Raw genomic sequence first — 115,343 nt, forward strand, 5'->3', positions numbered from 1 at the left:
AATATCTTTAGAGAAGATATCATACTGGCTTGATAAGTATGATGGCAAATATGCAGCAAGCCCATGTTCATGCCGTAAGTCAAGAAAGACTTATGATGAAGGCTGTGCAGATGATCCAGAGGATTGGTGTATAGCTGTTGGTGATATGGCTGATTATGTTGTTGAAACAGGCAAGGGCGGTCATTATATCACTAAGGAAGAAGCACTTGAGATATTCAAGAAGGCTGAAGACAATGGTTTTGTTCACCAGATTACTAATATTGACGGACAGGACAAGATATTTGCTATATGTAACTGTAATGTTAATGTCTGTTATGCACTTAGAACATCGCAGTTATTTAACACACCTAATATGTCACGTTCGGCATATGTTGCCAAGGTAACTAAAGAGAACTGTGTAGCCTGTGGCAAGTGTGTTGAATACTGTCCGGCAGGAGCTGTAAAGCTTGGACAGAAGTTATGTACTAAGGACGGAAGCGAGATTAAGTATCCTAAAATGCCACTTCCATCAGAGCAGAAGTGGGGACCACATATGTGGACAGAAGATTACAGGGATAAGAACCGTATCAATTGTTATGATACAGGTACAGCACCTTGTAAGACAGCCTGTCCAGCACATATAGCGGTTCAGGGCTATCTTAAGATGGCAGCTCAGGGAAGATACAAGGATGCACTTGCGCTTATAAAGAAGGATAATCCATTCCCGGCAGTATGTGGACATGTATGTAACAGAAGGTGTGAGGATGCCTGTACAAGAGGAACAATAGATGAAGCTATTGCAATAGATGAAGTTAAGAAGTTTATTGCAATGCAGGATTTAAAAGCAGATACACGTTATATACCAGAACCTGTAGTTCCGGCAACTAAGGGATATTTTGATGAAAAGATTGCTATTATTGGTGGTGGTCCTGCCGGACTTTCGTGTGCATTCTATCTTGCACAGAAGGGTTACAAGCCAACTGTATTTGAGAAGAACAAGAAGGCTGGTGGTATGCTTGTATATGGTATTCCATCATTTAAGCTTGAAAAAGATGTTGTTGAGGCTGAGATAGATGTTATGCGACAGATGGGCGTTGACATTAAGACAGGTGTTGAAGTTGGTAAGGACATCACTATTGATGAATTAAAGAAGCAGGGTTATAAAGCATTTTATATAGCAATAGGCTGTCAGGGTTCAAGAAAAGCAGGAGTTGCAGGCGAAGATGCCAAGGGCGTTATGTCAGCAGTTGACTTCTTAAAAGAGGCTGGAAGCACACACGAATTCCCACTTGAAGGTGATGTTGTTGTAATCGGTGGTGGCAATGTTGCTATTGACGTTGCAAGAACAAGCACAAGAGTTGGTGATTACAATGTATCTATGTTCTGTCTTGAGGACAGAGCTAATATGCCAGCTTCAGAAGAAGAAATAGAAGAGGCTGTAGAAGAAGGCGTTAAGCTTGACTGTGGCTGGGGTCCTAAGGAAATCCTTACAGAAAATGGAAAGGTTACAGGAATTGTCCTTAAGAGATGTACATCAGTTAAGGATGCAGATGGAAGATTTAACCCTCAGTATGATGAGAATGATACTAAGACAGTTAAGTGCAGTCACGTATTCTTAAGTATAGGCCAGACAACAATCTGGGGCGATTTATTAAAAGGCACAAAGGTTGAGATAGATGGCGTAAGAGTTAAAGCTGACAAGCTTACATACCAGACAACAGATCCAGATGTATTTATCGGTGGAGATGTATACACAGGACCAAGATTTGCTATTGATGCAATTGCGGCTGGTAAAGAAGCTGCTATATCAATCCACAGATATGTACAGCCACACAGCTCACTTACAATAGGACGTAACAGAAGGGATTTCATAGAACTTGACAAGAATAACATCAAGGTAGAAAGCTATGATAATTCTTCAAGACAGATACCTGGAACAGATAATTCATTTGACCATAAGAAGTCATTCAGAGATGCTAAGCTTACATTTACAGAAGAACAGGTTAAAGCAGAGACAGCAAGATGTTTAGGCTGTGGTGCTTCTGTAGTAGACCCTAACAAATGTATTGGCTGTGGTATATGCACAACTAAGTGTGAATTCGATGCAATACACCTTAACAGGGATTTACCAGAATGTAGTACAATGAGAAAGAGTGAAGACAAGCTTAAGTATATACTTCCTTATGGAGCTAAGCAGGCTATAAAGATTAAGTTTAAGAAGAAATAAACAACCTTATAGCTGGATAACAGATAATGATAATTAGTAATAATTATATTAAGCTATAGTAATAATGACATAAGGATAATTTCCTATGTAGATAAGAACAACTGCAATATAATCAGGCTGTACAGCCTTTGCGGCTTTTGGCAGCGATTGTATTGTGGTTGTTCTATTTCTATACTATAGTGTATTATGGTATAGATAGAAAAATCACAGAGAAAGGAGCAATCACCTCAATGCACGAATTAGGCGTAGTATTTCACATAATAGATGATTTAAAAGAAGTAGCCGTGAATAATGAAATATCCGAGATAACTAAAGTTGTATTAGAACTTGGCGAAGTATCCACCGTAATAGACTCATACCTTACAGACTGCTGGAAATGGGCGGTAAAGAAGGAAGATTTATTAAAGAATTCTGAGCTTGTTATAGAGAAGATAAATGCAGTTACTTACTGTGAGGACTGCAAGGCTGAATATGAAACGGTAAAATATGGAAAGATATGTCCTGAATGTGGAAGTACACATACATATCTTTTGCAGGGAAGTGAATTTAACATCAAAGAAATAGAGGCGTGTTGACATTTTTAGCTGGTAATATTATGATTAAACAGATTGAGATTATAAGAAAATAATATATTATGCTATAATAAGATATGTTATGCTGATTAATGGCGGGATTTATATCGGTTAAATAGATTATTTTCTTAGGATATAGAAAGGATTACTACTATGAGTAAGGAATTGGAAAAGAACTACAATCCCTCAGAGATAGAGGACAGATTGTACCAGAAGTGGCTCGATAAGAAATATTTTCACGCAGAAGTAAACAGGGATAAGAAACCATTTACTATTGTAATGCCACCACCTAATATTACAGGAAAGCTGCATATGGGTCACGCACTTGATAATACAATGCAGGATATTATTATTCGTTTTAAGAGAATGCAGGGATATGAAGCATTATGGGTGCCAGGAACTGACCACGCAAGTATTTCGACAGAAGTAAAGGTAACCAATGCCTTAAAAGAAGAAGGGATTGACAAGCACGAGCTTGGAAGAGAAGGCTTTCTTAAAAGAACATGGGAATGGAAGAAAGAATATGGCGGAACCATCACAAGCCAGTTAAAGAAGATTGGTTCGTCTTGTGACTGGGACAGAGAAAGATTTACAATGGATGATGGCTGTTCTAAGGCAGTTCTTGAAGTATTCTGCAAGTTATATGAAAAAGGTCTTATATACAAGGGCTCAAGAATTGTAAACTGGTGTCCTGTATGTAACACATCTATATCAGATGCAGAGGTTGAACACGAGGAGCAGGCAGGACATTTCTGGCATATCAATTATCCTGTAGTTGGTGAAGAAGGAAGATATGTAGAGATAGCTACTACTCGTCCAGAGACACTTCTTGGTGATTCGGCACTTGCTGTTAATCCGGATGATGAAAGATATACAGATCTTATTGGAAAGGAAGTATACCTTCCACTTACAGATAGAAAGATACCTGTTATCGCAGACAGCTATGTTGATAAGGAATTCGGAACTGGTGTTGTTAAGATTACTCCGGCTCACGATCCTAACGATTTTGAGGTTGGTAAAAGACATAACCTTCCAGAGATTAACATACTTAATGATGATGCTACAATTAACAATCTTGGCGGAAAGTATGCCGGTATGGACAGATACGAAGCAAGAAAAGCTATGGTAGCTGACCTTGATGCACAGGGACTTTTGGTTAAGGTTGAAGACCACGTTCATAATGTTGGTACACACGATAGATGTAAGACAACAGTTGAGCCTATGATTAAACAGCAGTGGTTCGTTAAGATGGATGAGCTTATCAAGCCAGCAGTTGAAGGCGTTAAGAATGGTGATATTGAACTTGTTCCAGCTTCTATGGATAAGACATATTTTAACTGGACTGATAACATAAGAGACTGGTGTATATCAAGACAGTTATGGTGGGGACACAGAATACCTGCTTACTACTGTAAGGATTGTGGTGAGATGGTAGTATCTAAGGATAAGGTATGTACATGTCCTAAGTGTAAAAGCTCTAATATGGAACAGGATCCAGATACACTTGATACTTGGTTTTCATCAGCACTCTGGCCTTTCTCAACACTTGGCTGGCCGGATAATACACCTGAGCTTGATTACTTCTATCCTACAGATGTACTTGTAACAGGATATGACATTATATTCTTCTGGGTTATCAGAATGATATTCTCAGGATATGAGCAGATGGGTAAGAAGCCATTTGGCAAGGTATTATTCCACGGACTTGTAAGAGATTCACAGGGACGTAAGATGAGTAAGTCACTTGGAAATGGTATAGACCCACTTGAAGTTATTGATAAGTACGGTGCAGATGCTTTAAGATATACACTTATCACGGGTAATGCACCTGGTAATGATATGCGTTTCTACTGGGAAAGAGTTGAGGCAAGCCGTAACTTTGCTAATAAGGTATGGAATGCTTCAAGATTCATAATGATGAATGACCCGGATAACAAGATAAAGGCTACAGATGAGAAGCCGGCTAATCTTACAGCGGCTGATAAGTGGATATTATCAAAGATGAATTCACTTATTAAAGAAGTTACAGATAATATGGAAAAGTACGACCTTGGTATAGCAGTTGCCAAGCTTAACGACTTTATCTGGGAAGAATTCTGTGACTGGTATATAGAGATGGTAAAACCACGTCTTTACAATGACGAGGATACAACTAAGACAGCAGCTATATGGACATTAAAGAAGGTTCTTATAGATGCACTTAAGCTTCTTCATCCATATATGCCATTTATTACTGAAGAAATATTCTGTAATATTCAGGATGAGGAAGAGTCTATTATGATAAGTTCATGGCCTGTATACACAGAAGATAATAACTATTCACAAGATGAAAATGCCATCGAAACAATTAAGACAGCAGTCCGCAATATAAGAAATTTAAGAGCTGAAATGAATGTTGCACCAAGTCGTAAAGCACTTGTATATATTGTTTCAGAGAATGAGAATGTTAGAAATATATTCGCTAATGGTAAAGTATTCTTTGCGACATTAGGTTATGCGAGTGAAGTTGTAATCCAGTCTGATAAGTCTGGTATTCCAGAAGATGCAGTATCAACAGTTATTCCAGATGCAGTTATCTATATTCCATTTGCAGAGCTTGTTGATATTGATAAGGAAATCGAGAGATTAAAGAAAGAAGAAGATAAGCTTCATAAGGAAATCAGCCGTTGCAATGGTATGCTTAATAATGAGAAGTTCACATCTAAAGCACCACAGGCTAAGATAGATGAAGAAAAAGCTAAATTAGAGAAATATTCTAATATGCTTGCACAGGTTGAAGAAAGACTTGCAACACTTTCTAAGTAGCCAATAGTTAAAGTTATATGTGTTTCCTGCTGGGAAAGATTAATGCAGTATCCAGCGGGAAGTGCATAAAAGCAATAGACCAGAATATATAATTATGGAGGACAAAAGTTATGGCAGATAATTTAATGAGAAAACTCCCATTTACACGTTTTGCTATGGAGATGAGAAGTGGCAAGATAATTGAGATTGATGAAGGCTTTGTTAAAATGCTTGGCTACACAGAAGAAGATATGAAAAATGGTCTTGTGTTCAAAGATATTGTGCCGGATATTGATTATGAGGGCATAATAACAGAGCTTCGAGAGACATTTATTGATCAGAGATATGCCTGCTATGAGCATTATTTTAGACTAAGACAGGTAAGAAGATAAGAGTTGTTGTATTCATAAGAATAGAGAATAAGCTTCTTGAAGGACACAGAGTATTACGTGTAAGTGTAGGTAATATTTCAGATCTTAAATAACTGTTGGTATATGTATAAATATTATTTAAGAGTGGAGAACAATAATGAGTAACTTACTAGATGTCATTCGTAAGAATATTGAATTTGTAGGTATATCACTTCTTCTTATGGTTATAGTATTTGTGATTGCAAGGGCAAGTGAAGTGCTTATTGAGAAAAGAAACGGAGTTAAATTCGCTTCAAAGAATACGAAAGTTAATAAAACAGTTATTATGGCTATGCTGTCAGCAATAGCGGTTATTCTTATGTACTTTGATTTTCCTATTCCAATTATAGCTCCGGGCTTTTATAAGATTGATTTCAGCGAAGTGCCTGTGCTTATAGGTTCATTTATGCTTGGACCTTGTGCAGGAGTCGTTATAGAAGCAGTTAAGGTAATACTTCATTTCTGTATGAAAGGAACTACAACAGCATTTGTTGGCGATTTTGCTAACTTCATACTTGGCTGTATGTATGTTGTGCCGGCTTCTATAATTTATCACATTAAAAAGACAAGAAAGATGGCTGTAGTATCACTTGCAATAGGTGGAATAATACTTGTAATAGCTGGTATGGCACTTAATGCGTGGTATCTGCTTCCTAAGTATTCAGAACTTTACGGTCTTCCTATGGATACATTGATTGCTATGGGAACAAAGGTTAATGCTTCAATTAAAGATGTATTCTCATTTGTCGCATTGGCGGTTGCACCATTTAATGTGATTAAAGCTGTTATTGACGGCGTTATAACAGTTGTGTTATACAAGTATTTAAGTCATCAGTTAAAAGCCTGATGATGAATAATAGATTTTAACAGGGACATAATATTATATGAATATAAGCGTATATACCATTATTAATGATACCATTATCAATGGCTGTATACGCTTATATTGGTTTATTTCATAAATATAATATTATGCGGCAGGCATAAGAATGGAGGATTTATGTCTAAGTTAAAATGGTTCATTATCGGAGCTATGATGGTTACAGTTATGGCAGTTCTTGTTGGCTGTGGAGCAAAGAATGACTCTGAAAGCGGGAGTAATTCTGGTTCAGGAAATAATAACAAGAGTACAGTAGAAAATCTTATGACAGAAGCAGCCACAGGAGCAAAAGAGATGATGACAGAAGCGGCAACTGGTGCAAAAGAGATGATGTCAACAGCAGAAAATGGAATGAAGGAAATCGCAACAGAGATTTCATCAGCATTCCACGAATAATAAATACGGTGTCAAAAAGTCCAGCAGACGTGTAATCAGCATTATAAATGTCGGTCTCTGGACTTTTTTGCGTTGTAAATAGTTGTTAGTTTTGATATACTAATTAAAAATTGTATAAGGGAGAATTATACCAGTGAAGGATGGATATATAAGAGCTGCGGCAATGACACCCAAGATAAAGGTTGCAGATTGCCGTTATAATACAGAGCAGATTAAAGAACTTATCACTAAAGCATATGATAATAAAGCTGCAATTGTAGGCTTTCCTGAATTGTGTATTACAGGATATACTTGCAATGATTTGTTCTTACAGGATACATTGATAGATGAAGCATATAATTCATTGATTGATTTAAAGAAATATACCGGACAGTATGAAGGAATGGCTGTTGTTGTCGGACTTCCATATATGTATATGGGAAAGCTTTATAATGTGGCGGCAGTGCTTATGAATGGACATATTATTGGACTTGTGCCTAAGATGAATATACCTAATTATGCGGAATTCTACGAGAGAAGACAATTTAAAGAAGGCTTTAAGGGCAATGTGTCTGTTAATATAGATGGAGAAGATGTTGATTTTGGTGGAAGCCTGATATGTCAGTTTGGAAGCAGTAATAAAGTTAAACTTGCAATTGAGATATGTGAAGATTTGTGGACACCAGCACCACCAAGCATAAGACACGCACTTAACGGAGCGACAATTATTGTCAATCTTTCTGCAAGCAATGAGACTATAGGAAAGTCAGCTTACAGAAGGGAGCTTGTTAAAGGACAGTCGGCAAGACTTGTATGCGGATACATTTATTCAACAGCAGGTGATGGAGAGTCGACACAGGATATAGTATTCGGTGCACATAATCTAATATGCGAGAATGGCACAGTGCTTGCAGAGGCTAAGAAGTTCACCAATGAAGCAGTGTATGCGGATATTGATGTTGACAGAATATGTTCGGAAAGAAGAAGAATGTCTACATTTGATGTGAATGTAGATGAAAATATGAAGGAAGCATATAAATATGTTACCTGCCCTGAATTAAAAAAACGTACTTTGGAATTAAAAAGATATTTTGATAAAGCACCATTTGTTCCAGATGATAAGAAGGAAAGAGATGCAAGATGTGAGGAAATACTTGACATACAGACATATGGACTAAAAAAAAGGTTAGAGCATACTAACTGTAAGAGTGCAGTTATAGGAATATCAGGGGGACTTGATTCAACACTTGCACTTCTTGTAACTGTAAGGGCATTTGATATTCTTAATCTTGACAGAAATGGCATTAACTGTATTACGATGCCTTGCTTTGGAACAACTGACAGAACATATAATAATGCAGTTAAGATGACAGAAAAGCTTGGCTGTACATTAAGAGAGATTAATATAAAGAAGTCTGTAAGACAGCATTTTGAAGATATCGGACATAATGAAGATGTTCATAATGTAACATATGAGAATGGACAGGCAAGAGAGAGAACACAGATTCTTATGGATATTGCCAACCAGACTAACGGAATGGTAATAGGAACAGGTGATATGTCAGAGCTTGCATTAGGCTGGGCAACTTACAACGGCGACCATATGTCAATGTATGGAGTTAATGCTTCTGTTCCAAAGACACTTGTAAGACATCTTGTAAGATATTATGCTGATACCTGTGCTAATAAAGAATTATCAGAGGTGCTTATTGACGTATTAGATACACCTGTAAGTCCAGAGCTTCTTCCACCTAATGAAGATGGAACAATACATCAGAAGACGGAAGACCTTGTAGGTCCATACGAACTTCACGATTTTTTTATGTATCATATGTTAAGGTTTGGAGTCGGACCAGAAAAGTTATTCAGAATAGCTAATATTGCATTTGCAAATGATTATAGCCCTGCTGTAATATACAAATGGTTAAGAACATTTACCTGGAGATTTTTTGCACAGCAGTTCAAGCGTTCCTGCCTGCCAGACGGACCAAAGGTCGGTTCGGTTGCAGTATCTCCAAGAGGAGATTTAAGAATGCCAAGTGATGCAAGTCCTGCTGCATGGATGGAAAAGCTTGACAGAATTAAAGAAGCTAATGGCTTTGAATAATATTTAATAATATATATAAATTTTAATAATCAAATAATCAGGAGGATTAAAAATGGCTGGCAATAACAATACAAAGAATGACAGCACACAGAAGATAGTTACAAAATACGATAAGAAGATGGCTAAAAGAAAGGCTGAACAAAGAAAACAGGAAAGAGAAAGCTTTATATTTAAGGTTGTAGGAATTGGCGTTCTTGCTGGAATAGTATTAGCTTTAGTAATAACATTGGGAACAAGATATTCAAGAATACATAACAAGTTTATAAAAGTTGATTCAGAGAATATAAGCCAGATAGAATTTGATATGTATTATAATATTTCTAAAAATGCACTGTTATCACAGACATTTTACGGAAATACGACAATGGCAGATTATTTCTCATATATGGGATATAAAAGCTCTGAGAATGATAAGTCACAGACTAATTCACAGACAGGTGGAACCTGGTATGCTTATTTTGCGGATAATGCAGTTAATACAATTAAGGAAACTAAGGCATTGTTAAAGGATGCTGCTGACAATAATTACGAATACACAACAGCAGATGAGGATTACAACAAGCTTGTAGAACAGGCTGAAAGTGCCGCTGCCGCCGCATCATTAGATGAAAAGGCATATTATAAGCAGAACTTTGGTAATTATGCTACCAAGAAGAATATAAAGAGCTATTTAATGGAATATCTTAAGGCAGATGCTTATAGAACAGAACTTACAGACAGCTTAAAGGCTACAGATGATGAAGTTAAACAGTATTATGAAGAACATAAGGATACATATGATCAGGTTGATTATCGTGAATTTACAATAAAAGCTGTAGATACAACTGACGGTGAGATGCAGGCAGCCAAGGCAAAGGCAGATGAGTTTGCGGCAGGAGCTGTGAGCGAGCAGGCATTTAATGATTTATGTAAGAGATATGCAGATGATGGTGACACTAAATATGATGACATCAATGGTTCGCTCTTTAGCAAGGTAGTAAGTTCTAATATGGACACAGGAACATCAGACTGGCTTCTTTCAGATGACAGAAAGGCTGGAGATGTAACAGTTATAGAGAATTCATCATCAGGCTGTTATTATGTACTGTATTTTATTAATAAGTCATATGATGGTTCATCAGATGAAACAATTGCGTCAAATGTACTTAACAACAAATATTCAGAATATATTTCTAATATAACTGACAGTATGCAGGTGGATATATATAACAGATTTTAGTTAAGTATATCAGATTTTGATTAAGTATATTAGATTTTAATTAAATTGAATATGCGTAAGACAATATAAAATATAAGACAATGTAAAAGGTGTAATATCATTGCATTTAAGAAATACTGTTGTAATCAGATGATTGGATTGACCTTATATGAGGGGAGGTTCTATGTTTAATACGATATGTATAGCGTGTATTATAATTGGAATTCTTATTCCATTTTGTAGTATAGTGCTTAATTTGTTTGATGGATTTGTTGATTTTATATCAATAGATATATTTCAGTTAGAATTCGGCTCTGATATGGTTCTTGATTTTCTGCCATTTTCAATTAACAGCCTGTGTTTATGGGCGTTAGTATTTGGTTGTACAGGAATGATATTTAATGGAAAGCTTTCTGAACCGGCTCTTATTGTGATTGGCATTGTGGCAGGCTACATATGTGCTGTTATATTACAGTCAATTATTAAAAGACTGAAAAAGGTTGAGAATTTTGCCGCAGAGAAGAGTGAAATATTGTTAAGCAGGGGAACAGTGAGTAATGCAATTCCCAAAGGTGGTGTCGGGGCTGTGAGCATATTATTAAGCACAGGCTCAAATGTCACATATCCTGCCAAGACAGAAGATGGTGAGCCTATTAAGCAGGATAAAGAAGTTAATATCTTAAGATTTGATGGTGATTATATAATAGTAGAGAGCACATCACGTCTTGAAGATAAATATTCTGGCAGATAAGCCAGAAGCCGGAATGGCAGAATGGAGGTTTATATGGGATATGGCACAGAGTCAAGTCTATTTGGCATTGTAGCTGCAGTACTGGGAATTGTATTAATTCTCACAGTTGTACTTAGAATGTGGAAAAAAGTACCACAGGACAAGGCAGGAGTTGTAACTGGTATGAAGAAAAGGGTCATCACCGGTGGTGGTGGACTTGTAATTCCAGTATTTGAAAGAATTGATTATATTTCGCTTGGAAATATACCGCTTAGTGTTGCGACACGAAGCAGTCTTTCAAGCCAGGGTGTACCAATTAGTGTAATTACAACAGCGGTTATCAAAGTAAGAAATGAAAAGAACAGTATTCTTACAGCAATTGAACAGTTTACGGGACGTAACGAGAAAGAGATTATTGATAACATTCAGGGTACAGCAATAGCAGTTCTTGAAGGTAAGCTTCGAGAGATTATTGCAACTATGACAGTTGAGGAGCTTTATCAGAAGAGAGAAGAATTCTCTTCAAGGGTACAGGAAGTTGTAGGTACAGAGCTTGGCAATATGGGTCTTGAGGTTAAGAACTTCACTATCACAGATATATCTGATGAGAACGGATATATCAAGGCACTTGGTGATGGTATGATTGCCCAGAGAAAGAAAGATGCTGAAATCCAGAAGGCAGAAGCTGCAAGAGATATGCAGATTAAGACTTCACAGGCACGTCAGGAAGGTGAGTCAGCCAAGTTAAAGGCAGAGGCAGATATAGCTCAGGCGGCTAAGGATAAGGCAGTCCTTGAAGCCAATTATATGCAGGAACAGCAGACAGCACAGGCTAAAGCAGAATTAGCACACGATATCCAGTCTAATATTACACAGAAAGATGTAATACAGGCACAGATGGATGCAGAGCTTCTTAAACAGCAAAGACAAAAAGAGATTGCAGAAGCACAGATTCAGGTTCAGATTGCATCAGAGCAGAAGAATATAGAACTTGCACAGAAGCAGGCTGAAAGAACTAAAGAGAGTTTAAGGGTTACTATAGTTGAACCAGCTAATGCTGAGAAGGCAAAACAGATGGCAGATGCAGATGCAGAAAAGTACCGTCAGATTGCACAGGCACAGGCGAGAGCTGAGTCCAAGAAAGTTGAAGCACAGGCAGAAGCAGAAGCGATTGCAATTAAGGCACAAGCAGAAGCAGACGCTATTGCTAAGACAGGTATAGCAGAGGCTGAGGCAACTAAAGCCAAAGGTATAGCAGAAGCTGAAGCCATGGAGAAGAAGGCAGAAGCTTATGAGAAGTACGGTCAGGCAGCTATGATGGAAATGCTTGTAAAGGTACTTCCACAGATGGCAGAACAGGTAGCTAAGCCGCTTCAGAGCATAGATAAGGTTACAATTATTGACAGCACAGATAGTTCTAATGGCTCTGGTGTAGGACAGATGGGCGGTTATGTTCCATCGGTGCTTGCAAAGACAATAGAATCTATTAAAGAAACAACAGGCTTTGATATAACAGATGTTATGAAAGCTAATACAATACAGGCAAAGACAGACAGAAATATATCTGTTGATGGTGTAGACGGAGTTTCTAATATTACTATAAACAATGACAAATCAGAGTTGTCAAATTAATTTAAAATAGTATAATTGATTATCAAAAGAGGTGGACGTAAAAGGTGCACCTCTTTTGTATTTGTATAACATATAAAGAATTGAAAGGATAATCTATGAGAAAGAAATATATTTTATTTGATTTGGACGGAACACTTACAGATTCAAGTGAGGGAATAACAAAGAGTGTGCAGTATGCACTTGATAAGCTTGGGATAACAGAGAATGACGAGGCAGTGCTTAAAAGATATATAGGACCTCCGCTTGATGAAAGCTTTGCTAAATTTCACGGCTTAAGCAGAGAAGATGCGTTGAAGGCGGTTAATTATTACAGGGAAAGATATAAAGATACAGGAATATATGAGAACAGATTATTTGATGGAATAAAAGAACTGTTAAGCAATTTAAAGAAAGAAGGTTACATAACAGCACTTGCAACATGTAAGCCTGAAATATATGTTCCTACGATACTTAAGTATTTTGATATAGAGCAATATTTTGATATAGCTGTAGGAAGTGAATTAGAGGGCGGTGCAAGAAGACATAAGGATGATGTGATTAATGAGGTATTTAACCAGATTATAAAGCTAAATAAAGCTGATAATGCGCATATTACTAATGCTTCGGATACAACAAATGTATCAGATACAGCAGATATTTTAAATAATATCAAGGCTGATTCAATTATGATTGGTGACAGAAAAGATGATATTCTTGGAGCTAAGAATTGCGGAATAGAGTCTATAGGTGTCAGATATGGATTTGCTGAAGAAAATGAGCTTGAGAATGCAGGAGCAGATTACATAGTTGAGAATGTGCAGGATATTATTACTACACTTGATGAAATGTAAATGATATATATAAATATATAAGTATATATAAAGGTAAGGCAATGAAGATGGAAGAACTTGTAAAGAACAGATTATCAGATAATAGTGATATAAGGGTAGGAATAGATGTAGGTTCAACAACAGTTAAGCTTGTAATAACAGATATTAATACCAATGATGTTGTGTATTCCAAATATGTAAGACATAACGCAAGGCAGATTGACACAGCAAGAACTCTTCTTAGTGAGGTAAAGGAGCTCCTTAGTGGGAAAAACTTTAAGGCAGCAGTATGCGGTTCAGGTGGAAAGCCGGTGAGCAGGGCATTGGGAATACATTATATTCAGGAAGTTGTTGCTAATGCGGCGGCAGTACAAAGACTGTATCCGGATATACGAACAGCGATTGAACTTGGTGGACAGGATGCTAAGGTAATCTTCTTTTATTTTGATGATAATACAGGCAGGCTTATGACATCTGATATGCGTATGAATGGAAGCTGTGCAGGCGGAACGGGTGCATTTATAGACGAGATAGCAACACTGCTTGGCGTTAAGACAGAAGAATTTGAGAGCCTTGCGGCAAAAGGTACAACTGTATATGACATATCAGGAAGATGTGGTGTATTTGCAAAGACAGATATACAGCCATTATTAATACAGGGAGCTGACAGGGCTGATATTGCTTTGTCAACATTTCACGCCATAGCCAAGCAGACAATAGGTGGATTGTCACAGGGACTTGAGTTAAAAGCACCTATAATATTCGAGGGAGGACCTCTTACATTTAATTCTACACTTATAAGGGTATTTGCAGAAAGGCTTGGACTATCAGATAAGGATTATATAGTTCCACAACATGCAGAAACAATAGTTGCATATGGAACAGCAGTTGCGATAGATAATTTATTTGATGATGATACATATGTCACTATTGACGAGCTTATTAATAGAATTGATACTTTTGACAGGTCTTTAATAAAAGAGCATAAAGCAGTCAGCAAGCCATTCTTTGCAGATGAGGCAGATTATAAAGAGTTTACCCAAAGACACGATAAAGAGCTTTATAAGCTGAGTGAGCCACACATTAAGAATGGTGTACTAAATGTATATCTTGGAATTGACTCAGGCAGTACAACATCTAAATTCGTGCTTATAGATGAAGAAGAAAAAGTTATAGATACATTTTACGCTAATAACCACGGTGACCCTATAAAAGTGGTTAAAGAGGGTATAACAAAGATATATGATAAATATGCTGATAAAGGAATTAAGCTTGTGTGCAGGGGAATGGGAACAACAGGTTATGGAGAACATCTTCTTGCCAAGGCATTCAGGGCTGATTACCATACAGTAGAAACTGTCGCACACACGACAGGTTGTCAGAAGTTCTATCCTGATACAACATTTGTGCTGGATATTGGCGGTCAGGATATGAAAGCAATATGGCTTAATGACGGCGTAATAACTAATATTATGCTCAATGAGGCCTGTTCATCAGGCTGTGGGTCATTCCTTGAGAACTTTGCATCCAATCTAAACATAGATGTTAAGGATATTGCTAAAAGGGCATTCAGCTCAGTTAGTCCAGCACATTTAGGAAGCAGATGCACAGTATTTATGAACAGTACAATAATTAATGAACAGAGAGATGGCAAGAACCCTGATGATATTATGGCAGGTCTGTGCCGTTCGATTATTGAAAATGTGTTCACTAAGGTTGTGCGAGTTGCCAATACAAAAGAGCTTGGTGAAAAAGTAGTAGTTCAGGGGGGAACTTTTAGAAACAGGGCTGTTCTTCGTGCCATAGAAGAATATCTTGATATGAATGTTACTCTCGCACCATTCCCAGGTGAGATGGGAGCACTTGGTGCGGCACTTGCAGCCAAGAAACATATAAAAGAAGGCTATGCGAATGGTGAAAGCTCATCATTTATAGGCTTTGAGGCTGTGAAGAAATTTGAATACACAACACAATCGGGAGTACGTTGTGAGCATTGCGGCAATCACTGCTTAAGAAATGTTCTTACATTCCCTGACGGCGGCAGATGGGTTACAGGCAATAGGTGTGAAAATGGACTTATACTTGATGAAACAGCGACGGTACTTGAGGATACTAAAGAAAACAGCAAAGAGAACGCCGTGCTCGATGTGTTTGCAATGCGTGAGAAAATGCTATTTAAGGCGTATGATTACAAAGAAGTTTCAAAGCACAAGGATATAACAATCGGAATACCAAGAGTGCTTGAATTCTTTGACAGTATGCCGTTCTGGACAACATTTTTTAAGGCATTGGGTTATAATGTCAAGCTTTCTCATAAAAGCAACAGGAAAATGTATGAGAAAGGGCTTAAATATGTAGCTTCAGATACAATATGTTTTCCGGCAAAGCTTGTCCACGGACATATAGAGGATCTTGCCAGCCAGAATGTTGATAGAATATTTATGCCATATGTTATGCATATGCCACCAGAAGGAACTGATAAGCTGAGTCCTTATGTGTGTTCTGTTGTTATGGGATATCCTATGGTTGTAAGAAACTCACAGAACCCGGAGAAACAGTACGGGGTTAAGTTTGATACACCTATATTCCACTGGTTCTCAAAGAAAGACAGAAGACACCAGATAATAGAATATGCTGTCAATGAACTTTCGGTATCAAAGAGTGAGGCAGAGGAAGCTTATAGACAGGCAGCAGATGCAAGAAATGGATTTAAGGGTGAACTTATAAGACTTAGCAATATGGCTATTGATAATGCTAAGAAGAATAATACATTTGCTGTTGTGCTTGCAGGAAGACCATATCATACAGACCCATTTGTAAGCAAGAATATATCGAAAATGCTTGCAAAGAAAGGAATTGCTGTTATTCCTGTTGATGGTCTTGACAAGCTTAATGAGCAGGTGCTTTCTAATACAAGGGCAGAGATAACCAATAATTTCCATACAAGAATGTTGTCAGCGGCGATGATAGCAGCTAAGACACCAGAGCTTGAATATGTGCAGATTGTAAGTTTTGGCTGTGGACATGATGCAATACTTTCAGATGAGATTATAAGAATAATGAATGAGAGCGGACATAAGCCGCCCCTTATTCTAAAAGTTGATGAAAGTGATGCGACAGGAGCACTTGGAATAAGAATACAGTCGTTTATAAAGTCTGTACAGATAAGACGTGGGATTAAAGATGAAGAATTCATAAAGAAGCATATGTATGAGGAGCTTAAAGAGCCAAGTCCTGCCAAGTTCTATAGGAAAGATAAGAAGATAAGAACTATTCTTGTGCCTAATATATCAGTTGAGGTTTCTAAAATTCTTGAGGGTATATTGGAAAAAGAGAATTTCAAAGTTAAGAGAATACCAATAGGTTCAACAGAGCAGATTAAGCTTGGAAAGAAATATGTACATAATGATATATGTTTCCCAGCCCAGATGGTTATAGGAGAGCTTATAGGTGAATTAAAACGCGGCGGTTATAATCAGGACGAGGTTGCCGTTGGAATGGTTAAATTCCAGTGTGACTGTCGTATGTCACATTACGCAGGACTTCTTAGAAAAGGACTTGATTCTGCAGGCTTTAGTAATGTGCCAATTCTTACAACTGATGTTAATGATACTAAAAGAAATCACCCAGGTGTATTCTTACTTGGAGTTAGTGCGGTATTAGAGGCTGTATGGTCATTTATGATGCTTGATATGCTTACTGATGTATGCAGAAAGACACGTCCTTATGAGATTAATAAAGGCGAAACAGACAGGGTATACCAGCAGTGTGTTGATAATCTTGCCAAGGCTATTAAATCTGGAATTGGAAGTGCAAGAAAAGCATTTGAACAGGGAATGAAGGATATGTCGGCGATACCTTATGACAGAAGCCATTTAAAGCCTAAAGTATTCATAACAGGAGAACTGCTTGTTACATATCATTCAGGCTCTAACTTTAATATTGAAAGATATATGGAAGAAAATGGAATGGAAACTATATTCCCAAGAATAACAGACCAGCTAAGAAAAGATTTTCTTGCATCTATGGCTGAGATAAAGGATTATAATGCAAATATATTCCCATATCCATTTGCTGTTGACTGGCTGTTTGACCACGTCCAGAAGTCGTTGGAGAAGACGGCTGTTCTTCATCCTCTGTACAAAAAGGCATTAAGACCAAGGGATATGTATCAGGGAGTTAAAAATATAATTCCTGAAACCCTAAGCTGTGGTGAGGGCTGGCTTATGGCAGCAGAGATTGTACATTATGCTAAGGAAGGCGTAAAGTCATTTATTATATTACAGCCTTTTGGCTGTCTGCCTAATCATATATGCGGAAGAGGGGTAATAAAGAGAATAAAAGAAGACTACCCAAATGTTACAATTCTGCCTCTTGATCTTGACCCTGATACAAGCTATGCTAACGTTGAAAACAGAATGCAGATGATGATTATGAATAGCTGATGTTGAGATACACAAACGATGATTTGTCAATATTATTCAAAAAGAAATATAAAAAATAAATAAAATTTGTTAATAAATACTAAAATGTGCCAGGCTTTTTTGGCACATTTTTTTTATTTTCAAAGTTGAAATTTTTATTAATTATACTATAATAAAGCTAACGGAACAGTACTGTGATAAGTTAAATATTTTATTCTAAAGTAAAGGAGGACAAGGTTATGATTAGTTTTTTCATTTGCTTGTTTCTTTTAATTGGCGGTTACTTTGTGTATGGTAAAGTTGTAGAGAATACATTTGCACCAGACGACAGAGAAACTCCAGCAGTTAAGATTAATGATGGCGTTGACTATGTAGTAATGCCACAATGGAAACTGTTTTTAGTACAGCTTTTGAATATTGCAGGTTTAGGACCAATATTCGGAGCTATGCAGGGTGCTTTATGGGGCCCGGTTGTATTCTTATGGATTACATTTGGTACTATCTTCGCTGGTGGTGTACACGATTATTTCTCAGGTATGTTATCAGAACGTAATGATGGTGCATCAATCTCAGAGGTATGTGGTATATACCTTGGCGGATTTATGAAGAATGTAATGAGAGTATTCAGTGTTGTACTTCTTGTTATGGTTGGTACAGTATTCGCAGTAGGTCCTGCTGGACTTATTGTAACTCTTTTCAAGAATGGTAACGTATCAGGAATTGTTACCAGTACAGAATTCTGGTTATGGATAATTCTTGCATACTATTTCATTGCAACATTTATTTCAATTGATAAGATTATCGGACGTATTTATCCATTATTTGGTATATGTCTTATCATTATGGCACTTGGTGTTGCACTTGGTATATTTACTCACTCACAGTACCAGATACCAGAGATATGGTCACACTTCACTAATATGCATCCTAAGGCAACTCCAATATGGAGTGTAATGTTCATAACAGTTGCCTGTGGTGCTATATCAGGTTTCCACGCAACACAGTCACCTCTTATGGCTCGTTGTATGAAGTCAGAGAAGCAGGGACATTTCGTATTCTATGGTGCAATGGTTGCCGAAGGTATTATCGCTTTAATATGGGCAGCAGCAGGCTGTTCAATCTATGAAGTAACAGATGGTTTAAGCACAGGCTTAAGTGCAATACTTGCCAATGGACAGTCAGCAGCTATATATGATGTATGCTCAAAGACAATGGGTGGTGTTGGTGTTGCACTTGCTATGATAGGTGTTATTGTATGCCCTATCACATCTGGTGATACAGCTTTCAGAAGTGCAAGACTTGTACTTGCAGACTGGTTCAAGATTGATCAGGGTAAGTACGCTAAGAGACTTATGCTTTGTGTTCCATTACTTGCAGTTGGTGCATTTGTTGGACACCTTGATTACACAATTATATGGAGATACTTCAGCTGGACTAACCAGACACTTGCTATGATAGTTCTCTGGACAGCTAGTATGTTCTTATTCAAGGAAAAGAAGAATTACTGGATTACAGCAGTTCCTGCAACATTTATGAGTGCTGTTTCAATGACATATTTCTTCTATGCAAAAGAGTGCCTTAACCTTGGTACAAAAGTAGCTTACCCAGCCGGTATTATAATTGCCGCAGTATTCTTTGGAATATTTATGTATGCAACAAGAAAGCATACAAAGGAAGCTGCTTAATACATAACAGTAGTAATAGAATATAATGATAAGCAGCCATATGAAGAAGGTTAGCTTATTAGAATAAAAGGAGGGAAGTCCTCAGGATATATTCCCTCCTTTTATATATTATGATAAGAGTGCAGAAGATGAAGTGATCATTATAAAATGTGAATTCATTATAATGTGTTTGTATCATAATTATAATGATTTTGTTGAAAAGGAGTTGATTGCTATGCTTTTTAAGCCGCATTGTTTATCCAGAACAACACTTAGCAAGGAAGAGCTTGTAAAAGACAGAAAGAATTGCAGAAAGTTCGGTCCCTGTGGTGTTGGCGAAAAGGCTATATATCTTAATAGCTTTTATTTTGACAGGAGATATTATATTCCACTGTCCAATGTTAAAAGAATATTTAAGAGAGTTGCTATGAGTAAAGGAGGATTTACTGGCAAAGGATTATTTGCAACAATTCCTTATCTTGTTGTTGAGTATGATAATGGGGAAGAGAAGCAATGTAATTTCAAGTTTGAAGAAAATGTAGATTCACTTCTTGCATATATTAAACAGACACATCCTTATATAAGACTTCACAGTGAGGAAGCTGAGAAACGTCTTAAACAAAAAGAAAGACTTAAAGAACAGAAGAAAGCAGTAGCAATCAGTAAAGAAGCTAAGGCAAATGTAGCAGTGCTTAATAACTGTATGGAATATCTTAACCGTAATGAGGAGTTAAGCATACAGTTAAGTGCAGGAGCTAAGAGAAAGAGAGTATATGACAGAAGCAATCCTGCTTACAAATGGGTTGCACTCAGTATAACACTTCTTGGGGCAGCAGCTCTTATATATGGAATATTTGCTCTTATAACACACGCCGGTTTTGCTGTATATTTCTTATTATTTGGACTTGCGGCAATATTCCTTTTTTCAAGTGCCAATGTACTTCCAACAGCGAAGAATAATAAGAAATACATAGAGAGCCACCTTATGAGTGCGGTTGAGGATATGGAAGAATATATACACAATTATCCAGACTTCCCAATTCCAGCGTGGTATGCTCATCCAGTTGTTCTTAAGAGAATGATTGATATTATAGAGGAAGGCAGAGCGGTGAAAGCAGATGAAGCACTTGAAGTATTAAAGAGCGATTTAAAGGCACTTAATTCAAGCGTTGCAGTTGAACAGGAAGAATATGATGAGATAATGGCTATAAAGCCAATGTTCTTAGTAAGGGAGTATCAGTAACTGACCTTATAAATTAATATTAAATTGACACTTTTAATAATGCCTATAAAAGATTATTCTTTCATAATAACAATTAATACATACAAGATATGTATGTTTTAGCTGTTAATTATTACTAATGACTCGTATGCAGATTAATATATATTGCATACCAGATTGGAGGACTTTATGAAAGAAAAATCAAAAAGTATTATTCAGGCTGTTATCGGTGCAGTTATTATGATTATCGGTATTGTGCTTTGTGTTAATACATATGTTGTAAAGGGTAATAAAGCATATGCATTTTCATTACTCGTCACAATAATTGGTGCAGTAGTATTAATCTCGGGCTTATATAATACATTCTGCAAGTCAGAGAAAAAGCCGGTTGATGCCAAAGTTATAGCACAGGCAGCACTTTGTGCAGCATTATGTTATGTTGGTGCAACATTTATTAAGATTGATATTCCGGTAGGAACAGAGAGAACTATGTTTCATTTTGGTAATGTATTCTGCGTTCTTGCAGCATTACTTATAGGCGGTACATGGGGCGGTCTTGCAGGAGCTGTGGGTATGACAATAAGTGATCTTACAACAGCCTATGTTACAAGTGCACCTAAGACATTTATATTAAAATTATGCATTGGTCTTATTGTAGGATTTGTAGCACATAAGTTATTCAAGATATCAAAGGAGCATTCTGCTAAGTATATTACTGTAGCAACAATAGTTTCAAGCATATGCGGTATGGCTTTCAATATTGTGGCAGACCCTGTAGTTGGTTACTTCTACAAGACATATCTTCTTGGGGTACCTCAGGATTTAGCTAAGGCACTTGCAAAGATTGGTGCGATAACAACAACAGTTAATGCTATTATAGCAGTAATTGTAGCTTCAATACTTTATATTGCCTTAAGACCAGTTATGAAGAAGACAGATATGTTAAGAGATTTATAAAATGTTGACAACAGATAATAATTCTGTTATTCTTTCGTATGAATAATAAAAGACAGTTCGTTTGTACCATCCTGTCTTAAAATAAAACCAGGGCTTCAAAACTTAAAATCTGTATAATATGCAATGTATGATAATATGCGTTGTGATCAGATAGAACCATTAAAATGGCGTGTCAGTTGTGAGGTAACTGGCACGCCATTTTATTTAATAGGAAATTTTGATAGAAAATCTAAGGAGCAGATATGTACACATTAAAAACAGAACACAGCTTCGATGCCGCACATTTCTTATACGGCTATGAGGGCAAATGCAGTAACATACACGGACACCGCTGGAGAGTTGTAGCAGAGGTATCAAGTGATGAACTTGAAACAACAGGACAGAACAGAGGAATGTATGTTGACTTTGGAGATTTAAAGAAAGATTTAAAGGAAATCGTAGATTACTTAGACCATTGCCTTATTATAGAAAATGGCAGTTTAAAGGAAACAACACTGAAGGCTTTACAGGATGAGAATTTCAGGATAATACAGTTTGCTTTCAGACCAACAGCAGAGAATATGGCGAAATATTTTTATGATAAAATGAGCGGCAGGGGATACAAGGTGAAACAGATAACTGTTTATGAGACACCGAATAATTCTGCCTCTTATACACAGGATTAGATGTATATACATAAATGCAAGGTATACAGAAATAGGATTAGATGTATATACATAAATATAATATATACAGAAATGAGGAACATATGGGCGAACAGATATTTAATGTCGTAGAACATTTTGCTAGCATTAACGGAGAAGGTGTAAGAGCAGGAGAACTTGCTGTATTTGTAAGGTTCAGAGGTTGTAATCTTGACTGCAGTTACTGTGATACCAGATGGGCAAATGATGTTAATGCTAAGGCAGCTAAGATGAGTGTGTCTGATATTGTTAAGGCAGTGGAAGATGTTAAGATTGACAATGTTACACTTACAGGTGGAGAACCGCTTATTCAGGCAGGGATAGACAAGCTTATAGCACAGCTTCTGATTAGAGGCAGAAACGTTGAGATAGAAACCAATGGAAGCGTTGATATTAATAAGGTAAGAGAAAATGTTAAGGATAACCTTACTACAGCTATGAATGGTCAGGTCATAAACGACATTTATGATAAGGTTAACAATGAAATGGGAAGATTATCAATGACAGCAGATTACAAGCTTGCTGGAAGCAATATGGAACAATATATGAAGCTTGATAATTTTAACAACCTTCAAAGTCAGGACACTGTTAAATTCGTTGTAAGCAGTGAAGAAGATTTAAAGAGAGCATTAGAAATAATAAGACAATATAATCTTGCAGAAAAATGCTATGTATATTTTAGTCCTGTATTTGGAAAGATTGAACCTGTAACAATCGTGGATTTTATGAAGAATAATTTGATTAATGGGGCAAGAGTACAGCTCCAGCTCCACAAATTCATCTGGTCGCCAGATAAGAAAGGAGTATAAATTGAAACAGATAGATACAGAAGCTATAAGATTTCATATAAGAGGAATTCTTGAGGCATTAGGAGATGACCCGGACAGGGAAGGACTGAAAGAAACACCTGACAGAGTAGCAAGAATGTATGAAGAAGTCTTTGAAGGAATGAAGTATTCCAATGATGAGATAGCGGCTATGTTTGATAAGACATTTGCAGAAGATGTGGATGACGAGGGCACATCAAGATACGGTGATATGGTAGTTGTAAAAGATATAGATATATTCAGCTATTGCGAACATCATATTGCACTTATGTACGATATGAAAGTGACAGTAGCATATGTTCCTAAAGGCAGGGTTATAGGTCTTAGCAAGATAGCTAGAATAGCTGATATGGTAGGAAAGAGATTGCAGTTACAGGAACGCATAGGTTCAGACATAGCAGATATAATATGCAAAGTAACAGGTTCAGAAGATGTTGCTGTATTCATAGAGGGCTGTCACAGTTGTATGACAGCAAGAGGAATAAAAAAGACCAACACAAAAACATATACACAGACATTAAGAGGGAGGTTTTCTAATGAAAGCAATGGTTTTATGCAGTGGTGGCGTTGATAGTACAACGTGCCTTGGAATAGCAGTCGATAAGTATGGTGCAGAAAATGTTGTGGCACTGTCAATATATTATGGACAAAGGCACACAAAGGAAATTGAGTCAGCTGATAAGGTAACTGAATATTATGGTGTTGAGCATATATCATTGGATCTTGAAAAGATATTCCAGTACAGTGATTGTTCATTGCTTGCACATTCTGATAAAGAGATACCAGAGGAGTCTTATGCAGAACAGATTAAAAAGACTAACGGAAGTCCTGTGTCAACTTATGTTCCGTTTCGCAATGGCTTGTTCCTTTCAAGTGCGGCAAGCATAGCACTTTCTAAAGGGTGTGAGGTTATATATTATGGGGCACACAGTGATGACGCGGCAGGAAGTGCATATCCTGATTGTAGTGATGAATTTAACAAGGCAATGAATGAAGCGATATATCTTGGAAGTGGTAAGCAGTTAAAGATAGAAGCTCCATTTATTAATAAGACAAAATCACAAGTTGTAAAAATCGGACTTGATTTAAAAGTTCCTTATGAATATACATGGAGCTGTTATGAAGGAGCAGATAAGCCTTGCGGCGTGTGTGGAACGTGTATAGACAGAGCTAAGGCATTTGAGGCTAATGGAGTAAAAGACCCTGCGTTATAAAAAAACGCAGGGTTTATATATTTTTTATAAAATAATTAGCACTCACCTGTTGACAGTGCTAACAACAAGTGATATAACCTGTAATAGGAAATGAGAAAAGAGCATTTTAGAAGAAAAGTAATGAAAAATTGTTCAAAGAATTACAATTGGTCTTTAAAGTGTTATCTGATAATCTTTATTTCCAAGGGAACAATAATTGGGGTTAAGAAAGAGGTGAATTGTATGAACATTCAGAAGTTTACACAGAAATCAATCGAAGCGATTAATAACTGTGAGAAGATAGCTTATGATTATGGTAATCAGGAGATTGACCAGGAACATTTTCTTTATAGTCTTATGACTATTGAAGATAGTCTTATAGCTAACCTTATAGAGAAGATGAATATTGATAAAGATATTTTCTTAAAGAATATTGAACAACTTCTTAATCAGAAGAATAAGGTATCAGGTGATGTTAAGTTATATATAAGCAATGACCTTAATAAGGTACTTGTCAATGCAGAAGATGAAGCCAAGAGAATGGGCGACTCTTATGTGTCAGTTGAGCATTTGATGCTTGCACTTATAGTAGCACCTAACAGAGCAATAAAGCAGCTCTTTAAGACATATGGAATTAACAGGGAGAGCTTTCTTTCAGTACTTGCTACTGTAAGAGGCAACCAGACAGTTACATCAGACAATCCAGAGGCAACTTACGATACACTCAATAAGTACGCTACGGATCTGGTACAAAGAGCAGCCGACGGCAAGCTTGATCCAGTAATCGGACGAGATCAGGAAATAAGGAATGTAATAAGAATTCTTTCAAGAAAGACTAAGAACAATCCGGTTCTTATCGGTGAACCAGGTGTAGGTAAGACAGCAGTTGTTGAAGGACTTGCACAAAGAATTGTAAAAGGTGATGTGCCAGAGAGCCTTAAAGACAAGAAGTTATTTGCTCTTGATATGGGTGCACTTGTGGCTGGTGCTAAATACAGAGGTGAATTTGAGGAAAGATTAAAAGCTGTGCTTGATGAGGTTAAAAAGTCAGAAGGCCAGATTATATTATTTATCGATGAAATTCACACAATTGTAGGTGCTGGTAAGACAGAGGGTTCTATGGATGCTGGTAATATGCTTAAACCAATGCTCGCAAGAGGTGAGCTGCATTGTATAGGTGCGACAACACTTGATGAACACAGACAGTATATTGAAAAAGACCCAGCACTTGAACGTCGTTTCCAGCCTGTAATGGTTGATGAGCCGACAGTTGAAGATACAATATCTATATTAAGGGGGCTTAAGGACAGATACGAAGTATTCCACGGTGTTAAGATTAATGATGGTGCTTTGGTAAGTGCGGCTGTGTTATCAGACAGATATATAACAGACAGATTTCTTCCAGATAAGGCAATTGATCTTGTAGATGAAGCGTGTGCAATGATTAAGACAGAACTTGATTCAATGCCGGCAGAACTTGATGAAATGCAGCGTAAGATTATGCAGCTTGAAATTGAGGAGGCAGCCTTAAAGAAGGAAACTGATAATCTTAGTAAGGAAAGACTTGAAGCTTTAAGAAAAGAGTTATCAGAACTTAAGGAAGAATTTGGCATACAGAAGGCTAAATGGGATTCTGACAAGACAAAGGTTGATAATATCAGCAAGTTAAAAGAAGAACTTGAAAATGTTAATAACCAGATTGCACAGGCAAAGAGAGAATACAATCTTGAGAAAGCAGCAGAGCTTCAGTATGGCAGGCTGCCACAGATAGAAAAGCAGATTGAAGAAGCAGAAGCCAAGGCCAAGAAAGATGGAAGCGATGATTCTTTAGTACACGAGAATGTAACAGAAGAAGAAATAGCTAAGATTATATCAAGATGGACAGGTATTCCAGTGGCCAAGTTAAGTGAGTCAGAAAGGCAGAAGACACTTAATCTTGATGAAACTCTTCATAAGAGAGTTGTTGGACAGGACGAGGCTGTAACCAAGGTTACAGAAGCTATTATCAGGTCTAAAGCTGGTATTAAAGATCCAAGCAAGCCAATTGGCTCATTCTTATTCTTAGGACCAACTGGTGTAGGTAAGACAGAGCTTGCAAAGACACTTGCAGAGAGTCTGTTTGATGATGAGAATAATATAATAAGGCTTGATATGTCGGAGTATATGGAGAAATATTCAGTATCCAGACTTATCGGAGCTCCTCCAGGATATGTAGGATATGATGAAGGTGGACAGCTTACAGAGGCAGTCCGCAGGAAACCATATTCAGTAGTATTGTTTGATGAGGTTGAAAAAGCCCACCCTGATGTATTTAATGTGCTTCTTCAGGTTCTCGATGATGGACGTATAACAGATTCACAAGGTAGGACAGTAGATTTTAAGAATACGATCATAATTCTTACAAGTAATATCGGTTCAACCTACCTTCTTGATGGAATTGATGAGAATGGTAATATTAAAGAGGGGGTTGAGGAACTTGTTATGGGAGATCTGCGTAACAGCTTCAGACCAGAATTCCTGAACCGTCTTGATGAGATTATTATGTTCAAACCTCTTAATAAGGATAATATAGGAAGTATTATTAACCTTCTTATTAATGATGTCAACAGAAGACTCGAAGATAAGGAACTTAAGGTTGTATTATCTGATACAGCTAAAGATTATATCGTTGACCATGGTTTTGACCCAATGTATGGTGCAAGACCTCTTAAGAGATATGTCCAGAAGAGCGTTGAGACACTTGCCGCTAAGCTTATACTTGCCGGCGATGTATCGACAGGGGACAAGATTCTTATAGATTGTGAAAATGGTACTTTAGTTGCTAAAGATATGAAATCATAATTTACTTCATTAGGTAACTTAAAGCGGTATATTTAATATATATACTTAAAGAAAGCTATATGTAAGGTTGTAATAAATGTTTTGAATAAATCGGACATTTGTTATAGCCTTCATATAGCTTTTTTAATAATTATACAAATTGGTTAGTCTTAGGATTGTATACATAATTGATAGCGGTGAGTTTGTCTGTGATACTGCTCTCGTCAACCATATAAGTTTTACATAATTCTGTGAGTGAGCTGTAATTATCCCTTAACTGCATGTTAACAAAGCTAAGAAGCATAACCGGGTCTTTAGGTAAATTATTCATAAAATCCTCATTTCTATACATTTTATATGTCTATATTGGTAACAAGAATTATAATACGACGCTCTAAAGGCATATGCAAATTGTAATTGAAATGTATGTTAATAAATACACAATTAGTTTACAAGTAATAAAAAATGTGCTATTATTCATATAAATAGAGTGCAAAATTACTAATATAATATTAGCGGATTTAATACAATATTTATATCAGGATTGTATGGTTTATATGCTGTATGGTCTTGGGTTGTATAAAGAGGTGGATTTCTATAGGGTGCAGTGGTTTTATAGGAATTTACGGATGGGGGACATATGTTAATATCAGAGGACATTTATAATAACAAATCATCAATGATGTATTGTATGGCATCATTTAATTCTTCATATCTTGTGCTTTTTGCAGATGACTATTTTTATAATTATGCAGGAAAGCTTATTAATATTATTATCACAGAGATGATACATCCTGATTATGTGGGTGAATTTAAAAATGTATGTGAGAGTCTGAAAGAATCAGGTCAGTCCCAGAGAATTATAACGTATATAAAAGGTGGTGACGGACAGTATTTTCTTGTTCATATGTGCCTCGCCAATAATGGGAATATCATTAATGAAGAGCCGGTTATAGATATGAATGTAGTTAATATTTTTATGATGGAGAAGAAATATACAAGGCTTCATAATGATGTGAACAAATACAGGACATATTTGTCAATGTATAATGATTATATGTTTGATTATGATACCGTAACAGATATGTTTTCCCTATATATATACAGAAGCTTCAAGGCAACGATAATATGCAAGATGACACTGGATAAATTCGAAAAGGTGTATATGGAATATCTAAATAATGCAAGACAAAAGCAGGATTTTACAGATTTTGTTAATAAAGTCCGTAATGCTAATGAGGGGTTTAATGGTGAGATTACAGGACCGCTTATTACAGATATGTCCAAGCTTGTTGTATATAACATTGATTGTAAGCTTACATATAAGAATAACAGAGACAGGGTTGTAATTGGGATTATCAAGTCAATTGATAAGCAGAATGAGGTCAGTTATTATGCCACACAGGAGGGGAAGGATTTCTTTACAGGGCTTCTTAATAAAAGAGCCTGCAAGGAATATGTGCAGGACTCAATTGCAACTAATAAAGATATACATTATATGGCTATGATAGATATAGATAATTTTAAAAATGTCAACGATACATATGGGCATCTGTATGGGGATAAAGTTATATTAAAAGTTGCCGCTATTATTAACAGCGCACTTAATGGAAGAGGTATTGTTGGAAGATTTGGAGGAGATGAGTTCTTTATATTTACGAATTGGATAACTAAGGAAAGCCAGCTGCGTTCTATACTTACATTTATCAAGCAGAAAGTAAGGGCGGAGTTAGGGCAGGGAGAGAACAGCTGTGATGTTACTCTTTCTATGGGTGTGTGTAAATATCCAGACAATGGAAGTGATTATGACTCATTATTTAATAAGGCTGATAAATGCCTTTATATTGCCAAGAATAAAGGAAAGAACAGATATATTATATATGATGCACAGAAACACGGCGATTTTCTTGATGATATGGGAAGAAAAGGATTTTCTATGGCACCTATTAAAAAAGGTGAAACACTGGCACAGGAAGTTGCTGATATGTCTATTAATCTTATAAAGAATGGAAGCAGTGTACTTGATAATGTATTACAGAGAGCCTGTAAAGCATTTGAGATTGATGGCATAAGGATATATAATGGAACAACTGGCAGGCTTATTGAATATTATGGTAATTATGTGAAGCTTCCAGACATTAATGATATAGTTAATACTAAAGAATTCTTAGGAATGTTTGATAAGAACCACTATATGACAATTGTGTACACATCGAATATAGAGTCATTTAACAAGAAGCTGTATGATGAAACAATTCAAAGTAATATCGGTGGAATGATATATAGTTACTTTACCAATCAGGCAGGAGATAATATAATTGCATCGTATGATACATTCAATAAAGGTTTTCGATGGAATGAATCAGACAAGAACTATATAATGACACTTACTAAGGTTATTGCAAGTGTGTTGTAATGTAAGAATGGAGGATTAATATGTCAGTACAGGATTATATGAGTGCTCTTAAGCTTGGAAAAAGAGAATATAATGCGTGTGTCAATAAGGGTAAATATCCATATCTTCCAGTTATGGAAAGTATGATGGATGAAGAACAGATAGATTCAGAAGTAAGTCTTGGAATAGACCAGATACCTTTAAGGCTTGTTGTTGGTACATGTACAGCAGGCAGAACTAATGCATTTGCAGATAACTGGATGCCTATTCTTGAATGGGGAAGTGAGTTCTCAGCTAAATGGGCATCACTTAGTGACAGTCAGGTTAATGAGGGAATAAGAGACCCTATTAAAGTATATGAATATATGAATAAATTCTACGTTCTTGAGGGTAACAAGAGAGTTAGTGTTCTTAAATATTTTAATGCGGTGACGGTAAATGCACAGGTTATCCGTAAAGTGCCTAGGAAGTCTGACAATCCTGATGTTAAGATATATTATGAATTTATGGATTTTTATAAATCTACCAAGATTAATGATATATATTTTAGCAAAGAGGGCAGCTTCATAACATTTATGGAGCTTGTTGGAATTACTCCGGGACAGCCAATGGATGAAGATGACAAGAGGGATTTGGTATCAAGTTATCTTAACTTTAGAACAGCTTATGAATCAAGAGGCGGTGACAGATTTGATTATCCGGTTGGAGATGCTTTTTTAAGATTTATTCATATTCACGGATATGATACAGTACGCCATATGACACCGGAGCAGATGGATAAAAATGTAGCTAAGACCTGGGCTGAATTTGAATTATTATCAGATAACAGCGAAGTAGATTTAAGAATGGATCCGGTTACAACACAGCCAGCCAAGAAGAATATATTAAGTTATCTTCTCCCAAGGTCAGGAGGAGAGGCTAATAAAAGGCTTAAGGTTGGATTTATATACGAGAATACACCACAGACATCTGAGTGGTGTTATGCCCACGAATTGGGAAGACAGTATATTGATGAAACCTTTGGAAGCCAGATAGAAACAGTCAGTATTACTAATGTAAGACCAAAGGAAGATGATTATAATGCCATCCAGAGGCTTATTGATGATAATACGGATCTTATATTTGTAACATCGCCATCTATGATGTATGCAAGTCTTAAACAGGCAATAGCACATCCAAAGGCTAAGATACTTAACTGTTCGCTTAATATATCGCATAAGTATATAAGAACTTATTATGCAAGAATGTATGAGGCTAAGTATCTGACGGGGGTTATAGCTGGGGTTATGGCAAAGAGTGACAAGATTGGTTATGTTGCAAGCTGTCCGTTGTATGGTGTTATGGCTAATGTTAATGCTTTTGCTATGGGGGCAAGGGCGGTAAATCCTGATGTTAAGGTATATGTTGAATGGAGTGGCATTAAAGACAATGACATAGAAGCAAGATTTGCAGAACAGGGTATTAACTGTATTTCAGATCAGGATATGATAACACCTAAGAAGACATCAAGAAAGTTCGGTCTTTATGTAACGGACTCAGGTATGGTAAAGCATCTGGCAATGCCTGTATGGCACTGGGGTGTGTTCTACGAGAAGCTTATACAGAGCATATTAAGTGGTTCGTGGAAGAAGGAAGAAGAAGGAGATAAGGTATCAGCACTTAATTACTGGTGGGGTATGTCTGCTGGTGCAATTGACATAATATATGGCGGTGCAGTTCCTGATGAAACGAAAAAGGTTACATCGCTTATAAGGGAAGCAATAGTAAAAGGTGAGTTCAAGCCATTTACGGGTGAATTAAAGGATCAGGATGGAAAGGTGCACAATAAGCCAGACGAAGAACTTGATCCTGATGAGATTATTGAAATGGATTGGCTTCTTGATAATGTTGTTGGCAGAGTACCAGAATATGAAGAACTTGATGATAATTCAAAAATGCTTGTTATCAATCAGGGAATTATAGATGTGAACGATTAGTGAGGAAAGTTAAAAGGTTATGAAGATACTAGTATTAGCTGATGTTGAGTCAAAGTACCTGTGGGATTATTTTGAAAAAGAGAAGCTTGAAGGAATAGACCTTATATTGTCTTGTGGAGATTTAAAAGCAGATTATCTGTCATTTCTTGCTTCATTTTCTAAAGTGCCTATATTATATGTGCGAGGCAATCACGATGATGGCTATGCAGATAAAGAGCCAGAAGGCTGTATATGTATAGAAGATAAGATATATGTATACAATGGAATAAGAATTATGGGACTTGGCGGTTCAATCAGATACAAGAAGGGTATTAACCAGTATACACAAAATCAGATGAAGAAAAGGGCTGCTATGATGTGGCCTAAGATAAAGGTAAAGAAAGGAATTGATATACTGCTTACACATTCTCCGGCGGCAGGGCTTGGTGATGGTGAGGATAATCCACATAAAGGGTTTGAAGCATTTGTTGATATACTTGACAAATACAGTCCCAAATATTTCATACACGGGCATGTACATTTGAATTATTCAAGGGAATTCCAAAGAGAGGAGCAGTATAATAACACAACTATAATTAACGGATATGACAGGTATATATTTGAATATTGATTTTTATACAATTTATCATTAAAAAGCCCTTGCAATATAATTACAGTTATGATAGTATTGTCAAAGCAATGAAAAACAAATGTACGTCACAGAAAGACAAAACGCGCAAATTGTTTTCAGGCAATTAGAATAATAATAATTGGAGGACTATAATGAGCGAGAAGTTAAGAGTTGGTATCCTTGGTGGTACGGGTATGGTAGGTCAGAGATTTATAACATTACTTGAAAATCATCCTTGGTTTGATGTAGTGTTAGTTGCAGCAAGTGGACGTTCAGCAGGAAAGCTTTACGAAGATGCTGTTGAGGGACGCTGGAAGATGCAGACAGCAATGCCAGAATTCGTTAAGAAGATGCCTGTATATGATATGGATAAAGACTTTGATGAGATAGTATCTAAGGTTGATTTCGTATTCTGTGCAGTTAATATGCCAAAAGCAGAGATTAAGGCATTAGAAGAAAGATATGCAAAGGCAGAAGTTCCGGTTGTATCTAACAATAGTGCTAATCGTTGGACACCAGATGTTCCTATGATTCTTCCAGAGGTTAACCCAGAACATACTAAGGTTATAGAGGCACAGAAGAAGAGACTTGGAACTACAAGAGGATTTATAGCTGTAAAGCCTAACTGCTCAATTCAGAGTTATGCACCAGCATTAGCAGCTCTTAAGGAATTCGAGCCAAAGCTTGTTGTAGCTACTACATATCAGGCTATTTCCGGAGCTGGTAAGACATTTGAACAGTGGCCAGAGATGGTTGAAAATATAATTCCATATATCGGTGGAGAAGAAGAAAAGTCAGAAAAAGAACCTCTTAGAATTCTTGGTACAGTTGAGAATGGTGAAATCGTTCCTGCTGCTGAGCCAGTTATTACTTGCCAGTGCTTAAGAGTTCCAGTTCTTGATGGACATACAGCGGCAGTATTTGTTAACTTTGGTAAGAAGCCTACTAAGGAACAGATTATCGAAAAATGGAGAAACTTCAAGGGAGCACCACAGGAGCTTGATCTTCCATCAGCACCAAAGCAGTTTATCCAGTATCTTGAAGAAGATGACCGTCCACAGGTTAAGCTTGATGTTAATTACGAGCATGGAATGGGAATTTCACTCGGCAGATTAAGAGAAGACAGTGTATTTGATTACAAGTTTGTAGGTCTTTCACATAATACATTAAGAGGAGCAGCAGGTGGAGCTGTATTATGCGCAGAACTTCTTAAGGCTCAGGGTTACATTACAGCTAAATAAGATATCAGAATAATTAGTATATAATAGCTATAATATTGGCAGGCGGTTTAGTGTGAGCCATCAATTAATAGTTATTAAGATTAATAAATATATAAGGAAGATGAAAAGGCGTTGAGCCTGATTATCTTCCTTATTTATTTGTAAAATTATACGGAATTTGCAAAAACTTACAATATATCTTATAATATTATAAATATATGGAAGCGTGGAGATGTATGGAATATGAAGAATAATTATTTTTACGCAATGCTGTCAAGAATGAAATATATCAACAGATGGGGGCTTATGAGAAATACACGCAATGAGAACTTGTCCGAGCATAGTCTTGAAGTTGCGTTTATTGCACATGCACTTGGTGTTATTAATAATGAAGTGTTCGGCGGGGATATTAATGCAGAACGTCTTGCGGTACTTGGAATGTATCATGACGTGACAGAGATAATTACAGGGGATATGCCAACGCCTGTTAAGTATTACAGTCCATATATAAGAAATGCGTATAGAGAAGTCGAGCAGGTGGCTAATGAGCAGATGTTATCAGGACTTCCAGAAGTTCTAAGGGCAAGATATGAAGGGCTTCTTTTAGAAACAGAAAATGAAGCAGGATTATGGGAGTATGTTAAAGCAGCTGACAGAATTTCAGCTTATATAAAGTGTATAGAGGAAAAGAAAATGGGGAATTGCGATTTTCTTGAGGCAGAAAAGACAATATATAATTCTATTAGGGATATGAAGATAAAAGAAGCTGATTATTATATGAAAGAATATATACCAGCATTTTTTAAGACTTTAGATGAGTCGAAATAGCTATGGTTTATAAATGATAGCGTTAATATCAAAAATCTATCTGTCAGATAGTGAAAAATAGTATAAAGAATGGAGTGATGATATGGGAAAATCCGTATATATAGCGGAAAAACCGAGTGTTGCGCAGGAATTTGCCAAGGCACTGCATACGGATTTTAAAAGAAAAGATGGTTATCTTGAGGCGGATAATCATATAGTTACATGGTGTGTTGGACATCTTGTTACAATGAGTTATCCGGATGCCTATGATGAGAAATTGAAAAGGTGGAGTTTTGATACACTTCCATTTATTCCACAGACTTTTAAATATGAAGTTATTCCAGCTGTTCAGAAGCAGTTTGATATAGTAAAAGGCATTTTAAACAGAGCTGATGTAGATACAATATATGTATGTACCGATTCGGGACGTGAGGGAGAATATATATACAGGCTTGTAAGGCAGGAAGCCAAGGTAAAGGACAAGCAGGAAAGGCGGGTATGGATTGATTCCCAGACAGAAGAAGAGATTCTTAAAGGTATTAATACCGCTAAAGATATATCAGAATATGATAATCTAAGTGATGCTGCATACTTAAGAGCAAAAGAAGATTATCTTATGGGTATCAATTTTTCGAGGGTTCTTACATTAAAATATGGAAGAAATATTGCCAATTATCTTCATCTTGACAGGGCAGTTGTGTCTGTTGGGCGTGTTATGACCTGTGTTCTGGGAATGGTTGTAAGAAGGGAAAGAGAGATAAGAAGCTTTGTCAAGACACCATTCTACAGGGTTATAGGAACAGCGGATATTAATGAGCATACATTTGACGCCGAGTGGAGAGTGTGTGAGGCAAGCAGATATTATAATACACCATATCTATATAAGGATAATGGGTTTAAGGATAAGGATAAAGCAAGGGAGCTTGTGGATATTTTATCAGAACCACTCCCTGCAGAGGGCGTTGTAAAGGAAGCTTCAAGGAAAAAGGAAACAAAAAATCCTCCGTTATTGTATAATCTTGCAGAAATACAGAACGAATGTAGTAAATTATTCAAGATAAGTCCTGACCAGACACTTAATATAATTCAGGAGTTATATGAAAAAAAGCTTGTTACATATCCAAGAACAGATGCGAGAGTGCTATCAACTGCTGTCTGTAAGGAAATATACAAGAATATAGGAGGCCTAAGAAATTATGCACCAGCCAGAGAGTATGCACAGCAGATATTAGATAGTAATATGTACAAAGGAATAGAGAAGACGAGATATTGCAATGATAAAGCAATAACTGACCATTATGCCATTATTCCTACAGGACAGGGATTTGGAAGTTTATCATCATTATCATCAACTGCACAGAAGACATATGAGATAATTGTCAGAAGATTTCTGAGCATATTCTATCCAGCGGCTATATACCAGAAGGTGAGCATTACCTCAGTTGTAAAAGATGAACAGCTTTATGCTACATTTAAAGTGCTTGTAGACGAGGGCTACCTTAAGGTTGCGAAGAATTCATTCGGAAAGAATAAGATGGCAGATACAGATAAAAATCAGGATGAGCAGGAAAATGCAGATACATCACTGATAGAAAGTCTTAAAAGCTTAAAAAAGGGTTCGCCGATATCATTTAAGGAATTTAATATAAAGGAAGGTGAAACATCGCCACCTAAGCGTTACAATTCGGGTTCAATTATTCTTGCTATGGAAAATGCAGGGCAGTTAATAGAAGATGAAGAATTGAGGGCACAGATAAAGGGTAGTGGAATTGGTACGAGTGCAACAAGAGCAGAGATACTTAAAAAGCTTAACTCCAACCAATACATTTTTACTAATACCAAGACCCAGATAATAACACCTACCCTGCTTGGTGAAATAATATATGATGTTGTCGATAATTCTATTAAGCAGTTGTTAAATCCTGAACTTACAGCAAGCTGGGAAAAGGGGCTTACATATGTTGCTGAGGGAAGTATAACCGCCGACGAATATATGCAGAAGCTGTCAGGCTTTGTTGGAAGAAGAACATTAGCGGTTAAAGACCTGCGTAATCAGGCACAGCTTGTTACGTTATTTAATGAGACCGCAAAAAATTATAAATAAGGAGGAAAGTTATGAACGAACAGATTACAATCAAAGAGTTGTTTAGTCTTGATAAGACTATAGCCGCAGGAATATTTGAAGGTGCTGTGTATCCTTGGGAGGTATTATCAAAGATTGGTGATTATATTGTTGGACTTGGTAATTCACTTCCACAAAAGGAATATTATAAGAGAGGTGATAACATATGGATACATAAGGAAGCAACAGTATTTGACTCGGCGTATATAGCAGGTCCTGCTATTATATGCAAAGGTGCAGAAGTAAGGCATTGTGCATTTATAAGAGGAAAGGCTGTTGTAGGAGAAAATGCAGTCGTTGGTAATTCAACAGAGTTAAAAAATGTCATATTGTTCGATAATGTGCAGGTTCCTCATTATAATTACGTGGGAGATTCAATATTAGGCTATAAGGCACATATGGGTGCAGGTTCAATTACATCTAATGTAAAGTCTGACAAGAAGCTTATTACAATAAAAGGACCAGATGGAAATATAGACACTGGAATTAAGAAAATAGGAGCATTTCTTGGTGATAATGTTGAGATAGGATGTGGCAGTGTACTTAATCCAGGTACTATAATTGGAAGGAATAGTAATATATATCCGCTTTCAAGTGTCAGAGGTTGTATTAAATCGGGTTCAATCTATAAAAATAGGGCTGAAGTGGTTGAAAAATATTAAGAGTATATGTTATTATGTCCAAAGTATAAATGTGAACACAATGTGAACATTTATAAAATAATAAAAAAATAAGGTGAGGTAAAGATATGAAAGCTTTTAAGGGAATTGGTTCTCAATTGGTATTATCGTTTGCCGTTGCAGTATGCGTTGCAATAATTCTTGTATCGCTTGGTTCTATCAGGATAACTAAGACATCGATAAATGCAAACACAGAAGTGACAAGTGAGCAGACATTGGATAATGTTCAAGAGGGATTTACAACATATTTAAAGACTCTGTCACAGCCAGTCGACCTTCTTACACGTAAGAATGAGATTAAGCATTTGGAAGATCAGGGGGAGCTTGATGATAATGTTAAGGCAATAAAAGATTCATTAGTTGCATCTGTTAAGGTAACTAATGGAGCAGAACTTGCTTTCTTTACAACTAAAACAGGTTTAAGAGTTGATGGATGGGCAGAGATTAACCCAGAGACAGGTAAGACAGCTAATAAGGGAGGTCTTACAAGAGGTGTTAACGATACAAGCAAGAGCTGGTATCAGAACTGTATAGGCTCTAAGGCAAGAAATACTATATATTCACAGTTCTCAGATCCATATGTAGATTCATCATCAGGAAAGACTATATTCACAGTTTCACAGGAAATTAAATATACAGATGGTGCTAACTATGGTGCCGTAGGGCTTAATATTGATTTCGCAGAAGTTGAGGATTATGTAAAAAATATAGGACTTCTTAATACAGGATATGTAATACTTGTTAATAAAGATGGAAAGATTCTTGTAGATAATGATAAGAATACTAATGTCCAGGATAATGTAACATCGCTTGAGTGCTGGAATACAATTAAGAATCTTTCGGAAGACCAGTATGACACAACATTTTCTTTTGATGAAAAGATTAATGGGGAGTCAGTACATATTGTAACTTCAAAGGATGCTGTTACAGGCTGGACACTTATGGGATTTATCAGTGAATCAGAGACACAGGCAGTTGTTAATAAGATTGCACAGACAACAATTGAACTTGCTATTATTGCACTTATAATTGGTATTGTTATAGCTTTAATTATAACAAGAGCGGTTACTAAGGAACTTAAGACACTTAATAATGCTATGAATATGATGGCTAATGGTAAGCTTACATATAGAATTAATGTAAAGAGCAAGAATGAGCTTGGTCAGGCAGAGGCTAACTACAATGTTATGGCAGACCAGATATCATCACTTATTAAGGGTGTTGAAGAAAAGTCTGGTGTACTTATAACTGCTTCACAGAAGATTTCAAATGTAAGTGAATCAACAACAGAGACAGTGAATCAGGTATCAGAGGCTATCCAGAGCGTATCAATCGGAGCTTCAGGACAGGCAGAGAGTACACAGAAGGCAACTTCTGAGGTTGAATTACTTGCTTCTAAGCTTCACGAAACAAAGGCTTATGTAAGTGATATTAATGATATGTCAGTTGAAACTAAGCAGCTTAGTGATCAGGGTCTTACAATTGTTGATGATCTTATTGAAAAGGGCGAAAAGTCAAAGGATAATTCAAGATTTTCTAAGAACGTAGTTAATGAGATGATTGAAAGTATCAATAAGATTAATTTCATATCAGATGCTATTACTGAGATCACAGAACAGACTAACTTGCTTTCTCTTAATGCAAGTATTGAAGCTGCAAGAGCAGGTGAGAGTGGAAGAGGTTTTGCAGTAGTTGCTGACGAGATCAGAAAGCTTGCAGAACAGTCACAGTCATCTACAGATGAGATTAAGCAGATTGTTAAGGAAATAAGTGCTAAATCAGTAGTTGCAGAAAAGACTATGGACGAAAGCGTTGATATAATTGATGAACAGAATAAGTCAATTAATGATGCCAAAGAATTATTTGGACATATATCAGATGCTGTCAATGCATTAAAGGAAGGTCTTGATAATATAGCCTCTCTTAATGAGCAGATGGATGCAAGCCGTGAAAATGTTGTTAAGAGTATGGAAGACGTAGCTTCTGTATCTACAGAAACAGCAGCTGCTTCAGAAGAAGTATCTGCATCGGCAGAAGAAGTTAATGCAACTATGCATACACTTAACCAGTTTACAGTTGAACTTGATGAAATTGCTACTCATTTAACAGAAGCAATTAACAGATTTGAGCTTTAATTACATTTTCCGATAAATTTTGATATTTTTTACACAATCATAATTGACTTACGCAGTATGATGTGAGAAAATAATGCAAGGATAAAGGGGTTCGGTTATGTCCGGATCCCTTATATAACGAAAGGAGTAATAAGATGATTTATACACAGGAAGTTGAAAACATGTGTCCAGTAGCACAGGGCGTTCATCATGGCGCTGCTCCAGTTCCTACAGAAGGAAAGTGGGTACAGAATAAGGAAGTTAAGAATATTTCAGGTTTTACACATGGTGTTGGCTGGTGTGCTCCTCAGCAGGGTGCATGTAAGCTTACATTAAATGTTAAGGAAGGTATTATTCAGGAAGCTTTAGTTGAAACAATCGGATGTTCAGGTATGACACATTCAGCAGCTATGGCCGCTGAAATCTTACCAGGCTTAACAGTTATGGAAGCTTTAAATACAGACTTAGTATGTGATGCTATTAATACAGCTATGAGAGAATTATTCTTACAGATTGTATATGGCAGAACACAGAGTGCTTTCTCAGAAGGCGGTTTAGCAGTTGGTGCTGGTCTTGAGGATCTTGGTAAGGGACTTCGTTCACAGGTTGGTACTATGTATGGTACTCTTGCAAAGGGACCACGTTACTTAGAGATGGCAGAGGGATATGTAACAGGTATCGCTCTTGATAAGGATGATCAGATTATTGGTTATAAGTTCGTTAACCTTGGTAAGATGACAGACTTCATTAAGAAGGGTGATGATCCTAACACAGCATATGAGAAGGCAGCTGGACAGTATGGCCGTGTTGCTGATGCAGTTAAGATTATTGATCCTAGAACAGATGAAGAGGTTAAGTAAGGAGGACGAATATAATGGCATTATTTGAATCATATGAGAGAAGAATTGACCAGATCAACGCTGTGCTTAACAGCTATGGTATCTCATCTATAGAAGAAGCTGAGAAGATTACTAAAGATGCTGGTTTAGACGTATATAACATGGTAAAGGGCATTCAGCCTATCTGCTTCGAGAACGCTTGCTGGGCTTATATTGTCGGTGCAGCTATCGCAATCAAGAAGGGTGCTAGAAAGGCTTCAGAAGCTGCTGCAGCTATCGGTGAAGGTCTTCAGGCATTCTGTATTCCGGGTTCAGTTGCTGACCAGAGAAAGGTTGGTCTTGGACATGGTAACCTTGGTAAGATGCTTCTTGAAGAAGATACAGAATGTTTCGCTTTCTTAGCAGGTCACGAATCATTCGCTGCTGCTGAAGGTGCTATTGGTATCGCAGAGAAGGCTAACAAGGTTAGACAGAAACCTCTTAGAGTTATTCTTAACGGTCTTGGTAAGGATGCTGCTAAGATTATCTCAAGAATTAACGGATTCACATTCGTTGAGACAGAGATGGATTATGCTACAGGCGAAGTTAAGGAAATCGAAAGAATCGCATATTCTGACGGACTTCGTTCTAAGGTTAACTGCTACGGTGCTAATGACGTAACAGAAGGTGTTGCAATTATGTGGAAGGAGAATGTTGATATCTCTATCACAGGTAACTCAACTAACCCTACAAGATTCCAGCATCCAGTTGCAGGTACATACAAGAAGGAAAGACTTGAAGCTGGCAAGAAGTACTTCTCAGTAGCTTCAGGTGGTGGTACAGGTCGTACACTTCACCCAGATAATATGGCAGCAGGTCCTGCTTCTTATGGTATGACAGATACTATGGGACGTATGCACTCAGATGCACAGTTCGCTGGTTCATCTTCAGTTCCTGCCCATGTAGAAATGATGGGTCTTATCGGTATGGGTAACAACCCAATGGTTGGTGCTACAGTTGCTGTTGCTGTTTCTGTACAGCAGGCTGCTGATGAAGGTAAGTTCTAATAGAAAACTAGCATTTATGGTGTTTAGAGAGCTTTTAGAGAAATCTAAAGGCTCTCTTTTTGATATTCATTGTGGGATTGGACATCGATAAATGATTAAATGTCCACATCTTTTTTATTAAATAAATGTCTTGTCTTGCTAATGAAAATGTAGTATATTAACAATAGTTTCTTGAACGACAACTAAATATTTTAGCGTGATAAGCAGCTTATAATGGAATGTGTGCTGCTTTTATCAGATGAATGGAGGAATTGTTATGAAGAGTATATATTTGCTCAAAGAAGATTTTAAGAATTTTCCAATAGGAGAGTTCCCATATGATAAGAATCATTCTGCAATGGGAGAGTATCATTTTGTGCAATATCCAGGGTATTATGGAAAATGGTATGACCCAGTGTGTAATTACAGATATAACGGACAGGGTGCTTCATGGGTTATTACGGAGTATTGTGGGAAGCATTATATGGAGCAGATGAGGCTTCATAATACAGAGCCGCATAGAACTTTCCCAACTCTTGAGACTGGAGACCGCTTTTGGGAGAATTATGATATAGAAGCAAGTGTCAGAATGTTTAATACTAAGTGGGGAAATGCTGGTATTGGTTTCTGTGCACAGAATTCTCTTAATATGCTTGTATTTATGTTTGAAGATAAACAGGTAAAGCTTGTTTACCGCCATAAAGAAAATGTTGAGGAGCTTGAAAGTAAAGCATTTGATTATAATAGTGACGATACATATATATTAAATGTAAGTGTTAACGGCAGTCATGTTGAGTGCTATGTTAATGGCACTAAATATATAGATATTGATACAGTTTATGCTGTACAGGGGGGAAAGGCAGCAATTACGGCTACTATACCATCGGCATTTGGCTACATTAATGTCAATGTAGATGAAAAGACAGATGAAAGAATTAAAGCTAAGAGGGAAGAATACAGTAATAAATGCACAGAAGCACAGAGCAGATATCCAAAGATGAAGCTTGTTAAGAAGATAGACCTTAAAGGCTGTGGAACAGGAAGACAGGTGCGTTTTGGACACCTGCTTGGTAATGGAGAGTATCAGATGGTGCTTGCCCAGTGTCAGAAAAGAGTCAACAGAGATGCATATGGAACTATAAGCTGTCTTACAGCTATGGATTTGGATGGTAATATATTATGGCAGTATGGTGAACCTACAGATAATATGGAGATAGGAAATATATCTGCTGATATGCCAATGCAGATATATGATATTGATGGTGATGGATACGATGAGGTTATAACTGCCAAGAATTTCGAGGTGCTTATACTTGACGGAAAGACAGGAAATGTTAAGAAAAGAGCAAAGACACCATTATCGACAATGGAAGAAGATGGCACAATTATAGGTGTTCCTGATGGAGAATATGCATTTGACAGAATTAACCCTGATGGAATGAGGATATGCAATTTCAGAGGACTTGACAAGCCAAGGGATATTCTTATTAAGGACAGATATTGCAGGGTATATGCGTTAAATGATGACCTTGAAGTTATGTGGCATTTTCAGAGTGATAAGAATACAGGACATTTTCCATTTGCAATTGACATTAATGGTGATGGCTATGATGAACTGCTGGTTGGATATAATATGCTTGATTGTAATGGAAAGAAAATGTGGACTATGCCGTTTAAGGTAGACCACATTGATGAAATTGTACCAGGAAGATTTGAAACAGGTCCTAATAAAGGGAAAAAATTCTTTGCGTGTGTTGCAGGTACACAAGGTTTTATTCTTTGTGACTTTGAAGGTAATATTTTAAAACAGGACGGAATTGGACACGCACAGAGAGTGAGTCTTGCTAATTACTGTCCGGATAAAGAAGGATATGAGATGGCTGTAGTTAATTTCTGGGGACATCAGGGCATTATATATTTCTACGACAGTGAAGGAAATGATATGTGGGAAATGGAGAATGAGCTTAATGGTAATCTGCTTACGCCGGTTAACTGGACAGGTGACGGACAGGATTTCATACTTCTTAATGCAGATGTTAAGAGAGGTGGAATGATAGATGGTAATGGAATACAGGTTGTAAAGTTCCCTGATGACGGACACCCAACTCTTTGCACGGAGGCGGTTAATCTTTTAGGTGATGCAAGAGATGAAATTGTAACGTGGGATTATAATTATATGTATATATACACGCAGGATGACGAGCCGATGGAAGATGCTTACAAGCCATATAAGTATCCGGACTACAATGCTTCTAATTACAGAGGTGAGTATTCATATAGGAAAATATTCTGGTAAAAAGATGATAAATAAACAAGATATCATATATTGATTATAATAGCTGATAGAATATTAATGATGTAAGGGTTAAAAGAAATTTTAACACTTATTGCGGTGTTCGGATTGCTGCATTGCTATGTAATCCGAACAATCCGCTAACACCCCAGACTTCAATAAAAACATATTCTACGACTTTTTATTCCGGAATATTGCATATATTTAATAATATGTTATAATACTAAAAGAATATATGATTATTTAATATTGGGGAGGTTGATATAAGTGCTTGCAACAAAGATTGTGAGTGAGGATGGTATAAGTTATAATCTTACACCACTGGGATATGTAGTGCTGATAGCAGTAGTTATTGTTGTGCTGGCTGTTGGTTTTATAGTAAAGGATAAGAAGACACACAGCGTAAAGAGGCTTGTGACATCAGCTATGGCTATTGCGCTCGCTACACTAACTTCGTTTATTACTATATTTAAGATGCCTATGGGAGGTTCAGTAACACTTTTTAGTATGCTGTTTATCGTGCTTATAGGATACTGGTATGGAATAAGTGCAGGTATGACAGCTTCAATAGCGTATGGAGTATTACAGCTTATTGTTAATCCATATATTATCAGTCTGCCACAGATGTTTCTTGACTATATCTTTGCATTTGGTGCATTAGGATTATCAGGAATATTTGCTAATTCCAAGAATGGGTTGGTTAAAGGCTATATAGCAGGAATTGCTGGAAGATTCTTCTTCTCATTCTTATCAGGCTGGATATTCTTTGCGGTGTATACACCGGAATTCTTTAATAGTGCTGTATTATATTCGTTAGCATATAATGCGGCATACATAGGTGCAGAAGGAATTATTACAATAATTGTAATTATGCTTCCACCGGTAAAGAAAGCTATTTTATATGTTAAACAGACAAGCAATGAATAGCCTTTTTATAGTAATGGTATGTTTATATTAAGGAGATGTTGTAATCATGAATAATGAACTTACTCCAAGTGACATCAAGAAAATGGAAGATGAGATCGAATACAGGGTTCACATTGTGAGGAAAAAAGCTCTTGATGATGTTAAAGAAGCAAGGGCACAGGGCGATTTGAGTGAGAATTTTGAGTATTATGCCGCCAAGAAGTTCAAAAATCAGAATGAGAGCAGAATAAGATATCTTCAGCGAATGATTAAGACAGCAACGGTAATATCAGAAGAGTCGGCAGATGATGAGGCTGGTGTTAATAATACAGTTGAAGTTAAATATGAGGACGACGGTTCTACAGAGAAGATTAAGCTTGTGACAACGGTAAGAGGTGACTCTCTTGAAGGACTTATAAGTATTGAATCGCCTCTTGGCAAGGCAATACTTGGACACAAGGCTGGAGATAGGGTAGAAGTGGTCGTCAACAGTAATATAAGCTATTGGATTGAGATTTTATCTATTGAGAACACAGATGATTCAGGGGATAAGATTATGAGCTTCTAAGAAAGGTGGATAATCATTAGCAGAACAGATATACATTTAAGTGAAGCACAGAATAGAGCAATACATTTTAAAGATGGACCTGCACTTGTTATTGCAGGTCCGGGTTCGGGAAAGACCACAGTTATAGTTAACAGAGTATATAACCTTATTATTAAGCATAATATCAAGCCGTCATCAATACTGGTTATAACTTTTACCAAAGCGGCGGCGGTGTCTATGAAAGAAAGGTTTATGTCTTTAGAAGGAAGTCTTAATGTGCCAGTTACATTTGGTACATTTCATGCGGTGTTTTTTACGATATTGCGTCACGCATATAATTATTCAGTTAATTCCATTATTACGAGAGATTTACAATATAATTTTATCAGGGACAAGCTTATAAGCTTTGAACTTGAATATTCAGATGAAAATGAAACGGTAAACAGCATTTTATCGCAGATAAGCAAGGTAAAGAATGAGTGTCTTAATATAGATGAGTATATCAGTACAGCCTGTCCCTACGAAACATTCAGGATAATATATAAAGAATATGGAAAAATGCTTATATCAAGAAGGCTTATAGATTATGATGATATGGTAGTTCTGTGCAATGAGCTTCTTACACAGAGGGCTGATTATAAAGCTGCGTGGCAGGATAAATACAAGTATATTCTTATTGATGAATTTCAGGATATTAATAAAATGCAGTTTGACACAATTAAATTGATTGCAGGGGATAGTGCGAATATATTTGCTGTTGGAGATGATGATCAGAGTATATATGGATTTAGAGGCTCTAAGCCTGACATTATGCTTGCATTTAAAGATTATTATAGTAATGCAGAAATAATAAATCTGAATGTCAATTACAGGTGTACTGATAATATTGTTAAAGCAGCACGAAGCCTTATTGGTAATAATTCTCTACGATATTACAAAAATATCAAATCAGCAGGTATGGTAGGAGAATGTATACAGGTACAGGGAGCAAAAGATATACATAGTCTTAAGAAAATGCTTTCGGATAATATAAAGAAGTTGATAGAAGATGGCATTGAACCATCAGATATTGCTGTTATATCAAGAACCAACAGTATTAATGGTATATATTATTCCAGACTTATTGATGATGGAATTCCCTGCATTTCGGTGATGAAACAGGAGAATATATATGATTACTGGGCTGTTAAGGATATGCTTGCATATATTAAGGTGTCGAATGGAAACTGTAAAAGAGAGGATATCTTAAGGATTGTCAATAAACCATTAAGATATATAAAAAGGACATTTATAAAAGAACCTTTTAGTTATGAACAGCTAAGAGCTTCTTATGATAATAATGCTGAAATGATAAATATAATCAATGACTGGCAGTTTGATATGAATATAATTAAAAATATGTCGCCATATGCGGCAGTTAATTATATAATTAAAGGTATTGGTTATGAAGAATATTATAAGGAATATATATTAACACATAGGATTAACGGGACGGAAGCTTACGATAAGATTGAAGAATTCAAAGAAATGGCAAAGCAGTTTGACACAATAGATAACTGGCTGGAATATATTAATAACAATAATATAAGTATGAATAATTCTAAAAATACAGTATTAGTTGAGAATATAAAGGCTTCTAAAAATTCTTATCCGCAAGATAACGATAATGCAGTACATTTTCATACAATGCATAGTTGTAAAGGACTTGAGTACAAAGTGGTATTTATTATGGACGTGGTTGAGGGGATAATTCCTTATAATAAAGCTGTGCTTGATTATGAGATAGAAGAGGAGAGAAGGCTTATGTATGTCGCGATGACAAGGGCAAAAGAAAAGTTGTATCTGTTATATGCTAAAAGCAGATATAACAAGGATACAACCATTTCAAGATTTGTTACTGAGATAGATGACCATTATGTTGATTATTCGTTCTCAGAGTCTTCCTGTTCGTAGAGCTCTTCATATTCCATAGCATCAAGTTCTTCGTCAAAAGCATCTGATACGATTTCGTATTCTTCATCAGATTCGATATTTTCAAGAACGGGTTCGTTGTTGCTGTTAAGAGAAAATCTGTATAAGTATACTTCACTTTCTTCTTCATCAATATCTGCAATAGGTAAAAGTGCAATATAGTTCTTATCTCCTGCTGGGAAAGTACGGATTATTGCACACTCTAACTCAGTGCCATCATCTAATGATAATGTTACTGTTGAATATTCAGAGTTGTTATTAAAATCTTTATTATCTGACATAAGTGCCTCCATTAAATATAGTCATTAACATACAATAAGAACTTTACCATATAAGTAGTATAAAAAGCAAACATTATAAAAGAAAAATTAAGAAGACACACGAAAAAAAGTTAAGAAAAATAATAAAGAACTATAAAAAAACATAAAATTAGGGGTTGTCAATTTATAAAAAAAGGTGTATATTACATATAAATTAATAAATTAAGTCAAAGGGGACAATTCAGGCATACAAAGCTCGGGTTGTCTCTTTTTTGATGTTAAGAAAGCAATGCCACAGATTAATGGAGGACAACTATGGACAAAATTGATAAGAAATTAATTACATTACTTCAGAATAATGCGAGAATGCCACTTAAGGCATTGGCTGAAAATGTGTTTTTATCATCACCAGCAGTTTCAGCAAGAATAGAAAGACTTGAGAAAGAAGAAATAATAGAAGGCTATGGGGTTAAGATTAACCAGATTAAATTAGGCTATCATATAACAGCATTTATTAATCTTGAGGTTGCACCTGTACAGAAGCCGGAGTTCTATCCATTTATCAAAACCTGCCCTAATGTAGTTGAATGTAACTGTGTTACAGGTAATTATTCAATGCTTCTTAAGGTTGTATTTCCAAGTACAATGGAGCTTGATACATTTATCGGACAGTTACAGAAGTTCGGAAGGACAAGTACACAGATAGTATTCTCGACTCCTGTTGCACCAAGAGGAATTGATGTTAATCAGGAGCTTCCGGGAGAAGAACCACAGGCGTAAATATAATAAAATTTAGTAAAATTTTATGCAAGAAAGCCACAGGTGTTATTGATACATCTGTGGCTTTTTGGTACTATATTAATATGTGAAATGAGGTAAGGCACAGAATATATAATTAAAGAAAAGGCGGGGTAATTAAATGCAGATAACAGACATATTAGATAATGTTTCAAAGGTTATAGTCGGTAAAGAGGAAGTTACAAAAAAAGTAATTACAAGCATACTTGCAGGTGGACATATTCTTTTAGAAGATGTTCCAGGTATGGGTAAGACGATGCTTGCCAAGACATTAGCAAAAAGTATTGACTGCGATTTTGGAAGAGTGCAGTTCACACCGGATCTGCTTCCATCAGATATAACAGGAATACATATATATAACCAGAAAAGTGAAGATTTTGTATTAAAGAAAGGACCTGTATTTGCAAATATCATTCTTGCTGATGAAATTAACAGGGCTACACCAAGAACACAGTCAGCATTGCTTGAGTGTATGGAAGAACATCAGGTTACTATAGATGGTGATACATTACAGTTAGATGAACCATTTATTGTAATAGCCACAGAAAATCCAATAGAAACAGCAGGAACATATCCGCTTCCAGAAGCACAGCTTGACAGATTTCTTATGAAGCTTGAAATGGGATATCCGGATAAGGAAGAGGAGATTACAATACTTAACCGTTTTCTTAAGGATAATCCAATAGAAGATATTTCTAATGTATGTTCCAAAGAAGATATTAAAGCCATGAAGAATGAGGTTAAGAATATATATATTCATCCTTCGCTTATAGAATATATTGTAAAGCTTGCAGAAGTTACACGTAATATGGGAAGTGTTGCAATAGGAATAAGCCCAAGAGGTTCAATAGCTATGGTTAATGCAGCAAGAGCATATGCTTATGTTAATGGACGTAATTATGTTGTTCCATCAGATATTAAAGAGCTTGCTTTATGTGTATGGGGACACAGACTTGTATTTAATACAGGAATGGTTGCTAAGGAGAACAGGGAACAGACAATAAATGAGGCATTATCACAGGTAGAGGTGCCTACTGAGGAATGGAGCAATAGATGAATATAATATTAATGCTTATAGGTGTGGTTATTGTATATAACATATTGAGGATTACCTACAGGGATAACTGGAGCAGGAATTTATCGGTTGATGTTACATTTTCCAGCAATACAGCTACAAAAGGTGATACTATCAAGATGGTGGAGACAGTAACTAATGCTAAGAGAATGCCACTGCCTTGTGTTAATATTAAATTCAGCATAGACAAGAATCTGGTGTTTGGGCAGGAGGATAATAATTCCAGAATTACAGATAAGACTTACCGCAACGATGTATTTTCACTTCTTTCTAACCAGAGGGTAACACGAAAGATAGATGTATTGTGTGCCAGAAGGGGTGTATATAGATTAGAAGCCATTGAAACTGTATTTGCAGGTGCTTTTATGAACGATATTATGATTAATAATAAAAATGTTAATCATATGATTACAGTATATCCCAAGCCAGAAAATGTTAATAATCTTTTACAGGTCAATAACAGTATTTTAGGTGAGCTTGAAAGAAGAAAATATCTGTTAGAGGATAAGTTCGTATTTGCAGGAATAAGGGATTACCAGTCTTATGACAGCATAAGGGATGTTAATTGGAATGCCAGTGCAAGAACGGGAAAGCTTATGGTTAATCAGTATAATGAAACAGTGAGCCGTAATGTATGTATCCTGCTTAATCTTGAAAGCGAGGGCGTTCTTATGCAGGAAGATGTTATTGAACAGGCAATATCAATAGCGGCAGGTCTGGCCCAGCTTCTTATAGGAAAGGGCATCAATGTATCTGTAACATCTAATGGCTGTGATATTGATACTAAGGAGCAGACAGTGATAGAGGCTGGAAGCGGACTGTCACATTTTGGACGTATCAACACGGCATTTGCAAGAATAGATCTGAAGCTTCCTATGCAGGAATTCAGCATTATTCTTGATAATATGCAGGAATATAATAATAAGAACCAAAGGCAGGATTCGGTGTATGTTCTTATATCAGCTAACAAGCACGGAAAATTAAAGCTTTCAGCAGAAAGACTTATGTCTAAACAACAGAATAAAATATGGATTGTTCCGTGTGTTGTATCAGGCAATGGAAGCCTGTATCTGGAAAAGCTTGATTAGAATGTATAAGCAGTGTGGGAATGGAGAGTAAGATGCAGATAAGACATCTAAGAAATAGTAAAATCATAACGGAAATACTTATATTGTGTGTTGCGTACATATCAATGGCGGCGGGAGTGTATATAGGAATTGCCGGTAATGACACATCTAAGGCATATTATAGCCTTATTGTAATAATTCCAGCTATAGTTACATATTTTTCAAGAAAATATATTAAAAGTTATCCATTATTTATGGTGATTAATCTTGTGTTCGTTGTTATAGCGGCATTGCTTGCGGACACAGATCTGGAGTTTGCAGGTTATGTGATATGCGCAGCGGCAATATCTGGACACTCAATAAGGTTAAAGAATCTATATGTAAACAAGAAGCAATATGAGCGAGTTCAGGAAAATATATATGATGAAACTGGTAAGAGCAAGGATGATATGCTGATTGCTGTTAATGCGAGTGAGAAGCTTCATATAGCATATGGAATATTTATGATAGGCTTTTATATATTAGGAGGTATTGAAGGTAATTCTGTGCTTATGGAAATACAGGCATTTTTATTTGTTATGTTTGTATTATGCCAGTTCGTATATAATCAGGTAAGCAGGCTGTATGAGGTGTTCGTATTTAATGAAGGTAAATCAGAATTCCCGGCCAGAAGAATTATGGGAATTAATGTGCTTATAATGATTGTGTTCGGACTGCTTCTGGTATTTGGCATGCTTATATTCTATCACGGAAGATATGGCAATATATTCTCTATGATTGGAATGGCATTGCTTGCAATTATTAAATGGATATTAAAACTGTTATTAATGCTCCGCGGAGATGATGATACAGTAATGGACGATTATATAGAAGAAACGACAACTTCCCCTGAACCAGTAGAGGATGAGATGGATGTTATGGTTAATAATGCGGCTGGTAATGCTCTTATGGAGGTGGTTGCAATATTCCTTATAATCGGAGTGATTATATTAATAATAGTGACAATAGTCAGATATGCTTCCAGGTTCAGAAAGTCATTAGATAATGATAAAGATGAAGTGGAATATATTAATAATGACGAGGAAAAGGAATATAAAGTAAAGAAAAGTGTTAAGGTTAAGGATACTAAAGATAAAGCCAATATACGGTACAGAAAGCTTTATAAGAAATATGCCAAGTCCAAAAAGGTTGTCACAAAGTCTAAGTTGGCAGGTGCAAAGGTTGATTCGCATATGATGCCGGAAGAGATTACGAGCAAACTGATAACTGATGATGAAGCAAAAGCACGAAGAATAACAGATGACTATGAGAAAGCGAGATATTCTAATGGTGAAGTATCAGAGGAAGATATAAGTTTTCTTAAGAACTTCAAATGATTTTAATACATAGCTCAAATATATAACTGGACTTAATATTGTAATACATAATTTGATTTAATATTGCAATACATAATTTGATTTAATATTGCATTTAATATTGCAATACATAATTGAAAATTCTATTGACATTTTAAATTATATGCGTTATCATTTCAATAATTGATAATAAGTAAATGCAATGAAGAGGAATATTAGATAAGGACCAGCTTCAGAGAACTGTCGGAAGGTGCGAGACAGTGAAAGGAACTTATTGAACTCACCTTGGAGCTGCTACCCGAAATTATATCAGCAGGATATAAGAGTAGACGTAGACGGAAGCCAACCGTTATAGTGGACAGAATATAATGCAATATGCACGTATTCGGTGAGAGCGCAATTATTAATTGCGAATAAGAGTGGTAACGCGTGAGATTATATCTTTCGTCTCTTAGAGGTTAAGGCCTTTGGAGATGAAAGATTTTTTTTGTATAATTTACTTATTATGCTAATATAATTAATATATCAGGAGGATAATGCAATGTTTGATTACAGACAGTATAAGAGAGGTTATTTTATGCCACCGGTTGAGTGTAACGACTGGGTAAAGAAGGAGTATATTGACAAAGCACCAGTATGGTGTTCAGTGGATTTAAGAGATGGTAATCAGGCTTTAGTTGAGCCTATGAGTCTTGATGAAAAGCTTGAATTCTTTAATAAGCTTATTAAGGTTGGATTTAAGGAAATTGAGATTGGTTTCCCGGCAGCATCAGAGACAGAGTATGAGCTTTGCCGTACACTTATTGAGAAGAATATGATTCCTGATGATGTTACAATTCAGGTGCTTACACAGGCAAGACCGCATATTATTAAGAAGACTTTTGAAGCTGTAAAGGGTGCACCAAGAGCGATTGTACATGTATACAATTCGACATCTCTTGCACAAAGAGAGCAGGTATTCAGAAAGTCTAAAGAAGAAATCAAACAGATTGCAATTGAGGGCGCTAAGCTTCTTAAAGAACTTGCAGAAGCAGATGGCGGTAATTTCCTTTTTGAATATAGTCCTGAAAGCTTTACAGGAACAGAGCCAGAATACGCACTTGAAGTGTGTAATGCAGTTATAGATATATGGCAGCCAACACCTGATAAGAAGTGTATAATTAATCTTCCTGCTACAGTAGAGATGTCACTTCCACATGTATTTGCAAGTCAGGTTGAATATATGAGCAAGAATCTTCATAATCGAGAAAATGTAGTTGTATCACTTCATCCACATAATGACAGAGGAACAGGCGTTGCAGATGCAGAGCTTGGTATGCTTGCAGGTGCAGACAGAATAGAAGGTACATTATTTGGCAATGGTGAGAGAACTGGTAATGTGGATATTGTTAATCTTGCTATGAATATGTACGCACAGGGCGTTGACTCGGAATTGGATTTTTCTAATATGCCAGAGCTTGCAGAGATGTTTGAACGTCTTACACAGATGAAGATAGATGACAGACACCCATACTGTGGTAAGCTTGTATTTGCAGCATTCTCTGGTTCACATCAGGATGCCATATCTAAAGGTATGCACTATAGAATTGAACAGGATCCATCTAAGTGGACAGTTCCATATCTTCCAATTAATCCAGAAGATGTTGGACGTACATATGACTCAGACGTAATCAGAATTAACAGCCAGTCAGGTAAGGGCGGAGTTGCTTATGTTCTTGAACATAATTATGGAATGATTATTCCAAAGGCTATGAGAGAAGACCTTGGTTATGCTGTTAAAGATGTATCGGATGTTAACCATAAGGAACTTGGGGCAGATGAGGTCCTTGAGATATTTGAGAGGCGTTATAAGAAGTTCACACCGGTATTCAAGATTTCAGAAGTCCATTTCAAGCAGATTGATGGTATCCAGACAGAAGTTACAATTGAGGCTGATGGAAAGACAACAGTAGTAGAAGCGGGTGGTAATGGTCGTCTTGATGCTGTAAGTAATGCACTTTCAAAGCATTTTGGAAGGCCTTGTGATGTAATGTGCTATGAGGAACATTCATTAAAGCAGGGTTCTGATTCAAGTGCTATTGCATATGTAGGAATTAAGGGTGATGATGGTAAAGAATACTTTGGCATAGGTATCGACCACGATATCATAAGAGCTTCAATTGATGCGGTAGAATCAGCAATGAACAGAAGTATGGCTGAGTAAAGAATAATATCAGTATAAATATTGTATCTGCGTATATGAACATATTTGCAGAGATATAATTATGTGCTTCCTTTAAACAGACAGGAGATATAGTAATATTTCCTTCTGTTTACTAAGGAAGCCTTTTTATGTTATAGAATAATTATATTGGAATTTACTATTACATAAAGGGAACAATGTGCCGGTGATATGCACTCGCACGAAGCTGTAGTCAGTTGCAGGCGACCGCGTCCGGTGCGAGAATGTGCTTTGCATATTCTTTTCTATTTTATATTCTTTTTTAGTAATAACTGGATTTTTGACTTACCAGCTGTTATAATCTTATAGTTAATGAATTAATTCTGAAAGGAATGAATATATGAGTAAGATTATTCTTGCATCTGGTTCACCAAGACGCAAAGAACTGCTGGAACAGATAGGAATAGAATTTGATATAATTACGAGTGATGTTGATGAGACAACTTTAATTACACAGCCAGATGAATATGTGAAATATCTATCAAGGATTAAGGCACAGGCTGTATGGGATATGGTAAAAGATGATGACGATTACAGGAATGAAGATGTTGTAGTTATAGGTGCAGATACAATCGTAAGCCATAAAGGACATATTCTTACAAAGCCTAAGGATACGGGAAATGCTTTTGATATACTTAAGGAACTGGCTGGTGATTGTCATCAGGTGTATACAGGTGTTACACTTATCAAGAATAATAATGTTGTAAGTAACTTTGCAGAAAAGACAGATGTATACTGTAATGATATTAGTGATAATGAGATAAGAGAATATATAAGTACAGGTGAGCCAATGGATAAAGCAGGGGCTTACGGAATTCAGGGGAGATTTGCAGCATTTATTGGAAAGATAGACGGTGACTATAATAATGTTGTCGGACTTCCGGTTGCAAGGGTATATCAGGAGTTAAAGTTATGGTTAAATTAATTGCAAGTGATCTTGATGGTACAATACTAAGAAAAGGTGCCCAGAGTGTAGAACCATCTACAATTAAAGCGATTGAACAGCTTGTTAATAAAGGAATGTACTTTGCACCTGCCAGCGGAAGACAGATAGTAAGCCTGAAAAGGCTTTTTGAGCCTGTAAGCGATAAGCTTGTATACATTGCTGAGAATGGAGCATTATGTGAATATAAGGGTGAGGTTATTGCCAAGACACCAATGGATAGAAAGCTTGCTCTTGAGATAATAGAAGATGTATATGAACAGCCTGATTGCGAGGTGCTTATATCAGGCCAGCATACAGCATATATCAAGCCTAAGACAGAAGAATATCATTATAGAATGACCAAGGTTGTTAATTATAAGACTACGCTTATTGATAAATTCACAGATGTAGATGAAGATATATTAAAGATTGCGGTATGTGATTTAAGCGGAATTGATAATTCCAAGGAACATTTCTTTAGCAAATGGAATGGCAAAGCTTCAATTACAGTTTCAGGAGATTTATATCTTGATTTTATGGAGAGCAGCGTTACCAAAGGAAAAGCAATGCATCAGCTTCAGCAGTACTTTGGATTGTCAGAAGATGAATGTATGGCATTTGGCGACAATTATAATGATATTGATATGCTTAAGTCAGTAAAATATGCGTATGTTATGGATACAGCATGTGAGGATATCAAGAAATATGCATATGACACAACTGAATGGGTTGAAGGCACACTAAGAAAAGAGTTTAATATATAAGATAATGTTTGTAGAAATGAGGAGTATTATTATGGAAAAACATATGAAAGAATGTGCAAAGGTATTTTTAAGAGATCAGAAGAAGCTTTTTGATGAGCCGGTTGTATATGATTTAGAGGAGGCAGAAGATTTTCTTGAGGAATGCTTTGCACAGTATTGCAGTAATATTAAAGAATTAAGACAGATTATGGACGATGAGGGAATGGATGTATCAGAACTTTCTGATGCAGAGCTTGAGGAACAGCTTGAAGTGTTCAAGCTTGATAATAACGGCGGATATTTCTTCGTAGAGGCATAGTTGGGCTGATATGAGAATAACAATATGCTGTGTAGGCAAAGTAAAGGAAAAGTTCTATTGTCAGGCAATAGATGAGTACAGTAAAAGGTTGTCAAGATACTGCAAGCTTGAGGTAAAAGAGGTGGCAGATGAGAAGACACCTGATAATGCAAGTGATACTGTTAATGATATAATAAAGGCTAAAGAGGGAGAAAGACTTCTTTCGTGCATAAAAGATGAAGCATATGTGATAGCTCTGGCAATTGATGGTAAAATGCTTGATTCTGTACAGTTATCACAGAAAATAGATAATCTTGGAATATCAGGAAAGAGTGATATTGTCTTTGTTATAGGAGGTTCATTAGGGCTTGATAAAAGGGTTCTTGACAGGGCCGATTTCAAGCTTAGTTTTTCGCCTATGACATTTCCACATCAGCTTATGAGAGTAATTCTTCTTGAACAGATATATAGAAGCTACAGAATTATGAAGAATGAACCTTATCACAAATAACCAGAATGGAGAAGTTATGAAAAGAAATAAGAAAAGATTAATAACAGCACTTATCATTATTGTAGCTGTGGCTGCGGTATTAGTATTTATGAAGTTCTTTAATGGTAATTTATTATATATTTCAACTGGTATGGGAAAATCTGTTGTTATGAAGGTTGATGGACAGAAGACTTATACATTTGAGGCAGAAGTATTAATGTCAGATGCTAAGAAACAATATGAAGATATGTTTGGAAGCAGTATATGGACAGAAGATATTGCCGGACAGCCGTTTGAGGAATATATAAAAGAACAGATAAGAGTAAAGCTTATAAGAGTAAGATGTATGAATTCTATGGCTAAAGAAAGAGGAGTAGTTCTTGGAAGAGAAGAAAAGAATGAAACAGCTAAGGCAGCAGAACAGTATTTTGATGGTCTTACAGAAGAACAGAAGAGCCAGTATGATATCACAGAGGATAAGGTTAATCAGATGTTTACTGAATTTGCAATCGCTTCAAAGCTTTACAATGATGTAACTTCACTTATGGATATTGAAGTGAGTTCAGATGATGCAAGAGTAATAAATATACAATATATTGTAACAGACTCAAAGGAAGAAATTGACAAAGCTTATGCAGAATTAAATGAGGGCAATTCATTCTTTGCAATTGCCAAGAAATATAATGCTGACGGCGAATATGAATATGAACTTAGAAGAGGCGAGATGGCTAAAGCATTTGAAGATACAGCTTATTCACTTTCAACAGGCCAGACAAGCGGAATCGTAGAAGCTGACGGAAGATTTTATATAATAAGATGTACGTCAGATAATGATAAAGCGAAGACAGAAGTTAATAAGTCATCAATTCTTGAAAAGAAGAAGTTAGAGGCATTTAATGATAAATTTGAACAATATGAGTCTTCAAAGTATGTTGAAATTAACAAAGATGAATGGAATAAGTTAAAAGTTTCTTCTGCACCATCTTTTAATGTAAGATTTGAGGATTTATTTAATTCAATAACAATTAATTAGAGTAGTACAGGAGTGTAGAATATAATGGCAGCAAAATATGATGCAAATAGTATATCAATTCTTGAAGGTCTTGAAGCTGTAAGAAAAAGACCAGGAATGTATATAGGAAGTGTTGGAACTAAAGGACTTAACCACCTTATATATGAGATAGCTGATAATGCAGTTGATGAACACCTTGCGGGTTACTGTAGCGAGATTACAGTAACCCTTAATAATGATGGAACTGCTACTATTATAGATAATGGACGAGGTATTCCTATAGGAATTCATCCAAAGGCAGGCATACCTGCAGTTGAGGTAGTATTTACAGTGCTTCACGCAGGTGGTAAGTTCGGTGATGGCGGGTATAAGATATCAGGCGGACTTCACGGTGTAGGTGCGTCAGTAGTTAATGCACTCTCAGTTTGGCTTGAAGTAGAGATAAAGGTTGATGGTGGTGTATACAGGCAGCGTTATGAAAGAGGAAAGGCAGTAGCACCACTTGAAAAAGTGGGAACATGCAGAAAGAATGATACAGGAACTAAAGTAACATTTCTTCCTGATGGTGAGATATTTGAAAAGACAAGATTTAAGTCAGATGCAATAAAGAGCAGAATGCACGAGACAACTTATCTTAATCCGGGACTTACAATACATTTTGAGGATAAGAGAAGTGGAAGCGAGGAAAAGATTACATATTCAGAACCAGATGGTATCAAGGCATATGTAAAGGAACTTAACAATGGCAAGGAAGCTGTGACGGATATTATCTATTTTAAGAAGAGTGAAGACGGCATAGAGGTAGAGTGTGCTTTCCAGTATGTTAATGAGTTTGAGGAAAATATTCTTGGTTTTTGTAATAACATATACACTCAGGAGGGGGGAACTCATATTACAGGATTTAAGTCTAAGTTCACTATGATTATTAATCAGTATGCAAGGGAGTTAGGTGTTCTTAAAGAAAAGGATAATAACTTTACCGGTCTTGATGTAAGAAATGGTATGACAGCAATTGTGGCTATCAAGCACCCTGCACCAAGATTTGAAGGCCAGACTAAGACTAAGCTTGATAATCCGGATGCGGGAACAGTTGTAAGTGCGGTTACAAGTGATGAGGTACAGTTATATTTTGATAGAAATCTTGAACAGTTAAAGTCAGTAATAGCCTGTGCCGAAAAGTCTGCAAAGATAAGAAAGGCAGAGGAGAGAACGAAGACTAATCTTTTATCTAAGTCTAAGTTCTCAATAGATTCCAATGGTAAGCTTGCTAACTGTGAGAGCAAGAAGTCAGAGGAATGTGAGGTGTTTATAGTCGAGGGAGATTCTGCGGGTGGTTCAGCCAAGACAGCAAGAAACAGACGTACTCAGGCTATACTTCCAATAAGAGGTAAGATACTTAATGTAGAGAAGGCTTCTATTGATAAGGTGCTTGCTAATGCCGAGATTAAGACTATGATTAACTCATTTGGCTGTGGCTTCCTTGAAGGTTACGGCAATGATTTTGATATAAGCAAGTTAAGATACGATAAGATTATCATTATGACAGATGCCGATGTTGATGGTGCACATATTGATACACTTCTGCTTACATTTTTCTATAGATTTATGCCTGAACTTATTAATCAGGGACATGTGTACATAGCTACACCACCGCTTTACAGGGCTGAACTTAAGAAAGTACCTAAGGCAGACAAAGCTTCTAAGAAGGCAGAAGGAACTAAGACGAAGGTAGATAAGAGCAGGACAGTACAGTATCTTTATGATGATAAAGCACTGGAAAGGTATAAAGAGCTTCACGCAAGTGGAACATTTACTCTGCAAAGATATAAGGGGCTTGGCGAGATGGACCCTGAACAGTTATGGGAAACTACACTTAATCCAGAGACAAGAATATTAAAGCAGGTAGAGATAGAGGATGCAAGAATGGCAACAGAGGTTACTTCTATGCTTATGGGAAGTGATGTGCCACCAAGAAGAGCATTTATACATGCACACGCTAATGAAGCGGAGATTGATGCATAAAAATGATATGATGTTGGGGTCAAAAGCCCCCAACTATGATACCTACGGATTGTTCCGTGCTACGCACTCCCACAATCCTCCCCAATATTCGCATATCGTGGGACTATCATCCCACTTTTATGCTCATATTGGGGCGGGTCCCAAGGTCATTCACCCACATATGAGCAAGCTCATATGGGTTTAGACCTTTTGACCCTGGTATTATGATATATATTAATAAAAGTATTATACGGAGATAATAATGGCAGAGAATATTATTAAAACTGAATATTCTGAGCTGATGCAGAAGTCCTATATAGATTACTCAATGAGTGTTATAACAGCAAGAGCACTTCCGGATGTAAGGGATGGACTTAAGCCAGTACAAAGAAGAGTGCTGTATGCTATGGATCAGCTTGGTTTAAATTATGATAAACCTCATAGAAAGTCAGCGCGTATCGTAGGTGATGCAATGGGTAAATATCATCCACACGGCGACAGTTCTATATATGAAACACTTGTTGTGCTTTCACAGGATTTTAAAAAGGGAATGGCACTTGTTGACGGTCACGGCAATTTTGGTTCTATAGAAGGTGACGGTGCTGCGGCTATGCGATATACAGAAGCCAAGCTTAAGAAGTTCACACAGGATGTATATTTATCAGACTTGGATAAAGATGTAGTTGATTTTGTGCCTAACTTTGATGAAACAGAGAAAGAACCAGCAGTTCTTCCGGTAAGAATACCTAATCTGTTGGTAAATGGTGCTGACGGTATCGCAGTTGGTATGACAACTAATATTCCAACACATAATCTTTCAGAAGTTGTCGATGCAGTATGCGCATATATGGATAATGAAGATATAACTACAACTGAGCTTATGCAGTATATACCCGGACCTGACTTTCCTACAGGTGGACTTGTTATTAATAAGTCAGAGCTTGCAGGCATATATGAGACTGGTACAGGAAAGATAAAGTTAAGAGGAAAGGTTGTATATGAGCCAGCGGCAAGAAAAGGCGAGAAGGACAGGCTTGTAATAACAGAAATTCCTTATACAATGATAGGTGCTAATATTGGAAAGTTCATATCAGATATAGTGGATTTGGTTGAAACCAAGAAGACAACTGATATTGTTGATGTGTCAAATGAGTCATCAAAAGAAGGTATAAGAATAGTTCTTGAATTAAAGAAGAACACAGATATTGAAAATCTTAAGAACCTTTTATATAAGAAGACTAAGCTTGAAGATACATTTGGTGTAAATATGCTTGCTATAGTTGACGGACGACCGGAAACTCTTGGGTTACGCCAGATAATAAAGCATCATATTGACTTCCAGTATGAGATAAATACAAGAAAATACACAACACTTCTTAATAAGGAGCTTGCCAATAAGGAGATTAAAGAAGGACTTATAAGAGCCTGCGATATAATCGATCTTATAATAGAAATTCTTCGTGGAAGCTCTAATCTTAAAATGGCAAAAGACTGCCTTATTAATGGTAATGTTGATAATATCAAATTCAAGTCAGAAGCTTCTAAGAATCAGGCGGCTAAGCTTGATTTTACAGAAAAGCAGGCTTCAGCCATACTTGAAATGCGCCTGTACAAGCTTATAGGTCTTGAGATACTTGCACTCCAGAAGGAATATGACGAATGTCTTTCAAAGATTGCAAAGTATGAAAAGATACTTGGCAGTAAGAAGGCTATGGCAAAAGTAATAAAGGACGACCTTGTAAGAATTAAGAAGGAATATGGTGTTGAACGAAAGACCGTAATAACTGATGCAAAGGTTGCAGTATTCGTTGAAAAAGAAGTTCCAGCACAGGAAGTTGTATTTATTATGGATAGATTTGGCTATGCAAAGACTATAGATACAGCTTCTTATGAACGTAATAAGGAAGCTATCTACAACGATTTTAAGTATGTATTTACCTGTATGAATACTGATAAAATATGTATATTTACGGATAACGGACAGCTTCACCAGATTAAAGTAAAGGATATTCCTTTCCTCACTAAGTTCAGGGACAAAGGTACTCCAATAGATAATCTTGGAAATTATGACAGCAGCGGTGAACTTATTATATACTTGTGTGCATATGAAACTATCAAAAATCAGAAGCTGCTCTTTGTTACAAGTCAGGGCATGATGAAGATAGTTGACACGGCAGAATTTGATGTAGCCAAGAGAACGGTAGCTTCGACAAAGCTTCAGGATGATGACAAGATAGTAAGCATTGAAAAGGCTGACGTTCAGGTTGAAACGCTTTCTAAGTTTAATCTTGATGGCAGCAGAAGTGAAGTTGAAGAAATTGTAAGTAATAAAAATGTAATTGTACAGACAGCTAATGGTGTGTTCTTAAAGTTCCCTCTTTCTGAAATACCAGTTAAGAAGAAGAGTGCAGTAGGTGTCAGAGGTATTAAGCTTGGCAAAGACGATTATATAGAAGATATATTCATTATGGATGACGGAATGGAATTCACGATGGAATATAAAGGAAAGAAGATAGACTTTGCTAAGATGAAAATGGCACATAGAGACACAAAAGGCATAAAAGTCAGAGTGTAAATTATAATTTTGCTATTCATCGTATATAAATAACATTTCAACGCTATATAAGCATAATAAAATCAGGACAATACAGCGTGGCGTATTCTGCTGCATTGTCCTGATTTTTATTTTTGAATAGAGCTATTTTATAGTTGATAAGAAATATTCGTGTATGCGTGTGTCGCCTGTTAATTCAGGGTGGAAAGAAAGTCCAATCTGATTATTGTATTTAGCGGCAACAATATGATTATCAACACTTGCAAGCACTTCAACACCATCGCTGACATTTTCGATATAAGGTGCTCTTATAAATGTCATAGGATAATTGCCGATATGCTTAATATCAGCGTTAGTTACAAAGCTTGAAAGCTGTCTTCCGTAAGCGTTACGTTTAATGGTGACAGGAAGCGTTCCTATATGGACTATGTCATCGTCTGCTATATGTTCAGAGAGAAGTATAAGTCCAGCACAGGTTGCAAGTGTTGGAAGACCATTACTAATCATATTCTTAATGTCCTTCATCATATCAAGCTTGTTAAGTAACTGTCCCTGAACAGTACTTTCACCGCCAGGCAGTATCAGACCGTCTAATCCCTCTAAATCATCCCGTTGTCTTATTTCTATTGCTGTATGTCCGATTTCTTCAATCATATGCTCGTGTTCAATAAAAGCACCTTGGACAGCAAGTACACCTATCTTCATAGTAAGCCTCATTTCTATGTGCGATTATATTATTAACGTCCACGTTCTTCCATAATTATCTGTATTTCACTAGGATTGATACCTACCATAGCTTCGCCAAGGTCTTCTGATAACTTGGCAATAAGTGCTGCATCCTGATAGTTAGTAACAGCCTGAACGATAGCAGAAGCACGTTTTGCAGGATTACCAGACTTGAATATACCAGAACCTACGAACACACCCTCAGCACCAAGCTGCATCATAAGAGCAGCATCAGCAGGGGTTGCAACACCACCAGCGGCAAAGTTAACAACAGGAAGCTTTCCATTATCGTGCACATAAAGTACAAGGTCGTAAGGAACCTGTAACTGCTTAGCTTCCTCAAAGAGTTCATCTTTCTGCATAGATGTAATCTTGCGGATTTCAGAATTCATTTTTCTCATATGGCGTACAGCCTGAACAACATCACCAGTACCAGGTTCACCCTTAGTTCTAATCATAGAAGCCCCTTCGTTAATTCTTCTTAAAGCTTCGCCTAAGTCCCTTGCACCGCATACAAATGGTACATTGAACTGTGTCTTATCAATATGATAAATGTCATCAGCAGGAGAAAGTACTTCTGATTCATCAATATAATCAATCTCAATAGCCTGTAAAATCTGGGCTTCAACAAAATGACCGATACGGCACTTAGCCATAACAGGGATACTTACAGCTTCCTGAATTCCTTTAATCATCTTAGGGTCACTCATACGTGATACACCGCCAGCGGCTCTGATGTCAGCAGGTATTCTTTCAAGTGCCATAACAGCACAGGCACCAGCCGCCTCAGCAATCTTAGCCTGTTCAGGAGTTGTTACGTCCATAATAACTCCGCCCTTTAACATCTGTGCAAGTCCTTTGTTTAATTCATACTGAGAAGTAGTTGTCATAATTATTAACCTCATTTCTTTATATTTAAATGCTTTTTGTTAAATTGTTAAAATGCTCTGCCAGAACTACAAATATATTACATAGCAGTAACTTAATTAACTTGCGACTATAATAAGACTTATCTGATTATATTAAAATGTTCAATGTAAAGAAGTTTGATAATGTCAGGTGGTATTAAACTGACATTTAATTATAAGGGAGAAGATGAATGTGTAATAAGGTCAGATGTAATTATTGAATAAAAATATATAATTTTATATTTGACAATACAACATTTATGTTGTGCTCTAATAAAGTAAGAGGAAAATATTACGCAAAAATAATTAGCTGCATTGACAGGAAACAAACAGCAGGATATTTCCAGAATTGAGAAAAAGAAAAGTAATCCAACAATACGCACATTTAGTCATATACTTGAGGCTTTAGGTTATAAATTACAAATTGTAAAAAAGAAATCAATATAATATAATATAATAATATATAAAGTTAAGATAGTATCTAATAAAGGAGGAGTATATGTATACATACAAAACAGAGATTTTAACGGTTGGCACTAAATGGCTTTCAGATAAGGCAGATGCTAATGATATTGCTATGTTAGACAATCTGATTAATGAGAGAGCAGCTGACGGCTGGGAGTTAGTCACTTATGATTATATGGCAACATCCATGCAGATTAAAGGAGCATTTGTTGTTACATTCAGAAAAGAAAAAGATGATAAGACGTGGAATGGATTGGGATAAGACTTTGACATTTACTGTTCCTATGCACGGTGAAGCAAGATATAGATTTGATTATCTTACATCAACTTATGATAGTAAAGATGGTAAGGTTGAGAAATTCACATTTTAAAAATATTTAAAAATACCCTGTCATTATTGGCATATACTGGAAGTCCCAATATATAGTGGGTAGTGACAGGGCTTTTTATATTATTATGTTTGTTTATTAATTCTGAACTGTAGTTATTTATGTTTTATTTTAAATAAGCTTTAAGTGAGTATATTTTATAGTGGTATATTTTATAATTTCTGGTTGTCCTTCATATACTCATCATAAAGTCCGATAACTTTATTCATAACCTCAGGGCCAGGTGCTCCGAGAGTAAGACGTTTTTCAACGCAGGTCTTTAAGCTGATAGCTTCGTATACATCTTCTTCAAATACAGGGCTTATCTTCTTGTATTCATCAAGTGAAAGGTCATCAAGTGCAATACCCTTGTCAATACACATAAGAACAAGCTGTCCTACAATACCATGTGCATCCCTGAAAGGAACCCCTTTCTTAACAAGGTAGTCAGCGGCATCAGTAGCATTAGTGAAGCCTTTTTTAGCTGAGTCTTCCATACGTGTATTATTGAATTTCATAGTATCAATCATACCCTTGAATAAGCTTACACAGCCCTTAACAGTATCTATAGCATCAAATGTAAGCTCTTTATCTTCCTGCATATCTTTATTATAGGCAAGAGGAATTCCCTTCATAGTTGTGAGGATACTCATAAGAGCACCATATACACGTCCAGTCTTACCACGGACAAGCTCAGCTATATCAGGGTTCTTCTTCTGTGGCATAATGCTTGAACCTGTACTGAAAGCATCATCTAATTCGATGAATTTGTATTCGTTAGAATTCCATATACATATTTCTTCAGAAAATCTGCTTAAATGCATCATAATAGTAGAGAGTGCACTTAAGAATTCAATAACATAATCTCTGTCTGATACAGAGTCCATACTATTAAGAGTAGGACCAGCAAATCCAAGAAGCTCGGCTGTCATCTCTCTGTTAAGGGGATATGTAGTTCCTGCAAGAGCACCAGCACCAAGAGGGCAGTAGTTCATTCTGTTATATATATCGTGAAGTCGGCTTCTGTCACGTCTGAACATTTCAAAGTAAGCAGAAAAATGATGAGCAACAGTTACAGGCTGTGCTTTCTGAAGATGAGTAAAGCCTGGCATATAAGTGTCAACATTTTCTTTGATTATTCTTAAGATAACTTCCATAAGCTCTCTTACTTCTTCATCAACATTTTTAACTTCATCGCGTGTATAAAGTCTCATATCAAGTGCAACCTGGTCATTACGGCTTCTGCCTGTGTGAAGCTTCTTTCCTGCATCACCGATACGCTCAATAAGGGTAGCTTCCATAAATGTGTGAATATCTTCATATTCATCAGTGATTTCAAGCTTTCCAGATTCTATGTCAGAAAGAATACCTTTTAAGCCGTCAGTAATCTGCTTTCCTTCATCTTCTGAGATAATACCCTGAGCAGCAAGCATTGTAGCGTGTGCAATGCTTCCCTGAATATCCTGCTTGTAGAACTTCTGGTCAAAGGAGATAGAAGCGTTAAAATTATTAACAAGCTCATTAGTTTCTTTAGTGAAGCGTCCGCCCCAAAGTTTCATATTGTACCTCTTTCCTGCACTTCGTTAGTGCTTATAATTAATTGTTAATAGAATGCCTGATTATTCTTCTGATGAATTAATCTCATCACTGTCAAGATTGTCGAAGTCATCAAGACTATCTAGCATATTTATATCATTATCACCCACGATATTTATATCCATAGCAGATGAAACATCTAAATCTGTGAGAGTATTATCAGCTGAATCTTCAGATAATGCGTTGTAAGTATCATCAGCTTCAACAGCTTTATTTGTACTGGCGGTTTTTAATATATTTATTGTTATATTTTTCTTCTTTAATATATAAATACCGATTAATATAATAATACATAATGCTGTAATTAAGCAACCCTTAATAAGGTTCACAGGTGTATATTTTAATGTTATTTCGTGGCTGCCCTCACTTATCTGTACGCTTAAGAGAGCATCATAAAGGGCAGAGGTCTCTACTTTTCTGCCATCAATATATACCTTCCAGCCTTTATCGTAAGGGATGGAGAATATAAGGGTTGCGGCTTTGTTAGCTGTTATAGTTCCTTTTATCTTAGTATCCTTAAATGAAGTAATAGAAAGGGAACTGCCATTTAATATATTGTAAGCTTCTGTAAATCTTGAAGTTTCAAGTGTATACACGCTGGCATTCATTGCTGAATCGCCAGATATGACAACGGTATCTGCTGGAACGGCGTAGCCTAGGTCAATTATGTGATTGCCATTTTTAAGTCCTGAATAAGTATATTCAGAATTGTTAATAGTGGCAGTTACGTTGTCGCAGGTCGTATTTCTTACAACCATATACAGATGTCCTGCTTTTACAGGCTTAACTTCAAAGCTTGAGTCGGTGGCATTTTCATAAGTAAGTGTAAATACATTGGCAATGCCTGTAAGTGTCTGTATAAGCGAGTTCTGGTTCTCAATTCCTGTTCCATTGGCTTCTGATGGATTCCATTCGCCTGCATTATTATAGGTTATAAATCCAAGTGGAAGTGTATATTTATTCTCATAGACGAATTCGCCGTCATCTCCAACGTAATACTCGCGAAGAGAACTGCTTGTAAGTATACGGTTGGTAATTGTATATTTAACCGAGAATAAGCTTTCTGTAACAAGTGTAGCACCATTGTAGCCATAGGCATTCATTGAATGTTCAAAGCCAAGCTTTCCGAACAATTCTGACATTCCAGCACTTGAGGTTGATGAAAATGTTGATATTGAGTGGTAATTATGCCAAGCTCCGTCATTTTTTGAACGCGCACCAAACTTCTTATCCATTCGGTAAAATGATGTATCTTCATCTCTTACGGTCTGTGTCACAGATTTAATAGCATCATAATCTAAAAGATAAGAGGTTCTGTTAGTAGTTCCAATTCCTGTTGAATCCATATTGATAGTACATTCTATTATACAGACTATAAATGCAAGAAATACTGTTACAGGCAGCTTCCAGTTGGTCTTGTTATAGACAATCATAAGTCCTGCATACACAAGAATAAAAGCACCGCTTAAGTAAATTGCCTTAAAATCATAAGTTTCATCAACTGCAAATACCTGTTCAATAAGCACAAGAAGTCCTAAGCTTATCCATACGGCAATTCCTAACTGTCTGCTTGTCATCCGCTTTATATGGCTTAATGCCTCATAACACATTGTAAGCAGGAAGAAAATGTATATAAATGATTGTCTGCAAGGCAGGCTGTTAGGATAATGAAATCCGTGCCATATAAAATTAGGTATATTAAGGTTAAATGCTGTAAGGAAGACAAGCAGTAATACGGATTTGCCTATCTTTTCGCATAAATTGATGTCTTTGTCCATAACATAGAGAGGATAAAGAAGGAATACAGCAACGCCGCAGTATATGTTAGGGTAGTGTTCAAGTCCAAGGTGGACAGGAACATTTATTAATTGTCTAGTGAGCATATTTAATATGCTGAAATAAAGACTTAATTTCTTAGGAAATGCAATGTCACTTGAAGCTGATAAAGAAAATGTGTAGAACTCAGGCAGTAAAAGGCATGCCGCAAGCCCACCGGCAATCAGTGAGTAAAATGCAAATTTTAGAAATGTCTTAAAATAATTCTTGAAAGTACGTTCTTTTTTGTAGGCAGTTACAAGCACAATAAAATAAAGAACAACTGATAAACATACCATAATTGCAATATAGTAGTTAGTGAATATACATAATCCAAGACTTATGCAGTATAGAAAGCATTTATCTTCATTAACAAGTCTTTCAAGGCCAAGCATAATAAGAGGAACAAGTATAAGACAGTCAAGCCACATAATGTTCCAGCTATAAGCAGCTACATATCCGGAAAATGCGTAGAATAACCCGAATAAAGCTATACATATATTCTTGTTGGAAAAATGCCTGCTTATATAGTGGGTCATAGAAACGCTTGATAAAGATAACTTAAGGATTATGAGAGTATTCATAATCTCAATCATATATTTCTGTGGGAATAATACAATAATCCAGTTAGCAGGGCTTGCCAGATAGTACGCATATAAAGATGTGAAATTAGTTCCCATACCGATATCCCAGCTATAAGTAAGGCTTTCTGCGTTGCGGATTTTATACCATAGCTCAGAGAAAAATGGAGCGTACTGGTGATACATATCAGAACGCAGATAACAGTTATTGCCGAATGGAAATATTTCCCTTGCAAAATACAAGGCTGTAAATATTATAACTGGAATAAAAAATGCAATTATATATACGATATTTCCACACGGAATATTACCTGTCTGTTCGTCAAATAAACTGAATTTGTGTCGATGTTTAGTCTGTTGGTTCAAATTTGCTTCCCCCTATGGATAATAATGTTTACATTTTACCAAAAACGGTATTTTATGTAAATGATATACGGTAATTATAATGATTATTTGTACAGTAATTTATATAGTAATATTTGAGGTTTTGCTTGTAATATGGATATTAATTAGGTACAATAAAAATGTATGCGAAGGGAACTTTATATCTTATAATAATGTATTATAGATATAAGGAGTATACATGGACTTAATTAAATTATATAAAAAGCGTAGATATATTATTAAAACAGCTGTATTAGTATTAATTATTATAATTGCAGGCATATTTTATATAAACCCAACCAAAGAAGATGGCAGTGTTATAATTAATAAAGATAATATTTCAGATAAGGAAAGTGATAGCAAGAGTATTATCGGTGGAGTTACCAGCGGCGGTGCTGCTGATATTAACAATAGTAATGGTATTAATGGTAACGAAGCAGGCAATGACGGACTGGATGAGAATAACAGTAAGATATATGTATATATATGTGGTGCAGTTGTTAATGCAGGAGTTGTCAGTGGTGGTGCAGGTATGAGACTGTATCAGGCGGTGGAACTTTGCGGAGGTCTTATTGATGAGGCAGACGGCACCAGAGTTAATCTTGCAATGCAGTTAAAGGATGGAGATAAAATATATATCCCATATGCTTACGATGATATAAGCCTGACAGATGAAATGAACAACGGCTGTAATCCTAATGCCACGGGAATATCGGGCAGTAATACAGAGAATTCAGACGGTAATAGCGAAAGTTATGGTAGTAACACAGGGGGAGCAGGCAGTAGTAATCTTATTGATATTAATAAAGCTTCCAAGTCTGAACTTATGCAGTTATCCGGCATAGGTGAGGCGAGGGCATTAGATATAATAAGTTATAGGGAAAAGCATGGTGCTTTTAAAAGGATAGAAGATATAAAGAATGTATCAGGAATAAAAGATGCAGCATTTAACAAGATAAAAGATTATATATGTGTTTGAACAAGGAGTAATTATTAAAGATGGCGGGTAAAGTATTAGTTGTTGATGATGAAAAGATGATTGTTAAAGGAATTAAATTCAGCCTTATACAGGACTACAGTGTGGTTGACTGTGCCTATGATGGTGAAGAAGCACTTGATATGGCTAAGAACAATGATTACGATATAATACTTCTGGATATAATGCTTCCTAAGATGAATGGACTTGAGGTATGCCAGCAGATAAGAGAGTTCTCTAATGTTCCTATAATTATGCTTACGGCCAAGGGCGATGATATGGATAAGATTATGGGACTTGAATATGGTGCGGATGATTATATAACAAAGCCATTTAATATTCTTGAAGTTAAAGCAAGAATGAAAGCAATCTTAAGAAGAAATAATAAGCCTGAGAAAGAACAGGCTAAGAGTAATGTATTAAATATCGGGGATATGAGAATTGACTGTGACAGCAGAAGTCTTTTTATCAGAGGCAAAGAGATTTACCTTACAGCTAAGGAATTTGACCTTTTAGAGCTGCTTGCATTTAATCCTAACAGAGTATATAGCAGAGATGTACTTTTAAAGACAGTGTGGGGAGCGGATTACCCGGGTGATGGACGTACAGTAGATGTTCATATAAGAAGATTAAGAGAGAAGATAGAAGATAATTCAAGTGAACCTAAGTATGTTCATACTAAGTGGGGAGTAGGTTATTATTTTAATGTTTAATATAAATAAAGGAACGCGGGGACAATCGGCTAAATCCAGGATGAATCATAAGAAATTAATAACAGATATATTAAGTTTTTTCTTAAGCACAAGATTCAGACTCGTATTTATAATAGCAGTAATGTCTATTATATCGACAATCTCAGCAGTCAAGGCTGTTAAATATTCATATACGACATCACTTGTTGAAGCAAGGAAAGCATACGTTAATAATGAGGCTGTGCTTATTGCGGCTGAATTTACGAAGTACGGAAGCATTGATGAAGCACATAATGATGGGGTGTATGAAAATCTTATGAATTATTCATCACTTAATGCAATAAGAATAAGGCTTGTAGATAAGAAATATAACATAAGCGTGGATACATATGCTGTTGACACTGGAAAGACTATGATTAATTCCAAGGTTATAACTGTGTATGACAGTCCTAAGACAATAACTGATTACAGCAAAAAGACCGGCAATATAGAAGCAGCTTCTCCTGTATACAACAGCGAGGGACAGCTTATAGCTGTTCTAGTAGTTAATCTTGATATATCAGATATAAGCCAGATAGCAGGGAATGCTTTTGACAGGATATGGGTTATTGAATTTGTGATAATTACTATTATTCTTGTTGTTTCGATTATTGTGACATATTTTTATTTTAAGCCGTATAAGAAAGCGCTTCATATTGTTGAAGAAGTTGATTTTGGATATATAGACAAGAGAATGGACGTTAAAGGTTCTACAGAACTTAGACAGTTTGCAAAGCATTTTAACAGTATTATGGACAAGAACAGTGAACTTGATAATTCAAGGTCTGAGTTCGTGTCAAATGTATCACACGAGTTAAAGACACCTATAACTTCAATTAAGGTTCTTGCTGATTCGCTTAATACGCAGGAAGATGTTCCTGTGGAAGTATATAAGGAATTTATGGTTGATATTGTAAGTGAAATTGACAGGGAGAATAAGATTATTGAGGATCTTTTATGTATGGTAAGGCTTGATAAAGCTTCAGCTACCCTTAATATTTCATCAGTTAATCTTAATGAACTGTTAGAGCTTGTGTTAAAGCGGTTAAAGCCGCTTGCACAAAAGAAGAATATAGAATTGTTATTTGAGAGTTTCAGACCGGTTGTGGCACAGATTGATGAGGTTAAGATAACACAGGTAATATCTAATCTTGTTGAAAATGCTATCAAATATAATGATATGGACGGCTGGGTGCATGTTTCACTTAATGCAGATCATCAGTTCTTTTTTGTAAGGGTTGAAGATTCTGGAATCGGAATACCTAAAGAGAGCCAGAGCAGGGTTTTTGAGAGATTTTACAGGGTTGACAAGGCAAGGTCAAGGCAGACAGGTGGAACAGGTCTTGGACTTTCTATAGTTAAGAATATTATATTAATGCACCATGGAACAATTAAGCTGTATAGTGAGGAGGGGATGGGAACAACATTTACTTTCAGAATACCGCTTAATTATGTAGAGTCAGATGATGAGGATAAGAATGAGAATTAGACTATTGATTAATAAGCTGGTGGTTATATTATTATGCTGTTGTATGGCTGTAGAGCTGACGGCGTGTTCTTCACAGAACAGGGGCAGGCAGTATACGGTTTATTATACGAACAGTTCAAAGGACAAGCTTATAGAACAGAATTATAATATTGACATTGACACTTCTATAGAAGATACAGCAAGACAGCTTCTTGATAAGATGAATGTTAAGCCTGCTGATAAGAATGAGTATATAATAAAGCCTGATAATGTTACGTTGTTAGATGTTATGCTTGATGGAAAAGCAATTGCACTTAATTATTCATCTTCATATAAGCAGATGAGTACGCAGGTTGAACTGTTATTCAGGGCAGCGGTAGTAAAAATGCTTACGCAGATAGATGATGTATTGTATGTACATTTTTATGTTGATGGCAAGGAAGCTTTGTATGAGGACGGTACAGTTATAGGTGCATTAAAAAAGACAGATTTTACGGAATCAGACAGTGCATTTGGAGAAATGGACTGGCGTAATGTACAGTTGTATTATGCAGATTATACAGGTACAAGGCTTGTTAAAGTCAAGGAAATGCTTGCTTATAATAAGAATATGCCAATAGAAAGAATGATTGTGCAGAGGCTTATAAGCGGACCTACAGCCGCAGGAGCATACACTTCACTGCCAAAGGACGTCAAGCTTCTTGGCGTGTCTGTTGTAGAAAAGGTGTGCTATGTTAATCTTAGCGAGGAGTTCCGTGACGAGCTTGTTAATGTGAGTTCGTATGTTGAGATATATTCAATAGTTAATTCATTATGTGCCCTTGACAGCATAGAGTCTGTTAAAATATTCATTAACGGAGATTATACGAATACGTTCAGGGATAGTATAAGCCTTGACAGGCTGTACAAATTTAATTCGGGTATAGTTGAATAAGCGTTCCGGAAAGGAACAAAAGGTTAGTTATTTGAAAAGACCATTATTAAGTGCGGCTGTAACTCAGCTTATAGCCGCAGTAATATCTATATATTGTTACAGGGAAAAGCTGCATTGGAGTGCAGTGCCTGTAATAGTATTGGTTGGAATTCTGGCATTTGAAGTTTTACGCATATGTGTAAGATTTAATAAGAATTCCTGTCTTTATTATCTTATATTTCTTATATTTCCAGTGACAATAATAAGAACAGGCATAGTAAGTGACAGACTAGGAAAATGTTATGAGAATATAACATTTACAGGCACAATATATAATATGCAGAATAAGGATGGTTATAATGTTTTGTATATTAATAATACGGACATTCATACAGGAATTATTGTATACACAGATGATAATAAATGTAATGCAGGAGACATAGTGCGGGTTACTGGAGATGTTAAGGAATTTGATAAGCCAAGAAATTATGGCAGTTTTGACGCTAATATGTATAATATTTCGCTGGGTTATCCATATAAATGCAATGCAGATAAGGTTGTAGTTACAGAGAGTAACAATAACCGGCTTAGATATATTTTGTATGTAATTAAGCAAAAGATTAAGGGTATATATGCAAAGGTATATAAAGATAAAGCTGGGCTTATGTCATCAATTGTGTTAGGTGATAAATATGAGCTTGATATTAAGACTAAAGAGGAATACCAGAAAAATGGAATTGCACATCTGCTTGCAATAAGCGGTCTGCACATATCTTTAGTTGGTATGGCTGTATATAAGCTAATAAGAAAATATATAGGGATAATGAAAGCTTCTGTAATATCAATCGCGGTTATTATAATGTACCTTATTATGACAGGAGAAACGGTATCTGCCAAAAGGGCGGTATGTATGCTGGTGCTTATTATAATTGCAGATGTATATGGCAGGACATTTGATATTCTTACAGGGTTGTCAGCTGCTTCAATATTAATACTTGGGCGTAATCCATATACGGTCTATAGTATGTCATATATAATGTCATTTCTGGCAATTATAGGTATATCACAGTTATATCCTGTATTAATGCCTGATGAAAAAGCTATAAATAGCAGAATGGACAATACTGGCAAAATAGTAAAAAAGTCGATAGTGTACATTATTAATGCATTGCTATGTAGTATTGCGGTTACATTAGCGACACTTCCAGCAGTGCTTTATAGTTATAATTCGGTATTCATGACAAGTATTTTTATTAACTGCATTGTAATACCACTTATGCCAGTGGTGATGATAACGGGAATTATTACAGCATTTGCTGGTTTTATATCGCTTAAGCTTGCGTATTTTACGGCTGGGGCAGGTAATTATGTTCTTGATTTCTATGACTTTGTGTGCGAACGTAATTCAAGGTTGGGACAGTTCAGAATAATAACAGGACAGCCGCCAGCAGGAATAATTATAGTATATAGTGTGCTAATGATAATATTTATCATTATAAATAAGCCGTCCTTTAAATATAACTTTAACAATTATTACAAGATGCATAGCTTGGTAAATAAAGCAATTAACAACATTATTGCTGTTATGCTGGTGGTATTGGTTCTTAATATGCGCTACAAGCCTTATAACGGGCTTCAGATTAATATGTTAGATGTAGGGCAGGGCGACAGCATATATGTAAGTGCTTCGGGCAGACATAATTTTTTGTTTGACGGTGGAAGCACGGATATTAAAAGTGCAGGACAGTACCGGGTGTATCCTGCATTGCGTGCGATGGGCTGTAAATATATAGACTGCATTTTTATAAGCCATACGGATAATGACCATATAAGTGCAGTTATGGAGCTTATTAAGATGTGTGATGATACATTTTCTATTGGGAGTATTGTTATGCCGGATATTAAAGGCAAAGAGAATATAGAGGCATATATGAAGCTTGTGGATATGGCTGATAAAGCAGGCATAAATGTATGTTATGCCGTAAGAGGATATACATTTACAGTAGGAGAGCTGGATATTAAATGTATACATCCTTGTGCTGGTTACGACTATGAGGATAGTAACGATTATTCTGCTGTTTATTGCATAAGTTATAAAAAATTCTCAATGCTTATGACTGGTGATGCAGAAAGCAGGGCAGAGGACTGCCTTATTAATGATATTAATAAAGAGAGAGCAGCTAATGTAGATATTAAAGATGAGCTTTCTGATATAACAGTTCTAAAGGTGGGACACCACGGCTCTAAATATGCTACAAGTGATAAGCTGCTTAAGACAATTAAGCCGCAGTATGCACTTATATCGTGCGGTATCAATAACAGGTACGGGCATCCCCATAGTGAAACGCTTGAAAGGTTAGAAGACAATAACTGCAAGGTGTATGTTACAAATACATTAGGAGAGATAATAATTAGAACAGACGGATACAAAATGAGCGTTCATCAATATTTACAATAATGCAGTATAAATGGTACAATTATACTTATGAAAACTTTAAATGATAATATTAAAAAAGGCGAATATCAGAAAGTATATCTTATATATGGTGAGGAAGAATATCTTAAAAAGCAGTATAAGGATAGAATGAAACAGGCGATAATAGGTGATGATACTATTAATTACAGTTATTTTGAAGGAGATAATACAAAGCCTGAAGATGTAATTACTATATGTGAGACAATACCATTTTTTAGCGAAAGACGACTTGTTATAGTAAGTGACAGCGGGTATTTTAAGACGGCTAATGATAAAATGGCAGACTATATTAAGGAACTGCCGGATTATCTTATATTAATATTTATAGAAAAAGACGTTGATAAGAGAAATAAAGTATATAAGGCTGTAAGTTCTAATGGATATGTATGTGAAATGCAGTATCAGACACCAGCAACGCTTAAAAGGTGGATAGCAGGAATGATGGCTTCCAATGATTATAAAATAAGTGAGGCAGCATGTGAGCTTCTTCTTGATAAGACTGGTGCAAGTATGGAGCTTATAAGAAATGAGATAGACAAGCTTATAAGCTATTGCAGTGATAAAAAGATGGTTATGCCGCAGGATGTTGAGGCGGTATGTTCAACACAGACTGTAAGCCATATATTCGATATGCTTGAGGCGGTTGCCAATAAGAATAAAGAAAAAGCACTTTCGCTTTATTATGATTTGCTTACATTAAAAGAGCCTCCGATGAGAATACTATATCTTATAGTAAGGCAGTTTAATGGAATATTGCAGGCAAAGGAGCTTGCGGCAAGGGGGCTTTCAAGCAAAGAGATAGCTTCGGCTATAAAGGTTGCACCATTTGTTGCTGGTAAATATCTTTCACAGGCAAAATATTTTACAACAGATACAGTTAAAGATATATTAAATGAATGTGCAGATATAGAAGAACGTGTAAAGCAGGGAAGATTGCAGGATAAGCTCGGAGTAGAGCTTATAATAATTAAATATTCAGCGTAAAATATAATAGGCAATTTCCTATTACATAAAAAAGACTGGTGCGAGGGTATGCACCAGTCTTTTATGTTAAATAAAATAATTAAGCTAAAGTGTTAACAGCCTTAGTAATACGAGATACTTTTCTAGCAGCTGTGTTCTTGTGGAAGATTCCTTTAGAAGCAGCCTTAGATATCTCAGCTATAGCAACAGGAAGAGCAGCTTCAGCAGCAGCCTTGTCACCAGCAGCAACAGCAGCGTCTACCTTCTTGATATAAGTCTTAACCTTAGACTTTATTGCCTTGTTTCTATCAGCTCTTACCTGACTTGTGATTACTCTCTTCTTAGCAGATTTAATGTTAGCCAATCCGTACACCTCCAAATATTAATATAATCTTAGTTATCTGTTTCGCATTAAAGCCGGACACGGACGATCTAATGTAAACATACTCATATATCTTATAGTAGAAAGTCCATAATGTCAACCATTAATTCACAAAAATATTTATCATTAAATAAATATTCCTGCACATTATAAATAATAAGATGTGAAAAATCAATATGATAGAGATTTTTCATATAAAAATAATGATGCAAGGGTCATAATTCAGGGACAAAATACCTTTTGATTCTTGGTGTCATATAAAGTATGGAATTAAATATGTATACAACATTATATGGGAGTTAAAGATATGCAGAATAATATTAGAACAGACCTTGCAGTAGAATTAAATGAGGAGATTTCAAGAAAAGCCGGCAGGTTAAAAGGCATTATTGTAAATCAGCAGAAAGATAAGGATACAGGGATAGAAGTTACAAGCCTGAAGGTTACTAATAAAGCAGGTGAGAGAATGATTGGAAAGCCAATGGGCACTTATATAACGATAGAGGCAAGAAGGATAAATGAGATGAATGAAGATTATAACAATAATGTCACCCAAATTCTGAAAAATTATATCAGCGAACTTATAGGTGAGCTGTTAAAAAATAAAAAAGTTAAAGATAACGGAAAGAACAGCAGACAAGATAATAAAATACCATTTCCAGGTGGGAAAAATATAAGCTCCAAAAGACACATAAGTCTTTTGGTGGCAGGACTTGGCAACAGGGATATTACATCGGACTCGCTTGGACCACTTGTTGTAAAGAACCTGTATATTAATGGACATATTGATAATGATGATACGGGGCTGTGTGTATGTTCAATAATACCGGGAGTTATGGGGGATACAGGTATGGAAACTGCGGATATAATTAAGGGAATTGCAAAGCAGATAAATCCGTCAGTTATTATTGCAATAGATGCACTTGCAGCAAGAAATATAGAAAGGCTTAATACTACAATACAGCTGTCGGATATGGGCATTAATCCAGGATCAGGAGTAGGCAATCACAGAGTTGGAATTAATTATGAGAATATAGGAATACCAGTTCTTGCAATTGGAGTTCCAACAGTAATAGATGCTTTGACAATAGTAACAGACCTTGTAAGTCCTCTTATAGGTGATTGCAGTGCTGATGAGATAGCAGCATTTTTTTCAGGGATAGACAATAATATGAAGGATATGTATGTCACACCTAAAGCGATAGATCAGGACATTAAAAATATAAGTGCGATAATATCATCAGCTATAAATAACCTGGAGCAGGCTGGAATATCTGGATAATTACAAGCTTTGAACGGACTGTAAAATTATTAGTTATAAATACAATATTTTGGCTGATGGATATTTTTAAATAAAATAGGTAATATTCTTAATAAGCATTAATACAATTAAATATCAGATATAAATTCGATATAAAAGTACAGTAAAGTTGTATACAAGAATGGAGGATTAGCATGGAGCGTAAGCACAGGCTGTCATCATTATTGTCAATTGTGATTATTGTAATTGTATTGGCACTTATAGGTAAGAATATGAAGGTAACAGCATTTATAGAGGATACATTTATTAGTGGCTGTTTAAGGCTTATGTCACCTGCAATGCTGTTTTATGACAAGCCACAACTGCTGGATAATAATATATGGGCACAGCTGGTTAATAATGTTGTACCTGTCAATGCTGTGATTAATAACCAGAATGATGATTATATAAAGCTTGCAGACAATGATGCAGGTGGTGTTATAAGTATTAATGCTGGAGCAGATAATCTGGTAAATGGTCTTAACAATGGTGAAGATAATAGCGGTACAAAAAATGAGACAGATAATAATGCAGGCAATGCTGGTGATACACAGCCGCAGGAGAGTATAATTGCAGGAAATACCACGCAGAACAGTAATATTAACAACAGCCAGCAATTGAACGAATCGGATATACGGAATATTATTTCAAGAAATACAGTGAGCGGTGCAGTATATGATAAATCGCAGCTTACAGATTATAACTTTGTGAGAAGCCATTTTTATACAGTTACATCGATAACGGATCTGACTGACAGTATACTGCGGCCGGCAGAATTTATAGAGAAAAATCTTGCAATAAGCAAGGATAACAGCAAGCCGCAGATACTCATTTTCCATACCCATTCACAGGAGGGATTTACAGATACAGTAGAGGGAGATGTGTCAACGACAATAATAGGAGTTGGCAATTATCTCACAGAACTGCTTGTCAATAAGTATGGATATAATGTAATACACGATACGAGTGTGTATGATTATGTAGACGGAAAGCTTGACAGAAGCAAGGCATATACATACGCAGAAAATGGTATTGAGAAAATACTTGCTGACAACCCTACGATAGAAGTTGTTATTGATCTGCACAGAGATGGTGTTGCAGATACAACACATCTGCTTACTAATATTGACGGAAAAGATATGGCGAGGGTTATGCTTTTTAATGGACTTAGCTATAGTAAGGTAAATGGCGATATTGCATATCTTAATAATCCTTACAGGGACGATAATCTTGCTATGAGCCTGCAAATGCAGTTGTTAGGCGAGGCTTATTATCCGGGATATCTTAGAAATATATATGTTAATGCATACAGGTACTGCCTTCACAAAAGAGGAAGGTCAATGTTAATAGAGGCAGGAGCACAGACTAATACAGTTGGAGAGGTTAAAAATGCTATGGAGCCATTAGCGGATATTCTTAATAAATGTTTATCGGGTGAGAAAATGATTAATTAATTGTACTTGAATTACGACTGATTTGATTGTATTATAATTACGTTAATCAGTTAAACTGATAAATCGATAAAATAAAGGCTAGGAGATATAAGTATATGAATAGAGTATTAGAAGATATACAGCCAAAGAATGTATTTAGATTTTTCGAGGATATATGTAATATTCCACACGGTTCAGGCAATGTTGAGAAGATAAGCAGATATCTTGTTGATTTTGCCAAGGAAAGAGGACTTGATTACAGACAGGATGAGAATTTCAATGTTGTTATAAGAAAGCCAGCAACTAAGGGAAGCACAGGAGCACCAGTTATTATTCAGGGACATATGGATATGGTTGCTGTTAAGACACCAGACAAAGATAAAGATATGGAAAATGAAGGCCTTGACCTTTTAGTTGATGGTGATTATATAAAGGCAGACAGAACAAGCCTTGGTGGAGATGATGGAATAGCAGTAGCATATGCACTTGCAATTCTTGATGATGACTCAATCAAACATCCGGATATTGAAGCTATATTTACGGTAGATGAAGAAGTAGGTATGCTTGGTGCAGAAGCTATGGATTGTTCAGATATTAAGGGAAGAATAATGCTTAATATTGATTCAGAAGATGAAGGTATCTTCTTATCAAGCTGTGCAGGTGGAGCTGTTATTATATCTAAGTATCCGGCAGTAAATACAGAAGTTACGGGAACAGAAGTCACAATAAATGTATCGGGAGTTACAAGCGGACATTCTGGTGTTGATATTATATACCAGAGAGCTAATGCCAATGTTGTTCTTGGCAGACTTCTTTTTGAATTATCAAAGCAGTACAACTATAATATCAAGACTATCTCAGGTGGTGAGAAAGATAATTCAATTGCCCCACGTTCAGAAGCAGTTATCGTTGTAGAAGATGGTGATACTGCTGGCGTAGTAGAAATGCTTAATAAGTATGCACAGCTTATAATTAATGAATATAGTGTTACAGATAAGGATATGTCTATTAAAGTAAGTGAAGGCAGTAAAGTTTCTGTCCAGGCAATGGATTACAGTTCTACTAATAAGGTTGTACTTGCACTTACACATATTCAGGATGGTGTTGTTAAATTAAGCAACGACATTAAAGGACTTGTACAGACATCAATTAATGCGGGTGTTGTAAGAATGGAAGATGGAAAGGTTGTAATTACGTATCTTCTTAGAAGCTCAGTAGAGAGCGAGAAAGAATACCTTATAGATAAGGTTACAAGTATGGTTGAGCTTCTTGGTGGTGAATATGTTATCACAGGAAAGTATCCAGCCTGGGAATACAGGAAAGAGTCAATGTTAAGAGAAATTATGTCTGATTCTTTCAAAAAATTATACGGAAAAGAACCGGTTATTCAGGCTATACACGCAGGTGTTGAGTGTGGTATGTTTGCAGATAAGCTTGACGGACTTGACTGTGTATCATTCGGACCAGATATTATTGATATTCATACATTTAATGAAAAGCTTAATGTACCATCAGTACAACGTACATGGGAGCTTATATTAGATGTACTTGCTTCATTCTAATTAATAAATACAAAGCAGTAATTGATATGCGTTAAATCAGAAAATGGCTTGCAAAAAGTTTATATTTAGATTATTTAGGCATATTGATTGCTGCTTTTCAATTTGTTTATACAAATGTAACAAAAATCACAGCATTTTCAATAAAATATTGACAGATGTTATATATAATGTTATCTTATATGAGTACATAGCATTTAGCTATAATCTATTAATGATACAATAGATAATTCGTAGTAATACATTTATAGAATACAATCTATTGTTATTGTACCTGAAAAGGTATGTCGTGGGCGTGGGTCTTGCCCGGTTAATTCCCAATTATGTATATATTCACTGCGCAGGAATATAACTATTATTTTACGAAAGGAATATATTAAATGAAAGAAACTAATACTATATCTATGATGAATTTTGAGGATTTTAAGAAAGTTATTATGAAGAAAGCTGAACCTGTAGCAGGAGAAGGTGGGACTGTTGATATAACACACGTTATAAAGAATAATGGTTGTGAATATGACGGGCTTATTATACTTAATAAGGGGAGTGTGATATCGCCAACAATATATTTGAATGATTATTATGAGCAGTATGTTAATGGTAAATCAATAGACAGTATATTTGCTGGAATTAAGGAGTTGTATTATCTGAATAAAGACAGATTATCGGTTGATACGCAGAGTCTTATGAGTTTTGAGGGGATAAAAGATAAAATTGTATACAAGCTTATTAATTACAATGCGAACAGGAAGCTGCTAAGCCTTGTGCCACACAAGAAAATACTTGACCTTGCAATGGTATATTACTGCATATTAGGGGAGATTGAGGATGGCAATGCAACAGCTCTTATATATAACAGCAATATAAAGAACTGGCACATAAAAGAAGATGAGCTGTACAGGACAGCGGTTAGTAATACACCTAAGCTTCTTCCTGTAAAGATATATGAAATGTCAGAACTTATAAAATATGTTGATACAGCAGAGGGAAGATATTCATTGGATGATCCTTGGTGCAGTAATCTTTATGTACTTACTAATAAAAGCCGAATTAATGGTGCGGCGGGCATTATGTATGAGGGAGTATTAAAGAAGCTTGCAGATAAGCTGGAGAGTGATATGTATATATTGCCTTCATCAATCCATGAAGTTATTATTCTTCCAAAGTCAACAATGTTTAATAAAGAGGAACTGATGGCTATGGTAAGAGATGTTAATACAGAGGGAGTTTCAAAAGACGAAGTTCTGTCATATACAGTGTATGAATATGACAGAAATACAGAAGAAATATATTCTTAAATGCACACAATGGGAGTCGAACCCACGACCTTTCGCTCCGGAGGCGAACGCTCTATCCAACTGAGCTATATGTGCTGATAATAATTAATAATACACTATTTTTTATAAACAAGCAAATGTTTTGATTTTGTTGTCTGTTTTTGATATTATGATATGAGTGCCTGAAGGATAAAATAATATATTCTTATTGAAAAATACATAAATACATATATGAAAATATGCAATGTATGGCATATTTAAAAATGTATAATGATATGTGGATATATAGAGAATGGAATTATTCTTCTGGCACCATAAAGTTTATGGCTTCTGATATTTAATCAGAAGGCGATAATTTTGAAAGGAGCACATATATAATATATATGCGGATAAATAAATATTTAAGTGCCAAGGGAGTATGTTCAAGGCGTGAGGCTGACAGGCTTTTAGAGGCAGGCAGGATAACAGTTGACGGGGCCGTTGCTGAATGTGGGCAGCAGGTTGATGATAATAATATTATATGTATAGATGGCAGTAAGATTTCTAATGATAAACCAGAAGATATACTTATAGCATTTAATAAGCCTGTTGGCATTGTATGTACAACAACTAACAAGCAGGGAAATAACAATATTGTTGATTATATAGGCTACAGTGAAAGAATATATCCGATAGGAAGGCTTGATAAGGAGTCGGACGGACTTATTCTTCTTACAAATAATGGTGAAATAACTGACAGGATATTACGCTCAGTTAATGGACACGAGAAAGAATACATTGTTAAAGTTAACAAGAATATAACTAAAGATTTTCTTGATAAAATGTCTGCTGGCGTGTATTTAAAAGAATTAAATGTCAAGACTAAACAGTGCAGAATATATAAAGTAAACAGCAATACATTCAGAATTGTACTGACACAGGGGCTTAACAGGCAGATAAGAAGAATGTGTCAGGAGTTGGGATATAAGGTTGAAAAGCTTACAAGAATACGGGTTATGAATATTGAACTGGGTGAGCTTGCCTGCGGCGAATACAGAGTAGTAGAGGGTGCAGAGAAAGAAAAGCTTTATAACAGCCTGTAGGGTGTGAGTGCTGCTTTTTTGCTATAGCTGGATAAGAGAAGCTTTGAAATAGGTTTATAGGTATGTATATTTAATTGTTAATCTGGAGGAATATTAAGATATGGAGAAGTTAGATAGAATTAAGGAGCTTGTTGCACTTCTTAATAAGGCAGGAAAAAGCTATTATTCAGAGGGACAGGAAATAATGTCTAATTATGAATATGATGCTTTATATGATGAACTTAAAAAGCTTGAAGAGGAAACTGGCTGTGTGCTTTCGGACAGTCCTACAGTAAATGTTGGATATGAAGTATTAAGTGAGCTTCCAAAGGAACGACACGACTCACCAATGTTAAGCCTTGATAAGACCAAAGACAGGGAAAGCTTAAGGAGCTGGTTAAAAGACCAGAAAGGATTGTTATCGTGGAAGCTTGATGGACTTACTATAGTTCTTACATATGAGAATGGAGAACTGGTAAAGGCGGTAACAAGAGGCAATGGACAGATTGGTGAAATTATTACTAACAATGCAAGAATGTTTAAGAATATACCTGTAACTATAAGTTATAAGGGAAGACTTGTGTTAAGAGGAGAAGCAATTATAACTTATTCTGATTTTAACAGAATTAATGAGGAAATTCCTGAAACAGATGCCAAGTACAAAAATCCAAGAAATCTTTGCAGTGGCTCAGTAAGACAGCTCAATAATAAGATAACAAAAGAGCGTAATGTCAATTTCTTTGCATTTACGCTTGTATCAGCAGATGGAGTAGATTTTAATAATTCAAGAAAATGCCAGTTTGAATGGCTTAAAAGCCAGGGATTTGATGTTGTTGAATATAAGGAAGTTGATAAAGATAATATACTAGATGCAATTGACTGGTTTGAGCATACAATTGTTAATAACGATTTTCCGTCAGATGGACTTGTTATTATATATGATGATATTGCTTATGGTGAATCGCTTGGAAGAACAGCGAAGTTTCCAAGAAATGCTATGGCATTCAAATGGACAGATGAAACCGCAGAAACTACATTAAAAGAGATAGAATGGAGTGCTTCAAGAACGGGACTTATTAATCCTGTGGCAATATTTGAACCGGTTGAACTGGAAGGAACTAAAGTTTCAAGGGCAAGCGTGCATAATATAAGCATAATGGAAAGCCTTAAGCTTGGAATAGGTGACACAATTAAAGTATTTAAGGCCAATATGATTATTCCGCAGATTGCAGAAAATATTACACAGAGCGGAACAGTAAGGATACCAGAAGTCTGTCCGGTATGTGGTGGAAAGACAAGGATAAGCGATGTTAATGATGTGAAATCATTGTATTGTGATAATGAACAGTGTCAGGCTAAGCACATAAAAAGCTTTGCACTTCTGGCATCAAGAGATGCACTTAATATAGACGGTTTATCAGAGGCAACTTTAGAAAAGTTCATTCAGAAAGGTTTCCTGAAAAAGAGAGGGGATATTTTCAGAATATCAAGATATAAAGATGAGATAACAGCAATGGATGGCTTTGGCGAGAAGTCTTATAATAATCTTATTGATGCACTTGAAAAGGCGAAAGATACAGATTTAGTCAGGGTTATATATGGCCTTGGAATAGATAATGTGGGACTTTCCACAGCAAGATTAATAGTTAATAAGCTTAATAATGACCCTGAGGCAGTTCTTAATGCTACAGCAGATGAACTTACTGATATAGATGGAATAGGTGAAGTTATAGCAGAGGCATTTGTTGAATATTTTAAAAATGAAGATAAGAAAGATGAGTATCTTGACATATTAAGTGAGGTTAATATTAAAGAGGCTGAAAATGTACAGACAACCGAGGAACTTGCTGGCAAGACATTTGTTATAACAGGAAATGTTAATCATTTTGCTAACCGTAATGAACTTAAGGCACTTATAGAGAGTATGGGAGGCAAGGTGACAGGTTCTGTCACAGGTAACACATCGTATCTTATTAATAATGATAGTACATCGCAGTCAACTAAGAACAAGAAAGCTGCCCAGCTTGGTGTTCCAGTGATTACGGAGGAAGAATTCATCAAGCTTGCAGGAAAAGATGAATTGTTGTAGAATACATCATTAACAGTAAGTTTGACTATATTAAAATGTGATTTACACAGGAATCGAGGTAAATATGCCAATTAAAATACAGAATGCTCTTCCAGCTAAGCACGAGTTAGAGGAAGAAAATATATTCGTGATGGACGAAAGCAGGGCACTTTCACAGGATTTCAGAGAATTGCAGATAGCAATTCTTAATCTTATGCCAATAAAGCAGGACACAGAATTGCAGTTATTAAGAGCATTATCTAATACTCCATTACAGATTGATGTGACATTTATACAGACAGAATCACACGTGTCAAAGAATACATCATCATCACATATAAAGAAATTTTATGAAACATTTTCTAATGTAAAAGACAGAAATTTCGATGGACTTATAATAACAGGAGCACCAGTTGAAAAGCTTGCATTTGAAGAAGTGAACTACTGGGATGAGCTTACAACAATAATGGAGTGGTCAAAAGAGCACGTTACATCAACACTCCACATATGCTGGGGTGCACAGGCGGGACTTTACTACCATTATGGAATTAAGAAAGTCCTTCTTGATGAGAAATTATCAGGTGTATACAAGCACCACGTTCTTAACAGAAAAGAGCCTCTTGTAAGGGGATTTGATGATTTCTTTATGGCACCACATTCAAGATATACAGAAGCGTGCAGGAAAGATATATTAAACAACAAACAGCTCAAGGTATTTGCTGATTCAGATGAAGCAGGCATATATATTGCAATAGGACAGGACGGCAAGCATATATTTGTTATGGGTCACCCTGAATATGACAGAATGACACTTGATCAGGAATATAAGAGAGATTTAGACAAGGGGCTTGAGCCACAACTTCCAGTGAACTATTATCCAGATGATGATTGCAACAGAAAGCCAGTGTTATCTTGGAGAAGCCACGCTAATAATCTTTATACTAACTGGCTGAATTATTACGTATATCAGACTACCCCTTATGACCTTAATGATAAGGTTCAGACGTATGGGAATTAGGGCTGGGATTTGTTGTTGTTTGGAAAGTAGGTGATGTTATGCTTGCAACTATGAAAAATGAATATAATAAGTTGTCAGATATTGAAAGATTTATAACAGATGGAAGATTAACAGAGCCTTCAAATGGAAAGCGTTTTGAGTGGCGTGAAATGATTGAAGAAGTTAAAAAACTAGGAAGACCATTGAAAGAGGAAGAAACAAAAAAATTTAGAATTAAGTAGTTGAATATTGCTATTTGGAGAAATAAAATAGTGATAGACATAATTATTTTGAGGTCGGAAATGGTTCCCGACATACTCTTTTGAGTACCTGAGATGATGGATACACCGCCCATCCAAAGTAGTTATGTTTTTATTATAAGCACCAACAGAGTAAAATCTTAAGGTGCTTATTTTTTACGCAATTATAATGGCTGGTCTATATCTGATGGTATAGATACTTGACGTACGCAAAAACGTACGTTATAATAATTTTGACATAAAAATTTCTACATTCAAGATAATATTTAGCATATAATTAAAGAAGAACAGATGCAAAATATAATATAATTTATAAGAGATAAGATAGAAACATATAGAGTGTAAGAGAGAAAAACATAATAGAGTGTAAGAGAGATTTAATGAGAGAATAGTAATAAAAAATAATTACATTTAGTACAAAATAGAACAGTATATTTGATTAAAGGAAAAAGGTAAGGAGATTTTATTATGTCAGCAATTAATATAACAAATGCAAGAAAGGAACTCTATAATTTGGTGGAGGACGTTAATCTCTATAGTGAACCAACTTTAATTGTAAGTAAGAAAGGTAATGCGGTTCTGATATCGGAAAGTGATTGGAATGCAATTCAGGAGACGATTTATCTTAATTCCATTCCAGGTATGGTTGAGTCCATAAAAGAAGGAATGGATACGGCAATAGAGGATTGCGTGCCCGAAGAAGATGTAGAGTGGTAAAAATATGTACCGAATAGTTTACACTAAACAGGCAGTAAAAGACATTAAGAATTTGAAAAGTGTACATCTTGATGAAAAAGCAAAAAAACTAATAGAAGTTATTAAAGAGAATCCATTTCAAAATCCACCTCCATATGAGGAATTACTTGGTAATTTACAAGGTGTATATTCAAGAAGAATAAATATTCAGCATAGATTGGTATATCAAGTGTATAATGAGCCGATTATAGCTGGTGAAATTGAGTATAATGGAACGATAAAGATTATCAGAATGTGGACACATTATGATAAAGTAAGGTAAAAATAATCAATAGAATTAAGGTGACCCAATATGATAAACGAAAAAGAAATAATGCCCTTTAATTTCTTCAAATATGGTGGCATATACACCGGTGGGCATAATGGTATGAGATATAAGATTGAGCGTACAGGCGAAAAGCCAGATTATGTACTTAATGTACTAATCTGGCAGGGTCCGTATGCCTCAACGGCGATGAAGGAAGAAGATATTACAGCTAAGGAATTTGAATATTCAGAAGAAGGCAGGAGCAGTGCAATTCAGTGGATACAAGATATGTATGATACTAACATTGACCGCTGGGAAAATGCACCATCAATTAATCAGGTAAAGTCAACCTTGGAATAGATTATTATATAGATTAAGCAGGATAATAGTATATTTGCACACAAAGAAAATATACTGTTAAGGGTCAGTGGAGTTACACAAGATAACAGGCTTGTTATTAATCTAAGTGCTATATTAGATGATGTAACTGCAATAATACTTAAGCTTAATGGAGTAATTATATTATTTATGATATCTGGCTTAAAATGATACATTTTGTAAAGCTTGATATAATGCAGGGTGCACACTAATATATTGCTGATTATAAGTCCGTAGATATATCCGGATATGCCAATTCCGGGAACGAGCAGTATTAATGAGGCTATTCTTATAGCAAGACCAGTTATGCTGTATGCACAGGTTCTTGCAGTCATATTAAGGCCGTTTAATATGCTTGCAAGGCTTGTTTTGACATATAGAAATGGACATATACAGGCAAGCATAATGGTATAATTGTATACACTGGGTTCGTGAAACAGTGTTGCTCCAAGTCTGCCAATGTATAATATAAATAGCACACAGCTCATTATACCAAGGTGCATACATATATTCACGGACTGGTGCAGAGTTGTGATTACACTGGAACTACGTTGTACAGAGTTGTCTTCTGACACTTTAGGAAGAAGCATAACAGACATTGAGTTGGTTATGGCAGACGGAAAGAGGAGCAGTGGAAGTGTCATTCCAGATATAATTCCATAAGTGCTGACAGCATTTTCTTTTGACAAGCCATATATAATAAGCTGGGCTGGGATTAATATTGCCTCAGCACTTTCAAACAGGTGCAAAAGGAGGCTGTTTAAGTTGAGCGGGAGAGCATATAGTGCAATAACTCTGATGTAAGAGGTTTTGCATGCTGAACAGCTATTGTTATTTCTAATAATTTTATTATTCTTATTATTCTTATTATTTTGTTTGTTGTTTACATAGACACATCCAATGCAGAATATATCTGCACAGACTTCACCTGCGATATTACCATATAAAGCATCAGTTACAGTTAAAGTTTCCAGATTTCCAGAAATCAGGTGATAATAGATTATCACACTGAATATTCGTATTAATTGCTCGATTATCTGTGATATTGCGGGAATAAATGTCTTTTTACAGCCGTAATAATAACCGCATATACAGCTGTGTATTGTGGATAAGGGAATACCAATTGCGATTATCTGGATAAGTGGAGCACAATCGGCGTTAAACATAAGTTTATCGGCTATTTCATATGAAAATGTGGCACATACCGCAGAAAATATACAGGATAACGGAAAACTCATTAAAAGACCACCAAGGAGTACATTGATATTTCCGTGTGTCTGTGCTGTGTATTTGGAAATTGCAGAATTAAAGCCACACATACATACAGAAAATGCAATTCCACATAAGGGAAGAACTAATTGCAGCATTCCCATTCCGTATGAGCCAATGTGTGAATTAAGAAAAATGCGGTAATAAAATCCAAGGATGCGGCATAGAAGTCCAGCGATTGTAAGGATGATAGTTCCTTTGATTACAGGAGTATATAGTAGTTGTCTGCCTGATTTGCTGCTCATAATTAAGAAAAGGCTCCGTTGTCTTTATTAACATAGTATGCAGCTTTTGAATATAATATTAATAAGTAATACAGTGGATTGTGAACTTAAATATTGACTGTATGGAAAGAGGGAAAAGCTGGGAGGAGGCATATGTTATATCTTGATAATGCGGCGACAACGCCTATGAGTTTGCCGGTGTGTAAGGCTATGTGGCAGTATATGATAAATGATTATGGAAATCCATCGTCAATATATGAATGTGGAAGAAATAATAAAAGGGCAGTTGAAGAAGCGAGGGCAAATATAGCCGGACTGATAGGCACAGAGGCTGATAATATATATTTTACATCTGGCGGAACTGAGAGCGATAACTGGGCATTAGAGGCAGCGGTTGCAGGAAAGCACGGTGGAACTATTATAGTAAGTGGAATTGAACACCCTGCAATATTAAATAAATGCAGAGATTTAGAGAAACGTGGGTATAATATAGAATATTTAAGATGCACATCGGATGGCATAATTGATATTGAGGATTTAAGAAGAAAGATAAAAGATGATACTTTGCTTATATCGGTTATGCTTGTTAATAATGAGATAGGAACAATACAGCCATTAATGCAGGTTAGTGCGGTGGCATCAGAATACGGTATTCCTGTTCATACAGATGCGGTTGCGGCATTTGGACATATTGATATTGATGTTCATAAGCTTGGAGTATCTATGCTCAGCGTGAGTGCACATAAAATATGCGGACCTAAAGGTGTTGGATTTTTGTATACAGACAGGGAGCTTGAGCCGTTAATATATGGAGGCGGACAGGAGAAAAATATGCGTTCCGGTACAGAAAATGTTGCTGGAATAATCGGACTTGCAACAGCTGCGGATATTGCTGTTAATACACTGCATTACAGAATGGAAAAAGAGTGGAATATACAAAGATATATGGCAGAGCGGATAGTTAATGAAATCCCGTATACAAGCATTAATGGCAATATGACAGGCAGGGTATCAGGAAATATTAATATCTGTTTTAAAGGTATAAGTGCAGGTGAACTTGTGCTTCTTTTGGATAAACAGGGCATATGCGTATCCTCTGGTTCAGCGTGTCACGGCAATCACGGCGGACCTTCGCACGTATTAAAGGCTATAGGAAAGACTGATGAAGAAAGCCTTGCTTCAATAAGACTTACATTTAATCATACATTAAATCGAAATCAGGCTGATTACTGCATTGATTGTATTAAGAAAAATGTTGCAGCATTACGGGAAATTAAAAATGATTAAAATAAATCTTGGAACTATAAAAAATAATGCACTTTACAAAAAGTGAAAAATATATCAAAGGATTAATATAATATCAGCCCATAAGGTATGAAAGAAAAATCCATACTGAGGGGCTGATATATGCTGTAAATTAATGCTGCAGATGCAGTGGCAGATACTTGGTCTTTTCAGATATTAATAAACATATATGGAGCAATCAGTCTACAGAAAAGCTGGTGATGATAACCCTTATGTGCTTATATAGATACGAATTCAGGCTTTCTTTCCTTGAATATAGTATAATAGTTAAATCCTGTATTTTTAAGCATATCAGTGATTATTTCATAGGAATATGCAATATGGCAGGCTTTATGGGCATCAGAACCTGTTGTTATAATCTCGCCGCCAAGTGAGCGGTACATTTTTACTATATCAAGGCAGGGATTAGGATTTTTAAGTCCGTATTTAAGTCCTGCGGTATTGATTTCAATGCCTTTGCCCTTGTCAATAAGAAGTCTTAGGATTGTATCGAAATAATCATAATAATCTTTCCAGTTATAATCATTATCCTGATCAGGAGCATATCTTACAATATAATCAAGATGTCCGTATACATCAAAGTTATCGCAAGTTTTAATGCAGTCGGTTATTGCTTCATAATATCTGCTTATTGCATCTTTTACGGACACATTATCCCAGAATTCAGGATAATAAGGGTCGTTGCCATATACAAGATGTGATGAACCAATTATAAAATCAAGTCTGCCAGTAGGGTCGTAGTTGTTGATTTTATCTTTAGCAGAAGAAAGAAGTCCCTGTTCGACACCAATTCCAATAAAAATATCATTTTTATAACGCTCTTTTAATTCAAGCAGTTCGTCTGTATATTTGTCATAATCAAGGGCAAATACAACATTTCCGTCCTCTAAAGGGTAATCGTAGTCGTTGTGTTCTGTAAAACATATGCTTTTTAACTGCATATTGATGGCATTTTTGATTATATTCTCAGGAGTTTCGGTTGAATCAGACGAAAAATGCGAGTGAAGATGCCAGTCTGAAAGTTCAGGATAAGTTCTCATATATGTCTTCTCCATTTCATAAGTAAAATTAGATTGTTATTATGTGGGCTGCTAAACAATCACGATGTATAAGTGAGCAGTAAAGATTATTCTGATACTCACATCATATTTATAATTATTATATTGTTGATTATAGCATTATTAGTTTGAAAATGGTACTAAAGCCCTTGAAAATATTTGAATTGATTGTTATTATGTAAACGTATTTTTACATTCTTTACACAAAATGCACAATTTCTTTACTTTTATTAAGTATAGATAAATCTTTATTAACAGATAATTAGTATGTGCAGGACAGGAGAAAAAAGTGAATATTGAGTTAGTTGGCAATTTGTTTATGTTTGCAGGCGGCATCGGTATGTTCTTATATGGAATGAACATAATGGCAGATGGTATGCAAAAGTCAGCGGGAAGCAAGATGAAACAGCTCATAGGCTATCTTACAAGGAACAGATTATTAGCTGTTCTTGTTGGAGCATTTATAACAGCCATAATTCAGAGTAGTGGCGCGACAACAGTTATGGTTGTTGGATTTGTTAATGCTGGTCTTATGACACTTGTACAGGCTGTAGGAGTTATAATGGGTGCTAACATTGGTACAACCATAACAGCATGGATTGTATCTTTAGGACAGCTCGGAGATGCTGTCAAAGTGTTAAAGCCATCATTTTATGCACCTCTGCTTGTAGGAATCGGTGCAATTCTTGTATTGTTTAGTAAGAAGCCTAAAAAGAAAATGGCAGGAGAGATAGTTGTAGGTATCGGACTTTTATTCTTAGGACTTGATTTTATGTCAGAGTCGATATCTCCATATACAGATGCACCTATTTTTTCAAAAGCGTTTGAAGTGGTAGGAAGTAATCCGTTATTGGGTATTGCAATTGGTATTGTAGTAACAGCAATTTTACAAAGCTCTTCAGCATCAGTAGGTATATTACAGACACTCGCAATTAATGGAGTGGTTACTACCAATGCGGCAGTATTTATTACGTTGGGGCAGAATATAGGTTCGTGTGTAACTGCAATTATATCAAGTGCTGGTACAACAAGGAATGCAAAGAGAGCAGCTTGTATGCATCTTTTATTTAATGTTGCGGGAGCAGTTATATTTGGAACAGGTGCTTTTATATTATTTATGTTTAAACCTGCGTTAGCTGTGCATAATATAACAAGTGTGGAAATATCTATATTCCATACGTTCTTTAACATAATATGTACAACTATAATGATGCCATTTGGAAGTCTGCTTGTTAAACTTTCAGGCATAATTATAAGAGAGAAGACTGAAGATGAAGAAAATGCTTCATTAGAGGCAAGCGATAGTTATGCGGCAGAGTTATCAAGACATTTTGACAGCAGAATATTAGAACAGCCATCAGTAGCGGTTAACAGGGCACTCAGCGAAGTTATCATAATGGGCAATCTGTCACTGGATAATATAAAATATTCGGTAAGTGCTGTTATGAACAATGATCAGGATATGATAGACAAAGTCATAGAGACGGAACACAAGGTTGACCTCTATGAAAAGTATCTTACAGAATATCTCATAAAGGTTAATAATCTTTCCATAACGGAAGAACAGCATTTACTTATTAATGATTTATTCCATGCGATTATTGATATTGAGAGAGTGTCAGACCATGCAGAGAATATGTCTGATCTTGCCAAATACAAGATAGATAATGAAATAATATTCTCCCAGCATGGAATGGAAGAACTCAAGAAGTTATCTGAAAAGGTTATTGTCTGTTTCTCAGAGGCAATTAAAGCCAGGGAAAAGTTCAGCAGGGTTGCAGCAGATAATGTATGCCGTATAGAAGACGAGGTTGATGATTTAGAAGAAGAATTAAGAAATAAACATATCGAGAGATTATCTTCTGGATTATGTAAGCCATCTAATGGCGTTGTATTCCTTGATATTTTGTCTAATCTTGAGAGAATGTCAGATCACGCTAATAATCTTGCGGACTGTGTGTTAGCAGAGATAAAAGAGAAAAAATAAGCTGATTAGTGAGTTTCAGAACAGACTAGATATAATAAGATTAATGGAATATGGTAAAAAGTTTAATTTGAATGGCGAAATATACAATAATTTGTAAAAAATAGGAATTAACACTTGATATTTTAAATTGTTTTATGTAGAATACAATGTAGTTGATTTTTTATTAACAATCTTTATATTAGGAGGATTTATTTTTATGTCAGTAAAAGTTGCGATTAATGGTTTTGGACGTATCGGTAGACTTGCATTCAGACAGATGTTCGGTGCAGAAGGATACGAAGTAGTTGCTATCAACGATTTAACAAGCCCTAAGATGTTAGCTCATCTTTTAAAGTATGATTCATCACAGGGAAGATATGTTGATTTCGGTGAGGAAGATCAGGTAACAGCTGATGATGAAGCAGGTACAATTACAGTAAAGGGTAAGACAATTAAGATCTACAAAGAGCCAGATGCTAACAACTGCCCATGGGGAGATCTTGATGTTGACGTAGTTCTTGAGTGCTCAGGTTTCTATACATCAAAGGCTAAGGCTCAGGCTCATATCAATGCAGGTGCTAAGAAGGTTGTTATCTCAGCTCCAGCTGGTAACGATTTAAAGACAATCGTTTACAATGTTAACCACGAAACACTTACAGCAGATGATCAGATTATCTCAGCTGCTTCTTGTACAACTAACTGCTTAGCTCCTATGGCTAAGGCTCTTAATGACTGTGCAACAATCGAATCAGGTATTATGTGCACAATTCACGCTTACACAGGTGACCAGATGATACTTGATGGACCTCAGAGAAAGGGTGATTTAAGAAGATCAAGAGCTGGTGCTTGCAACATCGTTCCTAACTCAACAGGTGCTGCTAAGGCTATCGGTCTTGTTATCCCAGAACTTAATGGAAAGCTTATTGGAGCTGCTCAGAGAGTTCCTACACCTACAGGTTCTACAACAATCCTTAACGCTGTTGTAGCTAAGAAGGTTACTGTTGATGAAGTTAATGCTGCTATGAAGGCTGCTGCTACAGAAAGCTTTGGTTACAATGAAGAACTTATCGTATCAAGTGATATCGTTGGAATGAGATTTGGTTCATTATTCGATGCTACACAGACAATGGTTAACGAACTTCCAAACGGTGGCTGCCAGGTTCAGGTAGTTTCTTGGTATGATAACGAGAACTCATACACAAGCCAGATGGTTAGAACAATTAAGTACTTCGCTGAATTAAGCAAGTAATTATAATATACATTGACCATTAAGGGTTAATTTATTTAACTTGTAATAATACCGGAGATGAGAATTCATTCTCCGGTATTTTGATAAGTATGTTAAGACTGTCCTGATGTATGGCGGGACAGAACAGGCATACCTGGGTTGTTTACAGGTCACTGTCAATAAGCTAGTAATGATAATTTGGAGGATATAGATATGCTTAATAAGAAGTCAGTTGATGATATCAACGTTAATGGCAAAAGAGTTTTATGCAGATGTGATTTTAATGTACCATTAGATGGTGATAAGATTACAGATGAAACACGTCTTGTTGCTGCACTTCCAACAATAAAGAAGTTAATAGCTGATGGAGGAAAGGTTATTCTTTGCTCACATCTTGGTAAGCCAAAGGGAGCTGATAAGGCATTTTCATTAGCACCAGTTGCTAAAAGACTTTCAGAGCTTCTTGGACAGGAAGTTAAGTTCGCTGCTGATGATACAGTAGTTGGTGACAATGCAAGAGCTGCTGTTGAAGCTATGAATAATGGAGATGTTATTCTTCTTGAGAATACACGTTTCAGAGCAGAAGAGACAAAGAATGGTGATGAATTCTCTAAGGATTTAGCTTCAATCGCTGATGTATTTGTTAATGATGCTTTCGGTACAGCACACAGAGCACACTGCTCTAACGTAGGTGTAACAAAGTATGTTGATACAGCAGTAGTTGGTTACCTTATGCAGAAAGAAATAGATTTCCTTGGAAATGCTGTTAATAATCCAGTAAGGCCTTTCGTAGCTATTCTTGGTGGTTCAAAGGTGTCTTCAAAGATTTCTGTTATTAACAACCTTCTTGATAAGGTTGATACACTTATTATCGGTGGCGGTATGTCATACACATTCCAGAAGGCTCATGGTGGTCACGTTGGACAGTCATTAGTTGAAGAAGATTATCTTGACTATGCTAAGGAAATGATGGCTAAGGCTGAAGCTAAGGGTGTTAAGATGCTTATTCCTGTTGATACAGTAGTAACAAAGGAATTCAAGAACGATACTCCTTTCCATGTAGTTGAAGCTGGATGCCAGGAAGATGATGATATGGGTATGGATATCGGACCTAAGACTTGTGAGCTTTACAAGGATGCTCTTAAGGATGCCAAGACAGTAGTATGGAATGGACCTATGGGTGTATTTGAATTCCCTAACTTTGCAAAGGGAACTATTGCTGTTGCAGAAGAATTAGCTCAGCTTACAGATGCTACTACAATTATCGGTGGTGGTGATTCAGCAGCCGCAGTTAATAACCTTGGTTTCGGTGATAAGATGACACATATTTCAACAGGTGGCGGTGCTTCACTTGAATTCCTTGAAGGTAAGGAACTCCCAGGTGTAGTAGCAGCTAATGACAAATAGAGTGTTTACTGACATAAACATATAGCTTTGATTGGTTAATTGACAGTTAATTCAGTCGGGCAATACACAAAAGGAGCTGTATATTGATATATACGGCTCCTTTTGTTTGAAAATAATCATAAAACTAAGCTTGTCTTAATACAATATGTTGTATATATAAAATGCTTAGGTACATACATTGTATTTATTTTAAATATTTGCATTATTAGTGGCTTTTTATAAATTTGTATGATATAATTTTTTTATTAAAATAACTGAGCTGGTAATAATGATGAATAAGCTAATCAGTTATATTGTATGGAGGCGTGATTGTAGTATGAGGAAGAAGATAGTTGCGGGAAACTGGAAAATGAATATGACACCAAAGGAAGCAGTATCGCTTGTATGTGAGCTTCGTGATAAGTTCTCTAATCGTGATGTTGATGTAGTGTTTTGTGTTCCATCAATAGACATTATACCAGTTGTAGACGCAGTCAAAGGAACAGATATTAAGGTTGGTGCCGAGAATATGCACTATGAAGAAAAAGGTGCATATACGGGTGAGATTTCACCAGGAATGTTAAAAGAGGCTGGTGTTGATTATGTTATAGTTGGACATTCAGAAAGAAGACAATATTTTGGTGAAGATGATGAGTGCATCAACCGCAAAGTAAGAAAAGCAATTGAATATGGATTGACACCTATTATATGCTGTGGTGAGACTATCCAGCAGAGAGAAGAAGGCATAACATTGGATTTCATTAATAAGCAGATTGACGCAGCATTTTTACAGGTGTCAGCTAAAGATGCTATGAAGTGTGTTATTGCATATGAACCTATATGGGCTATTGGAACAGGCAGGGTTGCTACATCAGCTCAGGCTCAGGAAGTATGTGAGGCTATAAGATTAGATATAAGGAAGTTATATGGAGAAGAAGCAGCTTCTTCAATAAGAATTCTTTATGGAGGTTCTGTTAATGCTGGTAATGCTGCAGAATTATTCAGGCAGCCTGATATAGATGGCGGTCTTGTAGGCGGTGCAAGTCTTAAGCCGGATTTTTGTGAAATTGTTAATTACAATATATAATAAGATACATAGTAAGCCATATACGGAAGTAATTCCAGGTATGGCTTATTGCTTTTTAATATAATTATAATTATTCTAAATTGCAAATTAGTAATAAGTATGCTATCATACAACAGGAATAATTAGAGAGAATATTAAAGATATTGCTATCTTAGAAAAGAGGAAAATAATATGAGTAAGAAACCAGTTGTATTAATGGTACTTGATGGTTATGGTTTAAGTGATAGAACAGAGGGTAATGCAATAGCTATGGCTAATACTCCTGTTATGGATAAGTTAATGAAAGAATATCCATTTGTTAAGGGTAACGCATCTGGACTTTATGTAGGTCTTCCAGATGGTCAGATGGGTAATTCAGAAGTTGGACATATGAATATTGGTGCTGGCAGGATTATATATCAGGATCTTACAAGAATAACAAAGGCTATAGAAGACGGAGAGTTCTATAAGAATGAAGAACTTCTTGCTGCTATGGAGAATTGCAAGAAGAATAATTCCGATTTACATCTTTTCGGACTTTTATCAGATGGTGGTGTTCATAGCCACATTTCACATATATATGGTTTACTTGAGATGGCTAAGAAGAATGGAGTTTCTAATGTATATGTACACGCTTTCCTTGATGGACGTGATACACCTCCAGCTTCAGCTAAAGATTTTGTAGCCAGGCTTGAAGACAAGATGGCAGAGATTGGTGTTGGTAAAGTAGCTTCTTTAGCGGGAAGATACTATGCTATGGATAGAGATAATAACTGGGACAGAGTAAAGGAAGCATATCTTTCACTTACAACAGGTGAAGGAAAGTCAGCAGATAATGCAGTTAAGGCACTTGAAGAGTCTTATGCGGCAGATGTTACAGATGAATTCGTTGTTCCTACAGTAATAACAGAGAATGGCAAGCCACTTTCAGTTGTTAAGCCTGACGATTCAGTAATATTCTTTAACTTCCGTCCAGATAGAGCAAGAGAGATGACAAGAGCTTTCTGTGATGATAAGTTTACAGGTTTTGAAAGAGAATATATTCCAACTACATTTGTATGCTTCAAGGATTATGATGAATCAATCCCTAACAAGTTAGTTGCATTCAAGAAAGAAGAAATCAAGAATACATTTGGCGAATTCCTTGCTAATAATGGCAAGAAGCAGCTTCGTCTTGCTGAGACAGAGAAGTATGCACATGTAACATTTTTCTTTAATGGTGGTGTTGAAGATCCTAATGTAGATGAGTTCAGACTTCTTGTTAACTCACCTAAGGATGTCCCAACATATGACCTTAAGCCAGAGATGAGTGCTCCAGAGGTTGGTATGGATTTAGTTGAGGCAATTAAGTCAGATAAGTATGATGTTATCGTAATCAACTTCGCGAACCCTGATATGGTTGGTCACACAGGTGTTATTCCGGCAGCAGTTAAGGCTGTAGAAAAGGTAGATGAGCTTGTTGGCAAGGCTGTACAGGCTGTTAAGGATGTTGACGGAGTATTATTCATATGTGCTGACCATGGTAACGCAGAGAAGATGATAGATTATGAAACAGGTGCACCACATACAGCACATACAACTAATCCAGTTCCATTTATTCTTGTCAATTATGATGAAGCATATACACTTAGAGAAGGTGGAAGACTTTGTGATATAGCTCCAACTCTTATTGAGATTATGGGAATGGAGAAGCCGGCAGAGATGACAGGAGAATCACTTCTTATTAAGAAATAATTCATAGATAGGATTATATAGTGCACAGATGGACAATTAGTTATAGATATTAGTTGCACATTTAATATTTATTTGTTATAATCAATTCATTGTGATTATTGCAATAGGAGGTTTGATATATGTTTGGTATGTCATGGGCTGATACATTAAGAATAGTCTTAATGGGTATATTTATATTAGTATGTATATTTTTAACAATAGTAGTTCTTATGCAGGAAAGTAAACAGAATGGTTTATCAGGTGCTATTAGTGGTGCTGCTGATACTTACTGGGGTAAGAATAAAGGTCGTTCAATGGAAGGTAAGCTTGTAACTATTACTAAAGTTCTTGCTGTATTATTCGTTGTAATAGCTATTATTTTAAATATTAATTTCTAATTGATAACATTAACGCTCTTAAGATATAGTATCTTAAGGGCGTTTTTGTGTAATAAATATTAAATATATATTATATTGCAGATTGATATTGAATTATAGTAATGGAATGGAGGAAACTATGAAAAGTAGTGTTTTCAAGGAAAGAAGGAATAACCTTGCTGATTTGATACTCAATAATGAATTATATGTTCCTATGAAGACAAAGGAGATAGCAATTCTTCTTGGTATTCCAAAAGAATTAAGACACGAACTTCAGGAGGTTCTTGATTCTTTGGTTGCAGACGGAACTATAGGTGTAAGCAAGAAAGGCAAGTATATGAAGCCTGACAATGTTGCACTTGTGGGAACATTTGAGAGTACAAGCAGGGGGTTTGGTTTTGTTGTTGTAGATGGGCAGGATGATGATATATTTGTCAAAGCAAGTGATACTAAGGATGCTTTTTATCACGACAAAGTTAAAGTTGTAATTACAGCACAGAAGAATGGTGATAGAAGACGTGAAGGTAAGATAATAGAGATATTAGACCACGAAGTTAAGACTTTGGTTGGAACATATCAGAAGAATAAGAATTTTGGATTTGTTGTGCCTGATAACCAGAAGATTGGCTGTGATATATTCGTATCTAAGGAACACGAAATAGGAGCGGTTACAGGCAGTAAAGTAGTAGTTAAGATAAGCAGCTACGGCAGTGCAAGAAAGAATCCTGAGGGTAAGATAATTGAAGTAATAGGACATATGGATGATCCGGGAACAGACATTTTATCAATAGTAAAAGCTTATGACCTGCCAGAAGAATTTCCGGATAGTGTTAAGAAGGAATTAAAGGGCATACCAGATGAGGTTGATGGCAATGATATAGCAGGCAGGACGGATCTGCGAGATGTTGTTATGGTGACAATAGACGGCGAGGATTCTAAGGATTTAGATGATGCAGTATCATTAACTAAAGAAAATGATATATATCATCTTGGTGTGCATATTGCTGATGTAAGCCATTATGTTAAAGAGGACAGTCCACTTGATAAGGAAGCTCTTAAGAGAGGAACAAGCGTGTATCTGGTTGACAGGGTTATTCCTATGATACCGCACCAGCTTTCCAATGGAATATGTTCGCTGAATGAAGGCTGTGACAGACTGGCATTAAGCTGTCTTATGGATATAGATATGAAAGGTAACATAATAGGCCATAAGATATGCGAGTCAGTTATCAATGTAAATAGAAGAATGACTTATACATCTGTTAAAAAGATACTTGAAGATAATGATAAAGAAGAATGTGCAAAGTACAGAGAGCTTGTAGATATGTTTAAGCTTATGCAGGAATGTGCAGATATATTAAGAAAGAAAAGATTTAAGAGGGGTTCAATAGATTTTGACTTTCCTGAATCTAAGATTATTCTTGATAAAGATGGACGGCCTGTAGATATTAAGCCATATGACAGAAATGTAGCAACTAAGCTTATAGAAGATTTTATGCTTGCTGCTAATGAGACAGTAGCAGAAGATTATTTCTGGCAGGAAGTACCATTTATTTATAGAACACACGAAAATCCTGACCCGGAAAAGATATTAAAATTATCTACATTTATTAATAATTTTGGATATTCAATGCATATAACTGATGAAATTCATCCTAAAGAATTACAGAAGCTTCTTGAAAAAATAGCGGGAAGTGACGAGGAAAATCTTATAAGCAGACTTACATTAAGGTCTATGAAGAAGGCTAAGTATACAGCGGAATGTATTGGACATTTCGGACTTGCGGCAAAATATTACTGCCATTTTACTTCGCCAATAAGAAGATATCCGGATTTGCAAATTCATAGAATAATTAAAGAATGTCTTCATGGAGGAATGAGTGAGAAGCGAAAGCTTCATTATGATAAAATCCTTCCAGATGTTGCAGAACAGGCGAGTGCAACTGAACGCCGTGCAGATGAGGCAGAAAGAGATACTGATAAGCTGAAAATGGTTCAGTATATGAGTGCACATATCGGAGAGTATTTTGATGGTGTAATATCAGGAGTAACGAATTGGGGCATATATGTTGAACTTCCTAATACAATAGAAGGAATGGTTTCTGTCAATAATATGCGTGGTTACTATGTATTTGATGAAAATCATTACGAGATGTTTAATGAAACAACTCATAAGACATATAAGCTTGGACAGAAAGTCAGGGTTGTTGTTGTTGATACTAATGCAATATCAAGAACGATAGATTTTATGTTTGCACAGGATTATGAAGAATAGTAAGCAATTAAGTAATTAGATAATGGAGGATATGTATGGGCAAAGACAGCGCAAGCGGCAACAGATTAATTGCCAACAACAAGAAAGCGTATTTTGATTACTTTATAGAAGATAAGCTTGAAGCAGGGCTTGAACTTTGCGGAACTGAGGTTAAGTCAATAAGACAGGGAAAATGTTCTATCAAAGAGTCATATATACAGATAATTAATGGGGAAGTATTTGCCATTAATATGAATATCACACCTTATGAAAAAGGTAATATTTTCAATAAAGACCCATTAAGACCTAAGAAGCTGCTTCTTCATAAAAGTGAGATTAATAAGCTTGCAGGACAGCTTTCTACCAAGGGCTATACACTTGTGCCATTGCAGGTTTATCTGAAATATGGCAAGGTTAAAATGCAGATAGGTCTTGCAAAAGGTAAGAAGAATTACGATAAGAGAGATTCAATAGCGAAGAAAGACCAGCAGCGGGAGGCAGCTAAGGACTTTAAGATTAGAAATCTGGGGTAGGTTTTGAATGGTTAGATTGCAATGATGAGGGTGTTCGGCTGGTAAAGGCAAAACTTTTAAGGTGAGCACTTTTGTGCTCATCTTATCATAATTTATAAAAAAATTAATTTTTTATTTATAAGAATATATTGACTTTAAGTGGTATATAATGTTATATATTATATGGTCGTTAAAGACTATAATTTAATATATGGGCTTGTAAAGGTTTCGACAGGGGTTTTGAAACTGGTGAAGCTATCCGTATGCAATGCGTTAAATGGCAAACTTAAATATAAACGCTGAAGATAATTTAGCATACGCTGCCTAAGTTGCAGCAGTCTGACCTAGAGCACTCACACTTTAGGATCCAGGCTTCGAATATGTGAGAAACGACATAGCTTAAGCTTTGCGGTTATGGACGTATTATGAAGCTACTAAGTGCATAAGGGTGTTAGTTCCCGTATGCATAAGGGAATGTCAAATAACTGACTATGATAGTAGAAGAACAGCGGATGGGCTTTTGGACAGGGGTTCGACTCCCCTCAGGTCCACTTAGCAACTTTTCAATTTTTATATTAACAAAAGAATATGTCATTATAAAAATTTCTTATAAAAACCAGAGCAATTTTTATTTGACTTTTTAAAAAATAAGAAATATAATATCTAACAAACGAGTAGCAGACTAGCGTAAATCCAGTTTTGCTGCTCTTTTTTTGTGCGTAATTATACGCATTTTAATAATTATATAATTGTCATTAAAAAGTGTGTAGCTTATCAGCGTAAGTCCAGCTTACGGGATAAATACACACTTTTTTTATGCAGAAAAAGGAGGATTTTGATGGCAGAAAGTAACAGAATGAGAGAAATGCCAGTAAATAGGCTTATGGTACAGATGGGTATACCAATGATTTTATCAATGGCATTACAGGCGGTTTACAATATTGTAGACAGTGCATTCGTTGGAAATATGAAAGTTGGAAGTGAAGCGGCACTTAATGCACTGACATTGGTATTTCCTGTTCAAATGCTTATGGTGGCAATAGGAATTGGAACAGGTGTAGGAACAAATGCACTTCTTGCAAGAACGCTTGGACAAGGTAATAACAAGAAAGCTGCCAAGATTGCAGGAAACAGTCTGTTTCTTGGAGTAATTATTTATGCGGTATGTTTATTATTTGGTGTTTTTGGGGTGAAAGCATATATTTCTTCACAGACTGTTGATACAGAAGTTATTTTGATGGGAGTAAGCTATCTTAGAATATGTTGTGTTATTTCCTTTGGAATTATATTCTTTTCGTTGTTTGAGAAATTATTGCAGGCAACAGGACGTTCACTTTATTCCACAATAGGACAGGTAGTTGGGGCAGTTGTAAATATTGTTCTGGACCCAATTATGATATATGGTATAGGACCTGTTCCGCAGATGGGAGTAAAAGGTGCTGCATATGCAACAGTTATTGGCCAGGTTGTATCGGCAGGATTATTATTTATTTTCCATATGAAATTAAATAAGGAATTTGAGCATAGTGTTAAATATATGAAACCAGATGCCGGAATTATAAAAGAAATTTATGCAATCGGACTTCCAGCGATTATAGCACAGGCACTTATGTCTATTATGGTTTATGTTATGAATTTGAATTTGAAGTTCAATCCTTCTGCACAGACGGCATATGGACTATTTTATAAAGTTCAGCAGTTTGTATTGTTCTTAGCTTTTGGTTTAAGAGATGCAATTACACCAATAATAGCATTTGCTTATGGAATGGGAAGTAGAAAGAGAATAGAAGACGGAATAAAATATGGTCTTATATATACAATTGTACTTATGATTGCAGGGGCAGCAATTACAGAGATTTTTCCAGGTGCATTTGCAGCTTTATTTAATGCAGGGCAGTCAAGAGAATATTTCATAGGAGCAATGAGAATTATTTCAATAAGTTTTATATTTGCAGGAATAAATGTTGCGTATCAGGGAATTTATCAGGCATTAAATGGTGGAATAGAGTCACTGGTTATATCGCTTCTTAGACAGCTTATTATAATATTGCCATTGGCGGGAATATTTTCTGCTTTTGTAAGAAATGGACAGGCTGGTGTATCGCTTATCTGGTGGGCATTTCCAATAACAGAGATTATCGCTTGTCTGGCTGGATATGTATTTTTAAAGAAAATCAGAAAAAATAAAGTAGAGAAGTTAAGTGAATAAATTCATAAAATGGATTAGTCTGTGACAAATCTGAAATAAGAAAAATTTTAATTGAATGAGGAGGCTTACATATGGCAAATAAAATTATTACAATCAGCAGGGAGTTTGGAAGCGGTGGACGATTTATCGGAGAAGAAGTCGCTAAGAAGCTGGGAATGAAATATTATGATAAAGATATAATCAGCCAGATAGCAGAAAAGTTGGGATTTTCAAAAGAGTATATCAGTCAGAATGCAGAACTATCACCTAAAAAAGGGTTGTTTGCATATGCACTTACAGGACGTGATACAACAGGAAAATCAGTAGAAGATATGGTGTATGAGGCTCAGAGAAAAGTAATTCTTGAAATAGCAGAAAATGATAGCTGTGTAATTATAGGAAGAAATGCTGATTATATATTAAAAGACAGGACGGATGTTATTAATATTTTTATACACGCAGATATGCCTGAAAAAGTAAAGAGAATATGCAGATTATATAATGTCACAGAAACTGAGGCTGTAGCGATGACAGCAGATATTGATAAAAGACGTATGACTAACTATCGTTATTATACAGACCAGAAGTGGGGAATGGCACGAAATTACACATTGACATTAAATAGTTCACAGCTAGGGTATGATATGTGTGAGAAGATTATAATGGAATGTGCACAGCAGTAGATTTTTATATGTAGTGATAAGATTTAATAGTTGAATTGATTGCATTTGTGTGCTGATTATTTTATTATTAATGCAAAGCAATTTACAATTCCTGCGAGGAGTTTAAATACTTTGACTAAAGGCAATTATTATAGAATTGGAGGAATATATTATGTCCGCAGATAAGACTAATGTTATGAGAAGTCTTGACCAGAAGAAGATTAAATATAAAGTACACGAATATAAGGAGTCAGGTGCAGTAAGCGGTGTGGAAGTTGCGGCGGCACTTGGACAAGACCCTAAGAGAGCATTTAAGACACTTGTTACAATAGGCAAGAGCGGCAATCATTACGTGTTTATGGTTCCTGTAGCAGAAGAACTCGACCTTAAGAAAGCTGCCAAATGTGTAGGTGAGAAGAATATTGAGATGATAAAGTCAAAGGAACTGCTTCCGCTTACAGGTTATATTCACGGTGGCTGTTCACCGGTTGGTATGAAGAAGTTCTTCAGGACAGTTATAGATAAGAGTGTGCTTGATATTGAAGATACAATATTTTTCAGTGCTGGAAAGATAGGATTTCAGATAGAAACCGATTACAGCGAATTAAAGAAAGTGATAAAGATAGAAGAAGATGATATTACTGTTGAATAGGAGGTCTGCATATGGACAAGGAAGTCAAGAAGCATATGGTTGGCGGGTATGAGTTTAATACTAAAGAAGATGCCCAGTTGGCCAAAGATGAACTTAATGCTATTAAATATGTGTCGGCAAAGACTAATACGAAAGATCCTAAGCAGGTATATAATCTTTATAATAAAATAATAGAACGTAAATTATTCTCGACACAGATAGGAATGAATTACCTTAAGCAGTTACAGACATTTTTATATAAGAGCAGTGAGATACCTAATGACAAAATCCAGCCTATCCCGATAAATGCGGATACACAGGAAGCACTCGACAAACGAAAGGAACAGATAGAATTTAAGAGTGAACTAAGAAATCTGTCTATTCAGGTAGCAAAATACAGGAATAATTTCATAAGGGCTATGGTATTAAATATTATTCTTGTTATAGTAATTATTGCGATGTTTGTAATATTAAAGACAAGTTCTAACCCTAATATATTAAATTATGAGGTCACTATCCAGAACAGGTATGCCCAGTGGCAGCAGGAATTGCAGTCGGAAGAGGAGTCTTTAAAGGCAAGGGAGCAGGAACTTAACAATAAAAAGAGGTAATTAAAAAGCAGTAAACACATTTTCTTAACATTAAGGACACATTTTTAACATAATTATTATTTAATATACAATAAAGAGTGGCAAAATGTGCTTTAGCTTTTGCCTTATATAATATTATAGAAGTTATATAGACATATTTAAAGTAATTATTAACACGGATTGGAGTATACAATGGATAATATTAAAGTATTAATGGTTGATGATGAAAGCAGAATGCGTAAGCTTGTAAGTGATTTCCTTACAAGAAAAGGATATATAGTTATTGAAGCTGGTGACGGAGAGGAAGCACTTGACAGATTTTATGCGGATAAGGATATATCACTTGTTATTCTTGATGTTATGATGCCTAAGATGAATGGCTGGGATGTATGCAGGGAGATTAGAAAGAATTCTAAAGTGCCTATTATTATGCTTACAGCTAAGAGCGATGAATCAAGCGAATTAAATGGATTTGAATGTGGTGCAGATGAATATATAGCAAAGCCTTTCAGTCCTAAGATTCTTACAGCAAGAGTTGATGCGCTTATTAGAAGAAGTTACAGCATTGATAGCAGTGAGGTGACAGATGTAGGTGGAATTATTATTGATAAAGCCGCACATATTGTTAAGATCGACGGACAGGAGATTGATTTAAGCTTTAAGGAATTTGAACTGCTTACATATTTTGTTGATAATAAAGGTCTTGCATTATCAAGGGAGAAGATACTAAATAACGTATGGAATTATGACTATTTTGGAGATGCTAGAACAATAGATACCCACGTTAAGAAGCTTAGAAAGAAGCTGGGAGATAAGGGTGATTATATTAAGACTATATGGGGAATGGGATACAAGTTTGAAATTTAACTTAGTATTAGTTGAGGAATACCAAGATGAATAAACATTCGATTAAATTTAAAATAACGCTGCTGATTGGTGGAATGATATGTGTTCTTATAGTTCTTCTTCTTGTATTTAATATAATATTTTCAGAAAAGTTCTATATGGAAGATAAACAGCAGGAGATGTTGAACGCATATAGTTCAGTAAATGATGCGTGTATACAATATTCAGATGATAGTATTTCAGAAACAGATTTACGGAATAATCTTGAACAGATATCGACCTCTAAGGGCATATCTATGATTATAGTAAATAGTGACTGGACGACTTTTTATGTAAGCACTCACGGAGATGAGATGCTTCTGGAAAGATTGAAAAAGAGTATATTTAATAATGATATTTTCCAGAATATACCATCTAAGAGTAATAGTGATTCATCTAACACAGACGGAAGCACTGATAATAATGGTACTTCTTCTGATAGCAGGAATGGCCAGAACAGCGGAAGTGTCACAGATGATAATAATATGAAAAATGATTTTGGTGATTTGTCAGATAGTGATAAGTCAGCATTATTTGGTGGTAATTCTGATAACAATGGTGATAAGAAGACACCTCCGGAAAAGATTATCGATATGTCAGGCAACGGAGCTAACGAGGTCAGGGAGATTATACTTGAGAATGATAAATATACAGTTCAGGAAGTATATGACAGTCGTCTGTTAGATGACTATATCGAATTATGGGGAACATTGGATAATGGTGATTTTATTCTTATAAGGACTCCTATACAGAGTGTCAAAGATAACGTGCACATTTCTAATACGCTTATAACTTATGTTGGTATAGGAACACTTCTTATAGGTGTTGTTGCGGCATTTGTGTTATCCTCATATATCTCACGTCCTATAAAGCAGCTTTCTGATATAGCAGAGAGAATGTCTAACCTTGATTTTGAGGCACATTATGAGGGCGATGATAAAGGTGAGATAGGACTTTTGGGAGATAGTATGAATAATATGTCCCATAAGCTTGAGGAGAATATTTCACAGCTTAAGGCTGCCAACCTTGAACTCCAAAGAGATATTGATAAGAAGGAAAAGCTTGAGCAGATGAGAACAGATTTCTTATCAAATGTATCACACGAATTAAAAACACCTATAGCACTTATTCAGGGCTATGCAGAGGGGCTTAAGGAAGGCATTACAGATGATCCGGAGAGTATGGATTTCTACTGCGATGTTATTATAGATGAAGCCAACAAGATGAATAATATGGTGAAGAGACTTCTTACGCTTAACCAGATTGAATTTGGTGAAGATGAGCTTGTTATGGAAAGATTCGATATTAATGAGCTTGTAAAGTCAGTAGCCGCCGCTAATGAATTAAGGGCTTCACAGAAGGAACTAACAATACAGACATTTATGAGTGAAGAACCTCTTTATGTATGGGCAGATGAATATAAGGTTGAAGAGGTGATAACTAATTATATCTCTAATGCAATTAATCACTGCTGTAATGAGAACATCATTAAAGTGAATGTTGAACAGATTGATAAAGATAATGTAAGGGTTACTGTATACAATTCTGGAAAGAATATACCCGAGGAGGATATTGAACATATATGGGAGAAGTTCTATAAGGTAGATAAAGCCAGAACAAGAGAGTATGGCGGTAACGGAATAGGGCTTTCAATTGTTAAGGCGATTGTTGAATCTATGGGCAAGCAATGCGGTGTGAGAAATGTTTCTGATGGAGTTGAGTTCTGGTTTGACCTTGATTGCAAATTATGATAGAATTCATATAGTTGAATTGAATTGTGGTGCGTATTAGAGGAACGCAGGAATGGAGATTATATGAAGAAGATAGCTATAGCTGTCTTGTCAGCAGTATGTGTATTTGCGCTGGCAGGTTGTGCTGATGATGTAACAATGGACAATGAACAGAATGATATTGTAGCTGAATACATAGCAGGTACTCTGCTTAGACATTCCTATGCTAATGAATGGAAGTATTCTAAGCTTAGTAATCCAACATTTAATAAGTCAGGACAGAGTACAACAACTACTGGAAAGAATAATACTACTGGTACAACAGCAGCTAACAAGCAGACAACAACAGCCGTGGGACAGACAGGTACGACAAGTACAACAGGAACAACTCAGGCAGGTATTAAGGCGGCAAGCATTACTGAAGCCTTAGGTCTTAGTGGTGTTACTGTTAGCTATAAGAAGGTATCGGTAGGTAACAGATATCCAACAGATGCATATGCTGTATGTGTTCCGGCAGATAGCGGCTGTAAGGTAGTAGCAGTTGAGTTTACAATTAAGAATACAGGTTCAGCGGTATATAATGCAACAACTAAGTCAGCTAATGTCACAATGAAGCTTAGTGCAGGAAGTGGCACTTACACACAGTATAAGTCAATGTTAAAGAATGATATATGTAATCTTGATAAGGTTACAATCAATGCAGGAGAGGAATATACAGCGGCAGCAGTATTTCAGGTTTCAACAACAGATGCCGGAGCTTCTGGTATGAAGCTTGAAGTGTTATCTGGAACACAGCAGGTAGAAACAATTAATTTACAGTAATATAAAAAGTATCGGAGAGGTCAGATCCTGTCCGATACTTTTTTCATTTTATCTGAAATCTTTTCCTAATACATTTTCTTTAGTATACATAGCAGCTTCATCTGCTGTCAGGATATGTGCAAATGAAGCTCTTTCATTAGGCTTGTAGCCCTCACCATATCCGTTGTATTCAGCGTAAAATGCTGTTTCGTGTGATTCAGGCTTATTCCAGTCATGAAAACCTGAGCCAGCAATCTGAGAGGAATATTCACAGTTTATTAATACGGTCTTTGCGTGTATTCTCCAAGGCCTGCTTAAATAACAAGTTCCATCTGGACAGTTGCCAGTGAAATTACAATTTTCAAATACATAGCCATATTTCTGGTCTTCATATGTAGAAGGTGCGGTATAATAACTGTTGATTTCCTTATTGCGGTTTAAGGCATATAATGTACAATTCTTAAAATATGCAGTAGCACTTCCGAAGATGAAATCAATCTCACCGCTTATAAAGCAGTCTTCATATAATTGTCTTGAGAGAATTCTTGGTGCGAATTCTGTAGGACCTGTAAATCCGCCCGGCTGTTTTTCTTTAAGAGGGAGAGGACCGGTAAAGAGAGTGTCCTGATGACCAAGTAGTTTGCAGTTTTTGAAAGTAATATTATCCCCTTCCGCATATACAGCGATAGCTTGTCCAACCTCAGTACCAAAGCCTGATGAATTCACGAAGGTAATATTATAGGCGTGGAAGTTATTGGCGTGTACAAAGAAAGTATAAGACCTGAAGGTACCACGTTTGGTGTTATCAGGCATAGTCATTAATGCGTAATAGTCTTTGGTTATAATTACGTTATCCATAGACTCACCAATAAGAGTTATATTATTGTGTGTAATCTCAACACGCTCGTTATAAGTACCATTTTTAATAAAAATTGTCTCTGATACTGTTGAGCTGCTTATAGCATCAACAGCTTCCTGAATAGATGCATAGTCACCTGTATTATCTTTTGAAACAGTAATCATATAAGCCTCCATAAATTTTATTAGGTTTACATCTGATGAAATATAGTAAATGCAAAACCTATGTGCTATTATATCATTTTTTTCTTAAGTTAAAATGCTTTTATAGACATAAATATAAAAAAATTGTATACTGATTGATAAAATAAAAAGGTGTATTAAAGGATAAGTGTAAAATGATTAGAATAGTTGAAGATGTAAAAGATGTAAATATATATTTGGGACTGCGTGATAAAGTGGGCTGGATAAAACTTACAAAAGCTCAGGCACAGGAAGCACTTAATAACAGCGTGAAAGTGTTTACTGTATTTGATGATGACAAGCCTATAGGAATGGGAAGGGTTGTTGGAGATAAGGCAGTTATAAGCTATATTCAGGATTTGATAGTGATACCGGAATATCAGGGGAAGCATATCGGAAGTGAACTTATAGAACATATTATAGCGTATGTTAAGTCTATAACAATGGAGGACTCAAGAATGATGTTATGTCTTATGTGTGCCAAGGGACGTGAGATATTCTATGAAAAGCATAATTTTATTGCAAGACCGACAGAGGCGTTAGGACCGGGAATGATTCAGTATATATATTCAGAACAATAAAGCTTGACAATACATAAAAACAATTGTAAACTAAACTGGAATTGAGGTTAACAATCAACCTTAAATCTTTTATGAGGAAGGTAAAGACAAGTGAAAGAGAAGAAGTTTACAGTTTATCAGTTATGTTTTATGGCACTTATGGCGGCAGTTACATGCATATTAGCACCATTATCAATACCTATAGGGCCTATTCCAATATCACTTACTAATCTTGTGGTATATTTTACAGTATATGTGATTGGCCTTAAAGCAGGAACATGCAGTTATTGTTTATATGTGTTATTAGGAGTTGTTGGTCTTCCTGTATTTTCAGGATATGTAGGAGGTCCAGCTAAGATTGCAGGACCAACAGGTGGATATATTGTTGGATTTGTGTTGATGGCACTTATAGGTGGATATGTAATTGAGAAGACTAATCGTAATATGGTTCTTGTTATAATTGCGTGGATAGTTGGAACAATGGTTGATTACGCATTAGGAACAGCATGGTTTGCCTATGTACAGCATTGTACAGTGGGTTACGCACTTAAGGTATGTGTGTATCCATTTATTGTATTTGATCTTATTAAGATAGTAGCGGCTACATTTCTCGGAAAGGCGGTGCGATATGCACTTGTTAAAGCAGGGTTATTATCTAATGATAAGGTAGTAAGCGGGGTAACAGCATAATTTGTTATATATACAGACAACTAATAAAAAGCAGCTTTTCTACAGATAGGAAAGCTGCTTTTTATTAGCGATAAAGATGTGCTGATGTACACATCAATATCCGTATTAATAAATTAAATTGATTGATAATAATCCTGTAGAGCTTATTAAATTAAGCAAGTAAAGTCTTAACGTATTCAGCAATCTTTTCGTCCTTGCAGTTAGCAAAGAAGAGTTCCTGGAACTTTTCTCCAGCTACAGCACCCTTAACAAGATCCTGGTCAAGGTTCTTAAGAACACTGATTAAATCCTGATTAAGAGTAACCTTTCTTACTTCATCAAGAATCTTCTTATTTCTCTGTTCTGGAACAACTCTTTCCTTAGGATAACCACCACCTGGTTCGCCTTCAAATAACTTTTCAAAAATGTATGTAAGGTTTAATTCAGCACCCCAGCCAAATCCCTTAGCGAATGGAAGAGCGATTGCATTACCATCGTTAATCTGCATAAACATATATGCATCTGAAGGGTCAACAACGTGTCCACAAAGAACATTAGGGAATGAGTTAAGTGCAAGCATAGCACCTTCACCAGTACCACAGCCTGTTACTACAAAATCACAAGCACCTGAGTTAAGAAGGATAGCAGCTAATATACCATTCTGTACATATGTAAGCTGAGCTTTGTCATCAGCAGAATACATACCATAGTTGTCTACGGTATGTCCCTTGCTTTCAGCTACTTTCTTAAGATTAGAGTAAATTAAATCATTCTTTGCAGCCTGACTGTTTTCGTTAATTAAAGCGATTCTCATTATTAAAAACCTCATCTTTCCTGATATTATTCCGATTATTACGGATATATTAAATATACTGAAATATATAATATTTGTCAAATTGATAAAATAGCAGATATATGTTAAAATCCCTTAGTGGAAAAGGAGAATGTGTTATGGCAGTTAATAATAAAGATGCTAAAGCAACATTTATGGAAGCTTTAGACGGACTTAAAGAATACGCAAAGGTTAATGGAAATATAGTTACCAAGGACGATGTTAAGAGTTATTTTAACGGACTTGAATTAGATGATAACAGATACTCAATGATAATGGGTTATCTTATGGCTAATAATATTACAATAAATGGAGTAGATGGAGCAGACAATGAATTCCTCCATATGCTTGAAAGTACTAAAAATGATGCTGTAAATAATGATGATAATGGAATAGCACAGGAAGATACTTCATATACTGAAACAGACGACGGAATTATTAAAAAGATAAATGTTACAGAGGAAGAGGTTAATAATCTGCCAGAAAAAGAAGCTGTTATGGCGGCTCAGATGATAGCAGATAATATGGACTATTCCGAAGATGATATATATCTTGAAAGATACCAGAAGGAGCTTGAACAGATACAGCCAGTATCAGATACTACAAGAGCTTACCTTTTAATTAATATCGTTGAAGATAATGATAAAGAGTCTTTAAAGCTTTTGTCTGAGTCATATCTTGGAAAAATTGTAGGCTGGGTTGAACCTTTCAGGTGCAGGGGAGTGCTTGCGGCAGACCTTGTTCAGGAGAGTAATCTTTCAATGATGGCTTATATAGGACAGAGGCAGTGGCTTAATAATTACGAATGGAAAGATAAGATAAAAGAGGGAACTACAGAAGATTTAATTCAGGTGCTTAATGAGATTGACAATGAAGTTAAGTATCAGGCAGAAGAAAGTATGCGTATGCTGATTGATGAACAAATGGACAGCAATAAGATATCTGGAAAGGTTCTTAATAAAGTTAATTATGTCAATGACTGGGCAGTAAGATTAAAAGAAGAACTTGGAAGAAAGCCGTCAGTTAAGGAAGTCGCAGAGCGTATGGGTGTATCTGAGGATATTGTAAGGGAAGCTGTATCATTATCTGCAGAGGCAATTGAAGACATAAGCGATGCCAAGACTAATAAAGATAATGATAAGTAAAATGGTAATTAAGTAATGTAATTATACATATGATAAAATGGTAAATAATTAATTATGATAAGCAGTATATTATAAAAGTAATTAATTAAGATAGGTAATAAATATTAGAATTTTTATTATAAAATTACATATATTATATTGTATCTAAGAGATTTATGTAGTAGAATAATTATAGTTGATAAGAAGAACAATTTAATAATTCCTGGGGCGTGCGAGAACCTCACTTATTTTGATCCTACATTTCATCGACGGGATTCCTATATCTCCATTCTAATGTCGGGCCTCCTCTGAGTGGATGGCAGCGGTATGGATGCGGTAACCCACCTAGCATTGCTAGGAGTCGAAAACGTGGGGGACGGCGCTTTGGGATAATTGTGTTAAGTTACTATGAAGACAATCTTGTTTTCATAGTTTTTTTATTTAACAGGAAATTCCATCAGAATTTCCTGTTAAATAAAAAGCCCTTAGCGAAGATTCACACTTACACGAAGATGTAGTCTGCCGCAGATGACCGCATTCAGTACAGGAATGTGCTTTGCACATTCTTCTTTATGTAGTAATAATCAGTGACTTTCAAGAATATATATAATTGATGCTGTACAGGCATAATATATTTGAGAGGTTAGGTTGATATGGTAAAGACCGTAATAATCAGAAAACGGACAATATTTATATATGGATTATTAGTGCTGGTACTGGCAATAGGTGTTGTTGTGCTGGAAACATTTATTAATAAATCCAATAATGACGAATACATAACTTATGCACAGGCGGCAAAGATGATTGCTTATGCCAATGTAGATGATACGCAGGCATTTGAAACAGGAGAAGTGTGGTACAAGCCATATATTGAATATGTCAATATTAATGGATATATGCAGTGTGAAGAGGCTGACGATTATATTATGATGAAAGATGTATACATACTTTCAAAGAAACTTAATGCAGGTGATACAACATTTGAGAGTGTTGGAATACAATCACTTAGCCAGTTAAACAATAATAACAGAGTTGTGACTAAGCAGGAATTTATAGATTATTACATATTGCTTCTGCCGTATTGCAGTAGCGGGCAGGAGGTTGAGAGAGTTGAACTTGGAATTGCTGGAACACCTGCGGAGCTTAATGTTAGTGAGTGGGAAATGTATACAACTAAGGGAAAGTATATATTTGACGGAATAATTGCAACACCTTATATAGACAGGCAGGTATTGGCAATAGTAAGGGATAACCGTTTATTGTGTATTGAAAGAAAAATATCTGACGAGGTTGATTACAGTAATGTGTGGCTTAAATATGACAATAACGGAATGTTATATGTGAATTTCTATGGAGTTGAGAAGAAGCTCAAGATAGGCAGGGTTAA

At 36.0% G+C, this 115,343-nt stretch carries 97 protein-coding genes, 1 tRNA gene, 2 other RNA genes and 1 other annotated feature (2 of these 101 only partly in view); of the genes, 88 read left to right on the forward strand and 12 right to left on the reverse strand.

Translation table 11 applies throughout. The features are described from left to right. The 20 genes from C7390_RS06310 to clpB form a co-directional block, all read left to right on the forward strand. On the forward strand, window positions 1-2,206 hold the 3' portion of the coding sequence (locus C7390_RS06310; RefSeq protein WP_022502135.1) for an FAD-dependent oxidoreductase. Its footprint begins 542 nt before the window's first position; only the last 2,206 of its 2,748 coding nucleotides appear in the window; the start codon falls outside the window, past its left edge; the stop codon is at window positions 2,204-2,206. A gap of 230 nt (window positions 2,207-2,436) precedes the next feature. After that, window positions 2,437-2,781, forward strand: coding sequence for a hydrogenase maturation nickel metallochaperone HypA (locus tag C7390_RS06315; protein WP_055174196.1), 345 nt, complete (start codon window positions 2,437-2,439; stop codon window positions 2,779-2,781). 150 nt (window positions 2,782-2,931) lie between these two features. Next, window positions 2,932-5,583 (forward strand): valine--tRNA ligase, encoded by a 2,652-nt coding sequence (locus C7390_RS06320; RefSeq protein WP_055174197.1) that lies wholly within the window; start codon window positions 2,932-2,934, stop codon window positions 5,581-5,583. 110 nt (window positions 5,584-5,693) lie between these two features. Beyond that, a complete protein-coding gene (locus tag C7390_RS06325; protein ID WP_116443814.1) occupies window positions 5,694-5,954 on the forward strand; it encodes a hypothetical protein in 261 nt (86 codons plus the stop codon). 136 nt (window positions 5,955-6,090) lie between these two features. Next, complete coding sequence (locus C7390_RS06330) at window positions 6,091-6,819, forward strand: ECF transporter S component (RefSeq protein WP_318255750.1); 729 nt, start codon at window positions 6,091-6,093, stop codon at window positions 6,817-6,819. 153 nt (window positions 6,820-6,972) lie between these two features. After that, the gene (locus tag C7390_RS06335; protein WP_022502130.1) at window positions 6,973-7,248 is read left to right on the forward strand and encodes a hypothetical protein; all 276 of its coding nucleotides are present in this window, start codon (window positions 6,973-6,975) and stop codon (window positions 7,246-7,248) included. 133 nt (window positions 7,249-7,381) lie between these two features. Further along, the gene (locus C7390_RS06340) at window positions 7,382-9,334 is read left to right on the forward strand and encodes an NAD(+) synthase (protein WP_116443815.1); all 1,953 of its coding nucleotides are present in this window, start codon (window positions 7,382-7,384) and stop codon (window positions 9,332-9,334) included. Window positions 9,335-9,386: 52 nt separating this feature from the next. Further along, complete coding sequence (locus tag C7390_RS06345) at window positions 9,387-10,553, forward strand: peptidyl-prolyl cis-trans isomerase (protein WP_055306082.1); 1,167 nt, start codon at window positions 9,387-9,389, stop codon at window positions 10,551-10,553. Window positions 10,554-10,716: 163 nt separating this feature from the next. Then, window positions 10,717-11,283, forward strand: a complete 567-nt coding sequence (locus tag C7390_RS06350) for a hypothetical protein (protein ID WP_116443816.1) — start codon at window positions 10,717-10,719, stop codon at window positions 11,281-11,283. 33 nt (window positions 11,284-11,316) lie between these two features. Continuing rightward, window positions 11,317-12,894 carry a flotillin family protein gene (locus tag C7390_RS06355; RefSeq protein WP_022502126.1) on the forward strand — a complete coding sequence of 526 codons (1,578 nt, stop codon included), beginning with the start codon at window positions 11,317-11,319 and terminating at the stop codon, window positions 12,892-12,894. A gap of 95 nt (window positions 12,895-12,989) precedes the next feature. Continuing rightward, window positions 12,990-13,724: an HAD hydrolase-like protein gene (locus C7390_RS06360; protein WP_116443817.1), complete on the forward strand. Its 735-nt coding sequence runs from the start codon at window positions 12,990-12,992 to the stop codon at window positions 13,722-13,724. A gap of 41 nt (window positions 13,725-13,765) precedes the next feature. Next, window positions 13,766-18,148 carry an acyl-CoA dehydratase activase gene (locus C7390_RS06365; RefSeq protein WP_055174203.1) on the forward strand — a complete coding sequence of 1,461 codons (4,383 nt, stop codon included), beginning with the start codon at window positions 13,766-13,768 and terminating at the stop codon, window positions 18,146-18,148. 218 nt (window positions 18,149-18,366) lie between these two features. After that, on the forward strand, window positions 18,367-19,812 hold the full coding sequence (locus C7390_RS06370) for a carbon starvation CstA family protein (protein WP_022502123.1): 1,446 nt from the start codon (window positions 18,367-18,369) through the stop codon (window positions 19,810-19,812). 214 nt (window positions 19,813-20,026) lie between these two features. Then, a complete protein-coding gene (locus C7390_RS06375) occupies window positions 20,027-21,034 on the forward strand; it encodes a hypothetical protein (RefSeq protein ID WP_055174337.1) in 1,008 nt (335 codons plus the stop codon). Window positions 21,035-21,202: 168 nt separating this feature from the next. Beyond that, complete coding sequence (locus tag C7390_RS06380; RefSeq protein ID WP_022502121.1) at window positions 21,203-21,970, forward strand: ECF transporter S component; 768 nt, start codon at window positions 21,203-21,205, stop codon at window positions 21,968-21,970. A 242-nt stretch (window positions 21,971-22,212) separates the two neighbouring features. Beyond that, window positions 22,213-22,635, forward strand: a complete 423-nt coding sequence (queD, locus tag C7390_RS06385) for a 6-carboxytetrahydropterin synthase QueD (RefSeq protein WP_055174204.1) — start codon at window positions 22,213-22,215, stop codon at window positions 22,633-22,635. Window positions 22,636-22,718: 83 nt separating this feature from the next. Beyond that, entirely contained in the window at window positions 22,719-23,462 is a 744-nt protein-coding gene (locus C7390_RS06390; protein ID WP_055174339.1) for a radical SAM protein, read from the forward strand. A 1-nt stretch (window position 23,463) separates the two neighbouring features. Beyond that, window positions 23,464-24,051 (forward strand): GTP cyclohydrolase I FolE, encoded by a 588-nt coding sequence (gene folE / locus C7390_RS06395; RefSeq protein ID WP_242854094.1) that lies wholly within the window; start codon window positions 23,464-23,466, stop codon window positions 24,049-24,051. Beyond that, window positions 24,017-24,694, forward strand: a complete 678-nt coding sequence (gene queC / locus C7390_RS06400; protein WP_055174205.1) for a 7-cyano-7-deazaguanine synthase QueC — start codon at window positions 24,017-24,019, stop codon at window positions 24,692-24,694. Before folE ends, queC begins: the two co-directional genes overlap by 35 nt. Before the next feature lie 222 nt (window positions 24,695-24,916). Beyond that, a complete protein-coding gene (gene clpB, locus C7390_RS06405) occupies window positions 24,917-27,514 on the forward strand; it encodes an ATP-dependent chaperone ClpB (protein WP_116443818.1) in 2,598 nt (865 codons plus the stop codon). A gap of 130 nt (window positions 27,515-27,644) precedes the next feature. Here the strand turns inward: clpB and C7390_RS06410 are convergent, their stop codons facing one another. Then, window positions 27,645-27,824, reverse strand: a complete 180-nt coding sequence (locus tag C7390_RS06410; RefSeq protein WP_022502115.1) for a DUF4250 domain-containing protein — start codon at window positions 27,822-27,824, stop codon at window positions 27,645-27,647. A 309-nt stretch (window positions 27,825-28,133) separates the two neighbouring features. Between C7390_RS06410 and C7390_RS06415 the strand changes: the two genes are divergently transcribed. From C7390_RS06415 to C7390_RS06480, 14 genes are all read left to right on the forward strand, one after another. Beyond that, window positions 28,134-29,909 (forward strand): GGDEF domain-containing protein, encoded by a 1,776-nt coding sequence (locus tag C7390_RS06415; protein ID WP_116443819.1) that lies wholly within the window; start codon window positions 28,134-28,136, stop codon window positions 29,907-29,909. Window positions 29,910-29,929: 20 nt separating this feature from the next. After that, complete coding sequence (locus tag C7390_RS06420) at window positions 29,930-31,864, forward strand: BMP family ABC transporter substrate-binding protein (protein ID WP_022502113.1); 1,935 nt, start codon at window positions 29,930-29,932, stop codon at window positions 31,862-31,864. Between the two features lie 19 nt (window positions 31,865-31,883). Then, window positions 31,884-32,474: a metallophosphoesterase family protein gene (locus tag C7390_RS06425; RefSeq protein WP_022502112.1), complete on the forward strand. Its 591-nt coding sequence runs from the start codon at window positions 31,884-31,886 to the stop codon at window positions 32,472-32,474. Between the two features lie 152 nt (window positions 32,475-32,626). Next, complete coding sequence (asd, locus tag C7390_RS06430; RefSeq protein WP_055174209.1) at window positions 32,627-33,715, forward strand: aspartate-semialdehyde dehydrogenase; 1,089 nt, start codon at window positions 32,627-32,629, stop codon at window positions 33,713-33,715. Window positions 33,716-33,937: 222 nt separating this feature from the next. Further along, window positions 33,938-34,522: a 5'-deoxynucleotidase gene (gene yfbR, locus C7390_RS06435; RefSeq protein ID WP_116443820.1), complete on the forward strand. Its 585-nt coding sequence runs from the start codon at window positions 33,938-33,940 to the stop codon at window positions 34,520-34,522. A gap of 82 nt (window positions 34,523-34,604) precedes the next feature. Beyond that, on the forward strand, window positions 34,605-36,605 hold the full coding sequence (locus C7390_RS06440; protein ID WP_055174210.1) for a DNA topoisomerase: 2,001 nt from the start codon (window positions 34,605-34,607) through the stop codon (window positions 36,603-36,605). A gap of 11 nt (window positions 36,606-36,616) precedes the next feature. Next, window positions 36,617-37,285 carry an LbetaH domain-containing protein gene (locus C7390_RS06445; RefSeq protein WP_055174211.1) on the forward strand — a complete coding sequence of 223 codons (669 nt, stop codon included), beginning with the start codon at window positions 36,617-36,619 and terminating at the stop codon, window positions 37,283-37,285. An 86-nt stretch (window positions 37,286-37,371) separates the two neighbouring features. Next, window positions 37,372-39,438: a methyl-accepting chemotaxis protein gene (locus C7390_RS06450; RefSeq protein WP_055307182.1), complete on the forward strand. Its 2,067-nt coding sequence runs from the start codon at window positions 37,372-37,374 to the stop codon at window positions 39,436-39,438. 134 nt (window positions 39,439-39,572) lie between these two features. Beyond that, complete coding sequence (locus C7390_RS06455; protein ID WP_022203704.1) at window positions 39,573-40,277, forward strand: iron-sulfur cluster assembly scaffold protein; 705 nt, start codon at window positions 39,573-39,575, stop codon at window positions 40,275-40,277. A gap of 14 nt (window positions 40,278-40,291) precedes the next feature. Further along, window positions 40,292-41,302: a GGGtGRT protein gene (locus C7390_RS06460; protein ID WP_022203705.1), complete on the forward strand. Its 1,011-nt coding sequence runs from the start codon at window positions 40,292-40,294 to the stop codon at window positions 41,300-41,302. A gap of 256 nt (window positions 41,303-41,558) precedes the next feature. Next, a complete protein-coding gene (locus tag C7390_RS06465) occupies window positions 41,559-43,577 on the forward strand; it encodes a hypothetical protein (RefSeq protein WP_116443821.1) in 2,019 nt (672 codons plus the stop codon). A 264-nt stretch (window positions 43,578-43,841) separates the two neighbouring features. Beyond that, a complete protein-coding gene (locus C7390_RS06470; RefSeq protein ID WP_055307162.1) occupies window positions 43,842-44,501 on the forward strand; it encodes an energy-coupled thiamine transporter ThiT in 660 nt (219 codons plus the stop codon). A gap of 46 nt (window positions 44,502-44,547) precedes the next feature. Beyond that, window positions 44,548-45,048, forward strand: a complete 501-nt coding sequence (locus C7390_RS06475) for a GreA/GreB family elongation factor (RefSeq protein ID WP_055174242.1) — start codon at window positions 44,548-44,550, stop codon at window positions 45,046-45,048. Window positions 45,049-45,078: 30 nt separating this feature from the next. After that, entirely contained in the window at window positions 45,079-46,980 is a 1,902-nt protein-coding gene (locus tag C7390_RS06480) for an ATP-dependent helicase (protein WP_318295594.1), read from the forward strand. On the opposite strand, the gene C7390_RS06485 is transcribed toward C7390_RS06480, so the two are convergent. Next, on the reverse strand, window positions 46,950-47,279 hold the full coding sequence (locus C7390_RS06485; protein ID WP_116443823.1) for a DUF1292 domain-containing protein: 330 nt from the start codon (window positions 47,277-47,279) through the stop codon (window positions 46,950-46,952). The two genes, C7390_RS06480 and C7390_RS06485, sit on opposite strands and share 31 nt — an antisense overlap. Before the next feature lie 294 nt (window positions 47,280-47,573). Between C7390_RS06485 and C7390_RS06490 the strand changes: the two genes are divergently transcribed. The 12 genes from C7390_RS06490 (at window position 47,574) to C7390_RS06550 (ending at window position 61,818) form a co-directional block, all read left to right on the forward strand. Then, the gene (locus tag C7390_RS06490) at window positions 47,574-48,038 is read left to right on the forward strand and encodes an Lrp/AsnC family transcriptional regulator (RefSeq protein WP_055174245.1); all 465 of its coding nucleotides are present in this window, start codon (window positions 47,574-47,576) and stop codon (window positions 48,036-48,038) included. A 139-nt stretch (window positions 48,039-48,177) separates the two neighbouring features. Continuing rightward, on the forward strand, window positions 48,178-49,113 hold the full coding sequence (locus C7390_RS06495; RefSeq protein WP_055174246.1) for an AAA family ATPase: 936 nt from the start codon (window positions 48,178-48,180) through the stop codon (window positions 49,111-49,113). Next, window positions 49,110-50,219: a DUF58 domain-containing protein gene (locus C7390_RS06500; protein ID WP_055174247.1), complete on the forward strand. Its 1,110-nt coding sequence runs from the start codon at window positions 49,110-49,112 to the stop codon at window positions 50,217-50,219. Before C7390_RS06495 ends, C7390_RS06500 begins: the two co-directional genes overlap by 4 nt. 32 nt (window positions 50,220-50,251) lie before the next feature. Beyond that, entirely contained in the window at window positions 50,252-51,574 is a 1,323-nt protein-coding gene (locus C7390_RS06505; RefSeq protein WP_055174248.1) for a hypothetical protein, read from the forward strand. Between the two features lie 172 nt (window positions 51,575-51,746). Further along, window positions 51,747-52,008: a binding site (T-box leader), on the forward strand. 86 nt (window positions 52,009-52,094) lie between these two features. Next, window positions 52,095-53,756 carry a 2-isopropylmalate synthase gene (locus C7390_RS06510; RefSeq protein WP_116443824.1) on the forward strand — a complete coding sequence of 554 codons (1,662 nt, stop codon included), beginning with the start codon at window positions 52,095-52,097 and terminating at the stop codon, window positions 53,754-53,756. A gap of 358 nt (window positions 53,757-54,114) precedes the next feature. Further along, window positions 54,115-54,699: a Maf family protein gene (locus C7390_RS06515; protein WP_055174250.1), complete on the forward strand. Its 585-nt coding sequence runs from the start codon at window positions 54,115-54,117 to the stop codon at window positions 54,697-54,699. Next, entirely contained in the window at window positions 54,687-55,463 is a 777-nt protein-coding gene (locus tag C7390_RS06520; protein ID WP_055174251.1) for a Cof-type HAD-IIB family hydrolase, read from the forward strand. Before C7390_RS06515 ends, C7390_RS06520 begins: the two co-directional genes overlap by 13 nt. A gap of 31 nt (window positions 55,464-55,494) precedes the next feature. Further along, on the forward strand, window positions 55,495-55,761 hold the full coding sequence (locus C7390_RS06525; protein ID WP_022502094.1) for a hypothetical protein: 267 nt from the start codon (window positions 55,495-55,497) through the stop codon (window positions 55,759-55,761). 10 nt (window positions 55,762-55,771) lie between these two features. Then, on the forward strand, window positions 55,772-56,251 hold the full coding sequence (gene rlmH / locus C7390_RS06530) for a 23S rRNA (pseudouridine(1915)-N(3))-methyltransferase RlmH (protein WP_055174252.1): 480 nt from the start codon (window positions 55,772-55,774) through the stop codon (window positions 56,249-56,251). 16 nt (window positions 56,252-56,267) lie between these two features. Then, window positions 56,268-57,263: a peptidylprolyl isomerase gene (locus C7390_RS06535; RefSeq protein ID WP_022502093.1), complete on the forward strand. Its 996-nt coding sequence runs from the start codon at window positions 56,268-56,270 to the stop codon at window positions 57,261-57,263. Window positions 57,264-57,287: 24 nt separating this feature from the next. Next, window positions 57,288-59,264, forward strand: a complete 1,977-nt coding sequence (locus C7390_RS06540) for a DNA gyrase/topoisomerase IV subunit B (protein ID WP_022502092.1) — start codon at window positions 57,288-57,290, stop codon at window positions 59,262-59,264. A 241-nt stretch (window positions 59,265-59,505) separates the two neighbouring features. Continuing rightward, window positions 59,506-61,818, forward strand: coding sequence for a DNA gyrase/topoisomerase IV subunit A (locus tag C7390_RS06550; protein WP_022502091.1), 2,313 nt, complete (start codon window positions 59,506-59,508; stop codon window positions 61,816-61,818). Between the two features lie 123 nt (window positions 61,819-61,941). On the opposite strand, the gene pdxT is transcribed toward C7390_RS06550, so the two are convergent. Together pdxT and pdxS are read right to left on the reverse strand one after the other, a co-directional pair. Beyond that, window positions 61,942-62,502, reverse strand: a complete 561-nt coding sequence (gene pdxT / locus C7390_RS06555; protein WP_055174256.1) for a pyridoxal 5'-phosphate synthase glutaminase subunit PdxT — start codon at window positions 62,500-62,502, stop codon at window positions 61,942-61,944. A 32-nt stretch (window positions 62,503-62,534) separates the two neighbouring features. Continuing rightward, complete coding sequence (pdxS, locus tag C7390_RS06560) at window positions 62,535-63,413, reverse strand: pyridoxal 5'-phosphate synthase lyase subunit PdxS (RefSeq protein ID WP_022502089.1); 879 nt, start codon at window positions 63,411-63,413, stop codon at window positions 62,535-62,537. Window positions 63,414-63,746: 333 nt separating this feature from the next. On the opposite strand from pdxS, the gene C7390_RS13890 reads away from it, so the two are divergent. The 3 genes from C7390_RS13890 to C7390_RS13645 are packed head-to-tail and all read left to right on the forward strand — an operon-like array spanning window position 63,747 to window position 64,267. Further along, window positions 63,747-63,878, forward strand: a complete 132-nt coding sequence (locus C7390_RS13890; protein WP_116443826.1) for a helix-turn-helix domain-containing protein — start codon at window positions 63,747-63,749, stop codon at window positions 63,876-63,878. Window positions 63,879-63,930: 52 nt separating this feature from the next. Beyond that, window positions 63,931-64,158 (forward strand): DUF4177 domain-containing protein, encoded by a 228-nt coding sequence (locus C7390_RS06570; protein ID WP_055174257.1) that lies wholly within the window; start codon window positions 63,931-63,933, stop codon window positions 64,156-64,158. Beyond that, window positions 64,145-64,267, forward strand: a complete 123-nt coding sequence (locus C7390_RS13645) for a hypothetical protein (RefSeq protein ID WP_318295590.1) — start codon at window positions 64,145-64,147, stop codon at window positions 64,265-64,267. The genes C7390_RS06570 and C7390_RS13645 overlap by 14 nt, the downstream gene beginning before the upstream one ends. A 170-nt stretch (window positions 64,268-64,437) precedes the next feature. On the opposite strand, the gene argH is transcribed toward C7390_RS13645, so the two are convergent. Then, entirely contained in the window at window positions 64,438-65,823 is a 1,386-nt protein-coding gene (argH, locus tag C7390_RS06575) for an argininosuccinate lyase (RefSeq protein ID WP_055307157.1), read from the reverse strand. Window positions 65,824-65,883: 60 nt separating this feature from the next. Continuing rightward, on the reverse strand, window positions 65,884-68,622 hold the full coding sequence (locus C7390_RS06580; protein WP_116443827.1) for a YfhO family protein: 2,739 nt from the start codon (window positions 68,620-68,622) through the stop codon (window positions 65,884-65,886). Between the two features lie 217 nt (window positions 68,623-68,839). Between C7390_RS06580 and C7390_RS06585 the strand changes: the two genes are divergently transcribed. From C7390_RS06585 to holA, 6 genes are read left to right on the forward strand one after another with little or no spacing between them, the layout of a single operon-like run. Further along, window positions 68,840-69,619 (forward strand): helix-hairpin-helix domain-containing protein, encoded by a 780-nt coding sequence (locus C7390_RS06585; protein WP_055174260.1) that lies wholly within the window; start codon window positions 68,840-68,842, stop codon window positions 69,617-69,619. A gap of 20 nt (window positions 69,620-69,639) precedes the next feature. Then, window positions 69,640-70,329: a response regulator transcription factor gene (locus C7390_RS06590; RefSeq protein WP_055307154.1), complete on the forward strand. Its 690-nt coding sequence runs from the start codon at window positions 69,640-69,642 to the stop codon at window positions 70,327-70,329. Beyond that, a complete protein-coding gene (locus C7390_RS06595) occupies window positions 70,322-71,836 on the forward strand; it encodes a sensor histidine kinase (RefSeq protein ID WP_318255746.1) in 1,515 nt (504 codons plus the stop codon). Before C7390_RS06590 ends, C7390_RS06595 begins: the two co-directional genes overlap by 8 nt. Then, window positions 71,826-72,749 (forward strand): GerMN domain-containing protein, encoded by a 924-nt coding sequence (locus tag C7390_RS06600; RefSeq protein ID WP_318295591.1) that lies wholly within the window; start codon window positions 71,826-71,828, stop codon window positions 72,747-72,749. Before C7390_RS06595 ends, C7390_RS06600 begins: the two co-directional genes overlap by 11 nt. Before the next feature lie 31 nt (window positions 72,750-72,780). Further along, window positions 72,781-75,186 (forward strand): DNA internalization-related competence protein ComEC/Rec2, encoded by a 2,406-nt coding sequence (locus C7390_RS06605; RefSeq protein ID WP_116443829.1) that lies wholly within the window; start codon window positions 72,781-72,783, stop codon window positions 75,184-75,186. 27 nt (window positions 75,187-75,213) lie between these two features. Then, complete coding sequence (holA, locus tag C7390_RS06610) at window positions 75,214-76,188, forward strand: DNA polymerase III subunit delta (protein ID WP_022502079.1); 975 nt, start codon at window positions 75,214-75,216, stop codon at window positions 76,186-76,188. A 79-nt stretch (window positions 76,189-76,267) separates the two neighbouring features. Here the strand turns inward: holA and rpsT are convergent, their stop codons facing one another. Then, complete coding sequence (gene rpsT / locus C7390_RS06615) at window positions 76,268-76,531, reverse strand: 30S ribosomal protein S20 (protein ID WP_022502078.1); 264 nt, start codon at window positions 76,529-76,531, stop codon at window positions 76,268-76,270. Window positions 76,532-76,856: 325 nt separating this feature from the next. Between rpsT and gpr the strand changes: the two genes are divergently transcribed. From gpr to C7390_RS06635, 4 genes are all read left to right on the forward strand, one after another. Next, a complete protein-coding gene (gene gpr, locus C7390_RS06620) occupies window positions 76,857-77,831 on the forward strand; it encodes a GPR endopeptidase (RefSeq protein WP_318295592.1) in 975 nt (324 codons plus the stop codon). Between the two features lie 173 nt (window positions 77,832-78,004). Further along, the gene (locus C7390_RS06625) at window positions 78,005-79,303 is read left to right on the forward strand and encodes a stage II sporulation protein P (RefSeq protein ID WP_242858673.1); all 1,299 of its coding nucleotides are present in this window, start codon (window positions 78,005-78,007) and stop codon (window positions 79,301-79,303) included. Window positions 79,304-79,398: 95 nt separating this feature from the next. After that, a complete protein-coding gene (locus tag C7390_RS06630) occupies window positions 79,399-80,844 on the forward strand; it encodes an aminoacyl-histidine dipeptidase (RefSeq protein WP_116443831.1) in 1,446 nt (481 codons plus the stop codon). Between the two features lie 377 nt (window positions 80,845-81,221). Then, entirely contained in the window at window positions 81,222-82,139 is a 918-nt protein-coding gene (locus tag C7390_RS06635) for a DUF5688 family protein (RefSeq protein ID WP_055174266.1), read from the forward strand. Between the two features lies 1 nt (window position 82,140). Here the strand turns inward: C7390_RS06635 and C7390_RS06640 are convergent. Beyond that, window positions 82,141-82,214: transfer RNA gene (locus C7390_RS06640), tRNA-Arg, on the reverse strand. Window positions 82,215-82,501: 287 nt separating this feature from the next. Between C7390_RS06640 and C7390_RS06645 the strand changes: the two genes are divergently transcribed. The 7 genes from C7390_RS06645 (at window position 82,502) to C7390_RS06675 (ending at window position 87,867) form a co-directional block, all read left to right on the forward strand. Next, entirely contained in the window at window positions 82,502-83,200 is a 699-nt protein-coding gene (locus C7390_RS06645; protein WP_055174267.1) for a pseudouridine synthase, read from the forward strand. A gap of 100 nt (window positions 83,201-83,300) precedes the next feature. Next, window positions 83,301-85,268, forward strand: a complete 1,968-nt coding sequence (gene ligA, locus C7390_RS06650) for an NAD-dependent DNA ligase LigA (RefSeq protein ID WP_055174268.1) — start codon at window positions 83,301-83,303, stop codon at window positions 85,266-85,268. Between the two features lie 64 nt (window positions 85,269-85,332). Next, the gene (gene metA / locus C7390_RS06655; protein ID WP_022502071.1) at window positions 85,333-86,265 is read left to right on the forward strand and encodes a homoserine O-acetyltransferase MetA; all 933 of its coding nucleotides are present in this window, start codon (window positions 85,333-85,335) and stop codon (window positions 86,263-86,265) included. Between the two features lie 38 nt (window positions 86,266-86,303). Beyond that, complete coding sequence (locus tag C7390_RS06660) at window positions 86,304-86,486, forward strand: hypothetical protein (RefSeq protein ID WP_022502070.1); 183 nt, start codon at window positions 86,304-86,306, stop codon at window positions 86,484-86,486. Window positions 86,487-86,972: 486 nt separating this feature from the next. Then, window positions 86,973-87,221 carry a type II toxin-antitoxin system Phd/YefM family antitoxin gene (locus tag C7390_RS06665; RefSeq protein ID WP_055174270.1) on the forward strand — a complete coding sequence of 83 codons (249 nt, stop codon included), beginning with the start codon at window positions 86,973-86,975 and terminating at the stop codon, window positions 87,219-87,221. Window positions 87,222-87,225: 4 nt separating this feature from the next. Further along, the gene (locus C7390_RS06670; RefSeq protein ID WP_022502221.1) at window positions 87,226-87,522 is read left to right on the forward strand and encodes a Txe/YoeB family addiction module toxin; all 297 of its coding nucleotides are present in this window, start codon (window positions 87,226-87,228) and stop codon (window positions 87,520-87,522) included. A 105-nt stretch (window positions 87,523-87,627) separates the two neighbouring features. Beyond that, window positions 87,628-87,867, forward strand: a complete 240-nt coding sequence (locus C7390_RS06675) for a hypothetical protein (RefSeq protein WP_242858672.1) — start codon at window positions 87,628-87,630, stop codon at window positions 87,865-87,867. On the opposite strand, the gene C7390_RS06680 is transcribed toward C7390_RS06675, so the two are convergent. After that, window positions 87,843-89,399, reverse strand: a complete 1,557-nt coding sequence (locus C7390_RS06680; protein ID WP_116443832.1) for an oligosaccharide flippase family protein — start codon at window positions 89,397-89,399, stop codon at window positions 87,843-87,845. The genes C7390_RS06675 and C7390_RS06680 overlap by 25 nt on opposite strands. Window positions 89,400-89,531: 132 nt before the next feature. Between C7390_RS06680 and C7390_RS06685 the strand changes: the two genes are divergently transcribed. Beyond that, complete coding sequence (locus C7390_RS06685; protein WP_022502218.1) at window positions 89,532-90,665, forward strand: cysteine desulfurase family protein; 1,134 nt, start codon at window positions 89,532-89,534, stop codon at window positions 90,663-90,665. Between the two features lie 236 nt (window positions 90,666-90,901). On the opposite strand, the gene C7390_RS06690 is transcribed toward C7390_RS06685, so the two are convergent. After that, the gene (locus tag C7390_RS06690) at window positions 90,902-91,723 is read right to left on the reverse strand and encodes a histidinol-phosphatase HisJ family protein (protein WP_022502217.1); all 822 of its coding nucleotides are present in this window, start codon (window positions 91,721-91,723) and stop codon (window positions 90,902-90,904) included. A gap of 307 nt (window positions 91,724-92,030) precedes the next feature. Between C7390_RS06690 and C7390_RS06695 the strand changes: the two genes are divergently transcribed. The 16 genes from C7390_RS06695 to C7390_RS06770 all read left to right on the forward strand — a co-directional run bounded on the left by C7390_RS06695 (window position 92,031) and on the right by C7390_RS06770 (window position 109,751). Further along, window positions 92,031-93,728, forward strand: a complete 1,698-nt coding sequence (locus C7390_RS06695) for a Na/Pi cotransporter family protein (protein WP_116443833.1) — start codon at window positions 92,031-92,033, stop codon at window positions 93,726-93,728. 196 nt (window positions 93,729-93,924) lie between these two features. Beyond that, on the forward strand, window positions 93,925-94,956 hold the full coding sequence (gap, locus tag C7390_RS06700; protein ID WP_055174276.1) for a type I glyceraldehyde-3-phosphate dehydrogenase: 1,032 nt from the start codon (window positions 93,925-93,927) through the stop codon (window positions 94,954-94,956). 192 nt (window positions 94,957-95,148) lie between these two features. Then, complete coding sequence (locus C7390_RS06705; protein WP_055307142.1) at window positions 95,149-96,342, forward strand: phosphoglycerate kinase; 1,194 nt, start codon at window positions 95,149-95,151, stop codon at window positions 96,340-96,342. A gap of 316 nt (window positions 96,343-96,658) precedes the next feature. After that, window positions 96,659-97,408, forward strand: a complete 750-nt coding sequence (tpiA, locus tag C7390_RS06710) for a triose-phosphate isomerase (protein ID WP_022502211.1) — start codon at window positions 96,659-96,661, stop codon at window positions 97,406-97,408. Window positions 97,409-97,579: 171 nt separating this feature from the next. Further along, window positions 97,580-99,121: a 2,3-bisphosphoglycerate-independent phosphoglycerate mutase gene (gpmI, locus tag C7390_RS06715; RefSeq protein WP_022502210.1), complete on the forward strand. Its 1,542-nt coding sequence runs from the start codon at window positions 97,580-97,582 to the stop codon at window positions 99,119-99,121. Window positions 99,122-99,240: 119 nt separating this feature from the next. Next, window positions 99,241-99,498, forward strand: a complete 258-nt coding sequence (gene secG / locus C7390_RS06720; RefSeq protein ID WP_022502209.1) for a preprotein translocase subunit SecG — start codon at window positions 99,241-99,243, stop codon at window positions 99,496-99,498. Window positions 99,499-99,616: 118 nt separating this feature from the next. Further along, window positions 99,617-101,752 (forward strand): ribonuclease R, encoded by a 2,136-nt coding sequence (gene rnr, locus C7390_RS06725; RefSeq protein WP_116443834.1) that lies wholly within the window; start codon window positions 99,617-99,619, stop codon window positions 101,750-101,752. A gap of 35 nt (window positions 101,753-101,787) precedes the next feature. Then, the gene (gene smpB, locus C7390_RS06730) at window positions 101,788-102,264 is read left to right on the forward strand and encodes an SsrA-binding protein SmpB (RefSeq protein WP_022502207.1); all 477 of its coding nucleotides are present in this window, start codon (window positions 101,788-101,790) and stop codon (window positions 102,262-102,264) included. Window positions 102,265-102,456: 192 nt separating this feature from the next. Beyond that, window positions 102,457-102,797, forward strand: a transfer-messenger RNA (tmRNA) gene (gene ssrA, locus C7390_RS06735). Window positions 102,798-103,081: 284 nt separating this feature from the next. Continuing rightward, on the forward strand, window positions 103,082-104,452 hold the full coding sequence (locus C7390_RS06740) for an MATE family efflux transporter (RefSeq protein WP_116443835.1): 1,371 nt from the start codon (window positions 103,082-103,084) through the stop codon (window positions 104,450-104,452). A gap of 71 nt (window positions 104,453-104,523) precedes the next feature. Continuing rightward, window positions 104,524-105,114, forward strand: a complete 591-nt coding sequence (locus C7390_RS06745; protein WP_022502205.1) for a cytidylate kinase-like family protein — start codon at window positions 104,524-104,526, stop codon at window positions 105,112-105,114. 151 nt (window positions 105,115-105,265) lie between these two features. Further along, on the forward strand, window positions 105,266-105,745 hold the full coding sequence (gene ybaK / locus C7390_RS06750; RefSeq protein WP_022502204.1) for a Cys-tRNA(Pro) deacylase: 480 nt from the start codon (window positions 105,266-105,268) through the stop codon (window positions 105,743-105,745). Window positions 105,746-105,756: 11 nt separating this feature from the next. Then, complete coding sequence (locus C7390_RS06755; RefSeq protein ID WP_022502203.1) at window positions 105,757-106,335, forward strand: hypothetical protein; 579 nt, start codon at window positions 105,757-105,759, stop codon at window positions 106,333-106,335. A 171-nt stretch (window positions 106,336-106,506) separates the two neighbouring features. Then, window positions 106,507-107,181, forward strand: coding sequence for a response regulator transcription factor (locus C7390_RS06760; RefSeq protein ID WP_022502202.1), 675 nt, complete (start codon window positions 106,507-106,509; stop codon window positions 107,179-107,181). Between the two features lie 26 nt (window positions 107,182-107,207). After that, window positions 107,208-108,950 carry an ATP-binding protein gene (locus C7390_RS06765; protein WP_055307139.1) on the forward strand — a complete coding sequence of 581 codons (1,743 nt, stop codon included), beginning with the start codon at window positions 107,208-107,210 and terminating at the stop codon, window positions 108,948-108,950. A gap of 63 nt (window positions 108,951-109,013) precedes the next feature. After that, the gene (locus C7390_RS06770) at window positions 109,014-109,751 is read left to right on the forward strand and encodes a DUF4352 domain-containing protein (protein WP_022502200.1); all 738 of its coding nucleotides are present in this window, start codon (window positions 109,014-109,016) and stop codon (window positions 109,749-109,751) included. 48 nt (window positions 109,752-109,799) lie between these two features. Here the strand turns inward: C7390_RS06770 and C7390_RS06775 are convergent, their stop codons facing one another. Continuing rightward, the gene (locus C7390_RS06775) at window positions 109,800-110,753 is read right to left on the reverse strand and encodes a pectinesterase family protein (protein ID WP_116443836.1); all 954 of its coding nucleotides are present in this window, start codon (window positions 110,751-110,753) and stop codon (window positions 109,800-109,802) included. A 173-nt stretch (window positions 110,754-110,926) separates the two neighbouring features. Between C7390_RS06775 and C7390_RS06780 the strand changes: the two genes are divergently transcribed. Both C7390_RS06780 and C7390_RS06785 read left to right on the forward strand, forming a co-directional pair. Beyond that, complete coding sequence (locus C7390_RS06780) at window positions 110,927-111,352, forward strand: GNAT family N-acetyltransferase (protein WP_022502198.1); 426 nt, start codon at window positions 110,927-110,929, stop codon at window positions 111,350-111,352. Between the two features lie 90 nt (window positions 111,353-111,442). Further along, window positions 111,443-112,021 carry a biotin transporter BioY gene (locus tag C7390_RS06785; RefSeq protein WP_022502197.1) on the forward strand — a complete coding sequence of 193 codons (579 nt, stop codon included), beginning with the start codon at window positions 111,443-111,445 and terminating at the stop codon, window positions 112,019-112,021. Window positions 112,022-112,172: 151 nt separating this feature from the next. Here the strand turns inward: C7390_RS06785 and C7390_RS06790 are convergent, their stop codons facing one another. Further along, window positions 112,173-112,814: an RpiB/LacA/LacB family sugar-phosphate isomerase gene (locus C7390_RS06790; protein ID WP_022502196.1), complete on the reverse strand. Its 642-nt coding sequence runs from the start codon at window positions 112,812-112,814 to the stop codon at window positions 112,173-112,175. Window positions 112,815-112,951: 137 nt separating this feature from the next. Here C7390_RS06790 and C7390_RS06795 point away from each other — a divergent pair, with 137 nt between their 5' ends. From C7390_RS06795 to C7390_RS06805, 3 genes are all read left to right on the forward strand, one after another. After that, complete coding sequence (locus tag C7390_RS06795) at window positions 112,952-113,977, forward strand: sigma-70 domain-containing protein (protein WP_318255739.1); 1,026 nt, start codon at window positions 112,952-112,954, stop codon at window positions 113,975-113,977. 196 nt (window positions 113,978-114,173) lie between these two features. Next, window positions 114,174-114,351, forward strand: a non-coding RNA gene (ssrS, locus tag C7390_RS06800) — 6S RNA. 258 nt (window positions 114,352-114,609) lie between these two features. Beyond that, window positions 114,610-115,343: the 5' portion of a SpoIID/LytB domain-containing protein gene (locus C7390_RS06805; RefSeq protein WP_116443837.1), read on the forward strand. Its footprint extends 1,567 nt past the window's final position; 734 of the gene's 2,301 nt are visible here — the first part of the coding sequence; the start codon lies at window positions 114,610-114,612; its stop codon lies off the right edge, out of view.

It is taken from the genome of Bacteroides galacturonicus (assembly GCF_003096855.1).
In the GTDB taxonomy this organism is placed as follows: Bacteria; Bacillota; Clostridia; order Lachnospirales; family Lachnospiraceae; genus Lachnospira; species Lachnospira rogosae.

Excerpts from the sequence above, each read along its gene's own strand:
- C7390_RS06595 (WP_318255746.1), top strand. The coding sequence starts at position 70,322 with ATGTTTAATATAAATAAAGGAACGCGGGGACAATCGGCTAAATCCAGG.
- C7390_RS06630 (WP_116443831.1), top strand. The coding sequence starts at position 79,399 with ATGAATAGAGTATTAGAAGATATACAGCCAAAGAATGTATTTAGATTT.
- C7390_RS06460 (WP_022203705.1), top strand. The coding sequence starts at position 40,292 with ATGGCATTATTTGAATCATATGAGAGAAGAATTGACCAGATCAACGCT.
- gpr (WP_318295592.1), top strand. The coding sequence starts at position 76,857 with ATGCAGAATAATATTAGAACAGACCTTGCAGTAGAATTAAATGAGGAG.
- C7390_RS06440 (WP_055174210.1), top strand. The coding sequence starts at position 34,605 with ATGGGAAAATCCGTATATATAGCGGAAAAACCGAGTGTTGCGCAGGAA.
- C7390_RS06680 (WP_116443832.1), bottom strand. The coding sequence starts at position 89,399 with ATGAGCAGCAAATCAGGCAGACAACTACTATATACTCCTGTAATCAAA.
- C7390_RS06410 (WP_022502115.1), bottom strand. The coding sequence starts at position 27,824 with ATGAATAATTTACCTAAAGACCCGGTTATGCTTCTTAGCTTTGTTAAC.
- C7390_RS06790 (WP_022502196.1), bottom strand. The coding sequence starts at position 112,814 with ATGAGAATCGCTTTAATTAACGAAAACAGTCAGGCTGCAAAGAATGAT.
- C7390_RS06690 (WP_022502217.1), bottom strand. The coding sequence starts at position 91,723 with ATGAGAACTTATCCTGAACTTTCAGACTGGCATCTTCACTCGCATTTT.
- C7390_RS06770 (WP_022502200.1), top strand. The coding sequence starts at position 109,014 with ATGAAGAAGATAGCTATAGCTGTCTTGTCAGCAGTATGTGTATTTGCG.
- C7390_RS06355 (WP_022502126.1), top strand. The coding sequence starts at position 11,317 with ATGGGATATGGCACAGAGTCAAGTCTATTTGGCATTGTAGCTGCAGTA.
- C7390_RS06445 (WP_055174211.1), top strand. The coding sequence starts at position 36,617 with ATGAACGAACAGATTACAATCAAAGAGTTGTTTAGTCTTGATAAGACT.
- C7390_RS06540 (WP_022502092.1), top strand. The coding sequence starts at position 57,288 with ATGGCAGCAAAATATGATGCAAATAGTATATCAATTCTTGAAGGTCTT.
- pdxT (WP_055174256.1), bottom strand. The coding sequence starts at position 62,502 with ATGAAGATAGGTGTACTTGCTGTCCAAGGTGCTTTTATTGAACACGAG.
- C7390_RS06765 (WP_055307139.1), top strand. The coding sequence starts at position 107,208 with ATGAATAAACATTCGATTAAATTTAAAATAACGCTGCTGATTGGTGGA.
- gpmI (WP_022502210.1), top strand. The coding sequence starts at position 97,580 with ATGAGTAAGAAACCAGTTGTATTAATGGTACTTGATGGTTATGGTTTA.
- C7390_RS06535 (WP_022502093.1), top strand. The coding sequence starts at position 56,268 with ATGAAAAGAAATAAGAAAAGATTAATAACAGCACTTATCATTATTGTA.
- C7390_RS06315 (WP_055174196.1), top strand. The coding sequence starts at position 2,437 with ATGCACGAATTAGGCGTAGTATTTCACATAATAGATGATTTAAAAGAA.
- ybaK (WP_022502204.1), top strand. The coding sequence starts at position 105,266 with ATGTCCGCAGATAAGACTAATGTTATGAGAAGTCTTGACCAGAAGAAG.
- yfbR (WP_116443820.1), top strand. The coding sequence starts at position 33,938 with ATGAAGAATAATTATTTTTACGCAATGCTGTCAAGAATGAAATATATC.
- holA (WP_022502079.1), top strand. The coding sequence starts at position 75,214 with ATGAAAACTTTAAATGATAATATTAAAAAAGGCGAATATCAGAAAGTA.
- metA (WP_022502071.1), top strand. The coding sequence starts at position 85,333 with ATGCCAATTAAAATACAGAATGCTCTTCCAGCTAAGCACGAGTTAGAG.
- C7390_RS06780 (WP_022502198.1), top strand. The coding sequence starts at position 110,927 with ATGATTAGAATAGTTGAAGATGTAAAAGATGTAAATATATATTTGGGA.
- C7390_RS06685 (WP_022502218.1), top strand. The coding sequence starts at position 89,532 with ATGTTATATCTTGATAATGCGGCGACAACGCCTATGAGTTTGCCGGTG.
- clpB (WP_116443818.1), top strand. The coding sequence starts at position 24,917 with ATGAACATTCAGAAGTTTACACAGAAATCAATCGAAGCGATTAATAAC.
- C7390_RS06465 (WP_116443821.1), top strand. The coding sequence starts at position 41,559 with ATGAAGAGTATATATTTGCTCAAAGAAGATTTTAAGAATTTTCCAATA.
- C7390_RS06450 (WP_055307182.1), top strand. The coding sequence starts at position 37,372 with ATGAAAGCTTTTAAGGGAATTGGTTCTCAATTGGTATTATCGTTTGCC.
- C7390_RS06660 (WP_022502070.1), top strand. The coding sequence starts at position 86,304 with ATGCTTGCAACTATGAAAAATGAATATAATAAGTTGTCAGATATTGAA.
- C7390_RS06510 (WP_116443824.1), top strand. The coding sequence starts at position 52,095 with ATGTTTGATTACAGACAGTATAAGAGAGGTTATTTTATGCCACCGGTT.
- C7390_RS06775 (WP_116443836.1), bottom strand. The coding sequence starts at position 110,753 with ATGATTACTGTTTCAAAAGATAATACAGGTGACTATGCATCTATTCAG.
- C7390_RS06520 (WP_055174251.1), top strand. The coding sequence starts at position 54,687 with ATGGTTAAATTAATTGCAAGTGATCTTGATGGTACAATACTAAGAAAA.
- C7390_RS06390 (WP_055174339.1), top strand. The coding sequence starts at position 22,719 with ATGGGCGAACAGATATTTAATGTCGTAGAACATTTTGCTAGCATTAAC.
- C7390_RS06320 (WP_055174197.1), top strand. The coding sequence starts at position 2,932 with ATGAGTAAGGAATTGGAAAAGAACTACAATCCCTCAGAGATAGAGGAC.
- C7390_RS06345 (WP_055306082.1), top strand. The coding sequence starts at position 9,387 with ATGGCTGGCAATAACAATACAAAGAATGACAGCACACAGAAGATAGTT.
- asd (WP_055174209.1), top strand. The coding sequence starts at position 32,627 with ATGAGCGAGAAGTTAAGAGTTGGTATCCTTGGTGGTACGGGTATGGTA.
- C7390_RS06600 (WP_318295591.1), top strand. The coding sequence starts at position 71,826 with ATGAGAATTAGACTATTGATTAATAAGCTGGTGGTTATATTATTATGC.
- C7390_RS06675 (WP_242858672.1), top strand. The coding sequence starts at position 87,628 with ATGAGATATAAGATTGAGCGTACAGGCGAAAAGCCAGATTATGTACTT.
- C7390_RS06665 (WP_055174270.1), top strand. The coding sequence starts at position 86,973 with ATGTCAGCAATTAATATAACAAATGCAAGAAAGGAACTCTATAATTTG.
- C7390_RS06755 (WP_022502203.1), top strand. The coding sequence starts at position 105,757 with ATGGACAAGGAAGTCAAGAAGCATATGGTTGGCGGGTATGAGTTTAAT.
- C7390_RS06415 (WP_116443819.1), top strand. The coding sequence starts at position 28,134 with ATGTTAATATCAGAGGACATTTATAATAACAAATCATCAATGATGTAT.
- C7390_RS06370 (WP_022502123.1), top strand. The coding sequence starts at position 18,367 with ATGATTAGTTTTTTCATTTGCTTGTTTCTTTTAATTGGCGGTTACTTT.
- C7390_RS06625 (WP_242858673.1), top strand. The coding sequence starts at position 78,005 with ATGGAGCGTAAGCACAGGCTGTCATCATTATTGTCAATTGTGATTATT.
- C7390_RS06350 (WP_116443816.1), top strand. The coding sequence starts at position 10,717 with ATGTTTAATACGATATGTATAGCGTGTATTATAATTGGAATTCTTATT.
- C7390_RS06420 (WP_022502113.1), top strand. The coding sequence starts at position 29,930 with ATGTCAGTACAGGATTATATGAGTGCTCTTAAGCTTGGAAAAAGAGAA.
- rnr (WP_116443834.1), top strand. The coding sequence starts at position 99,617 with ATGAAAAGTAGTGTTTTCAAGGAAAGAAGGAATAACCTTGCTGATTTG.
- C7390_RS06330 (WP_318255750.1), top strand. The coding sequence starts at position 6,091 with ATGAGTAACTTACTAGATGTCATTCGTAAGAATATTGAATTTGTAGGT.
- C7390_RS06570 (WP_055174257.1), top strand. The coding sequence starts at position 63,931 with ATGTATACATACAAAACAGAGATTTTAACGGTTGGCACTAAATGGCTT.
- C7390_RS06590 (WP_055307154.1), top strand. The coding sequence starts at position 69,640 with ATGGCGGGTAAAGTATTAGTTGTTGATGATGAAAAGATGATTGTTAAA.
- gap (WP_055174276.1), top strand. The coding sequence starts at position 93,925 with ATGTCAGTAAAAGTTGCGATTAATGGTTTTGGACGTATCGGTAGACTT.
- C7390_RS06360 (WP_116443817.1), top strand. The coding sequence starts at position 12,990 with ATGAGAAAGAAATATATTTTATTTGATTTGGACGGAACACTTACAGAT.
- C7390_RS13645 (WP_318295590.1), top strand. The coding sequence starts at position 64,145 with ATGGATTGGGATAAGACTTTGACATTTACTGTTCCTATGCACGGTGAA.
- C7390_RS06380 (WP_022502121.1), top strand. The coding sequence starts at position 21,203 with ATGAAAGAAAAATCAAAAAGTATTATTCAGGCTGTTATCGGTGCAGTT.
- C7390_RS06760 (WP_022502202.1), top strand. The coding sequence starts at position 106,507 with ATGGATAATATTAAAGTATTAATGGTTGATGATGAAAGCAGAATGCGT.
- C7390_RS06475 (WP_055174242.1), top strand. The coding sequence starts at position 44,548 with ATGAATAATGAACTTACTCCAAGTGACATCAAGAAAATGGAAGATGAG.
- C7390_RS06425 (WP_022502112.1), top strand. The coding sequence starts at position 31,884 with ATGAAGATACTAGTATTAGCTGATGTTGAGTCAAAGTACCTGTGGGAT.
- C7390_RS06525 (WP_022502094.1), top strand. The coding sequence starts at position 55,495 with ATGGAAAAACATATGAAAGAATGTGCAAAGGTATTTTTAAGAGATCAG.
- C7390_RS06645 (WP_055174267.1), top strand. The coding sequence starts at position 82,502 with ATGCGGATAAATAAATATTTAAGTGCCAAGGGAGTATGTTCAAGGCGT.
- argH (WP_055307157.1), bottom strand. The coding sequence starts at position 65,823 with ATGAAACTTTGGGGCGGACGCTTCACTAAAGAAACTAATGAGCTTGTT.
- C7390_RS06705 (WP_055307142.1), top strand. The coding sequence starts at position 95,149 with ATGCTTAATAAGAAGTCAGTTGATGATATCAACGTTAATGGCAAAAGA.
- C7390_RS06455 (WP_022203704.1), top strand. The coding sequence starts at position 39,573 with ATGATTTATACACAGGAAGTTGAAAACATGTGTCCAGTAGCACAGGGC.
- C7390_RS06485 (WP_116443823.1), bottom strand. The coding sequence starts at position 47,279 with ATGTCAGATAATAAAGATTTTAATAACAACTCTGAATATTCAACAGTA.
- C7390_RS06490 (WP_055174245.1), top strand. The coding sequence starts at position 47,574 with ATGGACAAAATTGATAAGAAATTAATTACATTACTTCAGAATAATGCG.
- C7390_RS06375 (WP_055174337.1), top strand. The coding sequence starts at position 20,027 with ATGCTTTTTAAGCCGCATTGTTTATCCAGAACAACACTTAGCAAGGAA.
- secG (WP_022502209.1), top strand. The coding sequence starts at position 99,241 with ATGTTTGGTATGTCATGGGCTGATACATTAAGAATAGTCTTAATGGGT.
- tpiA (WP_022502211.1), top strand. The coding sequence starts at position 96,659 with ATGAGGAAGAAGATAGTTGCGGGAAACTGGAAAATGAATATGACACCA.
- queD (WP_055174204.1), top strand. The coding sequence starts at position 22,213 with ATGTACACATTAAAAACAGAACACAGCTTCGATGCCGCACATTTCTTA.
- smpB (WP_022502207.1), top strand. The coding sequence starts at position 101,788 with ATGGGCAAAGACAGCGCAAGCGGCAACAGATTAATTGCCAACAACAAG.
- C7390_RS06585 (WP_055174260.1), top strand. The coding sequence starts at position 68,840 with ATGGACTTAATTAAATTATATAAAAAGCGTAGATATATTATTAAAACA.
- pdxS (WP_022502089.1), bottom strand. The coding sequence starts at position 63,413 with ATGACAACTACTTCTCAGTATGAATTAAACAAAGGACTTGCACAGATG.
- queC (WP_055174205.1), top strand. The coding sequence starts at position 24,017 with ATGAAAGCAATGGTTTTATGCAGTGGTGGCGTTGATAGTACAACGTGC.
- C7390_RS06795 (WP_318255739.1), top strand. The coding sequence starts at position 112,952 with ATGGCAGTTAATAATAAAGATGCTAAAGCAACATTTATGGAAGCTTTA.
- C7390_RS06500 (WP_055174247.1), top strand. The coding sequence starts at position 49,110 with ATGAATATAATATTAATGCTTATAGGTGTGGTTATTGTATATAACATA.
- C7390_RS06515 (WP_055174250.1), top strand. The coding sequence starts at position 54,115 with ATGAGTAAGATTATTCTTGCATCTGGTTCACCAAGACGCAAAGAACTG.
- C7390_RS06365 (WP_055174203.1), top strand. The coding sequence starts at position 13,766 with ATGAAGATGGAAGAACTTGTAAAGAACAGATTATCAGATAATAGTGAT.
- C7390_RS06745 (WP_022502205.1), top strand. The coding sequence starts at position 104,524 with ATGGCAAATAAAATTATTACAATCAGCAGGGAGTTTGGAAGCGGTGGA.
- rlmH (WP_055174252.1), top strand. The coding sequence starts at position 55,772 with ATGAGAATAACAATATGCTGTGTAGGCAAAGTAAAGGAAAAGTTCTAT.
- C7390_RS06335 (WP_022502130.1), top strand. The coding sequence starts at position 6,973 with ATGTCTAAGTTAAAATGGTTCATTATCGGAGCTATGATGGTTACAGTT.
- C7390_RS06635 (WP_055174266.1), top strand. The coding sequence starts at position 81,222 with ATGAAAGAAACTAATACTATATCTATGATGAATTTTGAGGATTTTAAG.
- C7390_RS06505 (WP_055174248.1), top strand. The coding sequence starts at position 50,252 with ATGCAGATAAGACATCTAAGAAATAGTAAAATCATAACGGAAATACTT.
- C7390_RS06670 (WP_022502221.1), top strand. The coding sequence starts at position 87,226 with ATGTACCGAATAGTTTACACTAAACAGGCAGTAAAAGACATTAAGAAT.
- C7390_RS06740 (WP_116443835.1), top strand. The coding sequence starts at position 103,082 with ATGGCAGAAAGTAACAGAATGAGAGAAATGCCAGTAAATAGGCTTATG.
- ligA (WP_055174268.1), top strand. The coding sequence starts at position 83,301 with ATGGAGAAGTTAGATAGAATTAAGGAGCTTGTTGCACTTCTTAATAAG.
- C7390_RS06550 (WP_022502091.1), top strand. The coding sequence starts at position 59,506 with ATGGCAGAGAATATTATTAAAACTGAATATTCTGAGCTGATGCAGAAG.
- C7390_RS06325 (WP_116443814.1), top strand. The coding sequence starts at position 5,694 with ATGGCAGATAATTTAATGAGAAAACTCCCATTTACACGTTTTGCTATG.
- C7390_RS06495 (WP_055174246.1), top strand. The coding sequence starts at position 48,178 with ATGCAGATAACAGACATATTAGATAATGTTTCAAAGGTTATAGTCGGT.